The sequence below is a fragment of the Flavobacterium chungbukense genome, from assembly GCF_020805785.1.
In the GTDB taxonomy this organism is placed as follows: Bacteria; Bacteroidota; Bacteroidia; order Flavobacteriales; family Flavobacteriaceae; genus Flavobacterium; species Flavobacterium chungbukense.
This window is the reverse complement of sequence record NZ_JAJGZV010000003.1, coordinates 583,730-699,072: the sequence shown is the minus strand read 5'-3', so window position 1 is coordinate 699,072 and position 115,343 is coordinate 583,730. Positions and strand designations below refer to the sequence as shown.

General features: G+C 33.8%; 104 protein-coding genes (1 of these 104 cut by a window edge). 47 read left to right on the top strand and 57 right to left on the bottom strand.

Annotation, left to right across the window (positions count from 1 at the left end; translation table 11 throughout):
• A protein-coding gene (locus LL966_RS13345) for a GEVED domain-containing protein (protein ID WP_229353886.1) crosses the window boundary here: on the bottom strand, positions 1–364 show its start. The gene continues 4,082 nt to the left of window position 1, outside the view; only the first 364 of its 4,446 coding nucleotides appear in the window; the start codon lies at positions 362–364; its stop codon lies off the left edge, out of view.
• Between the two features lie 278 nt (positions 365–642).
• Between LL966_RS13345 and LL966_RS13340 the strand changes: the two genes are divergently transcribed.
• Both LL966_RS13340 and LL966_RS13335 read left to right on the top strand, forming a co-directional pair.
• Positions 643–1,125 (top strand): regulatory protein RecX, encoded by a 483-nt coding sequence (locus tag LL966_RS13340; protein WP_229353884.1) that lies wholly within the window; start codon positions 643–645, stop codon positions 1,123–1,125.
• Positions 1,126–1,522: 397 nt separating this feature from the next.
• Positions 1,523–5,608, top strand: coding sequence for a T9SS sorting signal type C domain-containing protein (locus tag LL966_RS13335; protein WP_229353883.1), 4,086 nt, complete (start codon positions 1,523–1,525; stop codon positions 5,606–5,608).
• 46 nt (positions 5,609–5,654) lie between these two features.
• Here LL966_RS13335 and LL966_RS13330 read toward each other — a convergent pair whose 3' ends face one another.
• The 5 genes from LL966_RS13330 to LL966_RS13310 form a co-directional block, all read right to left on the bottom strand.
• On the bottom strand, positions 5,655–6,269 hold the full coding sequence (locus LL966_RS13330; RefSeq protein ID WP_229353880.1) for a hypothetical protein: 615 nt from the start codon (positions 6,267–6,269) through the stop codon (positions 5,655–5,657).
• Complete coding sequence (locus tag LL966_RS13325) at positions 6,259–6,762, bottom strand: RNA polymerase sigma factor (RefSeq protein ID WP_229353879.1); 504 nt, start codon at positions 6,760–6,762, stop codon at positions 6,259–6,261. The genes LL966_RS13330 and LL966_RS13325 overlap by 11 nt, the downstream gene beginning before the upstream one ends.
• A gap of 7 nt (positions 6,763–6,769) precedes the next feature.
• Positions 6,770–7,633: a TraB/GumN family protein gene (locus tag LL966_RS13320; RefSeq protein WP_229353878.1), complete on the bottom strand. Its 864-nt coding sequence runs from the start codon at positions 7,631–7,633 to the stop codon at positions 6,770–6,772.
• Positions 7,634–7,710: 77 nt separating this feature from the next.
• Complete coding sequence (locus LL966_RS13315; RefSeq protein ID WP_229353877.1) at positions 7,711–7,905, bottom strand: hypothetical protein; 195 nt, start codon at positions 7,903–7,905, stop codon at positions 7,711–7,713.
• Positions 7,906–8,077: 172 nt separating this feature from the next.
• The gene (locus LL966_RS13310; RefSeq protein WP_229353875.1) at positions 8,078–9,214 is read right to left on the bottom strand and encodes an aminotransferase class I/II-fold pyridoxal phosphate-dependent enzyme; all 1,137 of its coding nucleotides are present in this window, start codon (positions 9,212–9,214) and stop codon (positions 8,078–8,080) included.
• A gap of 177 nt (positions 9,215–9,391) precedes the next feature.
• On the opposite strand from LL966_RS13310, the gene LL966_RS13305 reads away from it, so the two are divergent.
• Both LL966_RS13305 and LL966_RS13300 read left to right on the top strand, forming a co-directional pair.
• Positions 9,392–10,222: a DUF2975 domain-containing protein gene (locus LL966_RS13305; RefSeq protein WP_229353874.1), complete on the top strand. Its 831-nt coding sequence runs from the start codon at positions 9,392–9,394 to the stop codon at positions 10,220–10,222.
• Between the two features lie 2 nt (positions 10,223–10,224).
• Positions 10,225–10,437, top strand: a complete 213-nt coding sequence (locus tag LL966_RS13300; protein WP_184159126.1) for a helix-turn-helix domain-containing protein — start codon at positions 10,225–10,227, stop codon at positions 10,435–10,437.
• Between the two features lie 60 nt (positions 10,438–10,497).
• On the opposite strand, the gene LL966_RS13295 is transcribed toward LL966_RS13300, so the two are convergent.
• The 8 genes from LL966_RS13295 to LL966_RS13260 form a co-directional block, all read right to left on the bottom strand.
• A complete protein-coding gene (locus LL966_RS13295; protein WP_229353873.1) occupies positions 10,498–11,136 on the bottom strand; it encodes an NAD(P)-dependent oxidoreductase in 639 nt (212 codons plus the stop codon).
• Between the two features lie 190 nt (positions 11,137–11,326).
• A complete protein-coding gene (locus LL966_RS13290; RefSeq protein ID WP_229353872.1) occupies positions 11,327–11,608 on the bottom strand; it encodes a F0F1 ATP synthase subunit epsilon in 282 nt (93 codons plus the stop codon).
• 82 nt (positions 11,609–11,690) lie between these two features.
• Positions 11,691–13,202 (bottom strand): F0F1 ATP synthase subunit beta, encoded by a 1,512-nt coding sequence (gene atpD, locus LL966_RS13285; protein ID WP_057115305.1) that lies wholly within the window; start codon positions 13,200–13,202, stop codon positions 11,691–11,693.
• A gap of 233 nt (positions 13,203–13,435) precedes the next feature.
• Positions 13,436–15,007 carry an SGNH/GDSL hydrolase family protein gene (locus LL966_RS13280; RefSeq protein ID WP_229353871.1) on the bottom strand — a complete coding sequence of 524 codons (1,572 nt, stop codon included), beginning with the start codon at positions 15,005–15,007 and terminating at the stop codon, positions 13,436–13,438.
• Between the two features lie 52 nt (positions 15,008–15,059).
• Complete coding sequence (locus tag LL966_RS13275; protein WP_229353870.1) at positions 15,060–17,831, bottom strand: TonB-dependent receptor; 2,772 nt, start codon at positions 17,829–17,831, stop codon at positions 15,060–15,062.
• A 308-nt stretch (positions 17,832–18,139) separates the two neighbouring features.
• Positions 18,140–19,990 (bottom strand): glutamine--fructose-6-phosphate transaminase (isomerizing), encoded by a 1,851-nt coding sequence (gene glmS, locus LL966_RS13270; protein ID WP_229353869.1) that lies wholly within the window; start codon positions 19,988–19,990, stop codon positions 18,140–18,142.
• A 9-nt stretch (positions 19,991–19,999) separates the two neighbouring features.
• Positions 20,000–21,580, bottom strand: a complete 1,581-nt coding sequence (locus LL966_RS13265) for a DUF4270 domain-containing protein (RefSeq protein WP_229353868.1) — start codon at positions 21,578–21,580, stop codon at positions 20,000–20,002.
• A 21-nt stretch (positions 21,581–21,601) separates the two neighbouring features.
• Positions 21,602–22,408: a glycogen/starch synthase gene (locus LL966_RS13260; RefSeq protein WP_229353866.1), complete on the bottom strand. Its 807-nt coding sequence runs from the start codon at positions 22,406–22,408 to the stop codon at positions 21,602–21,604.
• A gap of 77 nt (positions 22,409–22,485) precedes the next feature.
• Here LL966_RS13260 and panC point away from each other — a divergent pair, with 77 nt between their 5' ends.
• The 5 genes from panC (at position 22,486) to LL966_RS13235 (ending at position 28,434) form a co-directional block, all read left to right on the top strand.
• The gene (panC, locus tag LL966_RS13255) at positions 22,486–23,364 is read left to right on the top strand and encodes a pantoate--beta-alanine ligase (protein ID WP_229353864.1); all 879 of its coding nucleotides are present in this window, start codon (positions 22,486–22,488) and stop codon (positions 23,362–23,364) included.
• A 14-nt stretch (positions 23,365–23,378) separates the two neighbouring features.
• Complete coding sequence (gene panD, locus LL966_RS13250; RefSeq protein WP_008465481.1) at positions 23,379–23,729, top strand: aspartate 1-decarboxylase; 351 nt, start codon at positions 23,379–23,381, stop codon at positions 23,727–23,729.
• Between the two features lie 204 nt (positions 23,730–23,933).
• Entirely contained in the window at positions 23,934–25,088 is a 1,155-nt protein-coding gene (locus LL966_RS13245) for an alpha/beta hydrolase (RefSeq protein ID WP_229353858.1), read from the top strand.
• Entirely contained in the window at positions 25,088–26,449 is a 1,362-nt protein-coding gene (radA, locus tag LL966_RS13240) for a DNA repair protein RadA (protein WP_223706242.1), read from the top strand. The genes LL966_RS13245 and radA overlap by 1 nt, the downstream gene beginning before the upstream one ends.
• Positions 26,450–26,469: 20 nt before the next feature.
• A complete protein-coding gene (locus LL966_RS13235; RefSeq protein ID WP_229353856.1) occupies positions 26,470–28,434 on the top strand; it encodes a transglycosylase domain-containing protein in 1,965 nt (654 codons plus the stop codon).
• A gap of 300 nt (positions 28,435–28,734) precedes the next feature.
• On the opposite strand, the gene LL966_RS13230 is transcribed toward LL966_RS13235, so the two are convergent.
• The 3 genes from LL966_RS13230 to LL966_RS13220 all read right to left on the bottom strand — a co-directional run bounded on the left by LL966_RS13230 (position 28,735) and on the right by LL966_RS13220 (position 31,840).
• The gene (locus LL966_RS13230; RefSeq protein ID WP_229353854.1) at positions 28,735–29,772 is read right to left on the bottom strand and encodes an aldo/keto reductase; all 1,038 of its coding nucleotides are present in this window, start codon (positions 29,770–29,772) and stop codon (positions 28,735–28,737) included.
• A gap of 247 nt (positions 29,773–30,019) precedes the next feature.
• On the bottom strand, positions 30,020–30,964 hold the full coding sequence (locus LL966_RS13225; protein ID WP_229353852.1) for an OmpA family protein: 945 nt from the start codon (positions 30,962–30,964) through the stop codon (positions 30,020–30,022).
• Between the two features lie 114 nt (positions 30,965–31,078).
• Positions 31,079–31,840, bottom strand: a complete 762-nt coding sequence (locus LL966_RS13220) for an exodeoxyribonuclease III (RefSeq protein ID WP_229353851.1) — start codon at positions 31,838–31,840, stop codon at positions 31,079–31,081.
• Positions 31,841–31,958: 118 nt separating this feature from the next.
• Here LL966_RS13220 and LL966_RS13215 point away from each other — a divergent pair, with 118 nt between their 5' ends.
• Positions 31,959–33,767 (top strand): GNAT family N-acyltransferase, encoded by a 1,809-nt coding sequence (locus tag LL966_RS13215; RefSeq protein WP_229353850.1) that lies wholly within the window; start codon positions 31,959–31,961, stop codon positions 33,765–33,767.
• A gap of 58 nt (positions 33,768–33,825) precedes the next feature.
• On the opposite strand, the gene LL966_RS13210 is transcribed toward LL966_RS13215, so the two are convergent.
• The 3 genes from LL966_RS13210 to LL966_RS13200 form a co-directional block, all read right to left on the bottom strand.
• On the bottom strand, positions 33,826–34,080 hold the full coding sequence (locus tag LL966_RS13210; RefSeq protein ID WP_229353848.1) for a TM2 domain-containing protein: 255 nt from the start codon (positions 34,078–34,080) through the stop codon (positions 33,826–33,828).
• Positions 34,081–34,274: 194 nt separating this feature from the next.
• Positions 34,275–34,547, bottom strand: a complete 273-nt coding sequence (locus LL966_RS13205) for a TM2 domain-containing protein (RefSeq protein ID WP_229353846.1) — start codon at positions 34,545–34,547, stop codon at positions 34,275–34,277.
• A 173-nt stretch (positions 34,548–34,720) separates the two neighbouring features.
• Positions 34,721–35,668, bottom strand: coding sequence for a 2-hydroxyacid dehydrogenase (locus LL966_RS13200; RefSeq protein ID WP_229353845.1), 948 nt, complete (start codon positions 35,666–35,668; stop codon positions 34,721–34,723).
• A 241-nt stretch (positions 35,669–35,909) separates the two neighbouring features.
• Here LL966_RS13200 and nhaA point away from each other — a divergent pair, with 241 nt between their 5' ends.
• Complete coding sequence (nhaA, locus tag LL966_RS13195; RefSeq protein WP_229353844.1) at positions 35,910–37,067, top strand: Na+/H+ antiporter NhaA; 1,158 nt, start codon at positions 35,910–35,912, stop codon at positions 37,065–37,067.
• A complete protein-coding gene (locus LL966_RS13190; RefSeq protein ID WP_229353843.1) occupies positions 37,064–37,567 on the top strand; it encodes a hypothetical protein in 504 nt (167 codons plus the stop codon). The genes nhaA and LL966_RS13190 overlap by 4 nt, the downstream gene beginning before the upstream one ends.
• Positions 37,568–37,717: 150 nt before the next feature.
• On the opposite strand, the gene proC is transcribed toward LL966_RS13190, so the two are convergent.
• The 13 genes from proC to LL966_RS13125 form a co-directional block, all read right to left on the bottom strand.
• A complete protein-coding gene (gene proC, locus LL966_RS13185) occupies positions 37,718–38,494 on the bottom strand; it encodes a pyrroline-5-carboxylate reductase (RefSeq protein ID WP_229353842.1) in 777 nt (258 codons plus the stop codon).
• A gap of 111 nt (positions 38,495–38,605) precedes the next feature.
• Positions 38,606–39,955, bottom strand: coding sequence for a magnesium transporter (gene mgtE / locus LL966_RS13180; RefSeq protein WP_229353841.1), 1,350 nt, complete (start codon positions 39,953–39,955; stop codon positions 38,606–38,608).
• Positions 39,939–40,724, bottom strand: coding sequence for a 16S rRNA (adenine(1518)-N(6)/adenine(1519)-N(6))-dimethyltransferase RsmA (rsmA, locus tag LL966_RS13175; RefSeq protein ID WP_229353839.1), 786 nt, complete (start codon positions 40,722–40,724; stop codon positions 39,939–39,941). Before rsmA ends, mgtE begins: the two co-directional genes overlap by 17 nt.
• Positions 40,725–40,769: 45 nt before the next feature.
• On the bottom strand, positions 40,770–41,444 hold the full coding sequence (locus tag LL966_RS13170) for a hypothetical protein (protein WP_229353837.1): 675 nt from the start codon (positions 41,442–41,444) through the stop codon (positions 40,770–40,772).
• A gap of 176 nt (positions 41,445–41,620) precedes the next feature.
• A complete protein-coding gene (locus tag LL966_RS13165) occupies positions 41,621–41,932 on the bottom strand; it encodes a DUF4286 family protein (RefSeq protein ID WP_091489692.1) in 312 nt (103 codons plus the stop codon).
• A 127-nt stretch (positions 41,933–42,059) separates the two neighbouring features.
• Complete coding sequence (locus LL966_RS13160; protein ID WP_229353835.1) at positions 42,060–43,841, bottom strand: tetratricopeptide repeat protein; 1,782 nt, start codon at positions 43,839–43,841, stop codon at positions 42,060–42,062.
• 77 nt (positions 43,842–43,918) lie between these two features.
• Positions 43,919–44,752 carry a prolipoprotein diacylglyceryl transferase gene (gene lgt, locus LL966_RS13155; RefSeq protein ID WP_229353834.1) on the bottom strand — a complete coding sequence of 278 codons (834 nt, stop codon included), beginning with the start codon at positions 44,750–44,752 and terminating at the stop codon, positions 43,919–43,921.
• Between the two features lie 84 nt (positions 44,753–44,836).
• Positions 44,837–46,108: a serine--tRNA ligase gene (gene serS, locus LL966_RS13150; RefSeq protein ID WP_229353832.1), complete on the bottom strand. Its 1,272-nt coding sequence runs from the start codon at positions 46,106–46,108 to the stop codon at positions 44,837–44,839.
• 158 nt (positions 46,109–46,266) lie between these two features.
• Complete coding sequence (locus LL966_RS13145; RefSeq protein WP_229353830.1) at positions 46,267–47,187, bottom strand: PA3715 family protein; 921 nt, start codon at positions 47,185–47,187, stop codon at positions 46,267–46,269.
• A gap of 142 nt (positions 47,188–47,329) precedes the next feature.
• Positions 47,330–47,869 carry a DMP19 family protein gene (locus LL966_RS13140; RefSeq protein WP_229353829.1) on the bottom strand — a complete coding sequence of 180 codons (540 nt, stop codon included), beginning with the start codon at positions 47,867–47,869 and terminating at the stop codon, positions 47,330–47,332.
• A gap of 145 nt (positions 47,870–48,014) precedes the next feature.
• Positions 48,015–49,571, bottom strand: a complete 1,557-nt coding sequence (locus LL966_RS13135; protein ID WP_229353827.1) for a patatin-like phospholipase family protein — start codon at positions 49,569–49,571, stop codon at positions 48,015–48,017.
• A gap of 143 nt (positions 49,572–49,714) precedes the next feature.
• Complete coding sequence (locus tag LL966_RS13130) at positions 49,715–49,942, bottom strand: CDGSH iron-sulfur domain-containing protein (RefSeq protein ID WP_071635631.1); 228 nt, start codon at positions 49,940–49,942, stop codon at positions 49,715–49,717.
• A gap of 238 nt (positions 49,943–50,180) precedes the next feature.
• On the bottom strand, positions 50,181–51,683 hold the full coding sequence (locus tag LL966_RS13125; RefSeq protein ID WP_229353826.1) for a family 43 glycosylhydrolase: 1,503 nt from the start codon (positions 51,681–51,683) through the stop codon (positions 50,181–50,183).
• A gap of 276 nt (positions 51,684–51,959) precedes the next feature.
• Between LL966_RS13125 and LL966_RS13120 the strand changes: the two genes are divergently transcribed.
• The 11 genes from LL966_RS13120 (at position 51,960) to LL966_RS13070 (ending at position 63,689) form a co-directional block, all read left to right on the top strand.
• Positions 51,960–52,847 (top strand): 3-keto-disaccharide hydrolase, encoded by an 888-nt coding sequence (locus LL966_RS13120; protein ID WP_229353825.1) that lies wholly within the window; start codon positions 51,960–51,962, stop codon positions 52,845–52,847.
• 178 nt (positions 52,848–53,025) lie between these two features.
• Positions 53,026–55,161, top strand: coding sequence for a methionine--tRNA ligase (gene metG / locus LL966_RS13115; RefSeq protein WP_229353824.1), 2,136 nt, complete (start codon positions 53,026–53,028; stop codon positions 55,159–55,161).
• Positions 55,162–55,274: 113 nt separating this feature from the next.
• Positions 55,275–56,162, top strand: a complete 888-nt coding sequence (locus LL966_RS13110) for a DMT family transporter (protein WP_229353821.1) — start codon at positions 55,275–55,277, stop codon at positions 56,160–56,162.
• 255 nt (positions 56,163–56,417) lie between these two features.
• Complete coding sequence (locus LL966_RS13105) at positions 56,418–57,125, top strand: HAD family hydrolase (protein WP_229353820.1); 708 nt, start codon at positions 56,418–56,420, stop codon at positions 57,123–57,125.
• Positions 57,125–57,754 (top strand): chloramphenicol acetyltransferase, encoded by a 630-nt coding sequence (locus tag LL966_RS13100; protein ID WP_229353819.1) that lies wholly within the window; start codon positions 57,125–57,127, stop codon positions 57,752–57,754. Before LL966_RS13105 ends, LL966_RS13100 begins: the two co-directional genes overlap by 1 nt.
• Positions 57,755–57,789: 35 nt before the next feature.
• Positions 57,790–59,181: a hypothetical protein gene (locus LL966_RS13095; protein WP_229353818.1), complete on the top strand. Its 1,392-nt coding sequence runs from the start codon at positions 57,790–57,792 to the stop codon at positions 59,179–59,181.
• A 144-nt stretch (positions 59,182–59,325) separates the two neighbouring features.
• Positions 59,326–60,456: an OmpA family protein gene (locus LL966_RS13090; protein ID WP_229353816.1), complete on the top strand. Its 1,131-nt coding sequence runs from the start codon at positions 59,326–59,328 to the stop codon at positions 60,454–60,456.
• A 122-nt stretch (positions 60,457–60,578) separates the two neighbouring features.
• Complete coding sequence (locus tag LL966_RS13085; RefSeq protein WP_229353814.1) at positions 60,579–62,030, top strand: hypothetical protein; 1,452 nt, start codon at positions 60,579–60,581, stop codon at positions 62,028–62,030.
• A gap of 95 nt (positions 62,031–62,125) precedes the next feature.
• A complete protein-coding gene (locus tag LL966_RS13080) occupies positions 62,126–62,644 on the top strand; it encodes a ferritin (RefSeq protein WP_229353813.1) in 519 nt (172 codons plus the stop codon).
• An 83-nt stretch (positions 62,645–62,727) separates the two neighbouring features.
• Positions 62,728–62,913 carry a hypothetical protein gene (locus LL966_RS13075; RefSeq protein ID WP_229353811.1) on the top strand — a complete coding sequence of 62 codons (186 nt, stop codon included), beginning with the start codon at positions 62,728–62,730 and terminating at the stop codon, positions 62,911–62,913.
• Positions 62,914–62,996: 83 nt separating this feature from the next.
• Positions 62,997–63,689 carry a DUF2461 domain-containing protein gene (locus LL966_RS13070; RefSeq protein WP_229353810.1) on the top strand — a complete coding sequence of 231 codons (693 nt, stop codon included), beginning with the start codon at positions 62,997–62,999 and terminating at the stop codon, positions 63,687–63,689.
• Between the two features lie 267 nt (positions 63,690–63,956).
• On the opposite strand, the gene LL966_RS13065 is transcribed toward LL966_RS13070, so the two are convergent.
• Positions 63,957–64,289 (bottom strand): single-stranded DNA-binding protein, encoded by a 333-nt coding sequence (locus tag LL966_RS13065; RefSeq protein WP_229353809.1) that lies wholly within the window; start codon positions 64,287–64,289, stop codon positions 63,957–63,959.
• 177 nt (positions 64,290–64,466) lie between these two features.
• Here LL966_RS13065 and LL966_RS13060 point away from each other — a divergent pair, with 177 nt between their 5' ends.
• The 12 genes from LL966_RS13060 to LL966_RS13005 all read left to right on the top strand — a co-directional run bounded on the left by LL966_RS13060 (position 64,467) and on the right by LL966_RS13005 (position 78,088).
• Positions 64,467–65,996 carry a bifunctional GNAT family N-acetyltransferase/carbon-nitrogen hydrolase family protein gene (locus LL966_RS13060; protein WP_229353808.1) on the top strand — a complete coding sequence of 510 codons (1,530 nt, stop codon included), beginning with the start codon at positions 64,467–64,469 and terminating at the stop codon, positions 65,994–65,996.
• A gap of 19 nt (positions 65,997–66,015) precedes the next feature.
• Complete coding sequence (locus LL966_RS13055; protein ID WP_229353803.1) at positions 66,016–66,342, top strand: hypothetical protein; 327 nt, start codon at positions 66,016–66,018, stop codon at positions 66,340–66,342.
• Positions 66,343–66,357: 15 nt separating this feature from the next.
• Positions 66,358–66,705, top strand: coding sequence for a hypothetical protein (locus LL966_RS13050; RefSeq protein ID WP_184159030.1), 348 nt, complete (start codon positions 66,358–66,360; stop codon positions 66,703–66,705).
• Positions 66,706–66,720: 15 nt separating this feature from the next.
• The gene (locus LL966_RS13045) at positions 66,721–69,111 is read left to right on the top strand and encodes a M28 family peptidase (protein WP_229353801.1); all 2,391 of its coding nucleotides are present in this window, start codon (positions 66,721–66,723) and stop codon (positions 69,109–69,111) included.
• A 35-nt stretch (positions 69,112–69,146) separates the two neighbouring features.
• A complete protein-coding gene (locus tag LL966_RS13040) occupies positions 69,147–70,016 on the top strand; it encodes a tetratricopeptide repeat protein (RefSeq protein ID WP_229353798.1) in 870 nt (289 codons plus the stop codon).
• A gap of 140 nt (positions 70,017–70,156) precedes the next feature.
• On the top strand, positions 70,157–70,981 hold the full coding sequence (locus tag LL966_RS13035) for a Rossmann-fold NAD(P)-binding domain-containing protein (RefSeq protein ID WP_229353796.1): 825 nt from the start codon (positions 70,157–70,159) through the stop codon (positions 70,979–70,981).
• 158 nt (positions 70,982–71,139) lie between these two features.
• Positions 71,140–71,616 carry a methylated-DNA--[protein]-cysteine S-methyltransferase gene (locus LL966_RS13030; RefSeq protein WP_229353794.1) on the top strand — a complete coding sequence of 159 codons (477 nt, stop codon included), beginning with the start codon at positions 71,140–71,142 and terminating at the stop codon, positions 71,614–71,616.
• A 158-nt stretch (positions 71,617–71,774) separates the two neighbouring features.
• Complete coding sequence (locus LL966_RS13025; RefSeq protein ID WP_229353792.1) at positions 71,775–72,488, top strand: 3'-5' exonuclease; 714 nt, start codon at positions 71,775–71,777, stop codon at positions 72,486–72,488.
• A gap of 77 nt (positions 72,489–72,565) precedes the next feature.
• Positions 72,566–73,636 carry a winged helix DNA-binding domain-containing protein gene (locus LL966_RS13020; protein WP_229353790.1) on the top strand — a complete coding sequence of 357 codons (1,071 nt, stop codon included), beginning with the start codon at positions 72,566–72,568 and terminating at the stop codon, positions 73,634–73,636.
• A gap of 343 nt (positions 73,637–73,979) precedes the next feature.
• Positions 73,980–75,419, top strand: a complete 1,440-nt coding sequence (locus LL966_RS13015) for a nucleoside recognition domain-containing protein (protein ID WP_229353788.1) — start codon at positions 73,980–73,982, stop codon at positions 75,417–75,419.
• Between the two features lie 336 nt (positions 75,420–75,755).
• On the top strand, positions 75,756–76,217 hold the full coding sequence (tnpA, locus tag LL966_RS13010) for an IS200/IS605 family transposase (protein ID WP_229353786.1): 462 nt from the start codon (positions 75,756–75,758) through the stop codon (positions 76,215–76,217).
• A gap of 266 nt (positions 76,218–76,483) precedes the next feature.
• Positions 76,484–78,088, top strand: coding sequence for a fumarate hydratase (locus LL966_RS13005; RefSeq protein ID WP_229353784.1), 1,605 nt, complete (start codon positions 76,484–76,486; stop codon positions 78,086–78,088).
• A 141-nt stretch (positions 78,089–78,229) separates the two neighbouring features.
• On the opposite strand, the gene LL966_RS13000 is transcribed toward LL966_RS13005, so the two are convergent.
• Together LL966_RS13000 and dinB are read right to left on the bottom strand one after the other, a co-directional pair.
• The gene (locus LL966_RS13000) at positions 78,230–78,730 is read right to left on the bottom strand and encodes a PAS domain-containing protein (RefSeq protein WP_229353783.1); all 501 of its coding nucleotides are present in this window, start codon (positions 78,728–78,730) and stop codon (positions 78,230–78,232) included.
• Positions 78,731–78,829: 99 nt separating this feature from the next.
• Positions 78,830–79,912 carry a DNA polymerase IV gene (dinB, locus tag LL966_RS12995; RefSeq protein ID WP_229353781.1) on the bottom strand — a complete coding sequence of 361 codons (1,083 nt, stop codon included), beginning with the start codon at positions 79,910–79,912 and terminating at the stop codon, positions 78,830–78,832.
• 139 nt (positions 79,913–80,051) lie between these two features.
• On the opposite strand from dinB, the gene LL966_RS12990 reads away from it, so the two are divergent.
• Both LL966_RS12990 and LL966_RS12985 read left to right on the top strand, forming a co-directional pair.
• A complete protein-coding gene (locus LL966_RS12990; RefSeq protein ID WP_229353777.1) occupies positions 80,052–80,786 on the top strand; it encodes a metallophosphoesterase family protein in 735 nt (244 codons plus the stop codon).
• A 49-nt stretch (positions 80,787–80,835) separates the two neighbouring features.
• Complete coding sequence (locus LL966_RS12985; protein ID WP_229353775.1) at positions 80,836–81,363, top strand: DUF6646 family protein; 528 nt, start codon at positions 80,836–80,838, stop codon at positions 81,361–81,363.
• Here the strand turns inward: LL966_RS12985 and LL966_RS12980 are convergent.
• From LL966_RS12980 to ricT, 6 genes are all read right to left on the bottom strand, one after another.
• On the bottom strand, positions 81,340–81,879 hold the full coding sequence (locus LL966_RS12980; protein ID WP_229353773.1) for a hypothetical protein: 540 nt from the start codon (positions 81,877–81,879) through the stop codon (positions 81,340–81,342). The genes LL966_RS12985 and LL966_RS12980 overlap by 24 nt on opposite strands.
• 156 nt (positions 81,880–82,035) lie before the next feature.
• A complete protein-coding gene (locus tag LL966_RS12975) occupies positions 82,036–82,695 on the bottom strand; it encodes a 3-oxoacid CoA-transferase subunit B (protein ID WP_229353771.1) in 660 nt (219 codons plus the stop codon).
• A gap of 79 nt (positions 82,696–82,774) precedes the next feature.
• Positions 82,775–83,476, bottom strand: coding sequence for a CoA transferase subunit A (locus LL966_RS12970; RefSeq protein WP_229353769.1), 702 nt, complete (start codon positions 83,474–83,476; stop codon positions 82,775–82,777).
• A 168-nt stretch (positions 83,477–83,644) separates the two neighbouring features.
• On the bottom strand, positions 83,645–85,948 hold the full coding sequence (locus tag LL966_RS12965) for a penicillin-binding protein 1A (RefSeq protein WP_229353767.1): 2,304 nt from the start codon (positions 85,946–85,948) through the stop codon (positions 83,645–83,647).
• 10 nt (positions 85,949–85,958) lie between these two features.
• Entirely contained in the window at positions 85,959–86,438 is a 480-nt protein-coding gene (locus tag LL966_RS12960; RefSeq protein ID WP_229353766.1) for a gliding motility lipoprotein GldH, read from the bottom strand.
• Positions 86,422–87,819: a PSP1 domain-containing protein gene (ricT, locus tag LL966_RS12955; protein WP_229353765.1), complete on the bottom strand. Its 1,398-nt coding sequence runs from the start codon at positions 87,817–87,819 to the stop codon at positions 86,422–86,424. Before ricT ends, LL966_RS12960 begins: the two co-directional genes overlap by 17 nt.
• 356 nt (positions 87,820–88,175) lie before the next feature.
• On the opposite strand from ricT, the gene LL966_RS12950 reads away from it, so the two are divergent.
• The 4 genes from LL966_RS12950 (at position 88,176) to LL966_RS12935 (ending at position 92,147) form a co-directional block, all read left to right on the top strand.
• Positions 88,176–89,357, top strand: a complete 1,182-nt coding sequence (locus tag LL966_RS12950; RefSeq protein WP_229353764.1) for an ankyrin repeat domain-containing protein — start codon at positions 88,176–88,178, stop codon at positions 89,355–89,357.
• Positions 89,358–89,378: 21 nt separating this feature from the next.
• The gene (locus tag LL966_RS12945; protein WP_229353763.1) at positions 89,379–90,722 is read left to right on the top strand and encodes an ankyrin repeat domain-containing protein; all 1,344 of its coding nucleotides are present in this window, start codon (positions 89,379–89,381) and stop codon (positions 90,720–90,722) included.
• A 19-nt stretch (positions 90,723–90,741) separates the two neighbouring features.
• Positions 90,742–91,284: a hypothetical protein gene (locus LL966_RS12940; protein ID WP_229353762.1), complete on the top strand. Its 543-nt coding sequence runs from the start codon at positions 90,742–90,744 to the stop codon at positions 91,282–91,284.
• Between the two features lie 110 nt (positions 91,285–91,394).
• A complete protein-coding gene (locus tag LL966_RS12935; protein ID WP_229353761.1) occupies positions 91,395–92,147 on the top strand; it encodes a hypothetical protein in 753 nt (250 codons plus the stop codon).
• A 49-nt stretch (positions 92,148–92,196) separates the two neighbouring features.
• Here the strand turns inward: LL966_RS12935 and LL966_RS12930 are convergent, their stop codons facing one another.
• From LL966_RS12930 to trhO, 4 genes are all read right to left on the bottom strand, one after another.
• Entirely contained in the window at positions 92,197–92,427 is a 231-nt protein-coding gene (locus LL966_RS12930; protein WP_229353760.1) for a ferredoxin, read from the bottom strand.
• Positions 92,427–93,668 carry a peptidase U32 family protein gene (locus tag LL966_RS12925; RefSeq protein ID WP_229353758.1) on the bottom strand — a complete coding sequence of 414 codons (1,242 nt, stop codon included), beginning with the start codon at positions 93,666–93,668 and terminating at the stop codon, positions 92,427–92,429. Before LL966_RS12925 ends, LL966_RS12930 begins: the two co-directional genes overlap by 1 nt.
• Before the next feature lie 232 nt (positions 93,669–93,900).
• On the bottom strand, positions 93,901–94,335 hold the full coding sequence (gene tnpA / locus LL966_RS12920; RefSeq protein ID WP_229353751.1) for an IS200/IS605 family transposase: 435 nt from the start codon (positions 94,333–94,335) through the stop codon (positions 93,901–93,903).
• Between the two features lie 23 nt (positions 94,336–94,358).
• The gene (gene trhO, locus LL966_RS12915) at positions 94,359–95,717 is read right to left on the bottom strand and encodes an oxygen-dependent tRNA uridine(34) hydroxylase TrhO (protein ID WP_229353749.1); all 1,359 of its coding nucleotides are present in this window, start codon (positions 95,715–95,717) and stop codon (positions 94,359–94,361) included.
• Positions 95,718–95,988: 271 nt separating this feature from the next.
• Between trhO and LL966_RS12910 the strand changes: the two genes are divergently transcribed.
• From LL966_RS12910 to LL966_RS12900, 3 genes are read left to right on the top strand one after another with little or no spacing between them, the layout of a single operon-like run.
• Positions 95,989–97,143: an efflux RND transporter periplasmic adaptor subunit gene (locus tag LL966_RS12910; RefSeq protein ID WP_229353747.1), complete on the top strand. Its 1,155-nt coding sequence runs from the start codon at positions 95,989–95,991 to the stop codon at positions 97,141–97,143.
• Positions 97,144–97,146: 3 nt separating this feature from the next.
• Positions 97,147–100,293, top strand: coding sequence for an efflux RND transporter permease subunit (locus LL966_RS12905; RefSeq protein WP_229353745.1), 3,147 nt, complete (start codon positions 97,147–97,149; stop codon positions 100,291–100,293).
• Positions 100,290–101,657, top strand: a complete 1,368-nt coding sequence (locus LL966_RS12900) for an efflux transporter outer membrane subunit (protein WP_229353743.1) — start codon at positions 100,290–100,292, stop codon at positions 101,655–101,657. Before LL966_RS12905 ends, LL966_RS12900 begins: the two co-directional genes overlap by 4 nt.
• A gap of 315 nt (positions 101,658–101,972) precedes the next feature.
• Here the strand turns inward: LL966_RS12900 and LL966_RS12895 are convergent, their stop codons facing one another.
• The 6 genes from LL966_RS12895 to LL966_RS12870 form a co-directional block, all read right to left on the bottom strand.
• Positions 101,973–102,383, bottom strand: coding sequence for a BrxA/BrxB family bacilliredoxin (locus tag LL966_RS12895; protein ID WP_179003802.1), 411 nt, complete (start codon positions 102,381–102,383; stop codon positions 101,973–101,975).
• A gap of 151 nt (positions 102,384–102,534) precedes the next feature.
• On the bottom strand, positions 102,535–103,704 hold the full coding sequence (locus LL966_RS12890) for a lycopene cyclase family protein (protein ID WP_229353741.1): 1,170 nt from the start codon (positions 103,702–103,704) through the stop codon (positions 102,535–102,537).
• 18 nt (positions 103,705–103,722) lie between these two features.
• Entirely contained in the window at positions 103,723–104,187 is a 465-nt protein-coding gene (locus LL966_RS12885) for a thioredoxin family protein (protein WP_229353739.1), read from the bottom strand.
• A 119-nt stretch (positions 104,188–104,306) separates the two neighbouring features.
• Positions 104,307–106,559, bottom strand: coding sequence for a TonB-dependent receptor (locus LL966_RS12880; RefSeq protein WP_229353738.1), 2,253 nt, complete (start codon positions 106,557–106,559; stop codon positions 104,307–104,309).
• A 255-nt stretch (positions 106,560–106,814) separates the two neighbouring features.
• A complete protein-coding gene (locus tag LL966_RS12875) occupies positions 106,815–107,723 on the bottom strand; it encodes an NAD(P)/FAD-dependent oxidoreductase (protein ID WP_229353737.1) in 909 nt (302 codons plus the stop codon).
• Between the two features lie 3 nt (positions 107,724–107,726).
• The gene (locus LL966_RS12870) at positions 107,727–108,080 is read right to left on the bottom strand and encodes a MerC domain-containing protein (RefSeq protein WP_229353736.1); all 354 of its coding nucleotides are present in this window, start codon (positions 108,078–108,080) and stop codon (positions 107,727–107,729) included.
• A gap of 92 nt (positions 108,081–108,172) precedes the next feature.
• On the opposite strand from LL966_RS12870, the gene LL966_RS12865 reads away from it, so the two are divergent.
• From LL966_RS12865 to LL966_RS12855, 3 genes are all read left to right on the top strand, one after another.
• Entirely contained in the window at positions 108,173–108,565 is a 393-nt protein-coding gene (locus LL966_RS12865) for a Fur family transcriptional regulator (protein ID WP_229353734.1), read from the top strand.
• Between the two features lie 74 nt (positions 108,566–108,639).
• On the top strand, positions 108,640–110,508 hold the full coding sequence (locus LL966_RS12860) for an Nramp family divalent metal transporter (RefSeq protein WP_229353732.1): 1,869 nt from the start codon (positions 108,640–108,642) through the stop codon (positions 110,506–110,508).
• Between the two features lie 105 nt (positions 110,509–110,613).
• On the top strand, positions 110,614–111,267 hold the full coding sequence (locus LL966_RS12855) for a metal-dependent transcriptional regulator (protein ID WP_229353731.1): 654 nt from the start codon (positions 110,614–110,616) through the stop codon (positions 111,265–111,267).
• Positions 111,268–111,306: 39 nt separating this feature from the next.
• Here the strand turns inward: LL966_RS12855 and LL966_RS12850 are convergent, their stop codons facing one another.
• The 5 genes from LL966_RS12850 to LL966_RS12830 all read right to left on the bottom strand — a co-directional run bounded on the left by LL966_RS12850 (position 111,307) and on the right by LL966_RS12830 (position 115,140).
• Positions 111,307–111,828, bottom strand: a complete 522-nt coding sequence (locus tag LL966_RS12850) for a hypothetical protein (protein WP_229353730.1) — start codon at positions 111,826–111,828, stop codon at positions 111,307–111,309.
• An 11-nt stretch (positions 111,829–111,839) separates the two neighbouring features.
• The gene (locus LL966_RS12845) at positions 111,840–112,367 is read right to left on the bottom strand and encodes a hypothetical protein (protein WP_229353729.1); all 528 of its coding nucleotides are present in this window, start codon (positions 112,365–112,367) and stop codon (positions 111,840–111,842) included.
• Between the two features lie 14 nt (positions 112,368–112,381).
• A complete protein-coding gene (locus LL966_RS12840) occupies positions 112,382–112,780 on the bottom strand; it encodes a hypothetical protein (RefSeq protein WP_229353728.1) in 399 nt (132 codons plus the stop codon).
• A gap of 151 nt (positions 112,781–112,931) precedes the next feature.
• A complete protein-coding gene (locus LL966_RS12835; protein WP_229353727.1) occupies positions 112,932–113,714 on the bottom strand; it encodes an enoyl-CoA hydratase/isomerase family protein in 783 nt (260 codons plus the stop codon).
• A 10-nt stretch (positions 113,715–113,724) separates the two neighbouring features.
• On the bottom strand, positions 113,725–115,140 hold the full coding sequence (locus LL966_RS12830) for an ATP-binding protein (protein WP_229354109.1): 1,416 nt from the start codon (positions 115,138–115,140) through the stop codon (positions 113,725–113,727).
• Positions 115,141–115,343 lie beyond the last annotated feature (203 nt).

Below are 115,343 nucleotides of genomic sequence, written 5' to 3'. Positions count from 1 at the left end.
CATTTAAAGTAAAACCGTTCAGCACAATCGAGTTACTATTATTTGTTGTAGGAAAATCAATCGATGCGCAGGCTGCGTTTGCCGTTAAAGTAACTACATCACCACCTTCTATATGAACAATATCTCCAGCAATAGGAAAAACTCCCATTCCAACTCTACCACCTCCTGAACTTGTTGACCAAGTATCTCTACTTGTCCAATTTCCATTAGCAATAGAAAAATACTCAGCCGCATTAGATGTTGTGACAACTAAAAACATGATCAAGCTAAGAAATCCTAAACTCGGATTAAAAATCTTTTTTGAAAAAAGATTAAAAATTCTTAAAAATAAAAAGCGAATAAACAAAAGTAGTTTTCGTTTCATATCAATGTGGTATTTATTTTAAATTTGTTTTTGGTTGCTAAAAAGCAAAAAGGGCATTCCTAATCTGAAAAAAACATTTTTTTGTGAATTTTCAGTCCATTTTGAATGTTAAAATCCTGTTTTACAGCAAGATTATAAATCTGTTAAATTATCGTACAAAAATATTGAAATTCAGCACATACACAACATTTAACAATGTTTCTTTTTCGTTAATATTAACAAATTTTAGAAGTTTTTTGCAAGTAAATGCCAGTTTTTGAATTTAATCGTTAAAAAGCATGAAAACCCCGACGAAATACACCTTTACCATAAAAGAAGCTTTACAAAAATTAGAACACTTTTGTGCTTATCAAGAACGTTGTCATGAAGAAGTTGTTTCGAAATTATACAGCTTAAAAATGACTTCGGACGAAATTGACACCATCATTGTAAAACTTATTGAAGACAACTTTCTAAACGAAACTCGTTTCGCTTGCAGTTTTGCACGCGGTAAACATCGCATTAAAAATTGGGGAAAAATTAGAATTACAAATGAGCTTAAAGCAAGACAAATTTCATCTGCTAATATCAATTTGGCTCTGAAGGAAATTTCTACAGAAGAGTATTTCGAAACTTTCGAAAATCTTGCAGAAAGATGCTGGAATAATTTATCAGAAAGTAACTCATTGAAAAAACGTAAAAAATTTTGTGATTATATGCTTCGAAGAGGTTATGAAAACAATTTAGTTTACGAAAAAGTAAAAGAATTAGAACTAAGCTAATTTCTTAAAAATCTAAAATTATAATCTTTTCACAATCATCACTTAGAATTCAGATTGTGCTAAAATCCACACAAAAATCGCTCATAACTTATGGTTGTAAATTATTCCGATTTTGATGATTTTATTGCTAAACTCGCGTTTTTTAGTCCAAAAATTGAAAATCACCTCAAAAAAAACACCATTTCTTGCGATTATTCTTATAATATTTTTTAGTATTTTATAAGAATATCCGTAAAATGTATTTTTTTTTCATGCATTTCGTCGAGTATTTTAACAATTCGTCGATTATATAGAGGTATTGAAAACCCTCTTTATTTCTAGCTCGTAGATGTACATATCTTTGCTCCGGCTGAAAAGTCCTATGCCAGCATAACAAACTGATAGAAAACATTTAAGCATGAAAAAAACTTTACTTTTATTTTTATTGTTACCATTTTTTGGATTCGCTCAACAATTGAGTGGCGATATTGTTATTAGCTCTGCAAATACTGATGCGAACTTCAGGACTCTTGCACTTGCAATAGACCAAATATATGCGCGTGGAGTTAGTGGCCCTGTTAGGTTTTTGCTTGATGAAAACCAGAACTTAACTTCTTTACTTACAATCAATGCCATACCAAATACAAGTCCAACGAATACCTTCACCATTAAACCAAATACTGGCAAGAACATCACTATTACCACTACAATGGCTAGTGCATCAAGCGGTATTCCAGCAGTTATTAGATTTAATGGTACCAACAACGTAATCATAGACGGAAGTAATTCAACGTTAAACACAAAAAATTTAACTTTGATAAATACCGATAATTTAGGCTATACAGCAAGATCAGTCATTTGGATTGCGAGTAATGGCTCAACCGGTTCAACAAATATCACTGTTAAAAACACCAACCTAAGATTTGTAAATCGTAATGATGGTATTACTCTTTTAACTGGAGTGTACTCTGGAGGCAACGGTCTTGGAGCAAATAACAGCCTTGGCGAAAACGATAATAACGGTGCCAATTCCAATATTTCAATTATCAACAATGAGACATTTAATGTTAAAGACGGTGTTAACATTAACGGAAATGCTAGTACTTCTCCAACAGGTTGGAAAATTCAAGGAAACAAAATTGGAACTACAACTGCAGCTGAAAAACCAATTAGAGCAATATTCTTGTCTAACGCTTTAAACTATGAAATTTCAGGAAACACACTATCTGGAATTAGAAATACCGTTAATGTTAATAACGATTGTGCCGCAATTGTTTTGTTAGGAAATAGCACGGGAAGTGTCTCAGGTAATTATATTAATGATATTGTTAATACGCAACATAACAATGCTAAATATTCGGCAGGTATTCTTGTAAAAACGAGTGGAACTACAAACATTACTAATAATATTATCAGTAATGTTTATAATACTACTGCAGATTCAAATAATTATAACTATTACAACAGAGCACATAGCATTTTCATTTATTCAGGAAGTGCAACAAATGTATATTATAACACTCTTATTGCGAGCGGAGCACCGACAGGAACAACAAGTGCTTCTTGTTTATATACTGAAGGAGGTTCTGGAATCAATATAAAAAACAACATTTTTGTTAATTTACAATCTAATGAGCAATATGCTATATTCTTAAACGGAGGAACATTAAGTCAAATTAGCAATAATGATTATTACGTTAATAGTAGCACTAATAAATTCTTAAACAGAATATCTGGTACTCTATATGCGGCAACAACAGCAGGAACAGTTCCTACTAACTGGAATTCGGCAGTAGGAGATTCAAATTCTCAGACTTTTCTACCAACATTTGTTACACCAGGGACAGACTATCACATACAAGATGTTGCGGTCAATAATAATTTAAGCGGAGTAGCAATAGCAGGTATTACCACAGATATCGATGGAGATGCAAGAGTAAAACCTTATATGGGTGCTGATGAAGTTGTAAAATGTATACCTGCCGGAGATCAAACTTCTTTCGGTTCTGAATCTTGGATTGGATATGTTTACAGCTTTACAGGAAATACTGCTCCAAACCCAACATACAATACTTTACCAACTGGAACAACTTATTTAGGAACTGTTACAGAAGCAACGAGAAATTTTGACAGAAATGTTGCGGATGGTGCAGTAAATGGCGCTACAAGAAATTTTTGTGATGCAGCGCCTTCAGACAGATTCTTTGTAAGATATAAAATGACTGCCAATATAGCCGAAACTGGTCAATACAATTTCATGCTTGGAAGTGATGACGGAATTAGACTTTATATTGATGGGATTAAAGTTTTTGAACGTTGGAATCAGCATAGTTACATAGTTGACTCATTTTTATACAACTTTACTACAACAGGTAATCACCAATTTATTTTAGAATATTTTGAACTAGATGGTTCGTCTCGTGCTGCAATTTCATTTGGTGCTATAAAAGGAGACCAAGCGCTTCCTTACGGAATTAATTCTTGGAACGTTTATGGCTTAACCAAAAACGATTTAAATCTAAGCAATACAGTATATGCTGGATACTATGTAGATTCTAATGTGAATGTGGATTCAAGAAATTATTGGCCTGTTACCAAATCACCTTACGCCGCAACAAACTGGCAAGGCGCACCAATGCCTGATGATAATTTCACGGTTTCTTACAGACGTCAAGGTTTTCCTTGCGGAACTTACAGAATAGAGCTTGCAAACTCTGATGATGCCACTCAAATTTATATGAATGATAGTGCAACTCCACTATTTACTCAATCTGGATATACAAACACTGCTGCATACATAAACGGTGGAGCGACATATGTTTTAAACAGCACTTCTAAAATTGAAGTTCGTTTAAGAGAAGACGGAGGAAATGCTAACGTTGCAGTTAATTTTGTACGAGTGCTAACACCTTATACAGGAAGCGAAACTATTGGACCAAATACTTCAATCGTAATTAGTTCACCAACTGTAACTTTGGGTTCAGACATTCAAGTTTGTTCATGTACAGTAAATTCTGGATCTACTTTTAATGTTCCAAGCGATAGAACTTTAACTGTTGATGAAGATATTAATATACTTGGAACAGGAAAACTAGTAATACTAAGCGGAGGCTCACTTTTGCAAACTTCAACGAGCAAAACAATGTTTTCTGGAAATATAGCAACTTCTTTTCAAGTTCAAAGAATTGCGACTGTAAGACGCTATGATGCTACTTACTGGTCATCTCCAGTTACGAATTCAAGTTTTACCTTGAATACTTTATCGCCTGACACGCTTTTTGACAAGTATCTGTATTACAATCCTAATGCGTCATGGGTTATCGACCCTTATGGAACAATGGTTATGGAAACTGGAAAAGGTTACAGCGTAAGAGCTCCTCAGCCTTTTGATGCTAATACAGCTGCACCATTTACAGCAGTATTTAAAGGAACTCCTAATAATGGTGATATAGCTCATGTTGTGGTCGCTAATAAATTCAACTTAGTAGGTAATCCATATCCTTCAGCAATTAGCGCGACGGCATTGATTAATGGAAATACAAACTTAGGTACGTTATATTTTTGGACTCATAATTCATCTCCGGTATACAACCCTGCAGATTCAAAATATTATTATAACAATGCCGACTTTGCAGCATTTAACCTTACAGGATTTATTGGAACAAGCTCTGGAGCAACGCTTAACGGACAACCTTTTGAAGGATATATCGCAGCAGGACAGGGATTCTTGGCTAAACCAAAAACAGGAACGTTAAACTTCAACAATACAATGCGTATTGCTGCTAAAAACAAACAATTCTACAAATCTAATGAATCAGGTGAATTAGAAAAAAATCGTTTGTGGCTTAATTTCTCTAATGAGCTAGGAGCATTCAAACAGGCTTTAGTAGGTTACATTGAAGGTGCAACGAATAGTTTTGATATTAATTATGATGCCAATACATTAGGTTCCAATACAAGCGCTGATTTTTACAGTATCAACGAATCGAACAACATGACTATTCAAGGACGTGCACTTCCTTTTGATGATAAAGATATTGTTCCTTTAGGCTACAAGACTGCAACGGCTGGAGAGTATACTATTGCAATTGACCATGCAGACGGCTTTTTTGATACTCAAAACGTTTATCTAGAAGATTTGACAATTGGTAAAACAATAAACTTACGTACTGAAAATTATAAGTTTACTACAGAGGCGGGAACTTTTACAAATCGTTTTAATCTTCGTTACACTTCTAAAACATTAGGTACAGGAGATTTTGAAAATGCAGAAAACACCCTTATGGTTTCTGTAAAATCAAAAATAGTAAAAGTTACTGCAACTAAAGAAAACATAAAAGAAGTACAGATTTATAATATTGGCGGTCAATTAGTTTACACTAAAAACAAAGTTGATTCTAACGAATTACAGATTTCAAATTTACCATCTGGTAATCAAGTTTTATTAGTTAAAGTTGTTTTGGAAAACGGCTCAGAAGTTTCTAAGAAAATTATCTTTAATTAATATTTATAAAGCAAAAACCCCATCTTAATAGATGGGGTTTTGTTTTTTATTCTTCTTTCAATTCATCGATTACTTTCTTGATTTCTTTAGCATATCTTCCATAAGAATAGTGAACCGTCCATTCCATTGCCAGTCCCATAAATAAAATAGAAGTTGCAATGCCTGCAAAAGCACTTATTAGCTGCCTATTAGTAAAGTTAGCGACATCAAAACCTGGATGTTGCGAAATTTTATTGTACCAAACACCAATTATAAACAGCACCATAAATGGAGTTAAAGCAAAGCCGAAAGTTTTATACAACTCCATATTAAGCCGTATGTCAAAGTACGTTTCATACAAACTGTCTTTTGTTTTCAAAGTAATCTTATTCAATCTCTTATAAAAGAAATAAAGTTTGAGCAAATAATAAACCGACACAGCAAAAGCTATACTGTAAAACAAGTAAAAAGACAAAATCCATTTCTCAGGAAAATGAAAGATATAAGGGGTTAACCCAATAAATAGTACAGCAACCGTCTGTCCTATAAGTTCATTTCTCAGATTCTTTCTAATCTTGTCCAAAGGTGTGTTGGCCGATTGTATCCTTTCTAAATTATCTGGAAGAACTACATTATCGGTCTTTTCGTTATTCCATGCGTTTTGTATATCGTTAAAATCCATATCCCTGATTTTTAATTATTTCCTTTAATTTTTCTTTTGCTCGATTTAATTTCACTCTTGCATTTCCTTCAGAAATCCCTAGATTCTCACCAATTTCCTTGTGAGAGAAACCTTCTAACTGATAAAATATAATTGCTTTATCAATTTTTTCAAGTTTTTGTACTGCTTTATAAAAATGATCCAGCTGGCTTTCTTTTATATGCGAATCGCCTTCTTCCTCTTTAATGTTTTCTGAAGCAATCTCATATTTGTCTACCTTTCGTTTCTCTTTTCTGAGAAAAACGATAGCCGTATTTACCGCAACACGATACATCCAGGTTGAAAACTGACTTTCATTTCGAAATGTTTCGTACGATTTCCAAAGCTGACAAACAATTTCCTGAAACAAATCTTGCTGATCATCATGATTATCCATGTACATTTTTGAAACTTTGTACAGAATACCTTTATGGCTTTCTATCCGATTTAAAAACTCTTGTTCTTTTTCTTTCAAAATAGTTTTAATTCGTTACTGGTTTTACAATATATCCTGCTTTTTTTAATAAATTAATTACTCCAAACTCACCTCCTAAATGTCCTGCTCCAACTGCAAAAAACACACTTTCTGTTTTCATCATCTGCGGCATTTCTTTAATCCAGTTCAAATTTCTCTGATCTAGAATCATTTTTTTTGTTTTTTCGCTTGTAAACCTTTTATCGGTTACGTTATTATACAACTCATCAATGTTTTCACTTTTATATGACGTTACTAATTTAGCCGTTTCACTTTTATTTGATTCGCTTAACATCTTAATCATTTCATCATCTGTATAGGCATTTTCAAGAATCGAAAGTTGTGACTTAACCGTTTCTAAACCGCCAACCTGAATGTTTCTTTTTTTAGCCATCTCAATAAATTCCATTTCATAAAGCTTCAGTTCTGCACATCCAAAAGTTTTCATAGAGATTAGACTCATTACAGTCATCAAACTAAAACTGTCTACTTGCTTTACGGTCATTCCAGTTGTGTTTTTTAAGATCTCATCCAATTTTGACAAATGTTCTGGACTTAATGATTTGCTTAAAGGTTCTTTTCCCATTGCCATTTTTTGCATGTCTGTCATTTCTGCTGGATCCGCAAAATTGATTTCTAAAACCAATTTATTAGAAGCGTCGAATGCTTTTTTTGTTTTTTCCGAAAGAAAATAATCGGGCTTGCAAATCATATGAACGGTTCCGTATAAATAAGATGGTTTTTCTAAACCGTTTCCTGAAATTTCCCAAAGAAGAGAATTTTCAAGTTTTGGAGATTTATTTTGCGCCTGAGCAAAAGAGCTGCATACAATTGCGATTACTGCTATAACTGATTGAATTAGATTTTTCATTTTGTTGATTGATTAAGTTAATAATTGATTAATGATTTTTTTGATTGATTTTTTATTGATGACCGAAACTCCTTTTTTTATTTGCTCCATTTTTTTCGCTGCCAAGAAGCAACAGAAGCTATAAACAAACAAAGCATAACTAAAAGGAATTCTTTATTTGGCTTTTCTAAAAAGAAGTGATTTACTAATGAATAACCTAGACCGGCTGAACCTAGAAATAAAAATAAAAAGTTGAAAATTTTTTCGCTTATTGATATTGACTGTGTTTTCATAATTGTTTTGGTTTATTTGATTACGACTCGTAAGTGACCAAAGATTCAAAACGTTACAAAAAATTTTACACTTTTTTGAAAATGTAAGTAAATACAGGCTATGGGAGAAGAAAAAAAATTAAACTTTATATAAATTCAGAAGTAAAAAGCTTAAAATTCTTCAAATCAAATGCTAGAAAAGAAGATCTCGAACCAACTCTAAAACCTGATTAATTTCTTCTTCTGAATTGTAACTGTGAATACAAAAACGTAAACGCTCTTGACCTTCTGGAACTCTTGGCGAAAGAATTGCCTGCACATCAAATCCTTTATCTTGAAGTTCCTGAGCTAACTTTTTTACATTTTCATTTCCAGGAACAATAGCAGAATGTATGGCAGATTTACTATGAACAAACATAGGCTTTAAACCCAGTAAGTTTTTCTGCTGATTAAAAGAGATGATGTTTTGACGTAGTTTTTCAATAGCCTCAATTCCATTTTCTAATTCTCGATACGCCGTCAAAATAGTTGCTACCGAATGAGGAGATAAAGCTGTCGTATACAAAAAGCTGTGAGCAAAATTGATCAAGTAATTTCTAAGTCCATTAGATCCTAAAATTGCTGCTCCTTGACAACCCAAGCCCTTTCCAAAGGTTACAATTCGTGCAAAAATTCTATTGTGCAATTGCAGATATTGAATAAGACCCTCGCCTCTATCTCCAAAAACACCTAAACTGTGTGCCTCATCAACAATTAAATAACAATTATATTTTTCTGAAAGCAAAACCAGCTCTTCTAAATTCGGACTATCTCCATCCATAGAAAAAATGGTTTCAGTTACGACGTAAATAGTTGTATTTGGGAATTTAAGAATAAGACGCTCTAAATCTTCAAAATCATTATGAATAAAAGGCTTTGATTTGGCAGTAGATAATAAGATCCCATCTTTTATAGAAGCATGACATAACTCATCATATAAAATAAGGTCGTTTTCTTGCGGTACAGCACTAAAAAAACCAATATTAGCATCGTAACCTGAATTAAAAATTAACGCCGCTTCTGAGTCATGAAATTCAGCAATAAAATTCTCTGTAATCTGATAAAGTGAATGATTTCCAGAAATCAACCTAGAACCTGTTGATCCATTATACAAGATTTCATTTTCAAGCAAATAAGCATGAGTATGTTTAAATATAGACTCAGATTTTGAAAATCCGATATAATCATTCGAAGAAAAATCTATCAAATTATTAAACACAGGCAGCTTTCTAAAGAGTTCTTTCTGTTTATAATTTTCAATTTTTTGGTTTAGATGTTCAGGTAATTCCATAAAAACAAAGTTAGAAAACAAAAATTTGCTGCCTCAAATTTCTTTCGCTAAGTGTACGATTTTCTTCATAATATAAAATCAAAAAATCCTAAAAAGAAAAAATTATTGTTTTATATCATTTTATTATCGTTTATCAATAATTTTTATATATTTACACCGAACTAAAAATCAAATTTTATGAAAACCAATAGCAGAATAATTAGCGTACTTTATATTGTATCCAGACTTACGTTTAGATTTTCACAGCTTATATTATTATTTATTCTAGTTTTTGAATGCATACCAAGCGGTACTTTAGGAAGTTGGAGCTCAAGTATTCATCATACAAAAGGATACAAAATAAATACCCAAATTCAATTAAGCGTTCCCGACAGTCTAATTATATACAAAAGCAAAATAAATAAAGGTTCTGGTTTTGTTTCTAAATCAGAAACAAAAAAAATCAATGATCATTTTAATAGAGTAAAAAAGGACACTACATTAAAAAAAACATATCAAATAAATACTTATGAAATCTACAATAAAAATTTTGTCGATGTAAAACAAGAATTTAAAAATCTAAATATTCAAGGCACAGATTCAACTCTAGAAATTATAATCAATCCTAAAGATTACTTTTTTAAATCAATTTTGATACTCAAAAACTACCTATATTTAATTGTACTTTTATTTGTTAGCTATCAATGCATGCGTTTATTTAATCAATTAAGAGATAATTTTGCATTTGATATGGCACTAACTCAAAGAATTCAAAAAATAGGATATTCGCTTATTGCTTATCCAGTTATAAACCTGATCTTTTGCTATATTATAATGCAGTATTTCTCCAGAATTAATTACTATCATTATACCAATTCAATCTACATTCAGGGATTTAATTTTATGAATCTAACTCCTGTTTTAGAATATAATTTGCAAACTCTTTTTCTTGGATTAAGTTTAGTAGTTTTAGGCAAACTATTAAATCACGGATACAATCTTCAGAACGAAAATGACTTAACAATATAATTATGCCAATCATTGTAAATCTAGATGTAATGCTCGCCAAAAGAAAGATGCGTTCGAATGAATTAGCAGAGCGAATTGGCATTACAACAGCGAATCTTTCGATACTGAAAACAGGAAAGGCCAAAGCTATTCGATTTTCTACTTTAGAACTTATTTGCGAAATCCTCGAATGCCAGCCAGGAGATATCATGGAGTTTGTGAAAGAAGAGGAATAAACAATCGAATTTTTAGAAAACAAACAGCGGATTAATCAATCCGCTGTTTTAAATTTAATTTTATAAATTACTAATAAAAGGCGATTGTCTGTTGTATTTAGATTCGATCATTTCTTTAATCATAAATTTTGAAATGTCCTTAGCAGTAATTTTATCTCCCAAACAATCTTCTATATTTACTACTATTTCAGAACTTTTATCTGTAAACTCAATAAAAGGAACACGAATCTGCGTCCAATTCACATTGCTATTTTCCAAAAGTTTATAAGCTTTTTGACGATCTTCCTGAATGAGTGGAAAATTACTTTTCATCCAATCTGTTGCCATAAGCGTTTTTGGACTTTTCTTGTCGAATCGAGTATCAATATTAAGTCCAGCAATTAAGACATAACGATCTATCCCATATTCATTCATCACATTCATAACTTGCTTTGTCACCTGACTTGCAACTAAAGGCTCATCTTTTCTTTGGCCAATGGTGCTCAAAACAGCATGACAATCTTTTAGCAATGCTTTTATAGATTCAAAATCAAGTGCATCACCTTGAATAATTTCAATATTAGAGTTTTCAATATGAAATTTTTCAGGATTTCTCAGTAGAAGTTTTAAATGAAATCCTTCTTTTAATAAGTGCTTTACAAGATAATTTCCTGTTTTACCGCCTCCGCCTAGCACGGCAATTTTTGATATATTTTTCATAAGTATTCTTCATAAAATTTGACATAAATAAGTAACGCTTTATTGAACTAATAAAGCGAAAAAGATAAAAGCTTACTGAGCTTTTGTCACTTTATCAATATTTTATGAAGAGATTTTAATACTTCAAAAGTAGAAAAATAAAAAAAGCCAGACAAATATTGTCTGGCTTTTTCATTATTCTTAAATTGTCTTAGTCAACTAATACAATTATCTTATTGTCTTTCATCTCGATTGTTCCTGACTTAATCTCTAAAGTATAAGTTTGGTCATTTACTCTCGTGAATTTATCAGCTACCTCTTTAGAAAAATTGAAGCTAGGAGCTGCAATTTTAATTGTTCCTTCTTCTAAAATAGAAACAATTGGTGCGTGATGATTTAAAATCTGAAAGCTTCCATCAACTCCTGGCAAAGTAACCGAAGTAACTTCTCCTGAAAATAATTTTGCCTCTGGTGATACTATTTCTAAAATCATATTTTTTTTAGTTAATAGTTGATGGTTGATGGTTGATGGTTGTTTCTAACAACTGACAACTAACAACTAACAACCAATATTATTATGCTTCAGCTAACATTTTTTCTCCAGCTTCGATTGCATCTTGAATAGAACCTTTCAAGTTGAAAGCAGCTTCTGGAAGGTGATCTAGCTCACCATCGATAATCATGTTAAATCCTTTGATAGTATCTTTAATATCAACTAATACTCCTGGGATACCTGTAAATTGCTCTGCTACGTGGAATGGCTGAGACAAGAAACGTTGTACACGACGTGCTCTAGATACAGAAAGTTTATCCTCTTCAGATAACTCTTCCATACCAAGAATCGCGATGATATCTTGAAGTTGTTTGTATTTTTGAAGAATTTCTTTTACTCTTTGTGCACAGTTGTAGTGCTCATCTCCTAAGATATGTGGAGTTAAAATTCTTGAAGTAGAATCTAACGGGTCAACCGCAGGATAGATACCTAACTCAGCAATTTTACGAGACAATACAGTTGTTGCATCTAAGTGAGCAAACGTTGTTGCTGGCGCCGGGTCAGTTAAGTCATCCGCAGGAACGTAAACCGCTTGTACAGATGTAATAGATCCTTTGTTTGTAGATGTAATACGCTCTTGCATAGCTCCCATCTCAGTTGCCAATGTTGGTTGGTAACCTACCGCAGATGGCATACGTCCTAAAAGTGCTGATACCTCAGAACCTGCTTGTGTAAAACGGAAGATATTATCAACGAAGAATAATACATCTTTACCTTGATCAGATCCAGCTCCATCACGGAAATACTCAGCGATAGATAATCCTGAAAGTGCCACACGTGCACGAGCTCCAGGTGGCTCATTCATTTGTCCGAAAACGAAAGTAGCTTTAGACTCTCTCATTCCTGGCATATCTACTTTAGATAAATCCCATCCTCCATTTTCCATAGAGTGCATGAAATCATCACCGTATTTAATAATTCCTGACTCTAACATCTCACGAAGCAAGTCATTTCCTTCACGTGTTCTTTCACCTACTCCAGCGAATACTGAAAGTCCACCGTGACCTTTTGCAATATTGTTGATCAACTCCTGAATCAATACTGTTTTACCTACTCCAGCACCACCAAACAATCCAATTTTACCTCCTTTTGCGTAAGGCTCGATCAAATCGATTACTTTAATACCTGTAAATAAAACTTCAGATGAAGTTGATAAATCTTCGAATTTAGGAGCTTGTCTGTGAATTGGCAAACCGTTCTCTCCAGTTTTAGGCAAATCACCTAAACCGTCAATGGCATCTCCAACAACATTAAATAAACGTCCATATACGTCTGGACCGATTGGCATTTGGATTGGATTTCCAGTTCCAACTACTTCATATCCTCTGCTTAAACCATCTGTTGAATCCATAGAAATGGTACGAACAGTGTTTTCACCAATATGAGATTGTACTTCTAGAACTAAGATTGTTCCATCTTTTTTTGTGATTTCTAGTGAATCATAAATTTTTGGAAGTTCAACATCTTTACCGTTGAAAACTACGTCTACTACTGGTCCAATGATTTGAGCAACTTTTCCTATTACTTTTGACATTACTTATGTATTTATTAAATAGCTATTTAGGTTTATCGAAAATACCTCTTTTTTCAGAGCGCAAAGATAATTTTTTAAAATATAAAATCAATTTTTTTTTCATAAAAAATAGCATGATTTTGTTTGATTCATAAAACTTGGCAAAAAAACAACCAAAACATTCATTTTTTAGTTAAAAGAAAAAACCGCTGCATTCTAAAAATGAGCGGCTTTCTTGTACTTTTCTCAAAACATTAAGGAAGTGTCTCTGGATATTGAATTGGATAAATACCCAAATCAACATGTCTCAATGTCGAGGTGTATTTTGCATTTATGGCATCTATAAAAATATTAGCAATTAAGCCATATCCTCTGGCACTTGGATGAACTCCGTCTAGAGAGAAGGCTCCTCCAGTTGCAAAAGAAGAACTCATTGTAAAATTCCCAAATCGGATTCCGCCACTTGCTAATTGTGTTAAAGTTGCTTTTGTATCAACAAACGCCAATCCTTTTTCTGTAGCTACCGCTTGAATTGTTGCATTATAGGCATCTGTAGCTTTTTTAATTTCTGCAATTTCAGTTGGAATCAACACGTGTTTGTCTTGTAAAGGATACGATATCCCAAATGCATTTAGTGGAGCTGGCGGTGCAATTCCAATTCCAGAATTTGCTGCTGTTGGTGCAGCACCAATATCTGCTCTCGCTGTTAGCACTACTAAATCAGTAGCTTTACTTTGTCTTGCCTGTCCGAAAACAGCACCATAGAAAGCCGCAGTCTGCGCACCTAATGTAGGCGTAAATGCCGCAGTTAATTGAGCAGACAAATTAGCTAAGCTCTCGTCTTTTATCAATAATGGACTTGCACCAGTCTCAGAAAGCAAATTAATTCTATCCCCTGCATTAAATGCAGTTAATGCTTGTTTTAAAGGCCCATATAATTGTGCATTAAGCGCTTTTATAGTAGCTACACCTACTGCTTCATTATTTTTTCCGATTACTTTAGCACTAAGCGGATTATAAGGAACAGTCGTAAAATGAGGTAAAGCTGTAATATAAGGTAAGTTTGCCACAACACCTTTTGCTCCTTTTGCAGTTAAAGCAGTAACCAAATTGGTATATACACTTGCAAAAACTGTTGGATCCGTGATGTCATTTCCGCCATAAGTTGCCGGATTAGGGTTTCCTGTCTGATCTTTACCCGTTCCTCCAGAAGTCGCATACGCCAAAACATCATTTCCTCCTATAAACAAAGAGAAAAAAGTTGGATTCTGAGCAACCGCATCAGCCAAAACAGTTGTTGAAGCCGTACTTGCAAATCTTGCAAAATAAGGATTAGCCGCACCTGTTGCCACACCAGCAACATTACCATAATTTGCAGCCAATAAATGAAAACTTTTTGCTCCTGGAACACCTAAATTACCAAATGTTCCACTAAGATGAGCTGTAACTTCTGTAGTTGGCTTGCCTATAACATTTGTTGGTGTCTGAGTTTGTCCAACAAAATAAAGACGCGTCCCTGCAATTATATTTCCTCCTAAAAGCAAACCACCAATATTATCATTCATAAGCGGCTGTGTAAAAGCGCCGCCACCTGCAGCAGCAAATTGCTGCGATAATATATTTGGATACGAGTTTTCTTGTCCTTTTTTAAACAATGCATTATCACTATATCCTGCCGCAAAAGAATCTCCAAGCGCAATATATTTCGTAAAAACCGCCGTACCAGGAACAACTGGCACTTCAACTGGCGTATCATTATCATCACTATTACATGAGGCCATAATGGTTAAAGAAACCAAAAACAACCATTTTATATTTTTTTTCATCTTAATACTTTTTTAAAATTATTACCACTTTCTCTCTCTCAATCAATCATCATTATGGATTAATTGTCCAAGAAGCAAACCACATTTGACCAATCATACCCGCTCCAATAACCTGAAGATAATCTGATCCGAAAAGATTGGTAGCTCCTACTTTAATAACAGATTTCCATTTTGGAAGTGCATAATTTATCTGAGCATCAAGAACAGTATTTTCCGGAATCATGCCATCTCCAAAAGAAGACTCCCACAAATATTCTGAATTCCATCTTACGTTTACATTAAAACCTAAGTTTTTAATCACTTTTGCATTTCCTAAAGAAGCTTTAATTCTATGTTTTGGAGTATTGAAGCCAGCCACAAAATCAGGATCATCAGCTTGATCGAAATTAAATTGTGCATAGTTATAGTTTACACCTACCTCAAAATCTTTATATACTTTCTTAGACAAACCAGCCCCAAAACCAAATGAAGAAATTTGAGCAGTTGTATTAGTATACACCTGATACACTCTTCTATCTCCAAATGCAAGAGCTTGATAAGATTCAGGTGTTCCAACTGTTCCATAGTAAGGAGAGATAACTCTCGCCGTATTCATAAAATCATTATAAATGTTATAATAAGCATTTAAATCTACTGATAAATCATTCTGAACTACTGTGCGATAACCCGCTTCAAATGCTTGAACTTGCTCCGGTTTTACCAATCCAATATTAGCTACTTGAAGATCTCCAGGATTTGCTGAAGCCGCAAAAGCCTGAACCGACGCTACTGTATAAGCATTTCGGTACGCATTTTGCCCTGACATATTAACTGTTGCTGGCTGCCCTAAAGCCTGTCCAGCCGCACTAACATTTACAGTTTCCTGAAAACGATCTAAATTTTCTGGCGCTGATCCAATTAATGCAAAAGGCCCTAAATCTAAACCAATATATTGATCCTGTGTGGTTGGATTACGGAAACCAGTTTGGTAAGACAATCTGAAATTGTGATTTTTAGAAGCACCTGCAGAATAAACAAAAGAAACTCTAGGTGAAATGTTTCCATCAAAATTCTGGCTTTTATCATAACGTAAAGATCCTGTAAATTTCAATCTATCATCTAAGAATTTTTTCTGAAGCTGCGCATAAGCACCATATTCTTTGTATTCGATTGGACCATCATAATCCGTGAAAATTGTTCCTTCAGAATCCATTACGTATTTTCTCCAAGAACCTCCAACTTGAACTTCAGCCCATTTTATAATATCTCTAAAATTATAATTTACATCTGAGTGATATAATTTAGAATGATCAATAAACTTCGCTCCTTGAGTCAAATCTGGGTTTGCAGTAACACTTGACAATGCCTGATTAAACTGAGGGCTTCCTGGTTCAAATCTTGCCGATCCTGTTGGTTTAGGAATAAACGATATCTGAGCCGGCAATACATTATAATCTGCAAAGTTTCTAGCAATAGCCGCAGATTCATTAGCATTTGTTCCCATAACCGCACCTGCATATTGATAAGCCGTTGCATAATTTGTAAACCACTCTACATCAGATTTTGCTGCTCTGTTAACATTCCATGCCGCAAACCTCATATCATAAGAATTTCCAGCATCTTCACTTGTAAAATAAACTCTTCCGAAAAAGTTTTTCCCTTTTACCTCAAACTTACCTTGCTGCATTAAGAAATCTTTCAAAGCATATCTGTTTGCACCCTGATAAATAGTACTTCCTGTACCAATTTTATATTGCAATATAAATTCTGTATCGTTTGCCCAAGGTTTAATATGCGCACTAAAATCTGCTTTCATACTCTGAACTTTGTTATCTGTCAAATCTTGTTCGCGATACCCTGTTCTACTAACTTGCCCTACGTTCGGAATAAATGTTGTAACCTCGTCACCGTAAATATTTAATCCGTCATAATTTTGATTCACTGCGTGACTATCTCCTCCAGCCGTCATACTTCTTTTATCATTCGCAATCCATTCGCTAGCTTCCATGTAAGTGAAATTCGCTTTCATTGCAAAATGTTTAGTAAAAGCTTTTGCTGCTCTAATTCCAAAATCATTATAATCATTTGTACCCGCAGCATTTTGACTCGTTTGTCCGTATTTGTAGTAAACGCTAATTCCTTCATTTGTAAAAGGACTTTTACTAGTCATAAACATAATACCATTGAAAGCATTTGCTCCATAAAGAGCTGAAGAAGCTCCTGGAAGTAACTCTACACTAGCAACATCAATATCCGAAACACCAATAAGATTTCCTAAAACAAAGTTTAAAGCCGGAGATGAATTATCCATTCCGTCCACCAATTGCATGAAACGAGTATTTGCGACAGTAGCAAAACCTCTTGTATTTATTGATTTAAAAGAAATACTGCTTGTATTAAAATTTACTTCTTTCAAATTTTCTAAACCATCATAGAAAGTCGCCGCTGTAGTATTTTTAATCTCCTGAAGTCCCATGCGTTCAATAGTTACTGGCGATTCAATAACTCTTTCAGGTGTTCTCGAAGCAGAAACTACAATTTCATCCAATTTAGTTTCTTCATCTTTTAAAATTACATTCAATTTTTGATTTGCAGCAGTAACATTAATTGTTTTCGATTCAAAACCGATTGCCGAGACCTTTACAGAAAAAGGCAATTTTGCATTGGTAGATAATTTAAACGATCCGTCAAAATCTGTAGACGCACCGGTACTTTCGCCAACAACAACAATATTAGCACCAGGAATAGATTGTTTGTTACCATCTGTAACCGAACCTGTTATTGTATTCTGCGCAAAAGATATTCCGCTGAAGAACAACAACATAATTAGCAAGTAGACTCTCATTTGGGTTTAGTTTTTTCGTTAGTATATAGCCAAAATACATAAATATTTTAATATGCATAAAAAAACGTTAAATAAAATTCATATTTAGCATCATTTTTTACAATATTTTAACTATTTCTTAATTCAATTTATTAAACTAAAATCAAAGAAAACAAGAAGAAAAACCAATATACTATGCATACATATAAATTTTCACTAAAAAATTGAAAATTTCATAAAAATACATATGCAGAAAAAAAAATTTGACAATAAAAAAAAGCGAGACCTAAATCTCGCTTTTTTAACATATTTGTAACTAAAAATAAAATCTATTCTACCGTAACTGACTTAGCTAAGTTACGCGGTTGATCTACATTACAACCTCTCATAACTGCAATATAATAAGAAAGCAATTGCAATGGAATAGTTGTAACCAATGGAGATAAAGCATCTGAAGTTTCTGGAATCTCGATTACATAATCTGCCAATTCACGAACTTGAATATCTCCTTTTGTAACTACAGCGATAATTTTACCACTTCTAGATTTAATTTCCTGAATGTTACTCACAATCTTATCGTAATGCCCTTGTTTCGGAGCAATTACAATAACCGGCATATGTTCATCAATTAAAGCAATCGGGCCGTGTTTCATCTCAGCAGCCGGATAACCTTCTGCGTGGATATATGAGATTTCTTTTAATTTTAAAGCTCCTTCTAAAGCAACAGGGAAATTATATCCTCTACCTAAATAAAGACAGTTAGGCGAATCTTTAAAAGCCGCTGCAATTTCTTTTGCTTTGTCATTAGTTTCTAAAGCTTCAGCCACTTTTTCAGGAATAATTTCTAACTCTTGAAGATAAGTATGGAAATCTGTATTTGACAATGTTCCTTTTGCTTTTCCTAATTTTAACGCAATCATCGTTAAAACGGTAATCTGAGTAGTAAAAGCTTTTGTTGAAGCTACACCAATTTCTGGACCAGCGTGTGTATAAGCACCTGCATGACTTTCTCTTGATATAGAAGACCCAACAACATTACAAACACCAAATACGAAAGCTCCATTTTCTTTTGCTAATTTAATAGCCGCCATTGTATCTGCAGTTTCTCCTGATTGCGAAATAGCAATTACAACATCATCTTTATTGATGATTGGGTTTCTGTATCTGAATTCAGAAGCATATTCTACTTCAACTGGAATACGTGTAAATTCCTCAAAAATATATTCTGCAACTAAACCTGCGTGCCAAGAAGTTCCGCAAGCTACAATTAGAATACGTTTTGCATTTAAGAATTTTTCCAGATTATCCTCAACACCAGCCATTTGAACGATTCCTTCATTTGCATGAAGTCTTCCTCTGTAAGTATCTTTAATTACACTTGGCTGCTCGTAGATTTCTTTCAACATAAAATGATCGTAACCCCCTTTCTCAATCTGCTCCAAATTCATCTGAAGTTCTTGAATATAAGGATCAACTAACGAGTCATCTTTAATTTTTCTGATTTTAATAGCTTTATGCAATCTGATATTCGCCATTTCGCCATCTTCCAAATACACTGCATTAGAAGTATATTCGATAAATGGTGACGCATCAGAAGCTACAAAGTATTCACCTTCTCCAACACCAATTGCCAACGGACTTCCTAATCTAGCCGCAACAAGTTCGTTTGGATTTTTTTTATCAAAAACAGCAATTGCATAAGCCCCAACCACTTGGTTAAGTGCAATCTGAACAGCTTTTCCTAATTTAATATTTTCTTTCTTTTGAACTTCTTCTATTAAATTAACTAAAACCTCAGTATCCGTATCTGATTTAAAAGTATAACCTCTTTTGATAAGTTCTTCTTTTAATGGAGCGTAATTTTCTATAATTCCGTTATGAATAATTACTAAATCTCCAGAATTAGAAACATGAGGATGTGAATTGACATCATTAGGAACACCATGTGTTGCCCAACGTGTATGCCCAATTCCAATATTTCCCTTTACAGTAAAACCTTCATTGGCTTTAGCTTCAAGATCTGAAACCTTGCCTTTTGTTTTACAAACTTTTACGCCAGACTCTTCGTCATACAACATAACGCCGGCACTATCATATCCTCTGTACTCAAGACGCTTTAATCCTTTGACAACAATAGGATACGCATCTCTATGACCGATATATCCAACAATTCCACACATATATATTTATTAATTTGGTTTCGTGTAGTAGACTTCAAGTCTCAATCTTTTGTCGTCTGGAACAGTAGACTTTCCTCCATACAAGATTGTACCTAAAGTACTCATAATAGACCCTCTTGGTACTTGTGAAAAATACTTTACAGGATCATCTTGAATTTGAATCTTATTTTTCAAAACATTTGATGCAACCGAAGCAGTTCCTGTTGATTGTGAAACAACAATTCCTAAATCAACATTTTTAACTGTTGCATCTTTAATAAGATTTCGAATATGATTTGTAATTCTAAATTTATATGTCTTTCCTCTTTTATCAGTACCTTTAGTAATTACCCCTCCATAAGATTCTGTCGAATAATCTGCTAAAACCGTATTATTATCTAAATCATACAAGTATAACCTAATTGGTTCGTCAGCACTAGTCATTTTTTCAGCATCTATATAAAAAACAAGATTGGCTTCATTTACTTTCCAGCCCTTATCTCTAATTGTTGCCAATTGAGAAGCAAAACCACTTAAACGAATAACTCCAGCAGAACCTTTTCCGCCTTTTAAATACAATCTTTCGTCTCCTTCTGTTTTATTTACATTGGTAGTTATAGCGGCTTCATAATCTGGCTTTCGAATTTCATCGAGCAAACTAGCTGTAGCAGCCGGATTTACTGCACTTCCAGTAGTAAGATTCAAAACAATCTGTTTATCTTCTGTCAAATTAGGATCATCAGTTGTAGAGGCGGTTTTTGCTTTATATTTTATAGTTATTTTTCCTTCTGCAAAATTCAAAAGAGCTAAATTACTTGGACTTGTTCCAGATTTTGCAACATTAAAATATAATCCTCTAAAATATTCCTGAAAAACATCATCAGACGCAAGTTTTGAAGCGGGAGCATTTAATATTTTTTGTTGAAAAAATGATTTGTTTAAGTTTAAACGCATTTCCGGTTTTACTCTGCTAAGCGTTTTTTTACCATCTGTAGTAATACTATCCTTGTATTCGGCAGCACTAAAAACAAATTGTGTATTTTCAGAAGCAGTGTTACTGTCATTTAAAAAGGCACCAATTTTTTTATTATCAAATTCAGTATTTTGATCTGTATAATAAAATTGTGTCAATTGAGAACCACCATTAAAATAGCTATTTCTCATCTGAATACCCGATTCGTAAATCTTCAAGTCAAGTTTTCCATCTTTACTTCCATAAATAGAATCCAGCACATATGTATTATCTCCTTCTGCTGAAGTTGCTGTTACATGGCTAAAATAAGGAATATTCAAAGTAACACTTTCAATAACAGGCGACTCACCAATAGTTGGAGCATAAGATGACATTACTACCTGCGTCACAAAATTTGCAGTTGTAGTTCCAAAAACTGGATTATCATAAATACCCAAAGCATTTGTAGGTAAAAAATTTGATTGAACAGGCGTAATTTCCTGATTAAAAGCTAAAACATCATATTTTTCAGGCTCAAGCCCAAAATGATCATCTCCAATTAAACCATCACCAATTGCATTAAAATCTTTATCGCAAGAATATAAAAAAACTACAGTTAAAGCTAAAAGAAATTTCTTAATAAAAGAAGTATTAATCATGTTTTATAATAAGTTAAAATTTTAAAGTCCAAATGTTCTATAGAAATTTGTATAAGCGTCAGCAAATGCATCTTTCGCGGCGAAAGGTAAAAAAGGTTTTCCTGAAGATTCTATAAATTTTGTTAAACTTGGAGAAACATTTTCAGATGCAATTATTACACCATCAGAATGTAAAATGCTAGCTTTTAAAACATTCTCGTAATTTGGAACCTCTAAATCTGAAACAGCTTCATGAGGAACACCGTCAAATTTAACTTTATTGATCATTTCCAAATCTAAATTTTCATCAAAAGACTGTCCGTAAACAGAGGTGATAATTTTAGTTTCAGAAAATAATGCTTCATTTTTGTAATAATGTTTCATATAGATCGGCAGCATTGCCGCCAGCCATCCATGAACATGAATGATATCTGGAACCCAGTTCAATTTTTTCACTGTTTCTACGACACCTTTAGCAAAGAAAATTGCTCTTTCATCATTATCTGGATACAAAACACCTTCTTCATCAGCGAAAGTTGCTTTGCGTTTAAAGTATTCGTCATTATCAATAAAGTAAACCTGAATTCTTTCCTTCGGAATTGACGCTACTTTAATAATCAATGGCATATCTAAGTCATTCACTACCAAATTCATTCCGGAAAGTCTAATCACTTCATGCAATTGATGTCTTCTTTCATTGATATTCCCGTATCTTGGCATGAAAATTCTTATCTGACCGCCTTGATCATTAATCATTTTCGGAACGTCATAAGACATTAAAGAAACCTCATTTTCAGCCAAATAAGGCACGACTTCAGATGATACATATAATATCCTCTTATCTTTCATAATAGTATTTTACTTAATTTTGGTAATAAAAACGTCGCAAAATTACAAAATTTTATGCAGTTTATAACTAATATATTATGTTTGCACTAAATTTTAATAATACCTCAATGCATATTTTCTACAGTAAAGCAGCGTTGATAGCTTATCTTAAAACTATCAAAACCGCAAATTCAACCATCGGATTTGTACCTACAATGGGCGCTTTACACCAAGGCCATTTGGCTTTAATGCAACGTTCGTTAAAAGAAAACGACGATACAGTTGTGAGCATTTTTGTCAATCCAACTCAATTTAATAATCCCGAAGATTTAGCAAAATATCCAAGAACTCTTGAAGAAGATGTTAAGAAAATGCGTACATTAAGTGATAAAATTATTTTATATGCACCTTCGGTCGAAGATATTTATGAAGGAAATACGATTTCTCAGACTTTTGATTTCGACGGATTGGAAAATCAAATGGAAGGAAAATTTAGGCCAGGCCATTTTAACGGAGTTGGAACAATTGTAAAAAGGTTATTTGAAATTGTAACTCCAACCAACGCCTATTTTGGAGAGAAAGATTTTCAACAGCTTCAAATTGTTAAAAAACTAGTAGAAAAAACAAATTTACCTGTAAATATTGTTGGCTGTCCTATTTTTAGAGAAGAAAACCAGCTGGCAATGAGTTCTCGTAATGAACGTTTGACTAGCGAAGAAAGAAAAAATGCTTCGATTATTTATAAAACGCTAACTGAAGCTAAAGAGATTTTCCAGAATAACTCTCCGCAAGAAACAATTGAATTTGTAGAAAATTCTTTTAAAGACAATAAAGACTTCGAACTGGAATATTTTGTCATTGCTGACGAATCAACACTTTTACCTATTAATCAAAAAGAGAATGATAAAAACTATCGTGCTTTTATAGCAGTATTTGTTAATTCTATAAGACTGATAGACACCATTTCATTTAATTAATCTAACTTTGCAACATGCAAATTCAAGTTATAAAATCAAAAATTCATCGCGTTAAAGTAACGGGTGCCGATTTAAATTATATTGGCAGCATTACTATTGATGAAACTCTACTGGAAGCTTCAAATATTATTGAAGGCGAAAAGGTATCTATTGTTAACATTAATAATGGCGAGCGTTTTGAAACTTACGCTATTAAAGGTGAAAAAAATTCAGGCGAAATTACTTTGAATGGTCCTGCAGCAAGAAAAGTACAGAAAGATGATATCATTATTATTATTTCTTACGCTACTTTGGATTTTGAAGAAGCTAAAACCTTCAAGCCATGGATTATTTTCCCTAATGAAAATGACAATTCTTTAACTTAAGATTTTCCTTTTCTTATCGAATTCTCTTACTTTGTCAAAAGTCCATTTTGTACAAAAAGGCCTCCTTTTGCCTAAATTTGAAAAGATTTTAGGCTTGTAAATCTTTGCTTCAATTTTAAAAACCAACTTCATAAAGAAGCAAATAAAATAGTATATTGCTACCCTATTTTCAATACTTTTTAATTCACTGAAATCCCTCAAATCATGAAAAAAGTTTACCTACTAATTCTTTTTATTTCATTTTCGTCGTTCGCACAAAAAACGTTCGACAATATTAAATCGGAAAAACTAGGAGAAGAACGAAGAATCACCATCGGACTTCCTGCTTCTTATGAAGCCAACAAAGACAAAAAATATCCTGTTCTATATTTATTAGATGGAGATTATTTATTTGATCCATTTTCTGGAGCTGTAAGTTATGGTAATTATTGGGATGATATTCCGGAGATGATCATTATCGGAATTCACCAAAATAAAGATGGAGAACGTTTTGACGATACAACAATCGATCAAAATACTGGGCTTCCTTTTGAGAAAGGTGCTAAATTTTTCGAATTTATTGGAGCAGAATTAATTCCATATATCGAAAAAAAATACAGAACTTCTCCGTTTAGAATTATTGCAGGACATGATTTAACAGCAGGTTTTGCTAATTTTTATTTGTATAAAGAAACCTCAATTTTTAATGCTTATATCTGTTTAAGTCCAGAATTAGCACCTAAAATGGAAGTTCGAATTCCAGAAAAGTTTGCAAAAGTAAAAGAACCTATTTTCTTTTACTTATCGGCTGCTGATGGAGATATCAAAAAAATTAAAGAACCGATAGATAAATTGAACAGCAATATTAAAATTGCAAATAATCCGTTAGTAAATTATAAATATGAAGTTTTTAAAGGCACTACACATTATACAGAAGTGCTGCATTCTATTCCGAGTGCCCTTTATCAGATATTTGAAGTTTATAGACCGATAAATTCTGCAGAATACAATGATAAAATTGCCGTTCTTCAATCTGGATATGCAGAATATTTGGAGAATAAATACAATGCAATGTCACAAGTTTTAGGAGTTCAAATTCCTGTTAGAATGAGTGATTTTAAAGTAATTGAAAATATTATTTTAAGAAACAACGCTTACAGCGAATTAGGAAAAATGGCTGAAATAGGAAATGTAAATTATCCAAAAGCCATGTTGGGAGAATATGAATTAGGTTTAATGTACGAAAAGCAAGGCGATCCGAAACATGCTTCAAAGAAATATCAAAACGCTTCGCAAATGGAACCGATTGGTGATTTGAATAAAGATTTGATGTATGAGAAAATCGATGAAATGAATACGCTTGCGAAAAAAAATAGATAATGTCAAAAGTTAAAACTTCCTTTTTTTGTCAGAACTGCGGAACTCAATATGCCAAATGGCAAGGACAATGCAATGCCTGCAAAGAATGGAATACGATTGCCGAAGAAATCATTCAAAAACAGGATAAAGTAGCTTGGAAAAGCGAATCTGCTCCAACTGGAAAAGCACCAAGACCTTTAAAAATTAACGAAATTGATTCTGCTCAGGAAGTCCGAATGGACACCACAGACAGTGAATTGAATCGTGTTTTAGGAGGCGGACTTGTTCCTGGATCTTTAACGCTTTTGGGCGGAGAACCCGGCATCGGAAAAAGTACACTTTTGCTGCAAGTTTCTTTAAAATTACCTTATAAAACCTTGTATGTTTCTGGAGAAGAAAGTCAGAAACAAATTAAAATGCGCGCGGAAAGAATTACGCCAAATAGCGAAAACTGTTATATTCTAACCGAAACCAAAACGCAAAATATCTTTAAACAAATTGAGACTATTCAGCCTGAAGTTGTTATTATTGACTCGATTCAGACTTTACATACAGATTATATCGAATCAACAGCGGGAAGTATTTCTCAAATTCGAGAAACCACTGCAGAATTGATCAAATTTGCCAAAGAAAGTAATATTCCAGTTATTTTAATTGGACATATTACCAAAGACGGAAATATCGCTGGTCCAAAAATTTTGGAACATATGGTTGATACCGTTTTACAATTTGAAGGTGATCGAAACCATGTATATCGCATTTTGCGTTCCTTGAAAAACCGTTTCGGGTCGACTGCTGAATTGGGAATTTACGAAATGCTCGGAAGCGGTTTGCGTGAAGTAAATAATCCTTCTGAAATTCTAATTTCACACAAAGACGAAGAACTTTCAGGAACAGCAATTGCTACAACACTTGAAGGGATGCGTCCACTGATGATTGAAATCCAATCTTTAGTAAGCACAGCTGTTTACGGAACGCCTCAAAGAAGCACAACGGGTTATAACGCAAAAAGACTAAATATGATTTTGGCTGTTTTAGAAAAAAGAGCCGGTTTCCGTTTAGGTGCCAAAGACGTTTTTCTGAATGTTACTGGCGGAATTTCGGTTGACGATCCAGCAATTGATTTAGCGGTTGTTGCGGCCATTTTATCATCAAACGAAGATATTCCGGTTGGAAAAGGCTTCTGTTTTGCTGGTGAAGTCGGACTTTCTGGAGAAATTCGTCCTGTTAATCGTGTGGATCAGCGCATTCAAGAAGCTGAAAAATTAGGTTTTGATACTATCTTTGTTTCTAAATACAACAAAATTGCTTTAAAAAATACAGGAATCAAAATCGAATTGGTTGCTAAAATTGAAGATGTTGCCAGCATTCTTTTTGGTTGATTTCTGATAAAAATACCACTATGAATTTTCCAAAACAAAAAATATACAAAGCATTAAAAATATTAGGAATACTATTGGTTTTGCTTTGCATTGCGCTTTACTACTTTCGTGACTCGCTTTTAAAACAGGCAATTGCAAAAGTAACTCATAAAATGGCAGTCGAATACAACAGTAATTTCTCTGTAAAATCGGCCTCATTTGATGGTTTATCCACCATACATTTGACCGATGTTGTACTGGCACCGATAAATGCGGATACGCTTTGTAAAATCAAAAACGTGGAGACCAGCATCAGTTTAAGCAATTTATTAATTGGAGATGTTCAGATTGGAACTTTAAAAATTGATAACGGCTACATTCAATTAGTCAAAAAAGGTAAAAAACGAAATTTTGATGCCTTTCTAAAAAGAAATCGTGAAGAAACAGATTCGAATGAAAAGCGCAAATATGCTTCATTTGCTTACCGAATTATTTCTAAAGTATTGAATCTGGTTCCTACCGATATGGATTTGAAAAACTTTAAATTCAAAATCGATGACAACGGAAAACTAACATCTATCGACGTAAACAAACTAGTTTTAAACAATAAACAATTAGAAACCAATCTTCATGTTCAGGCAAAAGATTTTGATCAGCGTTGGAACATTAAGGGATTTGCAGATCCGAGAAATCAAAAAGCAGATATTCGATTTTTTAATTTAGACACTGGCGCCATTCGCGTTCCTTATCTGGATCAGCGTTACAACTTAAAAGCAAGTTTTGATTCGATTCGTTTAAATGTTCAAAACATTGATAAAAGTGGCAGCGAATTGCATATTGACGGCTTTACTTCTATTGCTAATCTTACAATCAATCACCCAAAAATTGCCAGCAAAGATGTTGTTATAAAAAACGCCCGTTTTGATTACCGTTTTTTACTGGGAGACAATTTTATTTCGATCGACAGCACTTCAACAATGCAATTGAACAAAATTAAAGTTCGTCCTTACGTTTCATACGATACCGAAAAAGACACGGTTTACACTTTGAAAGTTGATATTCCGAAAATGAAAGCGCAGGATTTTATCGTTTCGCTTCCTGATGGATTATTTACGCATTTTCAAGGCATGCAGGCAACTGGAAATTTTGATTATAAATTGGATTTCAAATTCAATAAAAATAAACCCAACACACTCGTTTTTGACAGTAAGTTAAACAAAGAAGATTTAAAAATTACCAAATATGGCGAAGCCGATTTAAATAAATTAAACGGAGAATTTGTTTATCGTGCAATTATTCAAAACGTTTTGCAAAGACCTGTTTTGGTTGGAAATGCGAATCCGAATTATACGCCTTTAGACCAGATTTCTCCTTATTTAAGAAAATGTGTTTTAACGACAGAAGATCCATCATTTTTCTCGCATCGCGGATTTATAAATGAAGCTTTCAAGCAATCGATTCTTAAGAATATCAGAACCAAGAAATTTTCTCGTGGCGCCAGTACAATCAGTATGCAGTTGATTAAGAATGTCTTTTTAACGCGTGAAAAAACACTTTCGCGAAAGCTCGAAGAAATTTTATTGGTTTATATTTTAGAAAACAATCGAATTGTTAGCAAAGAAAGAATGCTGGAAGTGTATTTCAACATAATTGAATGGGGACCAAACGTTTACGGAATTGGCGAAGCGAGTCATTTTTATTTCCAAAAAAGCCCAGCCGATTTAAATGTTGACGAATGTCTTTATTTGGCAACGATTATTCCGAAGCCGAGAAAATTTATGTATCAGTTTAACGATCAAGGCAATTTGAAAGATTATGCGATTAAAAACCAAAAATTCTTAAAGAATTTAATGTTTAGAAGAGGGCTTTTGGTACCTGAAGATACAATTGGGATATTACCAGTTTATATTTCTGGAAATGCTCGTTCTTTAATCAAAATTAAAGTTCCGGATTCTACAGCAGTTAAAAATGATTCTTTGTCTGTTGGAGATGAATTTGATTTATAGTTATTTTCTGCCACGAAGGCACTGAGACGCTAAGTTTTTTTTGTTTTTAATCTCTCAAAGACGCAGAGTCGCAAAGTTTTTTCAATAGCCCCTAGCTAAAGCTAGGGGGAAAATCGAAATAGAAAAAGAGCTTTAGCCAAACTTTACTAGTTTGGCTAAAGCTCTTTGATTTGCGTTTATATTTTCTTTCATCCAGCTAACGCTGGACATTATTGAGCTTAAAAAAATAACTTTGCGACTCTGCGTCTTTGCGAGATTAAAATAAACCTTCGAGCCTTAGTGCCTTCGTGGCAAAAAAACTTAAGGTGCTGGATCAGGAATTATAGCTTGAACAGCATCAATTTCTGCTAAGATTTGTTTAGAAAGTGTCACGTCAATAGTATCAATATTTTCTTTTAATTGCTCTAAAGTCGTTGCTCCAATAATTGCACTTGTCAAAAACGGCTGCTGTAATACAAATCCCATTGCGAGCTGCGTTAATGTTAAACCATGTTTTTTAGCGATTTCCTGATATAATTTTGTTGCTTGGGTACATTGGTCGCTATTGTAACGTTTGTATTGCGGAAAAAGATTTACTCTCGCTTTTGGATGAGGCTCTCCAGTCAAGAATTTTCCAGTTAAAACACCAAATGCTAAAGGAGAATATCCTAGCAATCCAACATTTTCATATTTTGAAACTTCAGCAGAATTCACTTCAAACAAACGGTTCAATAAAGAATACGGATTCTGAACTGTTTTAATTCTTGGCAGATTATTGCATTTGCTTTCTTCCAAAAGACGCATCATTCCCCATGCATTTTCATTAGAAACGCCAATGTGTTTGATTTTACCTTCTTTGATTAGTCCATCGAAAGTTTCCAGAATTTCTCTAAAATTATCTTCCCAAACATCATCATGTCCGTGAAAAGCACGCTGTCCGAAATTATTGGTTTTTCTTTCTGGCCAATGCATTTGATACAAATCGATGTAATCTGTTTGAAGTCTTTTTAAACTATTTTCAACAGCATATTTAATACTTGCAGGTGAAAAATCTAGTTTCTCACGCATGTATCCAAAATTCGGATTTGGACCTGCAATTTTTGAGGCTAAAATTACTTTATCTCTATTTCCTGATTTCTTAAACCACGTACCGATAATCTTTTCGGTACTTCCGTAAGTCGCTTCGCTTGCTGGAACTGAATACATTTCGGCTGTATCAAAGAAATTTACGCCTCTTTCCAAGGCATAATCCATTTGTTGGTGTCCTTCTGCTTCCGTATTCTGTTGCCCGAAAGTCATTGTTCCAAGACATATTTTACTAACTTTTATATCGGTGTTGGGTAATGTAGTGTATTTCATTTTTTCTTTAAAGGTTCTAAGGTACTGAGTTGCTAAGATTCTAAGGTTTCTTATTTTACGTATTAAAGCTTCAAAGTTACAAACTGATTGTACAAAGCGAAAGAAGACAATAGTTAAAAAAAGAATAAGATTCTTTTTTTAACTCCTAAGCGACTAAGGTTTCTTTTTTGAAACAAAAAAGGCTCAAAGTAAAACTTTGAACCTTTTTAAAACCTTAGCAACTTAGACCCTCAGAGCCTTAGCACCTTTAATTAATACTATTAAGCATCTCCGCAATCTCATCTAATCTTGGAGTCAAGATGATTTCAATTCTACGGTTTTTCGCTTTTCCTTCTGGAGTCGCGTTGCTTGCTAAAGGAGAAAACTCGCTTCTTCCGGCTGCTGTTAGTTTTTGTTTGTTGATTTTTGGATTTTCACTTAAAATAGCCACGATTGCTGTTGCTCTTTTAGTCGATAAATCCCAGTTATTGGCAATTGGCCCAGAACCAGCGTACGGATCATCATCTGTGTGACCTTCAATAAGAACCGAAAGATCCGGATTATCTCCTAAAACTTTTCCAAGTTCTACAACTGCTCTTTTTCCTTCTGATCCAACAGCCCAGCTTCCTGAATTGAAAAGCAATTTGTTTTCCATAGAAACATATACTTTACCATTTTTATGTTCAACGGTTAAACCTTTACCTTCAAAACCAGTTAAGGCTTTCGATAAAGTTTCTTTTAGTTTACGCATTGCTTCTTCTTTAGCCGCAATCATATCTTCTAGTTCTTTCAAACGGTTTGCCGTTTTATCTAAACGAGCTTGTTCCTCTGCAAGGGCTTTCCCTTTTGCTTCTAATTGAGCCAGCAATTCACGGTTTTTAGCCATGTTTTTCTCCAAAGCATCGTTGCTGTTTTTCTCTAAAGCATTGTATGAATCCTGTAGGACTTTAAATTTCTTTTGTTCTGCAACAAGATCAGCTTTTTGCTTTGCTAAATCATCTTTTGTGCTTGCAAGATCTTTTGTTAATTTATCACGATCTAATTCTAACTGATTTTTTGCTTTTTTCAAATTATCGTTTTCATCAGTAATAGAACGATTCTCTTTCTTCAAATCTGAATATTTTGTTTCTAAATCATTATAAATTTTCTTAGAAACACATGACGTTGCGGACAAGGCTAATACAAGCAATCCGATGGAGGCTTTTTTAATCATCTTCTTTATTGGTTATTTTTTGGGCGTTTAATACTTAATTACTATCAAAATTCAATGCCAATTGCACAATCAATTTTGAAACTGAAATTTTCTCAGCAAGAACAATACCAAAAATTAGTCAATTTCGACTAAAACCGGACAATGATCTGAATGCATTGCATCTGGTAGTATAACCGCCCTTTTTAATCTGTTTTCTAATGATTCGCTTACTAGATTGTAATCGATACGCCAGCCTTTATTATTTCCTCTTGCTCCAGCACGGTAACTCCACCAAGAATAATGATGCGGATCTTTATTAAAATGACGGAAACTATCAATAAAGCCAGATTTCATAAATCCGTCTAGCCAAGCGCGTTCTGCAGGCAAAAATCCAGAAACTGTTTTATTACGCACAGGATCATGAATATCAATTGCTTCGTGGCAAATGTTATAATCTCCGCAGATAATTAAGTTTGGTATAGTCAGTTTTAATTCATTAATATAAGTTTGAAAATCATCCATAAACATAAATTTATGATCCAATCTTTCAATATTTGTTCCAGACGGAAGATATAAACTCATCACAGAGACATCATCAAAATCTGCACGAAGATTTCGTCCTTCAAAATCCATATGATGAATTCCTGTGCCAAAAACTATATTATTTGGTTTAGTTTTAGAAAGAATGGCAACTCCGCTGTATCCTTTTTTTGTTGCAGGATAGTAATATTGAAACGGATAGCCCGCTGCTGTAATATCGTCAACTGGTATTTGATCTTGTGTTGCCTTTATTTCCTGAAGACAGATTACATCAGGATTTGCTTGTTGCAGCCACTCGATAAAACCTTTGTTTATTGCCGCTCTAATTCCGTTTACATTATAAGAAATAATTTTCATCAGTGATTTTTTTAGGATTTCAAATGTAATAAAAAAGTGCAAAGTTTATCTTGGAAACAATGAAAAGTAGACTTTTTTGTTATCTTTGTTCGCTGTTCTAATAAATTAAAAGTACTACATGGGTTTAGTTACCGCGAAAGAAGTTGCAAAGGCAATAAATGTTGAAAAGTACGGAGTTTTCGGTACGTTTTCTGGCTGGATTCTTATGAAGGTTCTTAAGATCTCAACCCTTAATAAAATTTACGATCGTAATAAACATTTGGAAGACCTTGCGTTTTTGAACGGAATTTTGGATGAGATGGAAATCAAATTTGAAATTCCTGAAGAAGATTTAAAACGTCTGCCGAAAGACGGTGCCTATATTACTATTTCCAATCATCCGCTTGGTGGAATTGATGGAATTTTATTATTGAAATTAATGCTTGAGAGAGAGCCAAATTTCAAAATCATTGCCAACTTCTTGTTACACAGAATTGTTCCAATGAAAAAATACATTATGCCGGTTAATCCTTTTGAAAATCATAAGGATGCGAAATCGAGCGTAATTGGTATTAAAGAAACTTTACGTCATTTAAGCGACGGTAAACCTTTAGGGATTTTTCCTGCTGGGGAAGTTTCGACTTATAAAGACGGTAAATTAGTAGTAGACAAACCTTGGGAAGAAGGCGCTCTAAAATTAATCAGAAAAGCAAAAGTTCCTGTAGTTCCAATTTACTTTCATGCCAAAAACAGTAAATTATTTTACTGGCTTTCTAAAATTGATGATACTTTACGTACTGCAAAATTACCTTCTGAACTTTTAACGCAGAAAGACCGTGTAATTAAAGTTCGTATTGGAAAACCAATTTCTGTAAACGAACAAAACGAAATTGAATCTTTTGAAGAATATTCAGAATTCTTAAGAAAGAAAACCTATATGTTGGCAAATCCTTTTGAAAAGGACACGAAGCTGATTGATACGGCAACTGCAAGCCTTAAAATCACAAAAGCGCCTAAAAAAATTGTGACCGCTGCTAACGAATCAAAATTGATTGATGAAGTTCAGGCTTTAAGAAACAGCGACAGCCGTTTTTTACAAAGTAAAAACTACGAAGTTTTCTTTGCAAGTGCGAAAGAAATTCCGAACATTTTACATGAAATAGGACGTTTACGTGAAATCACTTTTCGTGAAGTTGGTGAAGGAACAAACGAATCTATTGACTTAGACGAATACGATCAATATTATCACCATATGTTTTTATGGGATGATGAAACGAAAAAAATCGCAGGAGCTTACCGAATGGGATTAGGTTCTGAGATTTATCCGAAATACGGAATTGAAGGTTTTTACCTGACCGATCTTTTTAGATTTGAGCCAGAACTTCACGACATGATGCACAAATCAATTGAAATGGGTCGTGCATTTATTGTAAAAGAATATCAGCAAAAACCAATGCCTTTGTTCTTGTTATGGAAAGGAATTATCCATACTACTCTGCGTCATCCTGAACACAAATATTTGGTTGGCGGTGTAAGTATCAGTAATCAATTTTCTGATTTCTCTAAATCTCTTATGATTGAGTTTATGAAATCAAACTATTACGATCCATATATTGCACAATACATTCATCCGAAAAAAGCGTACAAAGTTAAACTGAAAGACGCCGATAAAGATTTTATCTTCGACGAAGCAGAATCTGACTTGAACAAGTTTGATAAAATCATTGACGAATTGGAACCAGGAAATTTACGTTTACCGGTTTTAATTAAGAAATACATCAAACAAAATGCGAGAGTAGTTGCTTTTAACGTAGATCCTTTATTTAATAATGCTATCGATGGTTTAATGTATATTAGAATTGCAGATATTCCAGAAAGCACGATGAAACCTGTTATCGAAGAGTTTCAAATTGAATTAGAAAAGAAATTAGCTGAGAAAGAAGACTAATCAATTCTTATAAATAAAAAAAATCCCATTCATTTCTGAATGGGATTTTTTTTAACTTTTAAAACCAGGCTTTCTTTCCTACTTGATAAGTCTGATAAAAATCCTCATCTGATTTAGTTAAGTAGATTATACCTTCTACAAATCCAATTATACCTCCAAAACCAAAAGTTACCAAAGTAATTATTATCTGAATGATTCCTTCTTTTTGGTATCCTAAGTAAAACTTATGCACGCCTAAGCATCCTATAAGTATTGCTAAAACTCCTGCAGTTACTTTTTTATTCTCTACCTTACTTGAACTTGTGTTTTCCATTTTTTGAATTATAAATTTAAATATTACAATGAGAAGAGTAATAATTTTTGCACTCCTCTCTAAGTTTGCAATATTACCTACTAAAAAATGCCACAATAGGCCTTAAAAAACATTATTATATCAGAAAGAGACATTTTAAAGCATAAAAAATCCCATCTGCTGCCGCGATGGGATCTTTTTATAATAATATTTGACTAAAACCAGCCTCTGTAACCAATCTGATACGTTTCGTAAAATTCTTGATCCGATTTTGTCAGGTAGATAATTCCTTCTATAATTCCGATAATACCGCCAAGTCCAAAAAAAAGACCTAAAAGAAGCTGAATTATTCCCTCTTTTGTGTAACCCAAATAGAACTTATGAATTCCTAAATAGCCAACTAATATCGCTAGAATTCCAGCAATTATTTTTTTATTTTCTTGCTGGTGTCGCGGGTTATTCCAGTCTTCTCTTTTTGTATTCTCCATTTTTTATTCCCTTTATAGTTAATAATAGTATTTTGAAAATTACACAAATTTCAAATTAAACAACAAGTATCTAATTTAAAGCATAACAATATTATTAAAAATTAAGAAATAAATCTAATTTAACACATTGGAGTTTTATAAATTAATAAAGACAGCAACAAAAAATTTATTTGTTATTTATTATAAACCGCTTTTATCTTATCTACAATTACTTGTGCCAAACGTTCGTGACTTTCAAATGTCCATCCTGCAATATGAGGCGTCAGCAAAACATTTTTGGCTTCTAAAAGATATTGAAATGCTTCAGGCGTATTTTTATCCTGAAAAAGAGTTTCAAATGAAAGTTTTTCATATTCTAAAACATCTAAACCTGCGCCGAGAACTTTTTTTGCTTTCATAGCTTCCACCAAATCAGCCGTAACTATATTTTTACCACGAGAAGTATTTATAATCCAAAATGGTTTCTTAAACGCTTCAATAAAGCCTTTGTTGACCATTTTATCCGTTTCTGGTGTCCAAGGAAGATGAAGACTTAAAACATCTGTCTTTTCTTGTAATTCTGCTAAAGAAACTTGTTTCGCATTTTCGTCTCCAACATTATCTAAAATATCATAACATAAAACTTCTGTATCAAAACCTTTTAATTTTTTAGCAAAGGCTTTTCCCATATTTCCATAGCCGATAATTCCGACGGTTTTTAAATCTAACTCATGTCCGCGGTTGCTTTCTCGGTTCCACTGCCCTGCTTTTACTTCTGCATCGGCTTGGTTTAAATTATTAAATAATGATAAAATTACGCCAAGAGAATGTTCTGCAACAGCGTTGCGATTACCTTCTGGAGCCGCGATAAGATGAATTCCTTTTGAAGAAGCATACTCACAATCAATACTTTCCAAACCTGCGCCAACTCTTGAAATAAATTGCAACTTTGTTGCAGCGTCTAAAAATGTCTTGTCGATCTTGAAACGACTGCGTATTACGATTCCGTTATAGTCATGAATTTTGGTTTCTATTTCTTCTTTTGAAGATTTAAAATCAGCGTGATTTTCGAATCCAGCTTCTTCCAATTGATTCCAAAGAATTGGATTATTACTGTCGATATGAAGAATTTTTATGCTCATTTGTGTTGAATTTTATAAATACAAAAATACAGCAATTCTTTTTAAGATTCTGTTTTAAGCTTTCCATTTAATCTCGAATAGTCGTGAAGTTCCCAAGAAAATATAAGCAATACAAAAGATAAAAAACCTAGAGTCTTGGCGCCTTTTGGGCAAATCCTTTTTTATTGCCCATATTTTTTTTAACTTTGAAAGTATCCGGATGAATCAAATCCGTTTCTCTAAATCCTCACAAACCTCCACAATGAAACTAACCAAGACTTTTAAAGCCTTTTTTGAAAATGAAAAATCAGGAGGAATTATTTTGCTTGCTGTAACACTCTTATCTCTTTATCTCGCCAATTCTTCTTTTCAATTGCCTTATGTTGCTTTTTGGGAAAAAGAAATTGCTGGACATACTGTAACCCATTGGATCAATGATGGCTTAATGACAATTTTCTTCCTATTAATCGGATTAGAATTGGAACGCGAAATTTATCACGGAGAATTATCTAATTTCAAAAATGCATCATTGCCGATAATGGCGGCTTTTGGCGGAATGCTAGTTCCTGCTGCAATTTTTCTAGTTTTAAACTACGGAACGACAACACAAAATGGAGCTGGAATTCCGATGGCAACTGACATTGCTTTTGCAATCGGAATTTTATCGCTTTTAGGAAATAAAGTTCCAGCTTCTCTAAAAGTATTTTTAACCGCTTTAGCCGTTATTGATGATTTAGGCGCTATAATTGTCATTGCAGTTTTTTACACGACTTCAATATCGTTTCTCAATCTTGGAATTGCTCTTGGAATCTGGATTATTTTATTTGTTTTAAACCGAATGAAAATTCATAATCTCATTCCGTATTTGATTGGCGGAAGTATTATGTGGTATTTTATGCTTAATTCTGGAGTTCATGCAACAATAACTGGAGTAATTTTAGCCTTTGTTATTCCGTTTGGTGATGGCGGAGAGAAAACTTCTTCTTATAAATTACAGCATTATCTGCATAAGCCAGTTGCCTTCTTTATATTGCCTTTGTTTGCCGTTGCCAATACAGCCTTGACAATCGAATCAAACTGGCATGAAGGTCTAAATCATTCAAATACGTATGGAATTATTCTTGGACTTGTTGTTGGAAAACCGCTCGGAATATTACTTTTTTCTTCTGTTGGCGTGACATCAGGATTATGCATACTTCCAAAAAACTTAAAATGGGCGCATATTTTAGGTGCAGGAATGTTGGGCGGAATCGGTTTTACAATGTCGATTTTCATTACTGTTCTAGCATTTAAAAACCCGGAAGTCATCGTATTCTCGAAGATTGCCATTCTTATTGCTTCTTTCTTGGCTGGACTTTTAGGATTTGTCTTTCTGAAATATGTTTTAAATAAAAAGCATAATGATTTACTTGAATTATGAATAAAACGCACTTCTTACTTTTTTTCTCTTATCTGATTTTAACTGCTTGCAATCAAAAAGCTGAAGTTACTTCTGTTATTAAAAATCCGAAAAAAGAAATTACTGCCGAAACGTATTCAAAAGATGAAATCGAAGGAACTTATAACGCTGATGGTTGTGATCTTTCTTTAATCATTTCAAAAATAAAAAACGATTATCAATATGTTTTTAAAACAAATGTTCGCACTTTGAAAGGAAAAGCGACATATTCTAAAAACAGTTCAGGTGAAGAATATATTACTTTAGAAGGAATTCAATGGGACGAATACGAAGGAGATATTAGCAATGAAAATAATTCAACTTCGCAAAAAGAGCTAGAAATTCCTATTGGAATTTATGCTTTGTACACAAGAGATACTTTGACAATTCAAAATTATGGTAATGCAATGAATTCGTATACGAAGATTTCGGAATGTGGGTTGAAGTATATTCAGCTTACTAAATCAAATTCCAAAAAATAAAAATTCCAAATTCCAATTATTGTGGAGCTTCTTGCGAAGATTCCTCGTTCCTCGGAATTGACAAAACTGTACGCTAACTTTATAAAACAAAAAAATTCCAAACCCCAGCAAATTGGAATTTGGAATTTATAATATTGAAGTTTTAAGCAATTAGCCCTTGATTTGTTTTAAAGAAGTTTTAATCCCTTTGATTAATGACGAACTGAAACCATTGTGCTCCATTTCGTTTAAGCCGACAATTGTACAACCTTGTGGCGTTGTTACACGGTCGATTAATTGTTCTGGGTGTACTCTTTCTTCCAGAAGCATTTTTGCTGCTCCTTTTACCGTTTGAGCCGCAATGGCCAAAGCAGTATTAGAATCAAATCCAATCTCGATTCCTGCCTGCATAGAGGCGCGAATATAACGCAATGCATATGCAGTTCCGCATGCACCTAAAACTGTTGCTGCATCCATTAATTTTTCGTCGATTACAGGAGCAGTTCCTAAATCTTGGAATAAATCAACAATCGGTGATGCATTTGCTGCATACTTTTCAGGAAAAGAAATACAAGTTGCCGATTCTCCAAACTGAGCTGCGATATTTGGCATAATGCGAACTACTGGATATTCGAAGTTGGTTTTGGTCTGAAGCACATCTAAAGACAATCCGCTTACTGCAGAAGCAATTGTTTTGTTCTGAATAACGGGAAGAATTTCAGCTAAAACAGTATCAACTTGATACGGTTTTATGGTTAAAATTACCACATCAGCTTCTTGAATATGGTGTGTATTATCGTTAGAAACCGTAATTCCGTATTCCGTTAAATATTGAATACTTCCTATATTTCTTCTTGTGACAGTAACTTGGTTGTTTTTCGAGAATTTAGCAATTCCCAAGGCAATAGAAACTCCGAGGTTTCCTCCTCCAATAATGTGTACTTTCATTCTGGTTGGCTTTAATTATTTGTGACTGTAAAACAGCATTTTTTCCGCCTGTAAATTACGTAGATTTTAGAGATTTTAAATCACTCTTATCTGCTAATTTGTGGCAAAAATCTAAAATCCAAGAATTAAGTTTGCTACTCCAAAGTAGAGCATAATTCCAAACACATCGTTGGTTGTCGTGATAAACGGACCAGTTGCAATTGCGGGGTCAATTTTATTCTTGTTAAGAAAAAGCGGTACTAAAGTTCCTAAAGTTGCAGCAAAAAGAATCACCACTATCATAGAGATCGAAATGGCAAATCCAACCAAATATTGTTGATACATAATGGAATGATAGCCCAGCAAAAGGAGTGAAATAATACTTCCAGAAATCATCGAAACCGTAATTTCTTTGGTAAAATAAGCACGGCTGAATTCCTTTAAAGTACCATTTGCAAGACCTTGTACCACAATTGCCGAAGCTTGAACTCCAATATTTCCCGCTGTAGCGGAAAGTAAAGGCACAAAAATGATTAAAGTTGAATATTTCTGAAACGTTGCTTCGTTTCCTTTTAAAACAAAAGAAGCCACAATTTCGATCACCATTCCGATTAAAAGCCAAGGTAAACGTGCTTTTGTTAATTCGTAAACGCTGTCATTCGATTCAACGTCTTGTGTAATACCTGCCGCTAACTGATAATCTTTATCTGCCTCTTCCTTGATTACGTCTACAATGTCATCGATGGTAATTCTTCCTACCAAACGACCTAATTCGTCCACTACCGGAATTGCCTCTAAATCGTACTTCTGCATGATACGAGCAACCTCAACATCTTCTGTATCGACGTTTACAAAATTTAATTTTCTGATATAAACTTCACCAATCTGAGTTTTGGTCGAAGAAGTCAATAAATCTTTTAGAGAAAGTCTTCCTTTTAATCGGTTTTCATCATCAACTACATAAATAGAATGCACTCTAGAAACATTTTCTGCCTGAATTCTCATTTCTTTCACGCAGGTTAAAACATTCCAGTTTTCATTCACTTTTACAAGCTCTTTTCCCATCAAACCACCAGCCGTATTTTCGTCATAGCGCAAAAGATCAACAATATCCTTCGCATGCTCAACGTCTAATATTTCTGAGATTACCTCTGCTTTTATTTCCTGCGAAAGTTCTGCGATAATATCGGCAGCATCGTTGGTTTCAAGCTCATCAAGCTCTTCCGCAATTTCTTTTGGAGAAAGTCGGCTTAAGATGTTCTCACGCAAATCTTCTTCTAATTCTAGAAGAATTTCGGCTGTTTTATCACTATCTAAAACCTTAAAGATATAAGTTGCCTCGTCAAAATCTAATTCATCTAAGATTTCGGCAATATCGGCATGGTGCAAATCATTAAGTAAAACTTCCAGTTCATTGTCGTTTTTCTTATTGATTAGATCTTCTAACTGATGTATAAATTCTTTACTAACTTTGAACTCCATCGGCTTCTATTTTTTGAGTTAGTTCAATAAATTCATCAACACTTAACTGCTCGGGACGTTTATCAAAGATAGTGTCTTCTCGCAAATTGTCTGATAAATTTAATGTTTTCAAACTGTTACGTAATGTTTTTCGTCTTTGCTGAAAAGCCGTTTTTACAACAGTAAAAAACAACTTTTCACCGCAAGGAAGGCTATAATCTTCCTTTCGGGTCATTTTCATCACACCCGATTTCACCTTGGGCGGAGGAATAAAAACATTTTCGTTCACAGTAAACAAATACTCAGTATCATAGAAAGCCTGTGCTAGGACAGACAAAATTCCGTATGCTTTTGATCCTTTTTTCTCGCAGATTCGTTCTGCAACTTCCTTCTGAAACATTCCAGAAAACTCCGGAATCTGATCTCTAAACTCCAATGTTCTAAAAACAATTTGTGTGGAGATGTTATAAGGAAAGTTACCAATAATAGCGAATTGCTTATTTTCGTAAACTTGATTTATATTGTATTTCAGGAAGTCTTCTGAAATAATTTTATCTTTTAATTTTGGATAATTCGCGTCCAAATACGCAACAGATTCCGTATCAATCTCGATTACCCTTGTCGTAACAGATTTTTCAAGTAAATATTTAGTAAGCACACCCATCCCTGGTCCTATTTCTAAAACCTCCTCGTAACCTTTAAGACTCAAAGTATCTGCAATCGCTTTTGCGATACTTTCATCCTTAAGAAAGTGCTGTCCTAAATGTTTTTTTGCTTTTACTTTTTCCATAATCGTTATTTGCTTACTGCCTTAATTAACTTACTGATGTAATATTTAATGAGCAGATCCCATAATCGTATTCATGAACATATATTGAAAATGAATAACTTCAAATTGCATTTTTTCTAAACTTGTCAACAGCCCAACATTTGCTTTATAGCCGAAATTAAAGTCTAAAAAATTCACTTTTTTATTTTCCTTATTTACAAAGGTCTTATTGGTATCAAATCTTTCATTGTACTTATTCAAATGAGCAAATGATTTTGAAGAAGCGACAATTACTTTATTTTGCTTGTAAAAGTTGTCTATTTTATTTTTTAAAACGGCATACTTTTGTTTTACAAAGGCATTATAAAGCAGAGTGTTATTTGTTACAAAACAATCTTCTTCGGTGATTCCCGACTTGATTTCATCAATATAATCGTTAATTTCGTTACCGTTAGAATATATCTTCGTTGCAAAACCTGTTAGTTCTCCAAATAATTCAGGCTGATCTTCGTTTTTTATCTTGATCACTTCGTATTTAGAAAATGCGATATTTTTTAAGATTTCCTTCGAAGTTTCTTCAATTTCTCTAAATTCATTAAGTCTTGAAATAACAGCAGTTGAATTTTCTTTTTCAACTTTCAATTCCTCTTCTACTTTTAATTGTTTCTCATTGCTGCTTTGGCAACAAACATTTAGACTTAGCAATAAAAATAAAACAAGTTTTGTTTGCAGGTATTTCATAAACCAATTTGGTGGACTAGCACAATTTTAATTAGAAATTATTTTTTGCAAATATACTTCTTTTAGGTATTCAGAATGACCTAATCCTTTTAATCTCTAATATTGTTATATCTAGCAGATTGACCAATTTAAAACCAATTTTATTCGTTTTTCTAACTAAAGAAAACAGCCCAAAACTAGTGCTCAGAAATAACTTCTAACTCCGTTCTAAAAGAAAGCATCTTATCTGCAAATAAACCCAAAGCTTCTCTGTGAAATTCTGGTTCATCTTCAATATAAAATTTATCTAGCGTTTCTTTGCTATCGGTAACATATTGTGTAGAATAAGTGATTCCGCCCATTTCTTCTTCAACTAAAACTTTTACAATTCTTGCCGAAGAAAATTTATTAGTAGCCAGAATTTCTGGTATGTGTTTTTCCTGCATCCATTTTAACCATTGGTCGTGAACGCTCTCGTGTATGTTTGTGGTAACGTTGTAAATAATCATTTTTTCTAAGGTTCTGAGATACTAAGATTCTAAGGTTCTGAGTTTTTTTCTCTTATCACTTAAATCTTTTCAAATCATCATTTTACTAATTTTTATTCTTTGGAATTTGGAATTTGCTTTTTGAAATTTACAAATTCTTATCCCCTCTTAACTCGCGGTATTTTTTTCTGGCATCGACAAAGTAAATACTGTCTTGATGATTAAAAATTACCTTTTCATATAAAGGCTTTGCCTTTTCTGTGTCTTTTAGTTCGTCGTTGTAAATTTCGGCTGAGAAAAACAGCGCTTCATCTACGTAAATTCCGTCGCTATGATTGTCAATGATTTGCTGATATTGGCTTAAAGCCGAAGCAAAATCTTTCTGACTTTCGTACACTTTTCCTAAACGAAGTAATGTTACCGCTTCTATTTCCTGACCCTTAAAGGTTTTTAAAATATTCTGAAACTGTGCGATCGCTTCTTGTTTTTTATTCTGATAAATTAAAAAATCGCCTTTTGCAAATGCTTTTAAAGCAACTTGAGTTGAATCTGCGGCGGTATTATCATTAATTAAAAGAAAATATTCTAGAGCATCATTCGCAATTAATTGCGTGTTGGCAGCTTTTAATTCTTTAAACTGTTTATTTGCCCATTCAAAATCGCCTTTGTAATAACTTGTTTTTGCGGCTTTCAAACTGGCTTCGTGCGCCATGACATCATTCTTTAAATCCAATTGAATCTGCGAATAATAAATCAATGCTTGATTGTATTTTTCTTCCAAAAGCAAAATATCGGCCAATTCCATTTTAGCATCGGCCTTTTGATATTCGTTTAAGTTTAATTCTAAAGCTCTTTTTACTACTGCCTTTCCTTCTTCTGTTTTTTTCAAATTAAACGCCAGAAAATGGGCTTGAATAAGCTGCAAAGATAAGCTAAAAGGATTTATTTCGTAAGTGGCCAGCAATTGCTGCAATTCTTGATTGATAGCAGGATAATCTTTTTCGGGTGCATTATCAATCTTAATTTGCATTAAATACGCATTAGATTGGATCAATAAATCTAAATCTTTTGTGTTTTGAAGAATGAAATTCAGAATTTCTACAGCAGTTTCGTCATCATCTTCATTCATCGCAAACTGACTCAAATTGACAATACTCATCAGCGATTCTGGTTCTCGCTTGTAAATGGCTTTTTCTTGAATAAAAGCTTTTCCGAATTCTTTTTGCTGTACATAAAACCAGCTCAGATAATGATTCCAGAAAACATCTTGGTCTTTTTGAGTTTTAAGAATTAATGCTTTTCGCATCGCATCTTTAAATGCCGTATTATCGGTTTCACCATTCATAAAACGCGATAATTGTGTCTGGATCAAACTGGTGTTCTGCGGATTTGTAAAAGATTCTGTCAGTAGCAAATCAATCATCAAATCGGTTTTACCCAATTGTCCGTACAACATTCCGATTTGAAAATTGAAATTAAAAGTCGGCTGGATCTGCATTGCTGTTTGATACGCTTTCAGAGCATATTCTAACAATACTTTTTTCTCGAAAGAATTGGCAATTCCGTAAACATCGTTCGGACTTACTTTTATTTTTTCGATTGCCTGCTCGTAGTAATTTTTGGCTTTCGAATCGTTTTTCTGCAATTGAAAATTATATCCTAATTCTACTAAAAAGACACCTTGCTTGTAACGGTTGAAACGTTCTTGAATTGCTTTTTCAGCATTTGCAAATTGCTGCAATTGCTGATAACAGTCGACAGTACGTAAAAAGTACTGTGTATTGGAAGGTGCATTTTTTAAAAGTTCCTCATAACTGATTTTAGCTTTCTCGAAATCTCCCTTATCATAATAATATTGAGCCAGCTGCTCGTTTTGACCAAATGCAAAACCAGAATATAATAAAACGATATAAATAAATATGTTTTTCATATCTTTTAGTTTTCAGTCGCAGTCGCAGTTTTCAGTCTTACTAATTGTAAACTGTGACTGTAAACTGTGACTTTTTTTCAGTTACTGTAAACTGTCACTTTTTTACTTTTCCAAAAAATCAATCCTAAACCAATTAAAATAAACGGAATACTTAAAATCTGTCCCATGTTAATCAGCATATCATTCTCAAAAGCCTCTTGATTTTCTTTGAAAAATTCAATTATAAAACGAGCTGCGAATAATAAAGTTAAGAAAGTTCCAAAGATTAATCCCTGTGCATTTCTAATTTTTTCTGATTTATACATATAAAACAAAATTCCGAAAATCAATAAATAAGCAAAAGCTTCATATAATTGTGTTGGATGTCTCGGAATTAAATCGTCTCTTTCAAAAACAACTCCCCAGTTTCCATTGGTTGGTTTTCCATAAATTTCAGAATTCATAAAATTTCCCATTCTGATAAAAGCACCCGTTACAGGAACTGCAACCGCCATTTTATCCAAAAGTCCCAAGAATTGCACTTTGTATTTGCGACAATATAAAATCATTGCCGTAATTACTCCAATTGAACCTCCGTGACTTGCAAGACCTTGATACCCGACAAATTCGTACGAACCTTTAATTTTCTGAATTGGCAAAAGAATCTCTATTGGATGTTTTAGAAAATAATCTGCTTCATAAAAAAAACAATGTCCAAGTCTGGCTCCTAAAACGGTTCCAACAATAACATAAATTAGTAAGCTGTCGAGATTGTCTAAAGAAAGGTTTTCCTTTTTATAAATATTTCTAACAATATAAAAGCCTAAAAGAAGTCCGCAGGCAAAAAGAGCTCCGTAATATTTTAACGGAAAACTATCCGTGATCCAGAAAATGACAGGATCTACGTTCCAATTTAATATTCCGTTTTTCATGCTCCGTTTTTTAATTTCTATAAATTAAGAAAACCTAACAGGTTTTAAAAACCTGTTAGGTTTGTATCTTAAAAACTATTTTTTTTAGTTTATAATATCAAATCCACAGTAAGGACGTAAAACTTCTGGTATTACGATTCCTTCTGGAGTTTGGTAATTTTCAATAATTCCGGCTAAAACACGTGGAAGTGCTAATGAACTTCCGTTAAGTGTATGTGCCAATTGATTTTTTCCGTCTTTGTCTTTGAAACGCAATTTCAAGCGGTTGGCCTGAAAAGTTTCAAAATTAGAAACAGAACTGATTTCTAACCAGCGGTCTTGAGCTGTAGAAAACACTTCAAAATCATACGTTAATGCAGAAGTGAATCCCATATCGCCACCGCAAAGACGTAAAACTCTGTATGGTAATTTCAGTTCTTGAAGAATTTCTTTTACATGTTCTACCATTCCGTCAAGCGCAGCATAAGAATTATCCGGATGCTCCACACGCACAATTTCAACTTTATCAAATTGGTGTAAACGGTTTAATCCGCGAACGTGTGCTCCGTAAGAACCTGCTTCACGACGGAAACATGGCGTATACGCTGTATGTAAAACTGGTAGTTCACTTTCGTTTAAAATAACATCGCGGAATAAATTCGTAACCGGAACCTCAGCAGTTGGAATCAAATATAAATCATCAATTGTAGAATGATACATTTGTCCTTCTTTGTCTGGCAATTGTCCAGTTCCAAAACCTGAAGCTTCGTTTACCAAATGCGGCACCTGAACTTCGTTATATCCTGCAGCTGTATTTTTGTCTAAAAAGTAATTGATTAAAGCACGCTGTAAACGAGCTCCTTTTCCTTTATAAACAGGAAATCCTGCTCCAGTAATTTTTACACCCAATTCAAAATCGATGATATCGTATTTCTTTACCAATTCCCAGTGCGGCTGTGCGCCTTCGTGCAAAACTGGAATATCTCCTTCTTGGAAAACATTTAAGTTATCATCTGGCGTTTTTCCTTCTGGAACAATATCTGCTGGAAGGTTTGGTAAAGTATATAATTTATTGGTTAACTCAACAGCCAAAGCTTCTGCTTTTTCGCTCAGTTCTTTACTTTTTTCTTTTAGTGAAACTGTTTTTTCTTTTAAGATTGCTGCTTTAGCTTTCTCTCCAGCTTTCATCAATTCACCAATATCTTTGGACAATTTATTAGATTCTGATAAAGTATTGTCTAATTCCACCTGTGCAGCACGACGATTTTCGTCTAATTGAACCACTTCTTCCACAACGCTTTTAGCATCTATATTTCGTTTTGCTAAAGCTTTGATTACTTTCTCTTGATTTTCTCTAATAAATGCAATTTGTAACATAGCTTGATTTTTATAACTATTGTATTTTTTATAACGGAAGCAAATTTAAGGAAATGTTTGTTAACATAAGGACAAAGTTTAAAAGGAAAACTTAAAACTCTTAGAAACAGCAAAAGCACTTAAAAAGTGCTTTTGCGATTGTTTTAAATTTATAACGCTTATTCCAGAAAACGATGTCTGTCATCGCGGTGAAAAGCATATTCTTTGCCATTAAATTTAAGCTTTTCGGCTTCTTTTTTGGTTTTCACTTCCTTATTTTCTTCCATATCATTTTCTAAACTATCTTCAACAGCCTCTTCATAGGAAAACTTTTTAGTTACAATTAAATCAAAAAAGCCATTTGTTTTGTCATCTCCCAAACTCATGCCCGTTTCCAGCGTTTCAATTTGATATGTACCGCTTCCATTTGAATCTCCGTTGGTTAGACGAATTGGATATTCGTACAAAACTTTCCTGATTTCATTATCTGCCAAAGTAAGTAAGGTGAATTTTTGTTCTGAATACAAAACAATTCGACTGCTTGCAGTGGCTTCTGTATAAAAACCAATAGCAGGAGTAGTTTCGTTTAGATAAACCAGGTTTTTCAAAATATGCGACTTAGAAAACCGAATTGCTTCATTATGATAGTATCCTAAATTAGCGTCAAATTCTTCTGCAATGATACTGCCGCTTTCTCGGTCTACAAACAAATATTTTCGCTGAAAATAATTGCCTAAATCTTCAAAATCGTCAGATTTTTTCTTTTTCTTATTACGCTCTACAATCGTTAAAACAAAAAAGGCTGTCTTGTCATCGTAGTTAATAGAACTAGTCTCTTCAATTTTAATGTTTGAATATTTAATTTTTAGATTGGATGCGACTTTTGAAAGAAGCGGAAGATTCAATTCTTCAGAATCTTCTATGCTACCTAGGTTTCTAAAAATGAGTTTCTTAAACTCTTTTCTATTCACATTTGCATCTGTTTTTATCAGTGAAAGCAATTCCTGATTCTGAATTTCTGCTTCGTTCTTCGGTTTTTCACTTTTACCGCAAGCGAATAAAAATAGCAAAACCCCACTAAAGAGTATAATTTTTTTCATAGGCATTAATTTTTTAGTAGCATTTTTTGGGATGTCCAAATATATACTTTTCTTACAAAACATTACACAAAAATTAAAATCTTCAATCAATATTCTTAAAAACATTGATTAATCCTATATAAAATGCATTTTCTGCTAAAACTTAATCTCTTTTTATCTCACGCCCCAAAAATTCTTCTAAAACAGCAAACATCTCTTCTACTGAAAGCACTTCTGTATCGGGATGCGATTTTAAAAACGCTGCATTTAATTCGACTATATTTTCATCCAATTCAAAATAAGCATTATTATTCAGAACATCACGGAAAGCATTTGGAGTATTCGATCTTTCTTTTAGAAATTTCCCTAATTTAATGTTGCTCTGAAGACGCAGTTTTCGGCATTGTTCTTTAAATAATTCTAAATGTTTTTCGGCACCAATTAGAGCTAATCCTTCTTCGATCAATTCGTTCAATTCTTTGTTCCAGCCTGAATCGTGTACAAATTGAGAAAAATTTCCTTCTGCGTATTTTGAAGCATAAAAATCTAGATAATAACTTAATAAAGCATCTTCATGAATTAAATCGTCATCTATTTTTTCTTCGCGCATTAAATTGATTACTGAAATATTCGAATTCACAACGTCTTGAGGATTTTCGCTATTTGCCGCCGTTTCTGAAATAATGATTTTACCGAATTCCATTTGAAATTTGTTTAAAGGATTGTTTTGCAAAGTTGGGTAAATAATTGAAAAAATCCTTTTTAATTTGAATTAAAAAGAGAGTTCTAATGCAACAATAAAATATATTTCCAAATTGTCTTTAACTAGAAATGAAGGCTTTTTCTGTCTATAACCCTTTATTTTCCAACAATAATCCTTTTAGTTCATTAGTTTTCAAATACGCCGCAAAACGCCCAGAAAGCAGTAACATTTCTTTTTCTTCGGGCGTGATTTTGAGTTTGGTTTCTACATGCGAAGCATATTCATAAAGCATCAAAAGTTCGCTGGCGCCAAAATCTTTAAACTTTTCTCTGTCTAAACTGGCAAGCTGCAATTCGCTATTTTTGTCTTTTTTAAAACTTTCTTCACCAAATTTTGAAATCAATTGCGCTCTAAAATCATCATGCAGTTTAAGCCACGTTGCCGCTTCATCATCACTATTTTTTAATTCTTTAACCAAATCTTCGTATTTCTGGTCTTTATTCAAATTTGATAAATGATGCCTCAAAGTGGTGAAACCAATTATCTGATAATTTGAAGCCGGAATTTTATAGCGTTCCAAAGCATTTTCGACATCTCTTTCAAAAGTCATATAACGAGTTTGCACGGTATATAGAGAAGCCGTTTCTAACAACGAAAGCAATCTAATTTTTACATCGTTTATATAAGGAGACTTTTTTCCTTGTCCCAAGCAATCAATAAAAAGTGCTTTTTTGTTTTTGTCTTTTACTTTATTGTCGTTATGAAGAAGTTCTATCAAGGTTTCATAACCCATATTATCGGATGCACCGCCATCGATCACGCACAAGATTTTTTCCTGATTTTTGATTCCGAATTTGGTTTTAGGCAAAACGCCTGGAAAAGCAGAACTTGCAGTAATGGCATAGGTAAGTGGAAAATTATAACCATTATTAATTTGATTTTCGTCAAGCGAAAGTGACGCTTTATTGGGAGCTAAAGAAGAATTGATTTTTAAGGCACGAATAATGTGTGGCATAAAAGGGAAACGCTCTCCATTGTTATAAGCCGTTCCGTTAGCAACCATGATTGGCAATTGCGGATTTTGCTTGCTGTCTTTTGGGATAAAAAAATCAGACAAAAGCATTTGAGTCTTAAACTTATTCTGATTTTCTGGATTGGTGCTATCGTATTGCAAAACTTCCAAATCTAATCTTTGCGCCATAGAGACTTTTTCTCCTTTTTCGTTTCTGCTATTATTTAAAAGAGACAAAAGCGTAGCCGATTTATTGACATCTGATTTAAAAGCATCTGCTTTAGAAAAATAAAATTCGTTAAACGTACAATTGTCATATTGGAGCTTGTTTTTCTGAATCGTCAAATAATATCCAGCCGAATAACAGCCTCCAGAAACTGTTGAGAAATAATCAATTTCATTTAAAAAATTACGATTTGAATTGTCCTCTTGAATTTCTTCCAAACCCAGAAGAACGCCCAAACTGAAGAACTGCGCCCTCGATCCGCCGCCAGAAATTCCAACACCCAATGCAATACTCGGATTCTGAAATCGAGTATCTCGTTCCTGAACCGATTTATATTCGTTTAAACTTACGGCAAGAATTGAGTTGTAATTGATTTCCGAAAACAGATTTACTTTATTTTGAGCAATTCCTTCATTTGCTAAAAGAACCAAAAAGAATCCTATAATAAGTTTTTTAAATATCATAAACCGAAAACATTATTTGATGCAGATAAAATTAAAGGAATTAATTCAAAATGAAATACTTGTATTTTATTTTTTCAAAATAATGACATAAAAAAAACCGCATCTTAAAAATGCGGTTTCATTTATTTGAAAAACTAAAAATCTTAGTTTGTTTTCATTGGCGGCAAATCAAACGCAACAGAATCGTGTTCGAAGTTGTTTCGGTGTCCTCCATCGCAGAATGGTTTGTTTGCAGATAATCCGCAACGGCAAAGTCCAAGCGCTGCTCTTCCTTGTAAACCATAAAGTGTTCCTTCTGGATCCATGATTTCAAAATCTCCTTCGATTTTAATAGATCCGTTTTTATTGATGATTAATTTTGTCTTGCTCATAAACTTGTTTTTTTCGAGTGCAAAGATTGCGAAATATATTCTCATTTATAAGTGTCTAGCGTAGTTTAAACTGGTTCTATTTTATTTGGAATTCCACAGAGAAACGCGAAGGTTTTACGCAGAGATTCACAAAGGTTATTGCTATTTTGAAATAATCTCGCAAAGACGCTAAGGCGCAAAGTTTTTTATTCTTTTGTCAGACTGAGCGAAGTCGAAGTCCCGCAAAGATTAGCTTAAATTACTCTAAAGTTTTATAAACAAAATTCTTAAACTTCACACTTCCTTTTCCAATCGAACAAAGACCAATTCTTAAACCTAAAAATCCGCTTAAGACATTATGATTGTATCCTGAAACTTCTACAGAGTTTTCAATTTTTTTCCAATCTTTTCCGTCAACACTGTAAAACATATCGACCGTATTTTTGATGTTTTTAAGTCGAAGAAAGACTTTTCGCGTATGCGTATTTTTCTCCGTAGGAAATTGCCATCCTCTTAAATTCGCCAAAATGTTATTTTGATCTGCTAATATTCCTGAGTAATATTTGTTATCGTAAAAAAGTACCAAACCGCCTAATGCATCACCTTCCATTTCAACTTCAACTTCAGCTGAATACGAATGTCCGCCAGGAACAACGACAAGAGGTGAACTGTTTCCTACGCCATCCCCTTTTCCTTCAATTATCAATGTATTATTAGCTACTTTAAATCTTGATTTTTCTACTCCATTATAAAACTTCCATTGCGGTTTTAAAGCTGTTCCTCCAAAATTATCGCTCAAAGAAAATTCAGGAAGCGTTTTGCCTTCTGGCTTCGCAATTGGTTTGTCTGTTTGAATGTTATCTGGAATTTTATACCAGCCGTCTTTTGTCCATTCAACAGGTTGCAATAAAGTCTGTCTTCCTAAATTGTAATAGTCTTTTTCGTAACCATGAAAAATCATCCACCATTTTCCGTTTCCATCTTCAAAAACGGTGCTGTGCCCTTTCGACCACCAAGTTTCAGAACTGCTGTTGGTTCGCACAATCGGATTGTGAGGAGAGTTTTCCCAAGGTCCCAAAGGTGATTTTGATCTAGCCGAAATTACCATATGACTTGTTGCTGGGCCCGCAGTTCCGCCTTCTGCAACGGTTAAATAATAATATTCTCCTCGCTTAAACAGTTTTGGCCCTTCCATGCAAAAGCATTCAATACTCCATTCGCGCGGAATTTTCCAGCCGTCATAAACATGTTTTAATTCGCTTGTTACCGAAAGTCCGTCTTTAGACAAAGCAACGTAACCTCCGTTGCTGAAATACAAAAATCGGTTTCCTTTATCATCTGTAACATGACCCGGATCGATATTTCCAATTTTCAAGTCTACTGGTTCACTCCAAGGTCCGTTAATAGAATCGGCTGAAACTACGAAATTGGTATTATTTGCAGGGAAATAAATGTAATATTTATTGTTATACTTAATTAAATCGGGCGCCCAAACGGCTCCAACATATTTAGAAAGTGCATTTGTAACAGGCTGCCAATTCATTAAATCAGTCGAATGCCAAATTAAAAGTCCAGGATAATAATCGAATGAAGAATGAACGACATAATAATCTTTTCCATCGCGAAGCAAACTCGGATCAGGATAATCGCCCGCAAAAATGGGATTTGAATATTGTCCTTGTTTTAAACTCTTTTCCGGCTGTGATTGAGAATAACCGCAATACGAAAACAAAACTAAAATGGTTAGATATATTTTATTCATGATGTACGTTTTGATATTTTTTTCAAATATAGTCAAAAGGACTATAAGGTTTTAATGGAGCGAAAATTTGTTAGGTTTTTACGCAGAGATGCACCAAGAATTCGCAGTGATACAAAGTTTTTAGGTGTAATTCGTCGATTGGCTAGATAGAAAACATATTTGCAGGAAGACAAAGTGCAGAAATGGTATCTGATTTTGAATTAATTACACAATAGCTTTGAGACATTATTTTGTAGATTTGAGAAATCGTTTTTATCCAAATTATCTAAACCACTTATGAAAAAATATTCCATTCTGATAGCATTTGCTTTTCTGTTTACTTTGACTTCAGCAACTAATGACAAAAACGGTTTCGAAGATGGCTGGATAAATTTACTGGATAAAAACCTCAGCAAATGGGACATGTATCTAAGTTACAAACATCAGAACGGATATTCGGGCAAAATACCTACGGATGTTAATGGAAACGAAATAGCACCTATTGGATACAACAAAAATGTAAACAATATGTTTACCGTGATTCAGGAGAACAATGAAAATGTCCTTAAAGTGTCCGGGGAATATTATGGCTGTGTCTTTACCAAAGAAACCTTTAAAAACTATCGCCTGAAGCTAAAAGTTAAATTTGGAAATAAAAAATGGGAACCCAGAACCGACAAGCTTATGGATGCTGGTGTGCTTTATCATTCGCAGGGAAAAGCGGGAGTAGATTATTGGCGTGCCTGGATGTTATCTCAAGAATTTCAAATAATGGAAGGCCATTTTGGTGATTATTGGAACATTGCAAATGCGGCAATTGACATCAGAGCTTATCTTCCTGAAGGAGGAATGAATGCCGTAGCCGATGAGGATCAGCAATTTATTCCGTTTGGAACACATACTGAAAATACTGGATTTTGCATGCGAAAAATGAGAGCTGAAACGCCTAATAACGGTTGGACAGAAATAGAGTTGGTTTGTATCGAAGGAAAAAGTCTTCATATCATTAACGGCAAAGTAGTCATGGTTTTGCAAAATTCCCGCTATTTTGATGGTGAAAAATTTATGCCTTTAATTGAAGGGAAAATACAATTGCAAAGTGAAGCTGCCGAAGTTTACTATAAAGACATCAAAATAAAACCGATAAGCAAAATGCCTACTGAGTTTCAAAATTATTTTAAATAAAGGAATCCTAGCCTAAATTATTTCAATTAAATCCGTCTAAACTGTGGCTAAAATTAAAAAAACTTTGCGCCTTCGCGTCTTTGCGAGATTAAAAACGCAATGAAAACTTTAGCGAATCTCCGCGTAATATTAAAATCTCAATTCTATTGCTTATTTTTGCACTCAATAAAATTGAATTATGATACAAGATCCAAAGAGATATACGATCACGGCGGCATTGCCTTACACCAATGGACCAATCCATATTGGGCATTTGGCGGGGGTTTACGTACCTGCAGATATATATTCTAGATATTTAAGATTGCAAGGAAAAGATGTTGCATTTATCTGCGGAAGCGATGAACACGGCGTTGCAATTTCTATGAAAGCCAAAAAAGAAGGAATTACACCACAAGAAGTTATTGATAAATATGATGGAATTATCCGTAAATCGTTTGCAGATTTCGGAATTTCATTCAACAATTATTCTAGAACTTCGGCAAAAATTCATCATGATACAGCTTCGGAATTCTTTAGAACTTTGTATGATAAAGGTGATTTTATTGAAGAAGTTACAGAACAATTGTACGACGCAAAAGCAAATCAGTTTTTAGCAGACCGTTTTGTAGTTGGAACTTGCCCTAAATGTGGCAATGAAGGAGCTTACGGAGATCAGTGTGAAAATTGCGGTTCTACTTTGAACGCAACCGATCTGATTAATCCAAAGTCGACAATCACAGGTGAAACTCCAGTTTTAAAAGAAACAAAACACTGGTTTTTACCTTTAGATAGATACTCTGATTTCTTAACAAAATGGATTTTAGAAGGTCATAAAAACGATTGGAAAACGAACGTTTACGGACAAGTAAAATCTTGGATCGATGCAGGATTAGAACCTCGTGCTGTAACGCGTGACTTAGACTGGGGAATTGACGTTCCGGTTGAAGGTGCTGAAGGCAAAAAATTATACGTTTGGTTTGATGCGCCAATTGGTTACATTTCTTCTACAAAAGAATGGGCAGCGCGCGAAGGAAAAGATTGGGAACCGTATTGGAAAGATGAAGAAACGAAACTGGTTCACTTTATCGGAAAAGACAATATCGTTTTTCACTGTATCATTTTCCCAGCAATGTTAAAAGCTGAAGGGAGTTATATTTTACCAGATAACGTTCCGGCAAATGAGTTTTTAAATTTGGAAGGAAACAAACTTTCTACTTCTAAAAACTGGGCAGTTTGGTTACACGAATATTTAGAAGAGTTTCCAGACAAACAAGATGTTTTGCGTTATGCTTTAACATCTAACGCTCCGGAAACAAAAGATAACGATTTTACATGGAAAGATTTCCAAGCTAGAAATAACAACGAATTAGTTGCTGTTTTCGGAAACTTTGTAAATCGTGTGGTAGTTTTAACGAACAAATATTATGAGGGAGTTATCCCAACGCCAAACGAATTTTCAGAAGTTGACGAACAAACTTTAGCAGAATTAAAAGCGTATCCAGCCGTGATTTCAAGTTCGGTGGAGCGTTACAGATTCCGTGAAGCTTTGGGCGAATTGATGAATGTAGCTCGTTTAGGAAATAAATACCTTGCAGACGAAGAGCCTTGGAAAGTGATGAAAGACAATCCAGAGCGTGTAAAAACTCAAATGTATGTGGCATTGCAAATCGCTGCGGCGTTGAGCGTTTTGGCTGAGCCGTTTTTACCTTTTACAGCTGCGAAACTTTCTAAAATCTTGAATTTGGCTGATCTTAAAGAGCAATTTGCTGGATTTAGTAAATTCTTGAAAGAGAAAGACCGTGATGCAAAAGACATTTTTCTTGATAAAACATTAGGTTGGAATGATATTTCTGAAAACTCCGATTTAATTCCGGCAGGACATAAAATTGGTGAAGCAGAATTGCTTTTCGCCAAAATCGAAGACGAAGAAATACAAAAACAAATAGATAAATTGGAAGCTACAAAAACAGCGAATCTTGCTGAAAATAAACAACCAGAGCCGCAAAAAGATTTAATTCAGTTTGAGGATTTTGCGAAAATGGATATCCGTATCGGAACTATTTTGGAGGCTGAAAAAATGCCAAAAGCAAACAAACTTTTAGTGCTAAAAGTAGATACAGGAATTGATGTTCGTACGATTGTTTCAGGAATTGCAGAAAGTTTTTCTCCAGAAGAAATCATCGGAAAACGTGTTTCTGTATTAGCAAACCTTGCTCCAAGAGCTTTACGCGGTGTTGAAAGTCAAGGAATGATCTTGATGACAACAAATGCAGAAGGTAAATTGGTTTTTGTAAATCCGGATGCTGATGCGCCAAATGGATCGACTGTGAATTAAAGTTAGAAACCGTATTTTAAAACTAAGCGTGAAATTCTTGTATGATTTCACGCTTTTTGCTTTTAAAGTATTTATTTTCTAAACTATCTTTGAAAAATAATACAATTAATACAATGAAAATTACTAAACCAAGATTAGCCTTAATCTGCGGTATACTTTGCATATCGATTTTTCCAATATTGGTAAAATTACGTTTAACTCCAGGATTAATTTCGGCTTTTTACCGTATGTTTTTTGCTGTTATTCTTTTGTTGCCTTATGTCATTTTTAGTAAAAATTTTAAACTTCCGAGTTTAAAATTTGCACTTTTGGCGGCACTTTGCGGCGTTTTATTTTCTTCTGATGTTGCCGTTTGGAATATTGCTATTCAAGATTCGAGCGCAACGCAGGCATCTTTATTGACAAATTTATCTCCGGTTTGGGTTGGTATTGGTTCTTTCTTGTTTTTAAAATCAAAACCTGCGACTAATTTCTGGATTGGCACAATCGTTTCTTTATTCGGAATGGTAACTTTAGTTGGTTTTGAGTTTTTTATTGATTTAAACTTTAATCAAGCTTTTCTATTTGCAGTTTTATCTGGAATTCTATATTCGATTTATCTTCTGGTCAGTAAAAATGTGCTTTCAGAAGTAGATGTTCTTTCGTTTATGACTATCAGTTTAACCGCTTCGAGTATTTATTTGGGAATTCTTTGTTATTCTTTAGACCAGCCATTTAGCGGTTTTTCAGATATGGGATGGTTTGTACTGTTGCTTCAAGCTGTAATTTGCCAATTGTGCGCCTGGCTTTCGATTAGTTATGCTACACAGCATATGCGTGCAACTCGAGTTTCTTTGAGTTTATTGAGTCAAGCTGTAATTACATCGATTTTAGCTTGGTTGTTTTTAGAAGAAAAAATAACTTTACAGATGGTTTTCGGCGGAATCGTTTTACTTTTCGGAATCCGAATTACGTTTTACGATAAAACCATTTCTTTGAAAAGGCTTTTTTCTAAGAATTAAGATAAAAGGTTTCACGCAAATTTGAGCAGATTTGAGCAAATTAAGCAGATTTATTTTTTTACTTTAATAGAAAGTATTCGGGGAAAAAATTTGGGTTAATTTGTGAAATTTGTGGCGAAAAAAAATTACGCAGATTTAGCAGATAAGAAATCCTTTTTAATCCTTTCAATCTGTGACAAAAAAACCTAAAACCTGACTCGAGGCTGAAAGCCGAACTAACGAAGTCAACAAAAAACACTTGAAACAAAAAACATTATGTTACATAAAACTAAAATACCAAACCTAAAAGTAATCGCATTTGATGCCGATGATACTTTATTTGTAAACGAACCTTATTTTCAGGAAACCGAACATAAATTTTGTGCTTTGATGGAAGATTATCTCTCACATCAAGGAATTTCGCAAGAATTATTCAAAATCGAAATTGCCAATCTTCCTCTTTACGGTTACGGAATTAAAGGTTACATTCTTTCGATGATTGAAGCAGCAATGAACATTTCAAACAATACAATTCCTGTTGTAGTCATTGAAAAAATCATTCAATACGGAAAAGAATTACTAGAAAAACCAATCGAACTGCTGGATGGAATTGAAGAAACGCTGCAAGCATTAAAAGGTAAATACAAATTAGTTGTGGCCACAAAAGGCGACTTGAAAGATCAGCACAGCAAATTGCACCGTTCGGGTTTAGGACATTATTTTCACCATATTGAAGTAATGTCAGACAAACAGGAAATTGATTATCAGAAACTTTTAGGCCGTTTAGATATTCAGGCACATGAATTTTTGATGATCGGAAATTCGTTAAAATCAGATGTTCTGCCTGTTTTAGGAATTGGCGGTTATGCCGTTCACATTCCGTTTCACACCACTTGGGAACACGAAAAAATTAATCATACCATAGAACACGAGCATTTTAGTTCATTTGAAACTATTGCAGAAGTTGTTCCGAATTTATTATAATGAAAACACTTTTAGACTTAGAAAATTGGAATAGAAAAGAACATTTTGCCCATTTCAAACAAATGGAAGAACCTTTTTTTGGTGTAACAGTAGCAATTGACTGCACCAAAGCGTATCAAACCGCAAAAAGTATAAATGCTTCTTTTTTTATTTTCTATTTACATAAAACATTAGCTGCGGTAAACGCAATTGAAAATTTTAGATACCGAATTTCCGAAAACCAGATTTACATCAACGAACGAGTTGACGCATCAGCCACAATTGGCCGCGAAGATGGCACTTTCGGATTTTCATTAATTGAATATCATCCAAATTTTAAAACATTCGAACAAACTGCATTAACTGAAATCGAGCGTATTCAGAACACAACCGGACTTTTTACAAGATCATTTGATGATGATAGCCTCATTCATTTTTCAGCAATTCCGTGGTTAAATTTCAGTTCCATTACACACGCGCGCAGTTTCACCTATCAAGACAGCTGCCCGAAAATTTCATTTGGAAAAATGATGACGGACGAAACAGGAAAGAAAACCATGTCTATGGCCGTTTTTGTACATCACGGTTTAATAGACGGAATGCATGTTGGTCAATTTGTCGATTATTTTCAAGAACTTATGAATCAGTAGTTTAAAAACGGAATAATTCTTGTTGTCCTAAAAACATGAAACAAATCTTCCTTTTTTTGTCTTTACTTTTCAGCACTGTTTTGCTTAGCCAGACGGTACTGACTTCTTACGCAATAGATTTAAAAAATAAGAAAGAAAGAAGTGATATTTTAAATGTAGAAAACACCGCAACACATGATATTTTTGTTTTTTTAGCATCAGACAGCCTTTCCATACTAAAATACAACAGTGCTTTATTTTTAAAACAAAAAGTAGTAACATCAAGAAAATTTACCGAAGGCAAATCCTTAATTGGCTGCAGTTTCAGTGAAGATGGCAATCCTACTTTGTATTGGTTTTCTCCAATAGAAAAAAATATCGTTCTGATTAAATATTATTTGGAAACCAATACCAATCGTGCTTTAAAATTTCAAATTCCGCTTGACGAAAAATCAGTTTTGACTTATTATCAAAAAGATAACAACTTCTACTTACTGATGAAGGATCATGCGAAACAAGGTTTAACGGCTTTTATTTTTAAGAATGGAATAGCAGAAGAAAAATATCTCGACTTCTCTCCTTTTGTATTTCGCGACCGAAAAACCCAACAAAAATCATTCAATCAGATTTTAATGGAAAACCCGATTGAAAAAATGGATTCTGGAGAATACAATCCGCTGTTTAAAGTGACTTCAAAAAGTAAATTATATACGCTTCCCAATCGTTTGATTCTGACTTTAGATCAAAGTCTTAGAAAAACCCAATTGTTCGATATTAATTTGGATAACTTAGAAATTAAAGAGAAAACTTTTTTACAGCCTAGTACTCAAAAAAACGCTAAAAAGTCTAATTCTTATTACCACGAAAACAAATTGTATCAAATCAGTGTGAATGCTGAGCAGCTTGCATTAGATATTAAAGATTATGAATCGGGAGAATCGTTGAAAACATTTTCCGTTTCAAAAAAGGATACGATTCAATTTAAAAATTCTCCTTTATTGATGCAAATCAATGACAAAAAACCAAGAGAATTAAAAAACACAGGCAAATTTCTTCAAGAATTAGCAACAACAGATGTCGGTATTTCTGTTTTCAAAAACAAGCAAAATCTCCTTTTAACCTTGGGCGGAACGGGAATGCAATCAAAATCGATTGCGGCGCCCTTCGGCATGATGTCTGACTTCTATGAAGATTTCATACCTCCGAGCTATTACGGTATAGATACATATTATTCTGTATTTTTTGAAAGTGTCTGGACTAAAAAACTCCAAACTACCAATCAAAGTCAAGAACCTCTTGCAGGAGATAAAATTTATGCATTTCTAGACCATCATAAAACGGTTTTACTTCCAAAGGTTCTAAAATTAAGCAACTACAGCATTTTAGGATATTATGATTTTGATTCTAAAGAATATGTTTTGCGAAAATTTACAGACGGTTTTAATTAAAAAACTCAAAACCAAACACTTGTACAATTACCGAATTATTTCGCCATCCAAATAACCTTATTTTGATATCTTTTTGACTTTTAAAGGAAGTATTTACTTACAATTAGTTGTTGTTTTGAGCCAAATTTAAAATCTCAAATAACAATGAAAAAAGTTGTAATTACTCTTGCATTTGCCCTGGCCTTAACGGGAGTACATGCGCAAACAGAAAACAATAACGGGTATAATAAATGGTCTATCGACTTAGGTGCAGGAATTAATAAACCGCAACGACCATTTAATGACGGATATTCGACTAACACTTTGAGTCCGTGGACTGGAGATCTAGGTGTTCGTTACATGTTTAATAACAAATTTGGTTTGAAGGCAGATTTTGGATACAACAGTCTTACTGCAAAAGGCAGCTCTATCGATTTTGACTCAAAATACTACAGAGTAGATTTACAAGCTGTTGCCAACTTAGGTCGCATCATGAATTTTGAAACTTGGACTAACACTTTTGGTTTATTGGGACATGCTGGTTTTGGATATGCTCAATTAAGAAGTGATAGTTTTAAAGGAGCAGATGAAATGGGTAACTTTATTGCTGGTGTAACTGGACAAATAAGATTATCAAATAGAGTTGCTTTAACTGGTGATTTCTCAACTATTTTGAATGCATCACAAGATCGTACTTTTGATGGAGCATACGTTGCAGGAAATAGAGGCTTTTCTGGATTACTGTTCAATGGTACAGTTGGTTTAAATGTGTATTTAGGAAAAAATACTAAACATGCCGATTGGACTGTAACTTCAAATGATATTATTGACACTTCAGCTCTAGAAAACAAAATAGCAGATCTTGAAGCACAAATCAAAAAAATTCCTGCTCAAAAAGAAGTAGTGATTGAAAAACAAGTTAATAATCCGCAGCCAACTGATAATGATTTGATCAAAAGAATGATTAATGACAAGTATTACAGTGTGTATTTTGACTTCAATAAAACAACTCCAATCGAAAACTCAACCGCGGCTATCGATGTTGTTTTAAATTATTTAAGAAAAAATCCTTCTGCTTCTCTAGATTTAGTTGGTTACGCTGATCAAGTTGGAAAAGCAGAATACAACGAAAAATTATCTAATACAAGAGCAACTAACGTAAAAACTATTTTTGAAAAAGCAGGAATTGCTTCATCTCGTTTAAATGTTATCGCTAATGGAGCAGATACTTCAATCCAAAAAGATTCTGACGAAGCTAGAAGATTAGCTAGAAGAGTTACTTTTATTGTAAAATAATCTCTTTTCAAAATTGTAAATAAAAAGTCCTTAAGAAAATATCTTAAGGACTTTTTTATTGCTTAAATTTAATACCATAAAAGGTTCTATTTTTTGGAATAAATTTTGATGATTTTAGCGATATGAAAAAACTACTTTTCCTTTTTCTTTTGTTTTTCAAAACGGCTCTGTTTAGTCAAACGGTATTAAATTCTTTGCCTTTAAATCTTAATAATTTAAATCAGACCCAAATTCTAAATATTGAAGATGAGGCAAATCAAGATATTTATGCTTTTGCTTGGGACAATAAAAACATAAATATTTTAAAGTATAATAAGTTCTTCTTTCTTAAAAATCAATTTACAGATTCTATAAAACAGGAAAAGAGCAGAAATCTAATGGGAGCAATAATTACTGAGGAAAAAAAACCAACATTGTACTGGATTTCTCAAAATTACAAAAATCTCGTAGTGAGCACTTATGATTTTGAAAAGAAGACTTCAGAATCCTTAAATTTTGTTTTTCCCGAAAGTCACGATTACATTATAACTTCTTTCCAACAGCAAACTACTTTTTATATTCTTGCGAAAGAAAAAGAATCTGATCATTTGCTTCTTTATAAATTTAAAGATGGAAAGTGTGAGATCAAAATGTTCGATTTCTCTAATTTTATTTTTAAAAATGAAAGAAATGTAGCGTTTTCTTTCAGCGCGCTTATTAAACGTTTTCCAATTACAAAAATGGAACAGGATATTCTTAATCCTATAGATTTGGCTTCTAAAATAAATAAATTATATGTCCTTAAAGACCGTATTCTTTTGACATTTGATTATAACACAATAAAAACCCAAGTCTTTGATCTTAATACCAATACCGGAGAAGTTGAAGAAAAAAATTTTAATCAGCCGCTTTCAAAAACTGCATCAAGGAACTCCAATTCATTTTATTACGACAAAAAACTTTTTCAACTAAAAGCTAATAAAGACGAATTTTTATTTGATGTAAAAGATTTTGACTCAGAAAAAACCATAAAAACCTATTCGTTTTTAAAAAATGATACTATTGCATTTAAAAGATCACCCTTTTTTATGCAAATTGATAACAATAGACCTCAGCAGTTGAAAACCACTGCAAAATTCCTAAAAAATTTAGATGGACTTTCTACTGGTATTTCAGTTATTAAAAACAAGAAAAATACTTTTATTACTTTCAGTGGTTTTGGCGAATATTTCGACTTTTATTACAGCTCCAATTCTTTCGATGATTTTGGAGAACGTATACCTTATTCTTTAAGTAAAATGGTTTATTTTGATGCGCTTCTAAATGAAAATATGGATGCCGCAAAAGACGAACAGACTGAACCATTGGCAATTGATAATTTGTTTTATTTTTTAAATAACAATAAAAACATCTCGCTATTCGATGCCCTAAAATTAAAGGAATATTATATTTTAAGTTACTTTGACAGCGGTTCTAAACAGTTTATTATGCGAAGATTCACAGATGGTTTTATGATGGAAAACAATGGAAATCCGATTATGAATAAAGCACAATTTTCTAGGCCCGCTTCTTTTGGAAGTATAAGTTCTTATTAAATCTACTGAAAATTAAGCCAAATGCCTAATGTTTTGGCGGTTTCAAAAAAACGAAATGAATTATTTTTCTTAATTTTACAAAAAAGACATCTATTATGCTATCAAAAAATATTGAATCGGCTTTAAATAAGCAAATCAGAATAGAAGCAGAATCTTCGCAAACTTATTTATCTATGGCTTGTTGGGCTGAAGTACACGGATTAGAGGGAATTGCTCAATTTATGTACACACAGTCAGATGAAGAGCGTGCTCATATGCTTAAATTGGTTAAGTATGTAAACGAACGCGGAGGACATGCTCAAATTACAGACCTAAAAGCACCTAGAATAACATATTCTACTTTCAAAGAAATGTTTGAGGAGCTTTACAATCATGAAATTTTTGTTTCGCAATCTATCAATGAATTGGTACATATTACTTTTGAGGAAAAAGATTATGCAACACATAATTTCTTACAATGGTATGTTTCTGAACAAATCGAAGAAGAAGCAACAGCTAAATCTATTTTAGACAAAATCAATTTGATTGGCGAAGACAAAGGCGGACTTTACTTGTTCGACCGTGATATTCAGCAGTTAACAGTTACTAGCTCAATTGCTATTAATCCAAAATAAAAATTAGTTAAAGTTTATTTAGAATATTTAAAGATAACTTTTTTCGTTTATATTTGTCTCTGTTTTTATAATACAGAGGAAAATTGGGCAAGAAAGAAAAAGACAAAGAGAAGAAAAAGGATAAGAAAAACAAAAAAAATAAAGTTATCCTTGAGAAAATCAAGAAGATTGAAAACTGTAAATCTTCTTGTTGTGAGAAATATAAAAAAAGCGAGAAGAAGCGTTGCTCACGTTGTCCTATGTTTGATTTATTCAAAAAAACTGCTTAACAAAATATAGAAAAACCCATCAGATTTCTCTGGTGGGTTTTTTAGTTTTAAATTGCAGTCAACTTCTGATTTTTAATTCAATTATGGAAAACCACGTTACAATACCTAAATCGAGTCTTGATTTTTTGGTACAACTGAAAGAAAACAACAACAAACCTTGGTTTGAAGCTAATAAACCGCAATATTTAACCGAATTAAATCACATTGAGAATTTTGCTGGCGCTTTACTAAAAGAACTTTCCAAAACTGATGTTTTAGAAAATACTTCAGGCAAAAAAAGTGTTTATAGAATATATCGTGATATTCGTTTTTCTAAAGACAAAACTCCTTTTAAACATTATTGGGGCGGCAGTTACACCCGCGCAACAGCAGCAAGACGTGGTGGTTATTATTTTCATTTGGAAAAGGGAAATAGTTTTTTTGCTGGCGGTTTTTGGGGTCCAAATGCGACCGATTTGAAACGAATAAGAGCAGAATTTGCGCAAGATCCTGAAACTTTCCAGAAAATTTTAAATTCGAAATCTTTTATAAAGAACTTTGGAACTTTGCAAGGCGAGCAGCTTAAAACGAAACCAAAAGGTTTTGAGCTAGACCATCCAGCGATTGATTTACTGCGTTTTAAACAGTTTTTAGTTATAAAACGCTTTACAGATGAAGAAGTTTTAAGTCCAAAATTTTTGGAACTGGCAGTAGATGCTTTCAAAAATATGAGACCGTTTTTTGATTATATGAGCGAGGTTTTGACGACTGACAGTAATGGAGTTTCTATTTTATAAAAACTCATTTTCTGAAAATATAAAACCCGATAGGTTTTGAAGACCTGTCGGGTTTAACTAAATATTTGTTGACTTCCGAAAAAATCATTCCGTAGGAATGTTTCGTCGGTAGAATTAAAATATGAATGAAGATTAGACGATCCGTAAGAACGTTTGATTCATAAGAAAAATATCCATTTTCGTCAATCAGGTGTCCTTACAGGACACTATCAAAAACAAATTTTATTATTTTCTACCGACGAGATATTCCTAACGGAATATTTAATATTATTTACTAAGCAGTAAAATTTCATTTACCACAACTTCAGTTACATAACGTTTTTCTCCATTTTTATCATCATAACTTCGGTGTGTTAGTTTGCCTTCAAAAGCTATTTCTTTTCCTTTTACAACATATTTTTCTATAAGTTCTGCTGTTTTTCCCCAAGCTACAACGCGATGCCATTCTGTTTGTTCTACTTTTTCGCCTCTGTCATTAGTATATCTTTCATGTGTTGCAATTGTTAACTGCGCATTTTTTTTACCATTATCAAAATTCTTAATTTCTGGATCGTTACCTACATTACCGATTAATTGTACTTTGTTTCTCATTGCATTCATGGCGTATATTACTTTTATGTTATTATAAATTGAAAATGTTTCTCATATTCAACACTGCAAAGATGTATTATCCCAGCATTCATAGTCGGTTATTAACTATTTACTACCGATTATAACTATTTGTAAGCGTTTGTAATTGGAAATTGTTTTTTGTATATTTGAGATAAATCTTACTATATGCAGGCAAAAATTAATAAAGTCGAGTTACGAAATTTAGAAATTGAAGACTATAAACAGCTGAAAAAATCAATGATTGAATCGTATCCTGAAATGGCCGATTCGTATTGGGGTTCTGACGATATTGAAAGATTGCTTTCGATTTTTCCAGAAGGACAATTGGTTATTTTGGTTGATGGAAAAGTGGTTGGTTCTGCATTATCTCTTATCGTTGATGAAAAACTAGTAGAAAAAAGGCATAATTATCAGCAGATTAGTGGTGACTATACCTTCTCTACTCATAATCCAAATGCTGAAATTTTATACGGAATAGACGTTTTTATTCATCCAAATTATCGAGGTTTGCGTTTAGGGCGTCGATTGTATGATGCAAGAAAAGAACTTTGCGAACAACTGAACTTAAAAGCTATTGTTTTTGCGGGCCGAATTCCGAGTTATAGAGAACATGCCAAAAAAATGACTCCAAAGAATTATATTGAAAAAGTAAGAACCAAAGAATTATACGATCCGGTTCTTTCTTTTCAGTTGAGCAATGATTTTCACGTTTTGAGAGTCATCAAAAATTATTTGGAAGGCGATGAAGAATCGAAAGAATTTGCAGTTTTACTAGAATGGAATAATATTTATTACGAGGACAGTCCAAAACTAATTAATCTTAAAAAAAATATTATTCGATTAGGATTAATTCAGTGGCAAATGCGTCCGTTGAATAATGTTGAAGCTCTTTTCGAACAAGCTGAATTCTTTATCGATGCCGTATCTGGTTATGGCTCCGACTTTGCTTTATTTCCAGAATTGTTTATTGCACCATTAATGGCAGATTACAATCATTTGTCTGAAGCAGAAGCAATTCGAGAACTGGCACGCCATTCAGATCCAATTAGAAAGCGTTTTCAGGAATTTGCCATTTCTTATAATATCAATATCATCACAGGAAGTATGCCTTATATGGAAGGCGGAAATCTGTATAATGTTGGTTTTTTATGCAAAAGAGATGGAACATCAGAAATGTACACCAAAATTCATATTACACCAAACGAGGTAATTCATTGGGGAATGAAAGGCGGATCGCAGTTTAAAACTTTTGATACCGATTGTGGTAAAATTGGTATTCTAATTTGTTATGATGTCGAATTCCCTGAACTTTCTAGACTTTTAGCAGATGAGGGAATGAATATTTTGTTCGTACCATTTTTAACAGATACTCAAAACGGATATACTCGCGTAAAACATTGTTCGCAGGCACGCGCCATCGAAAATGAGTGTTATGTAGCCATAGCAGGTTGTGTTGGAAATCTTCCGAAAGTAAATAATATGGATATTCAATACGCGCAATCTTCTGTATTTACACCTTCCGATTTTGCTTTTCCAAGTAATGGAATCAAAGCAGAAGCAACTCCAAACACAGAAATGACCTTGATTGTAGATGTAGATTTGAACTTATTGAAAGAACTGCATGAACATGGTAGTGTCAAAACGTTAAAGGATCGTAGATCTGATTTGTATGAAATTAAAAAATTGAATTCATAAAAAATTCAAAGTAGTAAAAATGGCCATCATCAGAAAAAATCCTTTCTTCGAAATTTATTTTGAAGATGGTCATTTAATAATAAATAATACTGATTACAGGAAAGATAACAGCGTAATTGACATTGAAAACATTCAAAGTTTAGAGCTAATAAGACATTTATCTCTCTTGAATAAAATTATAGAAGTGACGTTTGGTCTGAATTTTCCAGCAAAATCTTATGAATTGAGAATAAATATGGAAAACGGTTTTAAAGATATTATTCTAACCGACTGTAATATCAGCCAAGTTGAACTCTTTATATATGATATTAATCAAATAATTAACAAAAAACCTGATTTTCAATAAATTAAAAATAATTTCATGAAAATATGTCCTGAATGTTCCGCTAAAATTGTTGGCCGTGAAGACAAAAAATTCTGTTCTGATAGCTGCCGCAATGCCTTTAATAACAAAATGAATAAAGATAGTACGAATTTCATGCGAAATATAAACAACAAGTTACGCAAAAATTACCGTATTTTGGCAGAGCTAAATGTAGATGGAAAATCGAAGGCTACTCGAGACAAAATGCTAAACAAAGGCTTTGATTTTGAGTTCTTTACAAATATATTACAAACCAAGACAGGAAATACCTATTATTTTCTGTATGATCAAGGTTATCGATCCTTGGACAATGATTATTTTATGCTTGTTAAAAAAGAAATATAGATAGTATTATTCACCATGAGAAAAAACCAAACCTCAATTCTAGCCATAGCCTGTGTTTTAGCCTTACTCGGCATTGTATACGCCACGATGATGCCACAAGGGATTTCTAAAGATGATGAAGCACTTGCAGAATTCTCGACCGAAAGAGCCTTAAACCAAGTTGAGATTATAGCACAGAAACCTCACTATGTCGGATCAACTAATCACGAGCTGGTTGCTAATTATCTAAAACTAGAATTGAACAGAATTGGCCTTGAAACGAGTATTCAGGAAGGTTTTACTCTTAATGACAGAGGTCTTTTGGTAAAGTCAAAAAATATTTTGGCTAGAATAAAAGGAACAAATAACACCAAAGCGCTTTTACTTCTTTCCCATTATGACAGCGCTCCGCATTCTTTTTCAAAAGGTGCCAGCGACGATGCTTCTGGTGTTGCAACTATTCTAGAAGGAGTTCGCGCTTTTTTATACTCCAAACATCCTCAAAAAAATGACATCATTATACTATTTTCTGACGCTGAAGAATTAGGTTTAAATGGTGCGGCATTGTTTGTAAATAAGCATCCTTGGGCAAAAGACGTTGGTTTAGTTTTAAACTTTGAAGCTCGCGGAACTTCTGGTCCAAGTTATATGTTAATGGAAACCAATAAAGGAAACGAAGCTATGGTTAAAGCATTTTCTGATGCTAAAACTTCTTATCCGGTATCCAACTCATTGATGTACAGCATTTATAAAATGCTTCCAAACGATACCGATTTAACAGTTTTTAGAGAACAGGGAAATATTCAGGGTTTCAATTTTGCTTTTATTGACGGTCATTTCAATTATCATACACAGCAAGATGATGTCCAGCATTTAAATAAAACAACTTTAGCGCATCAAGGAACTTATTTGATGCCGTTGTTGAGATACCTGACTAATATTGATTTGACTAAAACAGAAGCTACAGAAGATAACGTTTACTTTAGTGCTCCATTTTCTTTCATCAATTATCCTTTTTCTTGGGTAATGCCAATGACATTAGTTGCTTTTGGATTATTGGTCTTATTTCTTTTTGTTGGAAAAGTAAAAAGAATTATCTCGTTCAGAGAAGTTTTTAAAGGTTTCGTTCCGCTTTTAGGTTCTATTATTATATCTGGTTTAGTAACCTTTTTAGGATGGAAACTTATTCTTGAAATTTATCCGCAATACTCTGACCTTCTAAACGGATTTACCTATAATGGCCATGCCTACATTGGGGCTTTTGTAACTTTGAGTATCGCCATTTGTTTTGCTTTCTATCATCATTTTTCTGAAGCAAAAATTACAATGAACCATTTTGTAGCGCCTTTGCTACTCTGGATTATCATTAATGCTTATTTAGCCAATAGTTTAACGGGTGCTGGTTTCTTGATTATTCCTGTTTATTTCGGAATTTTATTATTCGGAATATTCGTTTTCACACAGCATTACAGTTTAGGAGTGAATCTTCTTTTTAGTATTCCAGCATTAGCGATCATAGCGCCATTTATTGTAATGTTTCCGATTGGTTTAGGACTTAAAATTTTATTTGGAAGCGCTGTTCTAACCGTTTTACTCTTCGGATTAATGTTGCCTATCTTTGGAGCATTTGCTAGAAAAGGTGCCTGGATTGTAGTTTTCTTTCTAGCTTCTATTTCATTTTTCGTTTACGCAGGTTATCATTCAGGCTATGAATATGGCAAAGCAAAATCCAATAGTTTATTATACGTTTTAAATGGCGACAACAATTCTGCTGCCTGGACAACTTACGACACAAATTTAGACGAATGGACAAAATCGTATTTAGGAGAAAAAACTCAAAAAGCGGTTGGTTTAAATACACTTCCACTTGCTAGTAAGTACAATTCGACTTTTACATACAGCGCGATAGCGCCTGTTGTTGATGTTCCAAAGCCGACCGTTCAGTTTTTAAGAGACAGTGTTATTGGAAATAATAGATATTTAAAAATCAAAATTACTCCGAACAGAAAAGTAAATCGTTACGATATTTACGCTAATCCAAAAATGACGTTTTATAATTTCAAAGCAAATGGAGTGGCTACTTCTGGAGAAAAAGGAAACCGTTTGCAAAGAGAAGACAGCAAAATCCTGTGCTATTATGTTGTGGGCAACGAACCGCTTGTGATGGATTTCTACATTCAAAAATCATCTCTTTTTGATATGGATTTAATTGAAAGTTCATTTGATTTGATGAGCAATCCGCTGTTAAATGTTAAACCAAGAGAAAATTGGATGATGCCGACGCCTTTTGTTCTTAATGATGCCGTTTTAATTCATCAGAAAATAAAAAGATACACCGCTCCACTAAAACCAATTGTACCTGTAGTTGTCAAAGACAGTTTGAATGTGTTAAAAGACACAATAAAACCGGCTATTAAATCAGAATAGAAGTTCAGCATTTTAACCTTAATCTCTAAAAGTACATGGAAAAAAAATTCATTCTTTTTTTAACTTTTGCAAGCTTTTCAATACTTCATTCACAAACTATTGAAGAAAAAATTGCAGCCAAAACATGTGAATGTTTGCAAAAAACCTCAAACATTACCAATGAAATTTTTAGAGATTGCTTGACAAAACCAATGGGCGAACTGGTTATGACTGATAAAGACCCAAAAGTGCGAGAATCTTTTAATACTGTAGAAGGCATTCAGACCATGCTTCTTAGAGTTCAAGCAATTGTTTCAAAAGAATGTCCAAAGTTAGTACCCGCGATTATTGAGAATAAAGATGACATTTATTACGGAAAATCTAAAAATGAGAGCGCTCAAAACTCTTATATAATTGGACAAGATTTCATGGATCAAAAGAACTTTAAATTGGCGATTGAAAGTTTTCAATTAGCTTTAAAAGCAGATCCAAATTTTGTTCTTGCCCTTGACGACATGGCGGTTTCTTACAGACAATTAAATGATTACGATAACGCGATAAAATATTATAAAAAATCGCTGGAAATTTATCCTGAAGGAAATTTTGCCTTAATGAATATTGGAGTTGCCTATACTTTTAAATCTGATTATAAAACTGCTATCAGTTATTACCAAAAATTAATTGAATACCATCCTGATAATGCCGAAGGCTATTTTGGTGCTGGAAAAAATTATTTTATGCTAAAAGACGACGAAAAAGCACTGGATAATATGTTTATGGCTCACAGAATTTACACCGATTCCAAATCAGATTATGCAAAAGACTCCGAACAATTTATAGGGGCTATTTATCAAAAAATGAAATCGGAAAACAAAGAAGATCTTTTCAAAAAAATTGCGAAGAAAAACAATATTCAAATAGATTAAACAACAGAAAATATTTCGATTATAAAAAAGGCAGACTTTCAACGAAGTTCTGCCTTTTCTTTTTTAGTCAATATTCCTCTTTAATATGACGCTAAAAACCTTTAGAACTCTGTACCTTTGTTACTTTGAACCTTAAAAAAATGAAAAAAATAAGCATATTAGGTTGTGGTTGGTTAGGATTTCCGTTGGCTAAAAAACTAATCGAAAAAGGAAATTCAATAAAAGGCTCAACAACTTCAGAAAACAAACTTTCGATTTTTGAAAATGCTGGAATAAGTCCATTTCTTGTCAATCTAAGCGAAGACGAAGAAACGCTTGAAAGCGAAAGTATAAATAACTTTTTAGCAGAAAGTGAAATTTTAATTATCGACATTCCGCCAAAATTAAGAACAGCTGATCCTAATTCAGAAAAGAAAATTTTTGTCGAAAAAATTGAAAATCTTATTCCGTTTATAGAAAAATCAAGTGTAAAAAAGGTTCTTTTTGTAAGTTCAACTTCTGTTTATGGCGATGCTAATACTTTAATTACCGAAGAAACTATTCCAAATCCGGAAACCGAAAGTGGTAAACAATTGTTTTTAGTTGAAAATCTTCTTCAAAAAGATAAAAATTTTGAAACTACAATTCTTAGATTCGGCGGACTTATTGGCGAAGATCGTCATCCGGTAAAATTTCTGGCAGGAAAAGAGAATTTAGAAAATCCAGACGCTCCCGTAAATTTAATTCATCAAAATGATTGTATTTCTATTATTGAAGAAATTATAAATCAATCGAAATGGAATGATGTTTTTAATGCCGTAGCGCCTTTTCATCCGACAAGAGCGGAATATTATACCCAAAAAGCAATTGAAAAAAGTTTGATTTTACCGAAATTCAGTTTTCAAAAATCGAATATCAAAAAGGTGATTTCTAGCAAAAAAATTGAAAACGATCTTAGCTATCAATTCAAGTTGGAGCATTATTAAACCATGTAAGTCATAAAAGTTCATTTAATAAAGTTGCAAAACTTTGCGGACTTTAAAAAACAACAAAACTCAAATTACTTATATCGTTAAAAAAAACTTTGCTCCCGATAACTATCGGGATTGCGAAACCTTCCTATCTTTGTGATAACTAAAAAATCATGGAAACAGTTTACATCAATTCGCCTTTAGGAATCACCAAAATAATTGGAGATCAAGATGGTATTGCTGTAATTTCGGTATCTGATGTTGGTACCAATGATGTTTCTAAAGAAATTCCAGAAATCTTACAAGATGCTGTTTTGCAGTTAAATGAATATTTTGAAGGCAAAAGAACGGATTTCAATCTGAAACTAAACCCAAAAGGAACTGAGTTTCAACAAAAAGTATGGAAATCTTTATTGGAAATTCCATTCGGGAAAACGGTTAGTTATATGGATCAAACCAAGAAATTGGGCGATGTAAAAGCGATTCGTGCCGTGGCATCAGCAAATGGTAAAAATCCGCTTTGGATTGTTGTTCCCTGCCACCGCGTTATCGGTACAAACGGATCTTTAACTGGATATGCAGGCGGATTGTCACGCAAAAAGTGGCTTTTAGAACATGAAAACCCTTCTACACAACAAAGTTTGTTCTAGTTTTTGCCACTAATTTTATTAATTTGCACGAATTAGATTTTAACTATCAAAATCTAGATATATTTTCCTGTATTAAAATACTTACTTTAAAATCAAATATGTACATTTATTCTAAATAAAAAATTAGTGTAAATTCGAGTAATTCGTGGCTAAAAAATATGATTGAAAAGATAAACCTTAACAATATTCTCTTTCTTGATATAGAAACTGTACCTGAAGAAGAGAATTTCAATTCGCTTGACGCAGAAATGCAATCACTTTGGGATTTAAAAACGCAATATCAGCGAAAAGACGAATTTAGTCCTGAAGAATTTTACGAACGCGCCGGAATCTGGGCAGAGTTTGGCAAAATCATCTGTATTTCGGTTGGTTTTTTTACAATCAAAGGAGATATCAGAAATTTTAGGGTAACTTCTTTTTTTGGCGAAGAAAAACAAATCTTAAAAGACTTTTCGAATCTGATCAACAATCATTTCAATCAGCCTCAGCATTTGATGTGCGGACATAATTCGAAAGAATTTGATATTCCGTTTATTGCACGTAGAATGATTATCAATCAGATGCCAATTCCAGACAAGATGAATTTATTTGGCAAAAAACCATGGGAAATTCCGCATTTAGATACTTTAGAACTATGGAAATTTGGAGATTATAAGCATTTTACTTCTTTAAAGTTACTAACCAAAATTCTTGGAGTTCCATCTCCAAAAGGCGATATTGATGGAAGTCAGGTTGCTCATGTGTTTTATGTCGAAAAAGATATTGATCGAATTGTAACCTATTGTGAAAAAGATACTATTGCTGTTGCACAGGTTTTTCTTCGTTTGCGACGAGAAGATTTGTTGATAGATGATGAAATTATTCATGTTTAGTTCTTTTTAAGATGCTAAGGTTCTAAGTTTCTGAGATACTAAGATTTTTCTATTTATGGTTTAAAATAATTTTGAATATGATTCATTCTGAAATTTCACATCATCGAATGGTTGCTCAAAAATTGTTTAAGGCAACTTCATCTTCTCCTCAAGAAGTTGTTAAGCATTTTGGTGCAATGCAAGCACAGGATTACGCAATGGCAAAATGGGCAATTGGCTCACGGTGCGATTCTACCGAAAAAGAAATTGAAGAAGCGATTAATTCAGGCAAAATTATCAGAACTCATATTCTGCGTCCAACTTGGCATTTTGTTGCTGCTGATGATATTTATTGGATGTTGGAACTTTCTGCACCACAAGTAAAGCGCCTCTTTGCAACAATGGCTATACAACATGGCTTTGATGAAAAGAAATTTGATCAAGTCAATTCTAAAATAGAAAAACTTCTTGCGGGAAACAATCATTTAACTCGAGAAGAAATCATGAAAGAGCTTAACATTGAAAAAAGTGCAGGCGATTTATCTCCAGTTATTGTAATGATGAATGCCGAATTAGATGGCTTAGTCTGCAATGGAAGAATGAAAGGCAAACAAATTACTTATGCTTTGCTTGAAGAACGCGTTGCAAAACCTAAAGCCAAATTAACTAAAGAAGAAGCTTTAGCCAAACTAGCTCTTCGTTATTTTGAAAGTCATGGTCCAGCAACGGTGTCCGATTTTTCATGGTGGTCAGGATTTCCTGTTACAATCTGTAAAAAAACAGTTAACGCAATTGAGTTGCAATTAAATAATATTACTATTGATAATCAGCAATATTGGTTTAAAAAGGATCTTATTAATGAAGGGAATTTCCGCGAAAGCGTGCATTTTCTTCCCGCTTTTGATGAGATTTTAATTGCTTATAAAACGCGAGAAGCTTCCTTTTTAGCAGCAAATCAATCGAAAGTTTTTACCAATAATGGCATTTTCAAACCCATAATTTTAGAAAATGGAAAAGTGATTGGCATCTGGAAAAGAACTTTCAAAAAAGATCATGCTAAAATAGAAACGGAGTTTTTTAATGAAACTGAAAAGCACAAAAAAGAAATTCTCTTTGAAGGAATTAAGTCTTTTGAAACTTATTTGCAAACCAAAGTTGTGATTGGATAATCAATTTTCCAAAAACGGATAATTAGATTTCGCCCCTCTGGGGCTTTTAATTATAGTCTAACTGATTTCTATAGATATTTCGCTCTTCCAGAGCTTTTTCATTTACATATAATTTTGTTTTCTTAAGTTTAAAATAGCTATGGAAGAGCGTCATATTTATAGCAAATTTAATTTCCCCAACATCCAAAAGCTCCAGCGGAGCGACATATAAACATTTTGAAACAGCTTAAAATCTAAATGTGCAATAGTTTTTATGATTTTTAACTACAAATTCCAGTTTCGTTACTTAAATCTTTATGCGTATTATTGCTAAATAATTACATTTATAAAAAAAATTAGAATTATGGTATTGAGCAGATTTTGGCTAACGATTTTTATTTCTTCGATTGTTTTTATTGTATTCAGCTTGTTTACTGCCAATACTTACACAATTGATTCTGTTTTGAATGGAAAGAAAGACGATCCTGTCTTAGTTTCTGAAAAATACATCGAAGAACTTCCCGCTTTCATTAAAGACAGTATAAAAAAAGCGCCAGATCAAACTATGATCATCAATCGTGACACGCTTAATGCCGATACAACTTACGTTTACAAAAACAAAACCGTAAAAGTTTTCAGCGGACTTCAAAAATCTGATGGTTTACTGCCAACTTGCAAAAGCACTTTAGTTGATTTAATTTTGCCTTTAATTGCCTATTTAGCCTTTTTCTGCGGATTAATGGAACTTTTAATCATTTCTGGAGCTTCTGGAAAACTAGCGAAAGGTTTAAGTCCCGTTTTTGTAAAAGTATTTCCAAGTATTCCTAAAAATCACCCTTCAATATCTTATATGACATTGAATTTTGCTGCCAATTTCTTGGGATTAGATTCAGCAGCAACACCATTCGGATTGAAAGCAATGGAAAGCTTACAAGAGATAAATCCAGACAAGGACAAAGCCAGTGACGCACAAATCATGTTTATGTGTCTTCATGCTTCTGGATTAACTTTGATTGCAACTTCTATCATCGGATATCGCGCAGCGGCTAATGCCAGTAATCCAGCCGATGTTATGCTGCCGTGTATTATAACTTCGTTTATTGGTACCATTGCGGCTTTCTTAATTGTTGGAATTAAGCAAAAAATCAACTTCAGAAGTGCCTCTCTTCTTATTGGTTTAATGGTTTTAATTGCTGCCATTGTTGGTTTATTGATGTATGTGAATCACTTGGATTTAATTGGAAAAAACTATTTCACTTCTAATCTTTCAGGATTAATATTATTGGCTATTATTGCTTTTACCCTGATTTTTTCTTTCAGACACGAACAAAAATTTAAAGATGCAAATACTACCGTTTTTGACACTTTTGTTGTGGGCGCTAATAACGGGGTTAAAACAGGAGTAACTATTTTTCCTTATGTTTTAGGAATGCTGGTGGCAATTTCACTATTCAGAAACAGTGGGTTATTTGAAATTATAAGTGATGGAATCGGATTTGTATTTTCGAATCTAGGCGTAAGCAAAGAAATCACAAATGCACTACCAGTTGCAATGTTACGCCCTTTTAGTTCTGCCGGATCAAGAGGATTTTTAATTGATTCTATGAATACTTTTGGAGCAGACTCTTTAACGGCGAGATTAAGCAGTATTTTTCAATGCAGTGCTGAAAGTACCTTTTATGTAATTGCTGTTTATTTTGGCTCTGTAAACATCAAAAATACGCGTTATGCTTTGGGCACAATGCTTTTGGTCGATTTAATCTGTGTAATTACGGCTATTTTTGTGGCGACTTGGTTTTTTTAAAAATATCATTTTACAACATAAACTGGACTGAAGTCCAGCCCTACAATATGGATTGAGCCTTTGGCTCTTTTTCCTGTATTTGTAGAGCTGGACTTTGTTGATTTACATAATATTATCAAGATACCAAATGTAAAGTTCCGAAGGAACGATTCATTTTGTAGGGCTGGACTTTTTTGATTTACGCAATATTATCAAGATACCAAATGTAAAGTTCCGAAGGAACGATTCATTTTGTAGGGCTGGACTTCAGTCCAGTTAAATATACAATATTAAGATTGTTTTTTGTAAGAAAATTTATATATTTATAACGGATTTTTAATCGTTAATAATTTATACATGTCAAACACCTTTCACCAAGTTTACATACAAGCCGTTTTTGCAGTTAAATACAGAGAAGCACTAATCACAAATGAATGCAAATCAAAAATATTAAGCGTAATAGGAAATTTAATAAATGAAACGGGTTGCAAAACCATAATAGTAAACGGTACCGAAGATCATGTCCATTGTCTTCTAACTCTTAAACCAACGATTTCTGTTTCCGATTTAATGAAAGTTGTAAAAGGAAAATCATCAAAATATATCAATGACAATAAGCTGACAAAATACAAATTTGAATGGCAGGAAGGTTATGGTGTCTTTTCATATAGTAAATCGCACATTGATGCTATCTATAAATATATTGAAAATCAAGAAGAACATCATAAAAAGCAAAACTTCAAAGATGAATATTCTTCTTTTCTAAAAAAATACGATACTAAATTTGATGAACGATGTATTTTTGAAAACTTGATATGATTCTACTATATCAATATAAACTGGACTGAAGTCCAGCCCTACAAAATAAATCGTTCCTTCGGAACTTATATATTGAATTATCATATGCTAGATGAAATTAAATGCATAGTTTCTTCGGAACTGGAAAAAAAGAGCCAAAGGCTCGAATCATATTGTAGAGCTGGACTTCAGTCCAGTTTAAATTGGTTTCAAATTATAAACACACAACCCTTATTCAAATTCTTTCTTAGGTAAATAATTTCTAAATTTGTAAAAAAAACAAAGCAATGATTGATTTTATATACCAAGATCCTTATCCGATCTTAAAGGACGATACGCAGTATCGCAAAATCACCTCAGATTTTGTGAAAGTAGAACAATTTGGAGAACGCGAAGTTTTAACCGTTGATCCAAAAGGTTTGGAATTATTAGCTGAAGAAGCTTTAACAGATGTTTCGTTTATGTTGAGAACGACACATTTGCAAAAACTAAGAAAAATTCTTGATGATCCAGAAGCCACAGACAACGATCGTTTTGTAGCTTACAATTTGCTTCAAAATGCATCAGTTGCTGCTGAAGGTCAGTTGCCAAGCTGTCAAGATACCGGAACGGCAATTGTAATGGCAAAAAAAGGCGAAAGCATTTTTACCGGTGCTGATGATGCGGAATGGTTGAGCCGTGGTATATTCAATACGTATCAAAAAAGAAATTTACGTTATTCGCAGATTGTTCCGATTTCGATGTTTGAAGAAAAGAATTCAGGATCAAATCTTCCAGCACAAATTGACATTTATGCTAAAAAAGGCACTTCTTATGACTTTTTGTTTATGGCAAAAGGTGGTGGATCTGCCAATAAAACCTATTTATACCAACAGACGAAATCTTTATTGAATGAGAAATCTCTTGATGAGTTCATTCGCACAAAAATCAAAGATTTAGGAACTTCTGCTTGTCCTCCATACCACTTAGCTTTGGTAATTGGCGGAACTTCTGCAGAAGCAAATCTAAGCGCTGTTAAAAAAGCATCTGCAGGATATTATGACCATCTTCCAACTTCTGGAAACATGTCTGGTCAGGCTTTCCGTGATTTTGAATGGGAAGAAAGAGTTCAGAAAATCTGTCAGGAAAGTGCTATTGGAGCTCAGTTTGGAGGAAAATATTTTACGCATGACGTTCGTGTCATTCGTTTGCCTCGTCACGCCGCTTCTTGTCCGGTTGGATTAGGAGTTTCTTGTTCTGCCGATAGAAATATTAAAGGAAAAATTACCAAAGACGGAATTTTTGTTGAGCAATTAGAAGTTAATCCGAAGCAATTTTTACCGGAAACTGCTCCGCATTTAGAGGCTCCTGTAGAAATTGATTTAGATCAGCCAATGGCTGATATTTTGGCAAAATTGTCTCAATATCCAGTAAAAACTCGTTTAAAACTGAACGGAACAGTAATTGTTGCAAGAGATATTGCTCACGCAAAAATCAAAGAATTATTAGACGCTGGAAAACCAATGCCTGATTATTTCAAAAACCACCCTGTTTATTATGCTGGTCCTGCAAAAACCCCAGACGGAATGGCTTCTGGAAGTTTCGGACCAACAACCGCTGGACGTATGGATGTTTATGTAGACGAATTCCAGAAAAATGGTGGAAGTATGATTATGCTTGCAAAAGGAAATCGTACCAAACAAGTTACAGACGCTTGCCACAAATACGGCGGATTCTATTTAGGTTCTATCGGAGGTCCAGCTGCAATTTTAGCTCAAGACAATATTCTTAAAGTTGAAGTAGTTGATTTTGAAGAATTAGGAATGGAAGCTGTTCGTAAAATTACAGTGAAAGATTTCCCAGCATTCATTATTACTGATGATAAAGGAAATGATTTCTTTGCTAATTTGTAATTTTCTTAACCCCAAGGAGCGCAAAGATTTACGCAAGGTACCACTTACATTAAAAACAAAAAACCGCCTAAATAGGCGGTTTTACTTTTATATCCTTTGCGAACTTAGCGTAAATCTTTGCGCTCTTTGCGGTTAAACTCATCACGCACTTAAATCTTCTTTTTCAAAAGCCATAAAATGAGACAATTCACCTTTTAAATTATAAACTGGGGTTGCCTCTATTTTACATTTATAAGTTTTTCCATTCTTTCTATAATTTTCAATTGTTTTCACAAAAGAAACCCTCTTTTTTATTGCTTCTCTAATTTCTTTTAAATCTTTCTTAGAAGTTGCTGGTCCTTGGAACATCTTTGGTGTTTTACCTAGAATTTCTTCCTCTTTAAAACCAGTCATTTTTTTTATTCCGCTTGACGCAAAAACTATTTTCAACTCCAAATCAGTGATGACTACTACTTCTTCCTTAATCCTTTCCTGAATATTCAGTTTTTTTTTATCCCAAGTAAATTTACTTGCAATTTCATTTAGTTTTTCCAGATCAATTGTCAGCGCTTTGAGTTCATTAACAAACTCATAATGAAAATCCCAGGCCATAATTGGAACTGAATTTCGTTGTAAAAAATCGTCAGAGCTAGTATTTTTCATAGTAAACTTTTTAGATATCCAACAAACCTTTACTCAAAGATAGAAGAAAAATCTTGTTATTGAATATAGGAACGCTTAATTTAGATGCTAATCTTGTTATCAAAATGTAAATTTTAGTTGCACCGCTACTGCTTTTTTAATTTCATTATTCAAATTACTCAAAGAAATACCCAACAATCTAACCGAGTCTTTCATTTTTTCCTGGTATAATAATTCTTTAATATTCTCCATAATCAAACTCTTATCTGAGATAAAATAAGGAAGTGTTTTACTTCGAGTCTGCTGAGAGAAATCACTATATTTTATTTTTAAAGTAATCGTTTTACCTGAAAGTTTATGGCGCTCCAAACGTTTTTCTAATGATGCCGCGATTCTCTCCAATTGTTCTATCATAAAAATTTCAGATGATAAATTCACATCAAAAGTATGCTCTGTCGCAACCGACTTCGTAATTCTCGAAGACTTCACTTCGCTATTATGAATACCACGAACTACATTGTAATAAAAAGTACCCGATTTTCCGAAGTTTTTTTCAAGAAATTCAAGCGACTTACTTTTCAAATCGGTTCCTGTAAAAATTCCCAACTGATACATTTTTTCCGTTGTTACTTTTCCAACTCCATAAAATTTACGAATAGGTAATTCTTCAAGAAAAGCTTCAACTTCATCCGGATTAACTGTCTTTTGCCCGTTTGGTTTATTGTAATCGCTGGCTATTTTGGCAACAAATTTATTGATTGAAATTCCAGCAGAGGCAGTCAAACCTACTTCATTAAAAATCCTTAATCGAATTTCCTCAGCTAGCAAACTTGCACTCGGATTTCCTTTTTTATTTTTAGTAACATCCAAATAAGCTTCGTCAAGCGAAAGAGGTTCGACTAAATCTGTATATTCATTGAAAATTTTATGAATTTTAGAAGAAATCTCTTTGTAACGATCAAATCGAGGTCTTACAAAAATAATGTCCGGGCAATATTTTTTAGCCAAAACACCGCTGATGGCACTCCGAACTCCAAACTTGCGCGCCTCATAACTTGCCGCAGAAACCACTCCTCTATTTTCTGATCCTCCAACAGCAACAGGCTTTCCGCGCAATTCAGGATTGTCCATCTGCTCTACCGACGCGTAAAAAGCATCCATATCGATATGAATAATTTTGCGATATGTTGGTGTTTCAGACATTTTGCAAATTTACAGCGGAAAGAGCTAAAAAAGCCTTTCTAATGGTTATAAATAGTATCAATTTTTAAAGAATATAAATTAGGTGAGTGCAAACCAATAATTCTTTTTATTTTTGTTCTTCTACTCGAAAAATTAAATAATGCGAACATTTGTTATAGGGGACATTCATGGCGGATTACTTGCACTAGAACAAGTGTTGAAAAGAGCCGAAGTTACTAGCGAAGATACTCTAATCTTTTTGGGCGATTATGTAGACGGCTGGAGCCAGTCTGTTGAAGTAATTGACTATCTGATTGATTTAAAAAGCAAACAAAACTGCATCTGCATAAGAGGAAATCACGATCAGCTGGCATTAGACTGGCTGGAAAACAGACACGATGATTTTGACGAAGAAATGTGGTACAAACATGGCGGAAAAGCAACTGTTGAAGGTTATGCTAAAATTTCCGGCGAAAAGAAAAAAGCACATATCGCTTTTCTAGAAAACCTTCAAGATTATCACTTAGACGAGCAAAACCGTTTGTTTGTTCATGCAGGTTTTACCAATTTAAATGGTGTTAAATGGGAATATTTTTCTAAACTATTTTATTGGGATAGAACACTTTGGGAAACCGCTCTTTCATTAGACCCAAAATTAAAAGAAGATGATTTAAACTATCCGAAAAGATTTACCGTTTATAAAGAAGTTTACATAGGTCATACTCCTGTTACTAGAATCGGGCAGACTGTTCCTGTAAACAAAGCCTGTGTCTGGAATGTCGATACCGGCGCAGCATTTAGAGGTCCGCTTACTATTTTAGATGTCGACACCAAAAAATACTGGCAGAGCGAGCCATTAAACGAATTGTATTTTAACGAAAAAGGTAGGAATTAATTTATTTAAATTTTTATTTTTGCCTTCAAATAATTAATATTTAAAATTTATGAAAAAGGTTATTACACTTTTGTTTTTAGTTTCATTCGGATTTATTAATGCACAAAGTGCCTTTACAGGAAAAGGAGATACTAGAGTTAACGTTGGTGCTAATTTACAAGATGGTGGTTCTGGAATTCAAGGTTCTATAGATTTTGGTTTGGGAGAAAACTTCTCTTTTGGTTTTGTTGCGAATTATTTATTAGGAGTTGATAATTTTAATGGTTTTTACCACGGAGGCACAACTGATTATAATGATGCAACACCAGATTTCGGAGACCGTTTTGATGCTAAAGCAAGAATTAACGCTAATTTATCTAGTGTAATTGGTGTAGAACAATTAGACGTTTACCCTGGATTAAGTTTAGGTTTACATAATTTTGGAGGTCACGTTGGTGGTCGTTATTTCTTCACAGACGGATTTGGTGTTTTCACAGAAATCGGATTTCCAATTGCAAAATACGGTTCAAACAATGATCCTTTTTATCATTTAAATAATCAAGCTACTTTTAGTTTAGGAGCTTCTTTCAATTTGTAATTTTTTGAGGTGCAAAGTTGCAAAGTATAAAAAGAAAAAACCGCTATAGAGCGGTTTTTTCTTTTTATACTTGATTTGAAGTTTAGGTCTGCTAAACTTTCTTTTTAATGTGGCAATAAACTCATTGAGTGTAATTCCACTATATTCGTTTGATTCATCTTTTATAAATAATTCTGGCAGATCTTCTTTAATAAAAGGATGCGAAATAAAAGAGTTAGAGCTATGTATTCTAGATTCTTCTATTACCCCAAAAAAGAGAAAGTAGACACCAATTATTCTAGTAAAAATAAAGAATTTTCGAAATCCTTTACTTAAACCGTATTTTTTGTTCTCTTTTAAAGCTTTAGTAGTAAAATATATTAATTGAACGATAAAAACTAGTATAAGAATATTTGACAAATATCTTAAACTATTATAGTCAACTAACAATATTAAAAGTGATATTACGATTGAAGCTGCCACATTTGTTATAAACAAATAACTTCCCCATTTAATATCGATTTCAAACTTTTCCAAAGGCGCGTATTTTTTTAAATCACAACAAATATAGAGAAAAAGATTACATTTTTATTATACGCTCTAACAGAAAACAAAAAGAGAACTCCATTAATGAAGTTCTCTCTATCTAAATCATTGTAAAGCTTTGAATCTTTGCCCCTCTCTAATTAAAAATTAAAAAATCGACATTTCTGGAATTTCTCCTTCAATAATCAAATCCGCTTCAGTCGAGGCGATGATGTGATCAACTGACACACCTGGCGCGCGTTCTAAGAGCTTAAAACCTTTTTCTGTCACTTCGAGAACTGCAAGCTCGGTTACAACCTTTTTAACGCATCCTACGCCTGTTAATGGCAAAGTACATCTTTTTAAGATTTTTGACTCACCAGCTTTATTGACATGCATCATGGCAACGATGATATTCTCTGCCGAAGCCACTAAATCCATAGCTCCTCCCATTCCTTTTACCATTTTACCTGGAATTTTCCAATTGGCAATATCCCCATTTTCAGAAACTTCCATCGCACCTAAAATCGTTAAATCGACTTTTTGGCTGCGGATCATTCCAAAACTAAAAGCTGAATCAAAAAAACTTGCTCCAGGCAATGTCGTTATAGTTTGTTTTCCTGCGTTAATAATGTCAGCATCCTCTTCACCAGCGAAAGGAAAAGGCCCCATTCCAAGAACTCCGTTTTCACTCTGAAATTCAACCGCAATATCTTCTCTCACGTAATTGGCAACCAAAGTCGGAATTCCGATTCCTAGATTGACGAAATAACGATCTTTTACTTCTTTTGCAATTCGTTTTGCTATATCTTCTTTATTAAGTGCCATATCTTTAAATGTGTCAATTAGAGAATTTGATAATTAGATAATGCAAATAATTATCTAATTGTCTCATTATCTCAATTATCTAATTCTTAACTCTCACCGTGCGTTGTTCAATTCTTTTTTCAAACTTTTCTCCTTGAAAAATACGCTGCACCATAATTCCCGGAATATGAATTTGATTTGGATCTAAAGTCCCAACTGGAACCAATTCTTCAACTTCTGCAATAGTTATTTTTCCTGCACCCGCCATACAAGCGTTGAAGTTTCTAGCTGTACCTTTAAAAATTAAATTTCCAGCTTCATCACCTTTCCAAGCTTTAACAATGGCAAAATCTGCTTTAAAAGCTTCTTCCATAATGTGCATTTTCCCATTGAATTCTCTAGCTTCTTTTCCCTCCGCAACTTCAGTTCCGTATCCGGCTGGAGTAAAGAAAGCTGGAATTCCAGCCTGAGCCGCACGACAGCGTTCTGCTAAAGTTCCTTGCGGTGTGAGCTCTACTTCTAACTCACCAGAAAGCATTTGGCGTTCGAACTCAGCATTTTCTCCCACATAAGAAGAAATCATTTTTTTTATTTGCTTTTTCTGCAATAATAGTCCCAAACCAAAATCATCAACACCCGCATTATTCGAGATGCAAGTCAAATCTGAAATTGTTGTTTTTACTAAAGCCGCAATTGTATTTTCAGGAATTCCGCACAATCCAAAACCGCCAAACATGATTGTCATTCCGCTTTCAATTCCTTGAATGGCATCCTGAACATTATTAACTTTTTTTGTTATCATAACAAACTGTCTTTATTACTGTATATTTTTGATAAAAATAAGATTTCTAGATTGAATTATAACGATTTCGTAAAAATAAAAGCATCTATAATCCAAAAAAATATCCTTTTGTATTCTTCATTGAATATGAAGTTACAAAAGGATATTTATATTTTAAAAGATAACAAACTACAATTCGAATTCGTCTGTATTTTGTTCCGTTGCTGTAGTATCTTTTACTATCGCAGGTCTGGCGTAACAATCTACCTTTATAGAAAGATTGGCCGGACGTTCAAACTCAGATTTTGAAACTTGAAGCGATGGATCTGCATAACATTTTTTCATAAAATAACCCCATACCGGAAGCGCAGCGGTTGCTCCTTGTCCGTAAGTTAAACTTTTGAAACGAGCTGAACGATCTTCACATCCAACCCAAACTCCAGTTACCAAGTTTGGAACCATTCCCATAAACCAACCATCTGATTGATTTTGTGTAGTTCCTGTTTTACCTGCAATTGCATTTTTGAACATATAAGGATAACCTGTCCAACGATTGTCTCCGCTTCCACCGCCTGAAGTACGCAAACGAGCTCCTGAACCAGTTTCTGTTACTCCTTGCAGTAATTTGATTACAGCAAATGCAATATCTTTATTTAAAACGTCGTGAGATTCTGGAATCGGTTCATAAATAACTTCTCCACTTTTGTTCTCAATACGGCTTAAAAATTGAGGTTTAACATAAACTCCTTGGTTGGCAAATGTACTGTAAGCCGCAACCATATCTTCAACCGTAATATCTACCGCTCCTAACGCAATGGAAGGCTGAACCGGAATTTCAGTTTTTACACCTAATTTTCTAGTCAAATCTACAACTGCTTCTGGACTTGTTCTATCGATCAATTTAGCAGAAACTGTATTGATAGAAGCCGCTAAAGCTTGTTTTAAAGTAACCATTCCGCGGTATCTGTTATCTGAGTTTCTTGGTTCCCAGTCCTCAGTCACGTGGTGACGTCCTTTATGAATCATAAAAGGTCCATCAAGAATAGAATCGCAAGGAGACATGTTTAATTCTTCAATAGCTGTTGCATATACAAAAGGTTTGAATGTTGAACCAACTTGTCTTGCGCCTTGTCCTACGTGATCGTACTGAAAATATTTATAATTAATACCTCCAACCCAAGCTTTAATTGCTCCTGTTTGAGGTTCCATTGCCATTAAACCAGATTGCAAAAAGTGTTTGTAGTAACGAATAGAATCAAGCGGCGTCATAACAGTGTCGCGTTCACCTTTCCAAGTAAAGACACGCATTTTTGTTTTCACTTTAAATGAAGCAATAATATCATCTTCACTTTTGTCCATTTCTTTCATTTGTGCCCAGCGAACAGAGTTTTTCATTGCTTGCATCATGATTCGATCTGTTTCAGCTTGAGTAATATTTACGAAAGGCGCATTTTTATTGGTTTTCATTTCAATAAAAAACTGTTGCTGCAAATTTTGCATGTGTGCAGAAACTGCTTCTTCTGCATACATCTGCATTCTTGAATCGATTGTGGTATAAATTTTTAAACCATCTTTGTAAATATCATAATCAGAACCGTCTGGTTTTTTGTTTTCTGTAACCCATTTTTTCATGTAATCACGAAGATACTCTCTAAAATAAGTTGCTATACCTTCACGGTGACTTTCTAACTTAAATTTCAGAGTAATAGGCAGTTGCTGAAGTCTTTCTTTTTCTGCTTCAGAAATCATTTTTGCTTTTGCCATTTGTGACAAAACCACATTACGGCGATTTTTTACTCCTTCTGGGTTTCTTACCGGATTGTATAATCCTGAATTCTTGAACATTCCAACCAAAATAGCCGATTCATCTACTGTTAAATCTTTTGGATCTTTAGAAAAATAAGTTTGAGCGGCAGAACTTACCCCAACAGAATAATTTCCAAAATCGTACACGTTGCAGTACATCGCTAAGATTTCATTTTTGGTATATTGTCTTTCTAGGCGAATAGCAATAATCCACTCTTTTATTTTTTGCACAATCCTAAAAGGCAGAAATTTAGAACCTTCACCGTGAAACAATTGTTTTGCAAGCTGTTGTGTCAATGTACTTGCACCTCCATTTGTTCCTAAACTGAAAACTGCTCTTAGCGTTCCGCGCCCGTCAATTCCTGAATGCTCATAGAAACGCGCATCTTCAGTTGCGACCAATGCCTCAACTAAGTTTTTAGGCAAATCAGAATATTTCAATTGAGAACGATTGGTTTTGAAATATTTACCAATTACAACTCCATCAGAAGAAATAATTTCTGTGGCAAGGTTTGAATCTGGATTTTCTAAGTCCTCAAATGAGGGCATAGAACCAAATAATCCCCATGAAGCAAATAAAAAGAAGGCTAAAATTCCTAGTAATGTGTAGGCAAAAACACGCCAGAATTTCTTCTTATAATAATTAATATCCTTGTTTGATTGATTGTTTTTCTTAGTAGCAGCCATAACTATTTATCTAATCTTTTTGTTCTATTCTAAAACCAACGTCTGTAATTCCTTCTAAAGCTTCAACTCCAGGAATTTTTCCTGATTGTCTAACTGCTTGCTTAATGTGAACTTTATATTTTCCTGTAAATTTCACATCTTCTTTGTAATACAGCTTACTTTCTTTAATATCAGTGAATCCGTTTCCAAGTAAAGTACCATCTGGCGCGGCCATTTGATATTGCAAAGTATCCACTTTTGTAAATCCGCTTGGCGTTTCAATAGCCACAATCAAAAACAAATTATTAAACGGATAATTGTTGTTGTCTCTAATGTTTACAAACAGATTATATTTTTTCGTAGAATCTAAAACCGGCAGATCGAAGCTTACAATACTGTCTTTGTGCCAAGCACTTCCAACAGATTTATACTCATCAAATACTCTTTTTTTATCACACGAAAAAAGAAGTATTGCTACCAAAAGAAGAATTCCGCTATTTTTTATTCTCATTTTTAGTAATAATTATTGGTTTTCTAGGTTCAGCAGATTTATTTTCATTTGAATTTTGCTTATTCGAATTCGGATTACTCTGTTTATTCGGATTCTGCTTGTTCTTATGATTTTGCTTGTTTGGATTATTCGGTTTGCTCTGCTGATTCGAATTTCCGCCTGAAGGTTTATTATTTCCGACAGGTTTTGGATTATTATTGGTGTTTTTTTCCTGTTGTGGTTTTTGCGGAGTTGCAACACCAGCAGGTTCAGCATTTTTACGTTTGCGATTTGGTTTTTTCTTTCTTTTTGGCTGATCGAAACGAGTTAAACTCTCTTGTCCCATTGCATTATTGAAGTCTTTTTCTGGTTCTGCAATTACTTCAACAGCAAAATCTTCTAAAGAAGAAACCTTATTTTTTTGTTTATTTTCGGCTATAATTTCTTTTACCTGATCAATTTTTAAAACGTGCCAGTTTGCAAAATTATTCGTGTAAGCAAACCACATTAATCCTTTAAAAATATCTTGTTTTTGGCAGACTGCATCTCCTTTTTCTGTTACTAATTTCGTATCATAATCAGGAAAATCTTTCAGCGCGTCCATGTAAGTGTCTAACTCATAGTTCAAACAACATTTCAATTTTCCGCATTGACCCGCTAATTTTTGCGGATTCAATGACAATTGCTGATAACGAGCAGCAGAAGTATTCACACTTCTAAAATCTGTTAACCAAGTCGAACAGCAAAGTTCACGTCCGCAAGAACCAACTCCACCTAAACGAGCCGCTTCCTGACGGAAACCAACTTGTTTCATCTCCACTCTTGTACTGAATTCTTTAGCAAAATCTTTAATCAGCATTCTAAAATCGACACGATCATTTGCCGTGTAGTAAAAAGTAGCTTTAGATCCGTCTCCTTGAAATTCAATATCAGAAATTTTCATTTCCAGTTTATGCTGAATTGCCAATTCACGAGCACGAACTTTCATTGGCTCTTCGCGATCACGGGCTACAGACCAGATATCGATATCTTTTTGAGAGGCTTTTCTATAGATTTTAGGAACATCATTACTTTCGTAATTGGCTCCTTTTTTTTTCATTTGAATTCTTACCAATTCTCCGGTAAGCGTTACAATTCCAATATCGTGTCCTGGTGATGCAACAGTTGCTACAATATCACCAATACTTAAAGTTAATTTCTCTGAATTTCTAAAAAATTCCTTGCGTCCGTTTTTAAAACGAACCTCAACACAATCAAAAATTGCCTCTCCAGTAGATGGGCTCATGTTCGAAAGCCAGTCAAAAACCGTCAATTTATTGCAGCTATCGGTGCCGCAAGTCCCATTATTTTTACAACCCTTTGGTGCGCCGCCATCTGAGGTTGAACAACTTGTACATGCCATAATTATATATGTAGTGCCGCTAAACTGCAGCTTAAGTTCATAAACGTTTAATCGGTAAAGATAGTATTTTTTTTATTTTGCTTTGTATCGATTAAAACTAATGGTTTGTTAAATAAAATATATTCTTTTTTACATCAAATTTTTCCTAATTCTACGGCTAATTTCCTTACGATTTATAATATTTTCACTTAAAAACTGTAATCTGCTTGTTTTAGAGGTTAAAATGTCTTTTTTACTTTTTATCCTGAAATATATTTCTGATTTTTATGTTTTATCTTACAGCATGGTTTGTAAAGTCAATAATTACAAACAAAAAACGGAACTTAAACTTATCTTTCATTTTTAAATATATTCAAATGCAAACACAAAACCAGATTGAAAATTTCCTTTTTCAGGGAAAATTTGACGAGGCCAGAGAATGCCTAAATAACGGAGAAAATTTTAATGAACAATACCTTAAAAACAATTTTTCTCAAATCGCAGCCAAAATTATTGAAGCCAAAGAAATTGATTTTACAGAAAAATTAATAAAAGCCGGTTTTATTGAAACCGATATTTATGAATTAGACAGTTTTGACAAATCTATATTCAACGCACTTTCGCGAAATATAAAAAATAATGATGCATCTCTTTCTTTCTTCAGAGAAATAATGTCGAAAACAGACAATGTTAATGACGAAATCAGCGATCAGACTTTATTGGGATATTGCATCGAAAAAGAAGCAGTTCCTGAAGTCATTAAAATTTTAATTGAAGATTTTGGCTGTAATGCCCAATACAAAAATAATGCTCAGGAAAATCTAATTCATAAAATCGTAAACAATTATGCTTTAAATGCCGATAAAGGTAAAGAATACATAAGTATACTTATTGAAAACGGAGTCGACATCAATGAGAAAAATGTGGTTGGTACTACGCCTCTTATGTACGCCGTTAAAAGAAACAAAAAAGAATACATTCCGATGCTGCTAGAAAATGGCGCAGATCCTAACGAAACAGACAATCAGGAAAATAGTGCTTTTTATTATGCCGTTGGCGAGCAATTTTCAATTCCGATGTATGAACTTTTAGCCGCATCATCATCGGCAAATTTTAACAGCATCAATAAAGACGGAAGAACTTTATTAACCGAATTTATCCGAATGATGTCTGATTCTGAGAATGATCTAAATTCTTTACAAAGATTATTATCTGATGGTGCCGACTTAAATCATGCTGCGCAATATTACGGAAATCCAAAATCAGGGATAGATTATATTGCTGAGAAAAAATCGGGAATTCTAAAATCGGTTCTAGACAACGGAGCAATTGATGTTAACGAACAGGACAATCAAGGAAATACAATTTTGCACAAAGTTTGTGCTTATAATGTAAATTACGATGCTGAAGCAGCAAAAGAAATTTACAGAAAAGTAAAAGTACTTCTCGAAAATGGAGCCGATAAAGATGTTACCAACGACAAGGACGAAACCGCTCTTAGACTTGCATCTACAGACAATTTGAAAATAAAAACAGTTGAGCTTTTAATGAAAGCTTAAATCATAAAAAACTACTATTCTATGTCAATGTCATTTATAATTGCCTGTGAAAACGGCAACAGAAAAATAGCTGAATTACTGCTTCAAAATAAAGAAGTAGATGTAAAATATACTGACGAAAGAGGAAGAACTGCTATTCATTATGCCGCGCACAGAGGTTATTTGGATATTGTAAAAATCTTAACCGAAGACGGAGCTGATATTAACTATGAAGATCATCAGGGGGAAACACCTTTATTCTTTGCTTGTTTGCAAAAACAGAAACAAACTGCTCTTTATCTTTTAGAAAATGGTGCCGAAATTACCAAAAATGATAAATACGGAAATAGTCTCTTACATTTGGTCGCTCAAACCGCTCAAATTGAAATTGCAACAAAGTTGCTTGAAGCAGGAATTGACGTTAATCTTCTGAATAACAATGGAGAAACTCCACTCTTACTGGCTTCTGCAAAATTAAACAGAGAGATTATTCAATTACTTTTAGACAAAGGCGCTGATATTAATGTAACAGACAAACAAGGAAATACACCGTTGATTTATGCCTGTTACACCAAATCAATTCCGATGGTAACTTTACTTTTGGATAATGGCGCTAATGTTAATCACGCAAATCATTCGGGAGAAAACGCGCTTTTGATTGCGTGTTATGAAACCAACAGAATGCTGGCTAAATTATTAGTCGAAAGAGGCGCTGATGTTTTCACTTCAAACAACAACGGTTACTCTCCAATTTGGTATGCTTGCGCGAATAATCAAAAGGAAATTGTGTCTTTGTTTCTGGAAAATGGTGTCGATGTGAATTACAGCAAACCAGTCGCTGGAGAAACTTCATCTATGAACGATTATTTGGATTGGATTGTGAGCGCGACAAATATTGCAAACGATTCTAGTTTTACACTAAACAACACTTACACTTACGGCGGAGAAAGTCTTTTGCATGTGGCAACCAAAAAAGGCAATTTAAGCATGGTAAAATTGTTGATCGAAGCTGGAGCGAACATCAACATTCAAGATGAATCTGGAAACACACCTTTGCATTACAGTGCCGCAAACGGAAAAAAAGATGTGGTGAAATATTTATTGGATAATAAAGCCGATGCTTCAATAGTAAATGTAAAAGAACAGAAAGCCATTGATTATTCAAATGTAAAAGGGTTTAATGAAATTACAGAATTGATTCTGAAATACGCTCCTTCGGGAACCGTTGTAACTCCGATTCAAAAAGAAGAACCACCAAAAGCAGATTCTGGAAATGCAATGGAAGGCAAGAAAAAAGCATTATTAGATTTGAAAGAACTTCTAGATGCCGGAATTTTAACTTCGGAAGAATTTGAAAGTGAAAAAAGTAAAATTTTAAAAGGATAAATAATAAACAAACTTAAAAATGAAAAACAATTTAAATAAAACCATTCTGTTATTTGTATTAATCGCTACAAGTATAATTTCTACTTCATGTAACAATCTTTCACCAGACAAAACTTTTGATATAGCTGTTTTAAATTCAAATTTACTCTCTCGCTTTGGCGGAAAAGAAATCAGTGACAAACTGCAAACTGAAGCTCAAGTTTATGATGAAAGCCAAAAAAAGATGATTCCGTCATCTTACTATGATTCTTTCAAATACGATATAACGAATTTAGAAACTCGCTTTCAAACTATTAAAGACATCGCTGAAGATGAAGATAACAAAGAAATTCTTCAAGCATCAAAAGACTTGTTTTCTTATGTAATTTCGAAACAAAAAGAAGGTTATTTGCCGATTGCCAAAATGAAAGATGAAAAAGCTTCTCCAGAACAAATACAAAAAGCGATAGTTGATTTTGACACTTCAACTCAAAACGAAGTTGATGCCAAGTTTAACAAACTGATGACTGCAGGAAAAGCTTACGCTGAAAAACATAATATCGACGCCAAATTCGGTATTTAAAAATGAATTAAATATTATCAAAAAATCAGGCAGCTCTTGCCTGATTTTTTAACCTTAAATTGGTTCAATTGAGAAAATTTCACAATACAACTTTCTAAAAAAACCTAAATATGGCAAAGAAATACTTTTCAATTATTGGAACAATTTTACTGCTCTCTATCATTTTCAGCTGTAAAGATTCCAAAACCAACGAAAAAGAATCAAATACAGAAGTCACAGAACTAAAAGATATTCCCGAAGTAGAAGAATCAAATGTCGTAATCAAAAAAGATCTCGCTGACTTTATACCTAAAAATTATATTCCTTTTGATACCATCAAAGGTGATTTAAACAAAGATGGAAAAGAAGATATAATTCTAATCATTAAAGGAACAGACAAGAGTAAAGTAATTCAGCATGAATATCGCGGCGAATTAGACCGAAATCGAAGAGGAATTATAGCATTATTAAACAAAAATGGCGGTTATGAATTAGCCGTTAAAAATTACGATTGCTTTTCTTCTGAAAATGAAGAAGGCGGAGTTTATTATGCACCAGAACTTGATTTTGAAATAAAAAATGGAAAATTATACGTGAACTACGCTCACGGAAGATACGGATATTGGAGTTATACTTTCAGATATCAAAATTCAGATTTGGAACTAATTGGTTACGATGCGAGCAGTAATCACGGACCAATTGTTCTTACGGAAACCAGTATCAATTTTTTGACCCGAAAAAAGATTGTAAATCACAACATCAACGAGAATACCTATGACGGTGATGAAGTTTTTGAAAAAACCGAAAGCAAAATCAGTAAAAACAAACTGATTAAATTATCAGAAATTAAAGATTTTGACGAACTTGAGTTTTCAGAAGAATAAAATCAAAAAACCTATTCTGTAGCAATGCAAATAGGTTTTTTTATGTTTTTTAAGTTTCCTTAACCGTAATAATCTTCACTGGACAAGCTCTTGCTGCCAATTCGCAACTTTCTGCAATAGTATGATTGGGTGATTTTAAGGTGAAAAATCCTTTAGAATTTACAGAATGAATCAAAACTGACTTTCCATCTTTTTTTGACATTTGAAAATGAATCGGATCCATCTCAACACAATAATTACAGCCAATGCATTTATCTCTTTGTAATGTTACAATAACCATTATGCTTCAACAATTTTATAAAGTTTATCAGACATTCTGATTCTGAATGGCAATTTAAAACTGCAATCATCGCCTTTCGTTGCTTTTTCTCCCGCGGCATCATTTACAAACATTTCGTCTATCACCATTTCCTGCGCCCCCGTGTTTGGTCCTGTTACTAAGATTTTATCTCCTATTTTTATATCATAAGCTTCAATCTTAAATTGTCCGACTTCAGCTTTTGGGAAATAATGAGTTCCTCTTCCCACATAAACTTTTTTCTGCGTCGCTGCAGATCCTGGAATATCGCTCCAATCGCCTAATTCTTGTCCTAGATAATAGCCTGACCAGAATCCGCGGTTATAAACGGTTTCTAGAGCTTTCATCCAAACTGCTGTTTTTTCTTTTGAAAAAGTTCCTTCATAATAAGCATTAATCCCTTCTCGATAAGTTTTAGTTACTGTTCCTACATATTCAGGGGCACGTCCTCGACCTTCGATTTTTAAAACTTTAATTCCGGAATCAATGACTTGATCTAAGAAATCCAATGTACACAAATCTTTTGGTGACATCATGTATTCGTTATCCAATTCGATTTCGAAACCAGTTTCCTGATCGATAACGGTATATTTTTTTCGGCAGTTTTGTTTGCATGCGCCCCGATTCGCAGATGAATTATTGGAGTGTAAGCTCAAATAACATTTCCCTGAAACGGCCATACACAAAGCTCCGTGACCGAAGATTTCGATTTCGATTAAATTCCCATTTGGACCTTTGATCTGCTCTTTTTCAATTTGATCGGTAATATTCTTTACTTGGCGCAAGCTTAATTCGCGGCTTAAAACCATAGTATCGGCAAATAAGCTGTAGAATTTTATAGTTTCAATATTCGTTACATTCAGTTGAGTTGAAATGTGAACTTCCATTCCAATTGATCTTGCCATCGCAATTACAGCTTGATCTGAAGCAATTACCGCTGTAATGTTTGCTTCTTTAGCTTTCGTCAATAATGTTTTTACGACTGATAAATCATGATCGTAAATAATCGTGTTTAAAGTCAAATAGCTTCGAACATTTTTTTCCTCGCATCGACTGGCAATTTCTTTTAAATCATCAATCGTAAAATTCACGGTAGAACGTGCACGCATATTAAGTTGTTCCACACCAAAATATACAGAATCACAGCCATTGTCTAAAGCAGCTTGAAGCGACTCAAAATCTCCAGCTGGAGACATGAGTTCGATTTTGTTTGTAATAGTCATTTTTGATTTATTATTCCAATGACAAAAATAATGTGGGTATAGGTTAGATTTCTATGATTTATATCATAGTCTATATTTTAAAATTATTTGTAAAGCGTTACACAATCTTTATTAAACATAGCCCACGGTTTCAACCGTGGGTACACAATGCGAATCTTCAACGTTACGCAACAATACGTTTACCACGGTTGAAACCGTGGGCTATATATTGTGGTATTTTTTTGGTGTATCTTTATGGTGTATTTAATCCATGCAATTTTACAAATTCATCAAATTCATCTTGACCATTTTTTTTAAGATGATGTTGTTTTTGATTTTTAATGTAATTGTAAACAGCATCTAACTGAGATTCGCTTACTGCAAAAGCTGCGTAACCAGTTTGCCATGCGAATTTTTCAGGAATTAGATTTACTCCATTTATACAATGAGAAGATCCTCCTTTCGCTTGACGAATTACATCTGAGAGAGGTTTTTTCGGATTTAATAAAAATAAAACATGTATATGGTCGGGCATTCCGTTAATGATTCTAACAGGGCAATCCAAGTCAATTAATTCATCGTGAATATAATCATGCACGTTTTTCTCAATTGAATAATCAATTAATTCCGTACGATTTTTTGTTGCCCAAATTGCGTGAATCCATAATTTGGTAAAAGAATGTGACATTGTAAATTAGGGTTTAAAAACCGCTAATTTACAATTTTATACAATTTATCTGACAAACGAATACGAAAAGGAACCTCAAAAGTAACCTTATCCCCAATTTTAGCAGTTTGGGTTTCTGCTCCGTTAACAATGATTCTATTCAAAACCATTTCCTGATCGCCTGTAGTTGGACCAGAAATTAAGATTTTATCACCGCTGTTTAACTCTTGGTTTTCTATAGTAAATTGTCCAACCTGTGCTTTTACATAATAATGTTCCGCTTTTCCAAGAAGAACTTTTTTAACTTTTATTTTCTGACGAATATCTGCTGTTTTTTGTGCTGTAGCCAAAGCAGTTTCTGGAAGTTCGCCTGAGTGTTTGAATTTTAGATTTTCAGATTTTCCTTTTCTGAAGACTTTATTTCCAACTTGTTTTCCAGTTCTTAAGCGAACCTGGTCAACCAAAGGCATATGAATAATCTCTAAACATTCTGTAGAACAGCAGTTATCCATTGCAGCTTTACATTCATCGCACTGAATAAACAATAAATGACAGCCGTCATTTTCGCAGTTTGTGTGGTTATCGCAAGGTTTTCCGCATTGGTGGCATTGCGAAATAATATCGTCTGTAATTCTTTCGCCCAGACGATTATCAAATACGAAGTTTTTACCAATGAATTTACTTTCTAAACCTTCTTCTTTCAATTGTTTAGCGTAATTAATAATTCCGCCTTCCAATTGATAAACATTTTTAAAACCTTGGTGTTTAAAGTAAGCACTTGCTTTTTCACAGCGAATACCTCCAGTACAATACATTACCAGATTTTTATCGTCTTTGTGATCTTTAAGCTGCTCGTTGATGATTGGCAAACTCTCTCTGAAAGTTTCCACATCTGGAGTAATAGCACCTTTAAAATGCCCAACTTCACTTTCGTAGTGATTTCTAAAATCAACTACAATAGTGTTTGGATCATCAAGTATTTCGTTGAATTCTTTGGCTTTTAAGTGAACGCCAATATTAGTTACATCAAAAGTTTCATCATTTAAACCGTCGGCAACGATTTTGTGACGCACTTTGATGGTCAATTTTAAAAAGGAATGATCGTCTTGTTCTACGGCAACATTCAATCGTATGTCTTTCATAAAATCATAAGCTTCCAGCGTTTCTCTAAAAGCTTCAAAATTTTCAGCAGGAACACTCATTTGAGCATTAATTCCTTCATGGGCAACATAAATTCTTCCTAAAGCATCGAGTGCATTCCAGGCAATGAATAAATCGTTACGAAATTTTTGTGGATCTTGAATTTTGGCATACGCATAGAAAGACAACGTTAGTCGTTGTTTACCGGCATCATCGATCATGATGGCTCTTTCTTCTGCGCTTAAAGTGTTATACAGTTGCATGCTATAAACAATTTTAAGTTAAGAATAAATTAATTTCGAATCTATAAATGGAATAAATTCGGGTGCAAAGATAAGTCTTTCTTTTCAATTTCAAAAACAATAAAAGCGCTTGGCTTTTCTAACCATATAAGAAATGTAAGTTCATTTAAATTCATAATTAAAGCGATTTTTTTTACGCAATAAAGTTGCTTTAGCAAAAAAGAACCTCTGTTTATCAATTCGTTATAAAATTTTCTTAAATTTATGTGGTATAATTTTAACATTTATGATTATGAATGCTTTAAAACTACCAAAACCAATCCTTCCCCTCTTCTTTCTTTTAACCTTTTTAACTTCCTGCAAAAAAGAACAGCCCAAAGCGCCGCCACCCATGCAAGCGCCTTTTGTTACGGTCAAAAGTGAAGATGTCCCCATTTACAAAGATTTTGCGGGACAGACTTTTGGAGATTTAGACATTGAATTAATCGCAAGAGTCGATGGTATTTTGACCGGCATTCATTTTAAAGAAGGTCAGAGAGTCAAAAAAGGACAGCTTTTATACACCATCGACCCGTTAGAATATGATACCAAAGTAGATCAGGTCCGCGGACAAGTTGCTGCTGCTCAAAGTAATTTGGTAAATGCTGAAGAAGAATTAAAAAGAATTCGACCTCTTGCAGATATGAATGCCGTCAGCAAGCGTGAATTGGATGCGGCTGTAGCCAAAGACAAAGCCGCTAAATCGAACTTAAACAGTGTGCAAGCCAGCTTAAGAAATCAACAGATCGAGAGAAGTTACTGCGATATTCGATCTCCGATTGATGGCGTAATCGGACTTTCGAACGCCCGATTGGGAGATTATATTACCCGAATAGGAAACGACTCTAAACTAAACACTGTTTCAAAACTAGAAAAAGTAAGAGTCCAATTTACAGTTAGCGAATCCGATTATTTACGATATCAAAAGCAGGTCAAAGCCGGAGAACGTATTACTGATCTTGCTTTAATACTTTCTGATGGAAGTACCCATTCGGAAAAAGGAAGTCTTAATTTTTCTGACACTAAAATTGATCCAACAACGGGAACTGTAACTATCGAAGCGCAATTTCCCAATCCAGACGGCACTTTACGATCTGGTCAGTTTGCAAAAGTCCGTGTTTTACTGCGAACCCAAAAAGATGCTATAGTAGTGCCGCAGAAAGCGGTAACCGAAATTCAGGGACTTTTTCAGGTTTCAATTATAGATAATAAAAATACGATCCAAACCAGAATGGTCGAAGTCGGACAAAAAATTGGTGTCGACTGGATTATCACTAAAGGTTTAAAACCCGACGAAAAGGTCGCTATTATTGGCAATCAGTTTATTCAGCCCGGATCAACTGTTGTTCCAGTTCCTTATGTTGCCGACAAAGATAAAAAGCAGATTGCATCATCTCTAAACAACTAGATTATGGATAATTTCTTTGTACGCAGACCAATCGTTGCTATTGTTCTCTCCATTTTCATTGTGTTAATTGGAGGTCTTTCTGTCCTTTCAACACCTATTGCTCAATATCCTGAAATTGCGCCACCTTTGGTACAAGTTTCAACGAGTTATCGTGGTGCAAATGCCTTAAACGTTGAGCAGGCGGTTGCCACACCGATTGAACAAAAGGTAAACGGAGTTGAAAACATGCTTTACATGCAGTCTACAAATACAGGTGATGGGAGTATGACGTTAAATATTACGTTTGATATGGGAACGGATTTGGATAATGCTACCATGCTGACCCAGAACCGTGTTAATGAAGCAACCAACAAACTTCCAAATGATGTTAAAACGACGGGAGTTACCACAAAAAAATCACTCTCAATGCCGATGTTGATTTTGTCCTTGTATTCTCCCAACAAAATCTTCGACGGAAATTTTCTAACCAATTATGCCAATATCAACATTGTAGATGCTTTGGCACGTATTAAAGGAGTTGGAGAAGTTACGCTTTACGGAGGAAGTAATTACGCCATGCGAATTTGGGTCAAGCCCGATATTATGGCTAAATATAATTTGACCGTTCCCGATATTATACGATCGATTCAGGATCAAAATGCCATTGCACCGGGAGGAAAGTTTGGCGCTCCGCCTGCGACCGAAAACAACGAGTTTACTTATAATGTAATGCTGAAAGACCGCTTGGTCAATCCTGAAGACTTTGAAAATATCATTTTAAAATCAAATATCAGCAATCAGCAGGTTCGTTTGAAAGATATTGGAAGGGTAACTTTAGGAACAGAAAGTTATGCTTCGATTGCAAAATTGAATGGAAATCCAGCGGGAACTATCGGAATCAAACAAATGCCGGGTTCAAATGCTCTAGAAGTGGCTGAAAACGTAAAAAACACGATCGAAAGACTCAGTAAAAGATTTCCGCAGGATTTGAAATATCGTGTTTCATTAGACACTACTCTCGCCATTTCGGAAGGAATTAACGAAATCATGCACACTTTGGTCGAAGCCATTATTCTGGTAATTATTGTGGTTTTTATCTTTCTTCAAAACTGGCGTGCGACTTTAATTCCACTTTTAACCGTTCCTGTTTCGTTAGTTGGGGTTTTTATGCTCTTTCCAATACTCGGATTTTCCATAAATGTACTTTCGCTTTTAGGATTAGTTTTGGCGATTGGAATTGTCGTCGATGATGCCATTGTCGTTGTCGAAGCCGTAATGCATCATATTGAACACGGAATGACACCGCGAGAAGCTACCAATCAGGCCATGAAAGAAGTTTCTGGTCCTGTAATTGCGATCGCAATTGTATTGACCGCCGTGTTTATTCCAGTAGCCTTAACACCCGGAATTACAGGAAGATTGTATCAGCAGTTTGCTATTACGATTGCCATATCTGTGATTTTCTCAGCTTTAAGTGCTTTAACTTTAAGTCCAGCTTTATGTTCTCTTTTATTAAAACCAAATCAAGAAGCAAAAGGCTGGCTCGGGAAATTCTTTGCTTGGTTCAATGATAAATTCGGGAAATTCACTAATAAATACACTGGTTTTTCTGGTTTTCTAATTAAAAAAACGGCACGAAGCTTAATCTTTATCGGAATTGTCGTTGGGGCGATTATTCTCTTGGGAGGAAAAATTCCGGGCGGTTTTGTACCCGAAGAAGATCAGGGTTATATGTTTGTAAACATTGAACTTCCGGGTGCTTCTTCATTAGAACGAACAGGAAAAGTTATTCAAAAAGTAGAACATATTCTTTCACAAAATCAAGGTGTTGAATATTACACTTCGGTTGCTGGATTTAGTTTAATCAAAAACTCTGTGGCAACCAACAACGGATTCTTCTTTGTTGCTTTAAAAGAATGGAAAGAACGCGAACAAGACGTTTTTCAGATTCTAAAAGAAGTCAACGGAAAAGTAGTTTTCGGAATTCCCGAAGCAACCGTTTTTGCATTCGGTCCTCCGCCGATTACCGGAATTGGAAATGCTGCAGGATTCTCCATGATGCTTCAAGATCGGGAAGGAAATACACCGCAGTATCTTTTTGAAAATGCACAGCAATTTATGGCCGAAGCCAAAAAGAGGCCTGAAATTGGAACGATTCGAACGACTTTTAATCCAAATGTGCCACAAATTAGCTTGGACATTGATAGAGAAAAAGTAACAGAACTTAATCTTTCTTTATCGGATGTGAATATCGCCATTGGCGCCAGTTTAGGAGGACAATATATTAATGAGTTCAACAAATTTGGACGACAATATATCGTACTGCTTCAGGCAGATCCAAGTTATACCGTAAACCCCGAGGACATAAATAAGATATTTGTTCGGAGCAAAGACAATAAAATGATTCCGATTTCGAGTATTGCCACAATCCGCAAAGTAAGCGGTCCCGAATTTACCACTCGTTTCAATTTGTATCGAGCTGCAGAAATTGGCGGAACGCCCGCTCCAGGATTTACTTCGGCGCAAGCCATGAATGCTTTACAGGAAACGGCAGCTAAAGTCCTTCCTGCAGGAATGGGCTACGAATGGGCAAACATGAGTTATCAAGAAAAACAAGCCGAAGGAAAAGGAAATACCGTTTTTATCATGGCATTGCTTTTCGTGTTCTTAATTCTCGCCGCGCAATACGAAAGCTGGAAACTGCCTTTCAGCGTTTTGCTCGGAACACCTTTTGCGGTTTTCGGCGCGTTTCTCGGATTATATATTTGTCGATTGCTGAGTCCAGATTATGTAAATAACGTTTTTGCCCAGATTGGTTTGGTCATGTTAATTGGACTTGCTGCCAAAAATGCCATTCTGATTGTAGAATTTGCAAAAGAAGAATATGAAAAAGGAATGCCTGCAAAAGATGCCGCTTTATATGCTGCAAAATTGCGTTTCCGTCCTATTTTAATGACGGCTTTTGCTTTCATTTTGGGAGTTGTTCCGCTGTTGACAGCAACCGGTGCAGGAGCCCAGGCCAGAAAAGTTATGGGAATGACTGTTTTTAGCGGTATGCTTGTCGCCACCATTTTGGGAGTCTGTTTAATTCCTGTATTGTTTGTATTTATTGAAACATTTGGAAAGAAAAAAACCGATGAAACCGATGAACCTAAAAAGGACGAACAATGAAAACTCTAAAAATACTTCTAGCGATATTTTTGATAGCTGTTTTCCCTTACGGATGTATGGTTGGACCAAAATATGCCAAACCAGAACAGCCTCAAACAGATTCTTTCCGATACAGCAATCAGCCTGCAGATAGCACAAAATCGGTTACGACTATAAAATGGTCAACCATTTTTAATGATGCTGTTTTAATTGGTTTGATTGAAAAAGGAATCCAGAACAATTACGATCTTAAAATTGCCATTGCTCGTTTACAACAAGTACAGGCTAACCTTGGCATGGCAAAAGCCGATTTATTTCCTGCCTTTCAATATTCTGGCCAGGTTAACAGTGCTCAGACCTTCATGCAGCCGTCGTCTGTATTTGCCAATATGTCTTGGGAACTTGATTTTTGGGGAAAATACCGTCATCAAACTAAAGCTTTACAAAATGAACTTTTAGCTTCTGATGAAGCCCGAAAAGTAGTGCTGTCCAATATTGTCAGTGCAATTGCGACTTCTTATTTTGAACTGAGGGATTTTGATAATCAGCTCGAAATTACCATTCATACTTTAGAAACTAGACAAAAAGCTTACGATATTATTAATGAACGTTTTATAAGCGGTTATGTTGCCGAATTAGATAAAGTGCAAATCGAACAGCAAGTAGCTATTGCCGAAGCGAATATTCCATTAATTAAAAGACAGATTACGGCTTTAGAAAATTCAATTTCAATTCTGGTTGGACAAGTTCCACAACCGATTCAAAGAGGAAAAACCAACAGCGAATTATTGATTTTAACAGAATTTCCAACTTCTGTTCCATCCGCTTTATTAGAAAACAGACCCGATGTAAAACGTCAGGAGTATATATACAAAGCGGCTTTTGAAAGAATTGGTGTTGCACAAGCTTTGCGATATCCTTCATTTAACATTGGAGCGCTGGCTGGTTTTGCGAGTATTACGGTTGGAGATTTATTTAATGATGGTTCTTATACACAAAATGTTGGCGCTGGAGTTGCGGGTCCGATTTTCAACTTCGGAAAAAACAAACGCCGCGTTGAAGTGAACCGGCAAATTGCGGAAGAAGCGAAATTTACTTTCCAAAAAACGTATTTAACCGCTATTTCTGAGGTCGAGAACTCGCTTCAAAATGTGGCGATGTTTAAAGAAGAATGGACTGCCAGAAACCGACAAGTCGTTGCTGCTCAAAAAAACTACGATCTTTCAAATGCCAGATATTACAACGGTTATGTTTCGTACCTGGAAGTTCTCGATGCACAAAGATCTTTGTTTGAAGCACAATTAAGCCTTTCGCAATTAACCCAAAAACAGTTAAGTTCAATGGTTCAGTTGTATAAAGCGCTTGGCGGGGGATGGAGCTTTTAAAGGTTCTGAGTTGCTAAGATACTAAGGTTCTAAGATTTTTACTTTGAGTTATCATTCTGGATGTTTGACATTTATGATTATTAAAATGATACAGAAATCAAACGTTCCTACGGAACGTAAAATATTATAACAATACAATTTTTCTACCGACGAGATGTTCCTACGGAACAAAGAAATATTAAAATCAAAAAGGTCTGTTTCAAAAATTGAAACAGACCTTTTTTAATCTTTGTAACTCTGTACCTTTGCTACTTTGAGCCTAAAAAACTTAGAATCTTAGTATCTCAGTCCCGAGACTTCGGGATAGTCCCTTAATTAGCAAAACTCGTTAAACGCATCTTGCAAATTCTCAGCAATTAATTCAGCTGGACGGCCTTCGATGTGGTGACGCTCTAACATGTGAACCAATTCTCCGTTTTTGAACAAAGCCATTGATGGCGATGATGGAGGAAAAGGAAACATGTGTTGTCTTGCAGCATCAACTGCTTCTTTGTCAACACCTGCGAAAACTGTAATAAGGTGATCTGGTTTTTTAGCGCCTTCTAAACTCATTTTTGCTCCTGGACGTGCATTTCTAGCAGCACAACCGCAAACAGAGTTTACAACAACTAATGTGGTACCTTCAGCTTTGATAGCATTCTCAACAGCTTCGGCACTATGTAAATCTTGAAACCCAGCAGCTGTTAATTCAGCTTCCATTGGTTTTACCATATCTAGTGGATACATATTCTTGTCTTTTAAATTTTACTTTTGAACTGCAAAGTTACAAAGTTTACTGGCAACTAGTTAATTTGAAGTATAAAGTTTTGTTATAGTTCTATTGATTTAGTCTAAAGTTGAAAACTCCTCAAGTCGAAAGCCTCTATTCAATGTGATTTCATTTGAAAATTACACGAAATAAAGCCTTTATAAATGGAATTTTTGGGCATCTTAAAATCACCTGAAAATCTTCTATTAAATTGGTTTCTTCGTCTAAGAATTTAAAAATCAAGGCTGGATTTCCCTTTTTGAATAAAGAAGAAAAAATAGAGCTTCCCAATTCGTTATGACGATACAGAATATCCAAAAGCAATAAATCGTAAAACCAAAATCGGCTTTTTTTATGAAAAGCACTCATATTCAAAGAACCTAAAGGAGCACTTTGAAGAAATTCGACAAGTTTTGACGATTTTTTATCTGAGTTTTTAAAAGTATAGCCCGTACTGGCTTTTGTCCATCCGCCGGCTGTTCCAATATTCAAAACCCGCTTGGTATTTTTTTTCCAAAAAGGATAACACGTCATTGGAATACTTCCCTGCTCCTTTTCTATTATTTTATAATTTTCAATTTTCAGATTCTTCAAATAAATTTCGATTGCCTTTTCATATTCTTCTTTTGGAAGCAGTTTCTCCGAAAACAAGGTGTACTCAACTAAAGCTTCGGTTTTAGAAGTTGGCAGAACATACATAAATCGTGTGTTTCTTTTTTGTTCTACCGAAAAATCCATGAAAATAGCTTCGTCAGGATTGAACTTTTCTGTTTCTGTTTCCACAAACCAACCAGTAAAATGCTGTTGTAAAACCGGATATTTAGATTGACTTTCCGTTAAAGATTTCGTATAAATACTATTGAAAAGATAATCCGAAGTATATCGATTTTCTTCTGTTCCAACAAAAACATGGGTTTCTAGTTCATTAATATCTGTTACTTTTTCGTTTAAAAATGTAATATTTGAATGTTTTGAAATTGCTTCAAAAACAAAATCATAAAAGTCAATTCCTCTGATCTGATTGTATTTGTACGGTTTCAAAGTCAAACTGCGTTTAAAACTTTCGTTGGCAAACCGAGCGGTATCCCATTTTTTAGAAACAATAGCCTTCCAGACAGATTCTTCTTTTTCCCAAAAACACCAAGTTCTATCATTAATTTTCTTTAAATCCTGATCTAGCAATAAAATAGATTTATCTGTAAGTTTTCCAGATACTATCATTTTATAAACTGTCATTAAAGCTGCCAGTCCGCTTCCCGTAAAAATGTAGTCGAAATGTTTGATTTGCGAAGAATTCATTCTCAAAAATAAGAAAATTTAATTTTCTATATTATCCAAAAGTAATTTTAAATCTTTTGCAGATAAATAACTGGAGTACTGAAAGATGATTTCATTTTTATCATTTAGAACACACAAAACCGGATAAACAATTTGATTGTTTTGAGTTCCCAATTGTAACGCCAGCTCATGAACGCCGACATTGTATCCCGAAGGTTGGTATTTAAAAGAATGATGATTGAATGTAATAGTTCGTTGTTCTTCGGCATTGAAACTGATGAAATAAAAATCCGAATTCAGTTTTTCAATAATTTCCTGATTTTTAAAGGTTGTTGCATTCATTCTTTGACAAAACTGACACCAATCGGTATGAATGAAAACCACAATCTTTCGTTTTTGAATTTGCTGTAAAGCAGCTATTTCTTCAAAAGAATAGCTTTTCAGCTGACAGAAACCTGCTGCTGAAAATCCGAAGAAGAAGATTATTAGAAATAGCTTTTTCATTGTTTATTGTTTTTTGCCACAGATTATAAACCTTTCATAAGCTAAACTGGACTGAAGTCCAGTTTAATGATTAATTGGCATTATTTCAATTTATATTGTTACAAATGTGGGGTATAAATTTATCTAAACGTATATCGCAATCCCAAAAAACCACGAATTGTTTGGTTTTGTCCGTAAACATACGTTGTGTCAAAAGTCAAACCATACGGGTTATCTGGTGTAACCATCACTTTTCCAGCTGGATCGTATTGCACATTTTTATCAAACGGATCGTTGGTTCTCGAAATCAAAAACGGATTATTTTGTTTGGGAGTAAAGTTCAAGAGGTTTTTGATTCCGCCATACAACTCAAAATCTTTCCAGCCCGAATATGTAAATTGAATGTTCTGAATGCTATACCAAGGCGATTTTGGACTTCTTGGATCAGTTTCGCTCAGCAAAGGCAAATTCATTGGACTGTAAACATTTCCTGTATAATCCAATGATAAATTCCAAGGCTGAATTTTATATGAAATACTCCAAGTTCCTGTAAAATTCTCTGTTAGAAAAGGCCTCTGCGAAATTCCGTTTTCTACATTTTTATTATCTAAGACCGTTGCTCCGACAATAAATTTTAATCCTGATGGAAAATTCAGATCAACATTGGTACTAATTCCTTGACTGATTGCATAACCATCGATATTATCATAAATGATTTTATTTGGATCTGTCTCGTAATCTGAAATAATTTTATTACTGAATCTTGTGTAGAAAGCTGTAGTTTCAATTCCCATAAAAGTTCCATTTCCGAAATTGATTTTCTGGATGTAATTCAAATTGACATTTATAGATTGTTCCGGATTTAAATTATTGGCAATTACAACATCTCGCGAACCCGTTAAAGCGGCATGATCTTCGGTAAACAAATTCACAACACGAAAACCAGTTCCAGCATTTAAGCGGAAAATGGTGTTTTCATTTGCTTTAAAACGATAGGCAAATCTTGGTGTAAAAATAGAACCATGAATAGAATTATAATCGTAACGCATTCCTAACAAGACCTGACTTTTTGGAGAAAATGTTATTTCATCCTGCACAAAAATTCCTGGAAGCCAAGTATTTTCAGCTTCTTTAGTTGCCGGCGTATTATCGTCGTAATAAGTATAACGACTTGCAATTCCGGCTAATAAATCATTTCTTCCGATTTTTTTATCCCAAGTCAATTGCAAAAATCCAATTTTCTGATTGGCGATATAAGATGTTGTTCCGTAGCGACTATCTTGATAATGCACGTTTCCAGAAAAAGAAAGCATCAGTTTTTCTTCAAATGGCAATTGATAACTTCCAATTAATTCGGCTCTTTTGGTGTAAATGCTTTCGCCGTATATTTCGTCGCCGCCTCTGTATTTTTTCTCCCAACGAATATCTCCGCCCCAGCGATCTTCGTACATTCCGCGTGCTGCAATTGTAAAAAGACGATTATGATTTCGTTTAAAACTCCATTTATTAAAAACCGAAATTCGTTCAGAAAGCGTAACATCGGTAAAATTATCTTTGTCTTTATCGATTTTTTGATCATAATTAAAATAATTAATCCCGATAATAGAGGTTGCTTTTTTTCCAACATTAAACTTCGTTCCCAAATCGAGATTGCTTTCAAAGTAAGAAGTCGTAAAATAATCCGCAGAAAAAGTAGGCGCGCTAGTTGGATTTTTAGTAATAATATTAATCAGACCTCCAACCGCTTCACTTCCGTAAAGTGAGGAAGCGGGACCTTTTACAATCTCAATTCTTTCCACCAAAGAATTCGGAATTCCAGACAAACCATAAACCGTCGAAAGACTGCTTACAATTGGCATTCCATCAATCATAACTAAAGTATACGGACCTTCTAATCCGTTTATGTGGATATCTCCCGTATTACAAACTCCACAATTCAACTGCGGACGAACGCCGTTGATGTTTTGAAGCGCATCGTAAATACTAGGTGTTGGATTTTTCTTGAAGAAAGTTGGCGAATAAACCTCAACAGGAACGGCGCTTTCTAATCTTTTTACGGGTTTTAAAGTTCCCGAAACTACGACTTCATTCAATTCATTTTGATCTTCCTTTAATTCAAAATCAAGATTTAAATTTTCATTTTCTAAAACAGTAATCTTTTGAGTTATGGTTTTGAATCCATTCGAGTTTACTACTATTTTATAAGAACCGCTTGGAACATTTTCTAATTTATAAAAACCAAGCGAATCGGTTTGTGTTTTAAAGTTTGTATTTAATAAACGAACATTAATTTCTTGGATAGATGGAATATCTGCTTCCACTTTTCCAGAGATATTTTGAGCATAGAAATTTGCAGTTGAAAGTATTAATATTGTCAAAAATAAATATTTCATTATTATAAAATTAAATTTAGACAAAACTAAAAATTATATTTGACAAATAATTATTCTTAGTTTAAAATTTTTAAACTGATTTCATTCAAGATGTTAGATTTTTACTTAAACACATAGAATCATAGATTTTTATTGAATTTCAATTGAGATTACTAAAAAAGCAAGCTTTCATACACAGCACTATGTTTGTTAATGCAAAGTGAAACGCCTTTTTGACAACTTTTAAAACTATATTTCTATGTGTTTAAATTTATATTAAAGAAAATCTTCTTCAATAAGTTCTTTGTTTATTACGGCTCCAGCGAAAGAACCGCTAGAAATCGCAATTGCTACAGAACGCATTGGCGTTGTACAGTCTCCGCTTGCAAAAATTCCCGTAACATTTGTTTTTTGCATCGCATCGACTTTCAATAAACCTTGTTCGTTGATTTCACAACCTAATTTTTCAGGAATTGGACAATGCTGTTCAAATGGCGGTCTAGAATAAATCGCTTTTACAGCAATTTTCTCTTGGTTTTTGAAGATAATATTTTGAATATATCCATCTTGATGTTCAAAAGAATCAATTTCTTCTTCAAAAATTAAAACTCCGTGATTTTTTAAAATTTGGGTTTGTTCCAGAGTCAATTCTGATTTTCCATTGGTACACAAACGTAAATCTTTTGTCCAGTTCGAAATCAATTTAGCATATTCAAAACCCATTTCTCCGTTGGCAATAATTGCCGTTTTTTCGCTTTTGACTTCATAACCATGACAATATGGACAATGTAAAATTGAAATTCCCCAACAATCTGAAAACCCTTTAATTTCTGGAAGCAAATCTTTAACGCCAGTCGCAAATACTATTTTCCTCGAAATAAAAACATCTCCCGAATCAGTTGAAACTTCAAATCTATTTTCTCGTTTCACGGCTTTTATAGCAAGTCCGTTATAAAATTGAACCGTTTTATAAATAGAAACTTGGAGTTTGGCTTTTGCCGAAATAACAGCGGGCTTTTCACCATCTTGCGTAATAAAATTATGAGAATAAGGTGTTTGTTTATTACAAGGCAAGCCGCTGTCAATAACCAAAACCTGACGCAGTGATCTTCCTAAACTCATTGCGGCTGAGAGACCGCTGTAACTTCCTCCAACAATAATCACATCAAAATTCTTCTGTTTCATATCTTAATGATTTGGTTTTTTATGTAATTTGTAATTAATTAAATGTCCGATAATCATTCCGATACCTCCGAAATAGATTAAATCGAGATGAATTTCGAATAACAATTCGCTCAAAACACTCATCCAGATTAAAACCATTGAAACAATCAAAATGGAAGAGACCAAAAGAGATGATTTTTTTATAATTTTGAGAATTGCAAATAAGCCTACTGAAGCAAACAGCAAATCTATAAATGGATTGTGACTTAATCCTAAAGGAAGGATCGTTAATAAGGGAAAAATCAAACAGTGAACCAGACAAACGGTCGCACTTGAAATTCCCAAAATATCGTAAAAGGACGTGGTTATTTTCTTCATTTCGTGTACATTTGCTTATTGCAATTAAGTTGCAAATATAAACAATTTTATCAATCGCAACATTGTTGCATTAATTTTTTAAGCTGTAAATAATGAAAACTACACGTAATACCGCAGCAAAAACGGCTGTTTTAGAAGTTCTAGAAAAATCTAAGACTGCTTTATCTCATACAGAAATTCACAAACAATTAAATGATTTGTGCGATCGTGTCACTATCTACAGAATTTTAGATCGTCTGATTAATGAAGATATTATACATAAAATATCAAATCTTGACGGAACAGTAAAATACGCCAAATGCCATCATTTGCATCAGCGTGTGCATATTCATAACCACGCTCATTTTAGCTGTGAGAATTGCCACGAAATAACTTGTTTAGAAAATGTAAAGCCAAGTTACATTATGCCTCATAATTATAAAGTCAATGAAATCAACTTTACTTTGTCTGGTCTATGTCCAAATTGTTTAAATTCTAACATTTAAGTTTTAGACTAGTCTAAAAATATTGTTTCGCGAATATAATTTTTATCTATATTTGTGAAAACAATACTTTTACAATGACTAAATCTTTAGAAGAAGTCCACGAATCGGTTTCTACCGACAACAAAAAAAAAGGTTTTAGAAAAATTTTAGCCTTCTTAGGCCCTGCATATTTAGTAAGCGTTGGCTATATGGACCCAGGAAACTGGGCAACCGACATAGCCGGCGGAAGCCAATTCGGTTACACTTTAGTTTGGGTTTTATTGATGAGTAATTTAATGGCTTTGCTTTTGCAGAGCTTAAGTGCCCGCCTCGGAATTGTAACGCAGCGCGACCTTGCTCAGGCATCGAGAGAAACGTACTCCAAATACATTAACTACATTTTATATTTCTTAGCCGAGATTGCAATTGCTGCCTGCGATTTGGCAGAAGTTCTTGGAATGGCAATTGGAATTAACCTTCTTTTTGGAATTCCCTTACTCGAAGCGGTCTTAATTACCGTTTTAGACACCTTTTTACTGCTCTTCTTGATTAATAAAGGCATTCGCAAGATGGAAGCCTTCATTATTGCTTTGGTTGCCATTATTGGCTTTTCTTTCATTTTTGAAATGATTTTTGCAGAACCTGAAATGCATAAAGTATTGGCTGGACTTATTCCTTCTATTCCAAACTCAGCGGCATTGTATATTGCAATCGGGATTATTGGAGCAACGGTAATGCCTCATAATTTATATCTGCATTCCTCTTTGGTTCAGACCAGAAAATTCGATCGAACTCCAGCCGGAATCAAACAAGCTTTAAAATATAACTTTATAGATTCTACCATTGCGTTAAATCTTGCCTTTTTTGTAAATGCCGCGATCTTAATTCTTGCTGCCGCCACATTTCATAAAAACGGAATGTATGAAGTTGCTGAAATTCAGGATGCGCACAAATTTTTAGAACCGCTACTGGGTACAAAATGGGCACCCGCTTTATTTGCAATTGCACTAATTGCTGCCGGACAAAGTTCTACCGTAACTGGAACACTCGCTGGACAAATCGTAATGGAAGGTTATCTGCATTTTAGAATTCAGCCTTGGGTTCGTAGAATTATTACGCGTCTAATTGCTATTATTCCTGCCGTAATCGTAATTTTAATTTATGGTGAAAGCGTAACAGGAAAACTTCTGATCCTGAGTCAGGTAATTTTGAGTTTGCAATTAGGTTTTGCTATTATTCCTTTGATTCATTTTGTGAGCGATAAATCGAAAATGAAAGGTTTTCACATTTCCAAAACCACTCAGATTGTTTCCTGGATTATTGCCGCTATTATTGTTTCTCTGAATGCGAAATTGGTTTATGACGAAATCACTTCTTGGCTAGCAAATTCCGATCATCCGATGATTCTCTGGCTTACTGTCGTTCCTTTGGCGTTTGGTTTTTTAGGTTTATTGCTTTACATTATTTTCAATCCTTTTATTGCAAAAGCAAAAAACAAAAACATCAATCATTCGCCTCACAATCTTAAATTGAAGTTTTCGCCAAAAGAAAGTCAGAGCATTCAAAACATTGCTGTTTCTGTCGATTTTTCAAATGCCGACGAAGCAGCTTTGAATAAAGCCTTCGAATTGGGTGGTATTGACACTGAATATACACTTATTCACATTGTAGAAACTGTTGGCGCTTTAATGTACGGGGTTCATGTACACGATCATGAAACTACTATTGATGAGAAATTATTATTGAAGTATAAAGAAATGCTTTCCGATAAAGGATTCAAGATCAAAACAGAACTTGGATTTGGAAAACCAAACAAAGTAATTCCGAAAATTATAAATGAAGGAAATTTTGACATTCTCGTTATGGGAACCCACGGCCACACTGGATTGAAAGATATTCTTTTCGGCACAACCGTAGACAAATTGAGACATAAAATTTCGATACCTTTGTTGATTGTTAAATAAAAGGTGCTGAGGCACTGAGTCGCTAAGGTTCTAAGGTTTCTCTCGAAAACTTTAAAACAAAACCTTAGAACCTCAGCCCCTTAGAATCTTAGAACCTTAAAAGAAATGACTTTTTCAGAAGAAAACTATCTAAAATCGATATATCATTTAACTGCTGCTTTAGAAACGGAAGTAAGTACAAATGCGATTGCGGAAATTATGGAAACGAAAGCTTCGTCGGTAACGGATATGCTTAAAAAGCTGGCGGAAAAAGATTTGGTTAATTACAAAAAATACCAAGGTGTATCGTTGACCGAAAATGGAAAATTGGCTGCTAAAATGATTGTTAGAAAACACCGTTTATGGGAAGTGTTTTTGGTGGAAAAACTAAATTTCAGCTGGGATGAGGTTCACGATATTGCAGAACAGTTGGAACACATTAAATCCGAGCAATTGATCAATCGTTTGGATGATTTTCTTGGAAATCCGACTGAAGATCCGCATGGCGATCCTATTCCGGATGCAAACGGCCGAATTATTAAAATAGAAAAACAGCTTTTGTCTGAATTGGAAGAAAATCAAATTGGAGTTTGCGTTGGAGTTAAAGACACTTCCTCAGAATTCTTGAAATATCTCGACAAACAAGGAATTGCATTAGGTTCTAAAATCGAGTTTATTTCCAAAGAATCTTTTGATTTATCTGTCAAAATTAAAGTCAATGATAAAGAATTGTCTATTTCGAATAAAATTGCTTCTAACCTATTTGTAAAATTGGTTTAAAATAAAAAATCCCAAAACTGAAGTTTTGGGATTTTTTATTTAGTCTTTTATGCTGTAGAGAATTTTCTGAAAATCTCCTTTAAATTTATCTTTGTTTTCCTTTGCAGACCATGAAAGCACTTTATAAAATGCTTTTTTCGTTTCCACAACTCCAATTAAATAATAAATTTCCATATTGGCCTCTTTATCAAAAGTATGAACATCAGTTTCTATAACAGTAATATCATTAATCTTTTTTGAAACCGGATCTGAAATAGACTTTTTCTCGTCTTCTTTTAAAAAGTCTTTCATAAAACCGTCGTAAAACTCTTTTGCCGAATTGAAGTTTAATTCAACCAACTTCAAATCTTCTTTTAAATCATAAATAACAAAACCATAAAGCTCTTTTACTTCACTTTCATATTCTATTGCAGAATCTTCGTTTAAACCAACCGTTTTATTCATATAATCTGGCAAACTAATATCAAAGACATGACCCGCTTTGTAGGGCTTCATCTTAGTTTGAGCCACAGCTGTTGCAGAAAGCAATGTAATTAGAAGAAGTGTAATTATTTTTTTCATTTTGAAATGTTTTAGGGTTTTATATCGTCGTTAATTTGTTTATCGATAAACTTAATTATCGTTTTACTATTTGTCATGATTAAATAACCTGAAAGCGCTTCTAAAAAGTAAAAGATGAGCCAAGAAGTTCCTGAATAATCTTTAATTAATTCTTTCTGCTTTACAAATTCATAAATTGTGGAACAAAGTGTTGGAATTGCCTCAACAAAAACTAAAGCACCGATAACAATTACGGCAATAGAGAGAACATTTTTATATGGAAGGTTTATATCAATTCTATTTTCTGTAAAGTTTTGATCCAGTCTTAAAATCCTAACAATCCATTCTGTTTTAAAAAGGAAAAAAACTGTAATTAATAGGTATACAGCGAGTGTACCGAATATTATAAACCAAACGCTGATTAAATTTTCCCAATTCAAACCTCCAGATTCAATGAAAGAAAATGAAGAAGCAAATTGTGGAATAACATAAATACTATTTATTAAAAGCCACAGACCGATTCCTTTTATAATAATTCTCCAGAAGGTTCTTATTTCCATAAAGTTTTGGTTTACTAAATAATTCCTTTTTCAATCATTTCCAACATAACTGGTGAAGCATTTTTAAACGTCGGTGCCTGCTCAATAATACTTCCAGCATTCTTTTTATTGACTTTAAAAGTAACATCATCGTTTGTTGTAAATAAAAGTGCCGTTAAAAAAGGATTTTTAATATGAGATCCTAAAATCAATAAAGCTTCATCAAGAGTGTGAATGCTTTCAATTTCTTCTGTTTTATATCGAAAAGTTAATGAAATCGAGAAGGTATTATCTTCGTTCAGAACCAATCGGAAATAAACATTTTTAAGTTCTGTATCTCCCATTGTTTTGGCTAAAGTTAATTTAGCGAAAGTTCCGCTTTGAATACTTTCTTTAACTCGTTCACAAAAAAGAGCAAATATTGGTTCGTACATTTTTTTAAGGTTCTAAGTTGCTGAGATACTAAGGTTCTAAGTTTTTAAAAACCTTTGCCTTTTTGTTTTTCTGCAAAGCTACACAAAGATTTATATAATTTTTTCTTTGTGAATCTCTGTGAAACCTTAGCGAAACTCTGCGGTATAATTATTATTTTCCTGTAAATTCAGCTTTACGTTTTTCTAAGAATGCTGTCGTTCCTTCTTTAAAATCTTGTGTTCCGAAGCATTTTCCGAAAGATTTTATTTCGACATCAAAGCCATTTTTACCGTCTGTAAAATTAGCATTGATTGCTTTTATAGCTTTTCCGATAGCGAAAGGAGCATTTTTAATGATTTTCTGAGCAATTACATTTGTAAATGACAAAAGTTCGGCCTGAGAAACTACATGGTTTACTAAACCAAATTGTTTGGCTTCATCTGCAGAAATCATTGCTGCGGTCATAATCATTTCCATAGCTCTGCCTTTACCCACTAATTGCGGCAAACGCTGTGTTCCTCCATAACCTGGAATCAATCCTAAAGTAACTTCTGGAAGCCCCATTTTTGCATTGTCAGAAGCAATTCTGAAATGACAAGCCATTGCCAATTCTAATCCGCCTCCAAGAGCAAAACCGTTAATTGCAGCAATAACTGGTTTTTTAAGCCCCTCGATAAAATCAAAAAGTGATTCTTGTCCTTCAGCGGCCAATTGAGCACCTTCGACAATATTATAATTGGCAAATTCAGAAATATCAGCTCCAGCAACAAATGCTTTTTCGCCACTTCCGGTCAAAATAATAACGCGGACATCATCATTTTTACCCAATAATTTAATCGCTTTACTCAAATCGCTAATTGTTGCTTTGTTTAAAGCATTCAATTTTGTCGGTCTGTTTATCGTAATGGTTGCGATATTTTCTTCAATTGTAATTAAAAGATTCTCGTAGTTCATGACGCTTTTTTTAGGAGTTGGTTATAGGTAAAGAAACTCTAAATGTGGTTCCTTTTCCGTAAGTTGACTCAAAGGTAATTGTTCCTTTGTAATTTTCGATAATGTTTTTAATAATTCCTAATCCGAGTCCCATACCGCTGGTTTTCGTGGTAAACTTAGGCTCGAAAATTCGCCCGATATCTTGTTTTTGAATTCCGATTCCGTTGTCTTTTACCGCAATTTCAACATTACCATTTCGTCTTTTTACCGTAACTTCAATTGATTTCTGAAACTGACTTTCTGAAATCGCCTGAGTTGCATTTTTTACCAAATTGGTAATAACACGTATCAATTGTGTACGATCCATTGTAGAAATAATTTCTTGTTCATCACTATGAAAAGAAATATAATCTTCGTTGAAAATATCCAAAGCCAACTCGACAACCTCAACAACATTTAGTGTTTCATTTTGCTGCGCTGGCATCGAAGCAAAGTTAGAAAATGCCGAAGCCACGGAAGTCATGGTATCAATCTGTTGAATTAAAGTTTCGGAGTAATCGTTCATCTTCTGTTTCACATCTGGATCATTCGGATCAAATTTTCTTTGAAAACTCTGAACGGTCAATCGCATTGGCGTAAGCGGATTTTTAATCTCGTGAGCAACTTGTTTTGCCATTTCGCGCCACGCTTCTTCACGTTCACTTTGTGCTAGTTTAATAGCACTGGTTTCCAGTTTGTCCACCATTCCATTATAGGCTTTTATCAAGAAATTGACTTCCTTGCTATTCGCTTCTAAAACAATCTTTTCATTTTTCTGATCTAAATTGGTTTCTTCCAAACGATCAGAAATGGTTTTTAGTGATTTTGTGATGTAGGTGGAAAGGAAATATGCCAAGGCAAAAGCCACAATCAGCATGAAAGAATACACCTGACTTAAGCGAATCAAGAAAGTGTTCAGCTCATTGTCGTAATAACCGTCGTCTTCTAAATACGGAAGATTTAGAATTCCGAGTGGTTTGAATTTTTCGTCTTTTATTAAACTGTACGAAGATCTGTTCTTAACTCCGTCGATGGTTTTAATGTCTACAAAACGTTTTTCGATGGAAGAACGAACCAGTTTAAGAATGTATTCTGGAATTGGCGGAGCGATTTTATCTACAGCGAAAGATTCTTTGGAAGATTTCAACAGTTTTCCGTCCAAACTGTAAATATTGATTTCAATTTTATGAATCTGCGCTAATTCGTGAATTTTATCTTTGAAAATTAAATCTAAATTCGCTGTTTTAAGCGGATAAGTTGTTGTAGAAAGCACGTAATTGATGTGTTCTTTTACCGCATTTTCTTTTCTCTCTAAACGTTCTTGATGGTATTCTTTGGCCTCAGTTTTAAACTGAATAATCGAAATCGAAGCCAATAAAAAAGATGCCACAACAATCAATACAATCATCGACAGGAAAATCCTGGTACGAAGTGAAAGCATTGTCATTTTGATGTTTAGCATGTTTTTAGTAATTAGTGAATAGTAATTAGTGAATAGTAATTAGTGAATAGTAATTAGTGAATAGTAATTAGTGAATAGTAATTAGTGAATAGTAATTAGTGAATAGTAATTAGTGAATAGTAATTAGTGAATAGTAATTAGTGAATAGT

Bases quoted from the DNA above. Each gene is read 5' to 3' on its own strand.
- atpD (WP_057115305.1), bottom strand. From the start codon at position 13,202: ATGTCAAAAGTAATAGGAAAAGTTGCTCAAATCATTGGACCAGTAGTA.
- LL966_RS12925 (WP_229353758.1), bottom strand. From the start codon at position 93,668: ATGACTATTACAAACAAAATCGAACTCATGTCTCCAGCTGGAGATTTT.
- LL966_RS12970 (WP_229353769.1), bottom strand. From the start codon at position 83,476: ATGATAACAAAAAAAGTTAATAATGTTCAGGATGCCATTCAAGGAATT.
- tnpA (WP_229353786.1), top strand. From the start codon at position 75,756: ATGTCAAACACCTTTCACCAAGTTTACATACAAGCCGTTTTTGCAGTT.
- LL966_RS12990 (WP_229353777.1), top strand. From the start codon at position 80,052: ATGCGAACATTTGTTATAGGGGACATTCATGGCGGATTACTTGCACTA.
- LL966_RS13330 (WP_229353880.1), bottom strand. From the start codon at position 6,269: ATGGATTTTAACGATATACAAAACGCATGGAATAACGAAAAGACCGAT.
- LL966_RS13275 (WP_229353870.1), bottom strand. From the start codon at position 17,831: ATGAGAGTCTACTTGCTAATTATGTTGTTGTTCTTCAGCGGAATATCT.
- LL966_RS13055 (WP_229353803.1), top strand. From the start codon at position 66,016: ATGGCCATCATCAGAAAAAATCCTTTCTTCGAAATTTATTTTGAAGAT.
- LL966_RS13095 (WP_229353818.1), top strand. From the start codon at position 57,790: ATGAAACAAATCTTCCTTTTTTTGTCTTTACTTTTCAGCACTGTTTTG.
- radA (WP_223706242.1), top strand. From the start codon at position 25,088: ATGTCAAAAGTTAAAACTTCCTTTTTTTGTCAGAACTGCGGAACTCAA.
- LL966_RS12900 (WP_229353743.1), top strand. From the start codon at position 100,290: ATGAAAACTCTAAAAATACTTCTAGCGATATTTTTGATAGCTGTTTTC.
- LL966_RS13145 (WP_229353830.1), bottom strand. From the start codon at position 47,187: ATGAAAAAAATTATACTCTTTAGTGGGGTTTTGCTATTTTTATTCGCT.
- LL966_RS13005 (WP_229353784.1), top strand. From the start codon at position 76,484: ATGATTGATTTTATATACCAAGATCCTTATCCGATCTTAAAGGACGAT.
- serS (WP_229353832.1), bottom strand. From the start codon at position 46,108: ATGTTACAAATTGCATTTATTAGAGAAAATCAAGAGAAAGTAATCAAA.
- LL966_RS13050 (WP_184159030.1), top strand. From the start codon at position 66,358: ATGAAAATATGTCCTGAATGTTCCGCTAAAATTGTTGGCCGTGAAGAC.
- LL966_RS13220 (WP_229353851.1), bottom strand. From the start codon at position 31,840: ATGAAAATTATTTCTTATAATGTAAACGGAATTAGAGCGGCAATAAAC.
- LL966_RS12930 (WP_229353760.1), bottom strand. From the start codon at position 92,427: ATGGTTATTGTAACATTACAAAGAGATAAATGCATTGGCTGTAATTAT.
- mgtE (WP_229353841.1), bottom strand. From the start codon at position 39,955: ATGGAGTTCAAAGTTAGTAAAGAATTTATACATCAGTTAGAAGATCTA.
- LL966_RS13040 (WP_229353798.1), top strand. From the start codon at position 69,147: ATGGAAAAAAAATTCATTCTTTTTTTAACTTTTGCAAGCTTTTCAATA.
- LL966_RS12890 (WP_229353741.1), bottom strand. From the start codon at position 103,704: ATGAATTCTTCGCAAATCAAACATTTCGACTACATTTTTACGGGAAGC.
- LL966_RS13340 (WP_229353884.1), top strand. From the start codon at position 643: ATGAAAACCCCGACGAAATACACCTTTACCATAAAAGAAGCTTTACAA.
- LL966_RS13000 (WP_229353783.1), bottom strand. From the start codon at position 78,730: ATGAAAAATACTAGCTCTGACGATTTTTTACAACGAAATTCAGTTCCA.
- LL966_RS12850 (WP_229353730.1), bottom strand. From the start codon at position 111,828: ATGAAAAAAATAATTACACTTCTTCTAATTACATTGCTTTCTGCAACA.
- LL966_RS13065 (WP_229353809.1), bottom strand. From the start codon at position 64,289: ATGAATGCAATGAGAAACAAAGTACAATTAATCGGTAATGTAGGTAAC.
- panD (WP_008465481.1), top strand. From the start codon at position 23,379: ATGCAAATTCAAGTTATAAAATCAAAAATTCATCGCGTTAAAGTAACG.
- LL966_RS12985 (WP_229353775.1), top strand. From the start codon at position 80,836: ATGAAAAAGGTTATTACACTTTTGTTTTTAGTTTCATTCGGATTTATT.
- LL966_RS13035 (WP_229353796.1), top strand. From the start codon at position 70,157: ATGAAAAAAATAAGCATATTAGGTTGTGGTTGGTTAGGATTTCCGTTG.
- LL966_RS13110 (WP_229353821.1), top strand. From the start codon at position 55,275: ATGAAAATTACTAAACCAAGATTAGCCTTAATCTGCGGTATACTTTGC.
- LL966_RS12845 (WP_229353729.1), bottom strand. From the start codon at position 112,367: ATGGAAATAAGAACCTTCTGGAGAATTATTATAAAAGGAATCGGTCTG.
- LL966_RS13020 (WP_229353790.1), top strand. From the start codon at position 72,566: ATGATTCATTCTGAAATTTCACATCATCGAATGGTTGCTCAAAAATTG.
- LL966_RS12905 (WP_229353745.1), top strand. From the start codon at position 97,147: ATGGATAATTTCTTTGTACGCAGACCAATCGTTGCTATTGTTCTCTCC.
- LL966_RS12945 (WP_229353763.1), top strand. From the start codon at position 89,379: ATGTCAATGTCATTTATAATTGCCTGTGAAAACGGCAACAGAAAAATA.
- LL966_RS12835 (WP_229353727.1), bottom strand. From the start codon at position 113,714: ATGAACTACGAGAATCTTTTAATTACAATTGAAGAAAATATCGCAACC.
- LL966_RS13015 (WP_229353788.1), top strand. From the start codon at position 73,980: ATGGTATTGAGCAGATTTTGGCTAACGATTTTTATTTCTTCGATTGTT.
- LL966_RS13130 (WP_071635631.1), bottom strand. From the start codon at position 49,942: ATGAGCAAGACAAAATTAATCATCAATAAAAACGGATCTATTAAAATC.
- LL966_RS12975 (WP_229353771.1), bottom strand. From the start codon at position 82,695: ATGGCACTTAATAAAGAAGATATAGCAAAACGAATTGCAAAAGAAGTA.
- tnpA (WP_229353751.1), bottom strand. From the start codon at position 94,335: ATGTCACATTCTTTTACCAAATTATGGATTCACGCAATTTGGGCAACA.
- LL966_RS13300 (WP_184159126.1), top strand. From the start codon at position 10,225: ATGCCAATCATTGTAAATCTAGATGTAATGCTCGCCAAAAGAAAGATG.
- LL966_RS13290 (WP_229353872.1), bottom strand. From the start codon at position 11,608: ATGATTTTAGAAATAGTATCACCAGAGGCAAAATTATTTTCAGGAGAA.
- glmS (WP_229353869.1), bottom strand. From the start codon at position 19,990: ATGTGTGGAATTGTTGGATATATCGGTCATAGAGATGCGTATCCTATT.
- ricT (WP_229353765.1), bottom strand. From the start codon at position 87,819: ATGGCATGTACAAGTTGTTCAACCTCAGATGGCGGCGCACCAAAGGGT.
- LL966_RS13235 (WP_229353856.1), top strand. From the start codon at position 26,470: ATGAATTTTCCAAAACAAAAAATATACAAAGCATTAAAAATATTAGGA.
- LL966_RS12840 (WP_229353728.1), bottom strand. From the start codon at position 112,780: ATGTACGAACCAATATTTGCTCTTTTTTGTGAACGAGTTAAAGAAAGT.
- LL966_RS12855 (WP_229353731.1), top strand. From the start codon at position 110,614: ATGACTTTTTCAGAAGAAAACTATCTAAAATCGATATATCATTTAACT.
- LL966_RS13060 (WP_229353808.1), top strand. From the start codon at position 64,467: ATGCAGGCAAAAATTAATAAAGTCGAGTTACGAAATTTAGAAATTGAA.
- LL966_RS13135 (WP_229353827.1), bottom strand. From the start codon at position 49,571: ATGATATTTAAAAAACTTATTATAGGATTCTTTTTGGTTCTTTTAGCA.
- LL966_RS13025 (WP_229353792.1), top strand. From the start codon at position 71,775: ATGATTGAAAAGATAAACCTTAACAATATTCTCTTTCTTGATATAGAA.
- LL966_RS12870 (WP_229353736.1), bottom strand. From the start codon at position 108,080: ATGAAGAAAATAACCACGTCCTTTTACGATATTTTGGGAATTTCAAGT.
- nhaA (WP_229353844.1), top strand. From the start codon at position 35,910: ATGAAACTAACCAAGACTTTTAAAGCCTTTTTTGAAAATGAAAAATCA.
- LL966_RS13080 (WP_229353813.1), top strand. From the start codon at position 62,126: ATGCTATCAAAAAATATTGAATCGGCTTTAAATAAGCAAATCAGAATA.
- LL966_RS13205 (WP_229353846.1), bottom strand. From the start codon at position 34,547: ATGGAGAATACAAAAAGAGAAGACTGGAATAACCCGCGACACCAGCAA.
- dinB (WP_229353781.1), bottom strand. From the start codon at position 79,912: ATGTCTGAAACACCAACATATCGCAAAATTATTCATATCGATATGGAT.
- LL966_RS12875 (WP_229353737.1), bottom strand. From the start codon at position 107,723: ATGAAACAGAAGAATTTTGATGTGATTATTGTTGGAGGAAGTTACAGC.
- LL966_RS12865 (WP_229353734.1), top strand. From the start codon at position 108,173: ATGAAAACTACACGTAATACCGCAGCAAAAACGGCTGTTTTAGAAGTT.
- LL966_RS13090 (WP_229353816.1), top strand. From the start codon at position 59,326: ATGAAAAAAGTTGTAATTACTCTTGCATTTGCCCTGGCCTTAACGGGA.
- LL966_RS13295 (WP_229353873.1), bottom strand. From the start codon at position 11,136: ATGAAAAATATATCAAAAATTGCCGTGCTAGGCGGAGGCGGTAAAACA.
- LL966_RS13120 (WP_229353825.1), top strand. From the start codon at position 51,960: ATGAAAAAATATTCCATTCTGATAGCATTTGCTTTTCTGTTTACTTTG.
- LL966_RS12960 (WP_229353766.1), bottom strand. From the start codon at position 86,438: ATGAGAATAAAAAATAGCGGAATTCTTCTTTTGGTAGCAATACTTCTT.
- LL966_RS13215 (WP_229353850.1), top strand. From the start codon at position 31,959: ATGGGTTTAGTTACCGCGAAAGAAGTTGCAAAGGCAATAAATGTTGAA.
- LL966_RS12860 (WP_229353732.1), top strand. From the start codon at position 108,640: ATGACTAAATCTTTAGAAGAAGTCCACGAATCGGTTTCTACCGACAAC.
- LL966_RS12940 (WP_229353762.1), top strand. From the start codon at position 90,742: ATGAAAAACAATTTAAATAAAACCATTCTGTTATTTGTATTAATCGCT.
- LL966_RS12885 (WP_229353739.1), bottom strand. From the start codon at position 104,187: ATGAAAAAGCTATTTCTAATAATCTTCTTCTTCGGATTTTCAGCAGCA.
- LL966_RS12935 (WP_229353761.1), top strand. From the start codon at position 91,395: ATGGCAAAGAAATACTTTTCAATTATTGGAACAATTTTACTGCTCTCT.
- LL966_RS13105 (WP_229353820.1), top strand. From the start codon at position 56,418: ATGTTACATAAAACTAAAATACCAAACCTAAAAGTAATCGCATTTGAT.
- lgt (WP_229353834.1), bottom strand. From the start codon at position 44,752: ATGAAAAACGGAATATTAAATTGGAACGTAGATCCTGTCATTTTCTGG.
- LL966_RS13070 (WP_229353810.1), top strand. From the start codon at position 62,997: ATGGAAAACCACGTTACAATACCTAAATCGAGTCTTGATTTTTTGGTA.
- LL966_RS13320 (WP_229353878.1), bottom strand. From the start codon at position 7,633: ATGAAAAATCTAATTCAATCAGTTATAGCAGTAATCGCAATTGTATGC.
- LL966_RS13160 (WP_229353835.1), bottom strand. From the start codon at position 43,841: ATGAAAAACATATTTATTTATATCGTTTTATTATATTCTGGTTTTGCA.
- LL966_RS13140 (WP_229353829.1), bottom strand. From the start codon at position 47,869: ATGGAATTCGGTAAAATCATTATTTCAGAAACGGCGGCAAATAGCGAA.
- LL966_RS13225 (WP_229353852.1), bottom strand. From the start codon at position 30,964: ATGATTAAAAAAGCCTCCATCGGATTGCTTGTATTAGCCTTGTCCGCA.
- trhO (WP_229353749.1), bottom strand. From the start codon at position 95,717: ATGCAACTGTATAACACTTTAAGCGCAGAAGAAAGAGCCATCATGATC.
- LL966_RS13030 (WP_229353794.1), top strand. From the start codon at position 71,140: ATGGAAACAGTTTACATCAATTCGCCTTTAGGAATCACCAAAATAATT.
- LL966_RS13245 (WP_229353858.1), top strand. From the start codon at position 23,934: ATGAAAAAAGTTTACCTACTAATTCTTTTTATTTCATTTTCGTCGTTC.
- LL966_RS12895 (WP_179003802.1), bottom strand. From the start codon at position 102,383: ATGTATCCACTAGATATGGTAAAACCAATGGAAGCTGAATTAACAGCT.
- LL966_RS13280 (WP_229353871.1), bottom strand. From the start codon at position 15,007: ATGAAAAAAAATATAAAATGGTTGTTTTTGGTTTCTTTAACCATTATG.
- LL966_RS13125 (WP_229353826.1), bottom strand. From the start codon at position 51,683: ATGAATAAAATATATCTAACCATTTTAGTTTTGTTTTCGTATTGCGGT.
- LL966_RS13260 (WP_229353866.1), bottom strand. From the start codon at position 22,408: ATGAAAGATAAGAGGATATTATATGTATCATCTGAAGTCGTGCCTTAT.
- rsmA (WP_229353839.1), bottom strand. From the start codon at position 40,724: ATGGAAAAAGTAAAAGCAAAAAAACATTTAGGACAGCACTTTCTTAAG.
- proC (WP_229353842.1), bottom strand. From the start codon at position 38,494: ATGAAAGTACACATTATTGGAGGAGGAAACCTCGGAGTTTCTATTGCC.
- LL966_RS12965 (WP_229353767.1), bottom strand. From the start codon at position 85,948: ATGGCTGCTACTAAGAAAAACAATCAATCAAACAAGGATATTAATTAT.
- LL966_RS12950 (WP_229353764.1), top strand. From the start codon at position 88,176: ATGCAAACACAAAACCAGATTGAAAATTTCCTTTTTCAGGGAAAATTT.
- LL966_RS13310 (WP_229353875.1), bottom strand. From the start codon at position 9,214: ATGGAATTACCTGAACATCTAAACCAAAAAATTGAAAATTATAAACAG.
- LL966_RS13305 (WP_229353874.1), top strand. From the start codon at position 9,392: ATGAAAACCAATAGCAGAATAATTAGCGTACTTTATATTGTATCCAGA.
- LL966_RS13210 (WP_229353848.1), bottom strand. From the start codon at position 34,080: ATGGAAAACACAAGTTCAAGTAAGGTAGAGAATAAAAAAGTAACTGCA.
- LL966_RS13165 (WP_091489692.1), bottom strand. From the start codon at position 41,932: ATGATTATTTACAACGTTACCACAAACATACACGAGAGCGTTCACGAC.
- LL966_RS12880 (WP_229353738.1), bottom strand. From the start codon at position 106,559: ATGAAATATTTATTTTTGACAATATTAATACTTTCAACTGCAAATTTC.
- metG (WP_229353824.1), top strand. From the start codon at position 53,026: ATGATACAAGATCCAAAGAGATATACGATCACGGCGGCATTGCCTTAC.
- LL966_RS12910 (WP_229353747.1), top strand. From the start codon at position 95,989: ATGAATGCTTTAAAACTACCAAAACCAATCCTTCCCCTCTTCTTTCTT.
- LL966_RS13315 (WP_229353877.1), bottom strand. From the start codon at position 7,905: ATGAAAACACAGTCAATATCAATAAGCGAAAAAATTTTCAACTTTTTA.
- LL966_RS13085 (WP_229353814.1), top strand. From the start codon at position 60,579: ATGAAAAAACTACTTTTCCTTTTTCTTTTGTTTTTCAAAACGGCTCTG.
- LL966_RS13265 (WP_229353868.1), bottom strand. From the start codon at position 21,580: ATGATTAATACTTCTTTTATTAAGAAATTTCTTTTAGCTTTAACTGTA.
- LL966_RS13200 (WP_229353845.1), bottom strand. From the start codon at position 35,668: ATGAGCATAAAAATTCTTCATATCGACAGTAATAATCCAATTCTTTGG.
- LL966_RS13335 (WP_229353883.1), top strand. From the start codon at position 1,523: ATGAAAAAAACTTTACTTTTATTTTTATTGTTACCATTTTTTGGATTC.
- panC (WP_229353864.1), top strand. From the start codon at position 22,486: ATGTTTGCACTAAATTTTAATAATACCTCAATGCATATTTTCTACAGT.
- LL966_RS13100 (WP_229353819.1), top strand. From the start codon at position 57,125: ATGAAAACACTTTTAGACTTAGAAAATTGGAATAGAAAAGAACATTTT.
- LL966_RS13230 (WP_229353854.1), bottom strand. From the start codon at position 29,772: ATGAAATACACTACATTACCCAACACCGATATAAAAGTTAGTAAAATA.
- LL966_RS13045 (WP_229353801.1), top strand. From the start codon at position 66,721: ATGAGAAAAAACCAAACCTCAATTCTAGCCATAGCCTGTGTTTTAGCC.
- LL966_RS12830 (WP_229354109.1), bottom strand. From the start codon at position 115,140: ATGATTGTATTGATTGTTGTGGCATCTTTTTTATTGGCTTCGATTTCG.
- LL966_RS13190 (WP_229353843.1), top strand. From the start codon at position 37,064: ATGAATAAAACGCACTTCTTACTTTTTTTCTCTTATCTGATTTTAACT.
- LL966_RS13170 (WP_229353837.1), bottom strand. From the start codon at position 41,444: ATGAAATACCTGCAAACAAAACTTGTTTTATTTTTATTGCTAAGTCTA.